107 protein-coding genes, 3 tRNA genes, 2 pseudogenes and 1 riboswitch (2 of these 113 running past the window's edge) are annotated in these 111816 nt (G+C 67.1%); of the genes and pseudogenes, 46 read left to right on the top strand and 66 right to left on the bottom strand.

The genetic code is table 11. The annotated features are described in order from the left end of the window. On the bottom strand, nucleotides 1-282 hold the beginning of the coding sequence (locus tag FVA80_RS18740) for an ATP-binding protein (protein ID WP_246692435.1). It extends 1071 nt beyond the left edge of the window; 282 of the gene's 1353 nt are visible here — the first part of the coding sequence; it begins with the start codon at nucleotides 280-282; the stop codon falls past the left edge of the window. A gap of 291 nt (nucleotides 283-573) precedes the next feature. After that, nucleotides 574-1002 carry a cupin domain-containing protein gene (locus FVA80_RS18735; protein WP_147910543.1) on the bottom strand — a complete coding sequence of 143 codons (429 nt, stop codon included), beginning with the start codon at nucleotides 1000-1002 and terminating at the stop codon, nucleotides 574-576. 78 nt (nucleotides 1003-1080) lie between these two features. Here FVA80_RS18735 and FVA80_RS18730 point away from each other — a divergent pair, with 78 nt between their 5' ends. After that, a complete protein-coding gene (locus FVA80_RS18730) occupies nucleotides 1081-1704 on the top strand; it encodes a ribonuclease D (RefSeq protein WP_147910542.1) in 624 nt (207 codons plus the stop codon). Nucleotides 1705-1871: 167 nt separating this feature from the next. Here FVA80_RS18730 and FVA80_RS18725 read toward each other — a convergent pair whose 3' ends face one another. The 6 genes from FVA80_RS18725 to glnA all read right to left on the bottom strand — a co-directional run bounded on the left by FVA80_RS18725 (nucleotide 1872) and on the right by glnA (nucleotide 5816). Beyond that, on the bottom strand, nucleotides 1872-2510 hold the full coding sequence (locus FVA80_RS18725; RefSeq protein WP_147910541.1) for a VOC family protein: 639 nt from the start codon (nucleotides 2508-2510) through the stop codon (nucleotides 1872-1874). A gap of 40 nt (nucleotides 2511-2550) precedes the next feature. Further along, nucleotides 2551-2709 carry a hypothetical protein gene (locus FVA80_RS30605; RefSeq protein ID WP_187193412.1) on the bottom strand — a complete coding sequence of 53 codons (159 nt, stop codon included), beginning with the start codon at nucleotides 2707-2709 and terminating at the stop codon, nucleotides 2551-2553. Between the two features lie 192 nt (nucleotides 2710-2901). Beyond that, nucleotides 2902-3315, bottom strand: coding sequence for a hypothetical protein (locus FVA80_RS31360; protein ID WP_246692023.1), 414 nt, complete (start codon nucleotides 3313-3315; stop codon nucleotides 2902-2904). Further along, on the bottom strand, nucleotides 3312-3602 hold the full coding sequence (locus FVA80_RS18715; protein ID WP_147910540.1) for a hypothetical protein: 291 nt from the start codon (nucleotides 3600-3602) through the stop codon (nucleotides 3312-3314). The genes FVA80_RS31360 and FVA80_RS18715 overlap by 4 nt, the downstream gene beginning before the upstream one ends. Continuing rightward, on the bottom strand, nucleotides 3589-3927 hold the full coding sequence (locus FVA80_RS18710; protein ID WP_246692434.1) for an RNase A-like domain-containing protein: 339 nt from the start codon (nucleotides 3925-3927) through the stop codon (nucleotides 3589-3591). The genes FVA80_RS18715 and FVA80_RS18710 overlap by 14 nt, the downstream gene beginning before the upstream one ends. A 479-nt stretch (nucleotides 3928-4406) precedes the next feature. After that, the gene (gene glnA / locus FVA80_RS18705) at nucleotides 4407-5816 is read right to left on the bottom strand and encodes a type I glutamate--ammonia ligase (RefSeq protein ID WP_147910538.1); all 1410 of its coding nucleotides are present in this window, start codon (nucleotides 5814-5816) and stop codon (nucleotides 4407-4409) included. A gap of 341 nt (nucleotides 5817-6157) precedes the next feature. On the opposite strand from glnA, the gene FVA80_RS18700 reads away from it, so the two are divergent. After that, nucleotides 6158-7192, top strand: a complete 1035-nt coding sequence (locus FVA80_RS18700; protein WP_147910537.1) for a glutamine synthetase beta-grasp domain-containing protein — start codon at nucleotides 6158-6160, stop codon at nucleotides 7190-7192. Between the two features lie 75 nt (nucleotides 7193-7267). Here the strand turns inward: FVA80_RS18700 and FVA80_RS18695 are convergent, their stop codons facing one another. Together FVA80_RS18695 and FVA80_RS18690 are read right to left on the bottom strand one after the other, a co-directional pair. After that, nucleotides 7268-7444, bottom strand: coding sequence for a DUF2735 domain-containing protein (locus FVA80_RS18695; RefSeq protein WP_147910536.1), 177 nt, complete (start codon nucleotides 7442-7444; stop codon nucleotides 7268-7270). Nucleotides 7445-7681: 237 nt separating this feature from the next. Further along, nucleotides 7682-8020: a P-II family nitrogen regulator gene (locus FVA80_RS18690; protein ID WP_003600526.1), complete on the bottom strand. Its 339-nt coding sequence runs from the start codon at nucleotides 8018-8020 to the stop codon at nucleotides 7682-7684. A 194-nt stretch (nucleotides 8021-8214) separates the two neighbouring features. Here FVA80_RS18690 and FVA80_RS18685 point away from each other — a divergent pair, with 194 nt between their 5' ends. Next, the gene (locus FVA80_RS18685) at nucleotides 8215-9717 is read left to right on the top strand and encodes an NAD(P)H-hydrate dehydratase (RefSeq protein WP_187193730.1); all 1503 of its coding nucleotides are present in this window, start codon (nucleotides 8215-8217) and stop codon (nucleotides 9715-9717) included. Nucleotides 9718-9732: 15 nt separating this feature from the next. Here FVA80_RS18685 and FVA80_RS18680 read toward each other — a convergent pair whose 3' ends face one another. After that, nucleotides 9733-10962, bottom strand: coding sequence for a multicopper oxidase family protein (locus tag FVA80_RS18680; protein WP_246692433.1), 1230 nt, complete (start codon nucleotides 10960-10962; stop codon nucleotides 9733-9735). A gap of 422 nt (nucleotides 10963-11384) precedes the next feature. Here FVA80_RS18680 and FVA80_RS18675 point away from each other — a divergent pair. The 10 genes from FVA80_RS18675 (at nucleotide 11385) to FVA80_RS18630 (ending at nucleotide 21074) form a co-directional block, all read left to right on the top strand. Then, nucleotides 11385-11469 (top strand) — tRNA-Leu (locus tag FVA80_RS18675). A 141-nt stretch (nucleotides 11470-11610) separates the two neighbouring features. Continuing rightward, on the top strand, nucleotides 11611-13032 hold the full coding sequence (gene tig, locus FVA80_RS18670; RefSeq protein ID WP_147908827.1) for a trigger factor: 1422 nt from the start codon (nucleotides 11611-11613) through the stop codon (nucleotides 13030-13032). A 125-nt stretch (nucleotides 13033-13157) separates the two neighbouring features. Further along, entirely contained in the window at nucleotides 13158-13784 is a 627-nt protein-coding gene (locus FVA80_RS18665; protein ID WP_007567155.1) for an ATP-dependent Clp protease proteolytic subunit, read from the top strand. A gap of 184 nt (nucleotides 13785-13968) precedes the next feature. After that, nucleotides 13969-15240, top strand: a complete 1272-nt coding sequence (gene clpX / locus FVA80_RS18660; RefSeq protein ID WP_007567156.1) for an ATP-dependent Clp protease ATP-binding subunit ClpX — start codon at nucleotides 13969-13971, stop codon at nucleotides 15238-15240. Nucleotides 15241-15488: 248 nt separating this feature from the next. Further along, entirely contained in the window at nucleotides 15489-17915 is a 2427-nt protein-coding gene (lon, locus tag FVA80_RS18655; protein ID WP_147908828.1) for an endopeptidase La, read from the top strand. A gap of 72 nt (nucleotides 17916-17987) precedes the next feature. Then, the gene (locus FVA80_RS18650; RefSeq protein ID WP_147908829.1) at nucleotides 17988-18710 is read left to right on the top strand and encodes an aspartate/glutamate racemase family protein; all 723 of its coding nucleotides are present in this window, start codon (nucleotides 17988-17990) and stop codon (nucleotides 18708-18710) included. A gap of 49 nt (nucleotides 18711-18759) precedes the next feature. Next, nucleotides 18760-18835: transfer RNA gene (locus FVA80_RS18645), tRNA-Val, on the top strand. Nucleotides 18836-19068: 233 nt separating this feature from the next. Further along, nucleotides 19069-19899 carry a TIGR04255 family protein gene (locus tag FVA80_RS18640; RefSeq protein WP_147908830.1) on the top strand — a complete coding sequence of 277 codons (831 nt, stop codon included), beginning with the start codon at nucleotides 19069-19071 and terminating at the stop codon, nucleotides 19897-19899. 1 nt (nucleotide 19900) lies between these two features. After that, the gene (locus tag FVA80_RS18635) at nucleotides 19901-20488 is read left to right on the top strand and encodes a hypothetical protein (RefSeq protein WP_147908831.1); all 588 of its coding nucleotides are present in this window, start codon (nucleotides 19901-19903) and stop codon (nucleotides 20486-20488) included. 211 nt (nucleotides 20489-20699) lie between these two features. Continuing rightward, a complete protein-coding gene (locus tag FVA80_RS18630; protein WP_147908832.1) occupies nucleotides 20700-21074 on the top strand; it encodes a hypothetical protein in 375 nt (124 codons plus the stop codon). 92 nt (nucleotides 21075-21166) lie between these two features. Here the strand turns inward: FVA80_RS18630 and FVA80_RS18625 are convergent, their stop codons facing one another. Further along, entirely contained in the window at nucleotides 21167-21520 is a 354-nt protein-coding gene (locus FVA80_RS18625; protein WP_147908833.1) for a hypothetical protein, read from the bottom strand. 135 nt (nucleotides 21521-21655) lie between these two features. On the opposite strand from FVA80_RS18625, the gene FVA80_RS18620 reads away from it, so the two are divergent. Genes FVA80_RS18620 through FVA80_RS18610 form a run of 3 tightly spaced genes read left to right on the top strand, consistent with a single transcriptional unit; the run spans nucleotide 21656 to nucleotide 22293 of the window. Then, a complete protein-coding gene (locus FVA80_RS18620; protein WP_147908834.1) occupies nucleotides 21656-21913 on the top strand; it encodes a hypothetical protein in 258 nt (85 codons plus the stop codon). Further along, a complete protein-coding gene (locus FVA80_RS18615; protein ID WP_246692022.1) occupies nucleotides 21910-22086 on the top strand; it encodes a hypothetical protein in 177 nt (58 codons plus the stop codon). The genes FVA80_RS18620 and FVA80_RS18615 overlap by 4 nt, the downstream gene beginning before the upstream one ends. Before the next feature lie 21 nt (nucleotides 22087-22107). Next, nucleotides 22108-22293, top strand: a complete 186-nt coding sequence (locus FVA80_RS18610; protein WP_147908835.1) for a hypothetical protein — start codon at nucleotides 22108-22110, stop codon at nucleotides 22291-22293. 183 nt (nucleotides 22294-22476) lie between these two features. Here the strand turns inward: FVA80_RS18610 and FVA80_RS18605 are convergent, their stop codons facing one another. From FVA80_RS18605 to FVA80_RS18560, 10 genes are all read right to left on the bottom strand, one after another. Then, complete coding sequence (locus FVA80_RS18605) at nucleotides 22477-22854, bottom strand: hypothetical protein (RefSeq protein ID WP_246692021.1); 378 nt, start codon at nucleotides 22852-22854, stop codon at nucleotides 22477-22479. 590 nt (nucleotides 22855-23444) lie between these two features. Continuing rightward, the gene (locus FVA80_RS18600) at nucleotides 23445-23990 is read right to left on the bottom strand and encodes a carboxymuconolactone decarboxylase family protein (protein WP_147908837.1); all 546 of its coding nucleotides are present in this window, start codon (nucleotides 23988-23990) and stop codon (nucleotides 23445-23447) included. Nucleotides 23991-24203: 213 nt separating this feature from the next. Further along, nucleotides 24204-25070, bottom strand: a complete 867-nt coding sequence (locus tag FVA80_RS18595) for an SMP-30/gluconolactonase/LRE family protein (protein WP_246692020.1) — start codon at nucleotides 25068-25070, stop codon at nucleotides 24204-24206. Nucleotides 25071-25153: 83 nt separating this feature from the next. Further along, nucleotides 25154-26446, bottom strand: coding sequence for an MFS transporter (locus FVA80_RS18590; RefSeq protein WP_187193410.1), 1293 nt, complete (start codon nucleotides 26444-26446; stop codon nucleotides 25154-25156). A 146-nt stretch (nucleotides 26447-26592) separates the two neighbouring features. Further along, nucleotides 26593-27408, bottom strand: a complete 816-nt coding sequence (locus FVA80_RS18585; protein ID WP_092044898.1) for a class II aldolase/adducin family protein — start codon at nucleotides 27406-27408, stop codon at nucleotides 26593-26595. Nucleotides 27409-27612: 204 nt separating this feature from the next. Beyond that, nucleotides 27613-28416, bottom strand: a complete 804-nt coding sequence (locus FVA80_RS18580; protein ID WP_147908839.1) for an enoyl-CoA hydratase-related protein — start codon at nucleotides 28414-28416, stop codon at nucleotides 27613-27615. Further along, entirely contained in the window at nucleotides 28413-29684 is a 1272-nt protein-coding gene (locus FVA80_RS18575) for a CoA transferase (protein WP_246692019.1), read from the bottom strand. The genes FVA80_RS18580 and FVA80_RS18575 overlap by 4 nt, the downstream gene beginning before the upstream one ends. Nucleotides 29685-29700: 16 nt before the next feature. Beyond that, nucleotides 29701-30831: an acyl-CoA dehydrogenase family protein gene (locus tag FVA80_RS18570; protein WP_147908841.1), complete on the bottom strand. Its 1131-nt coding sequence runs from the start codon at nucleotides 30829-30831 to the stop codon at nucleotides 29701-29703. Continuing rightward, complete coding sequence (locus tag FVA80_RS18565; protein WP_147908842.1) at nucleotides 30828-31979, bottom strand: acyl-CoA dehydrogenase family protein; 1152 nt, start codon at nucleotides 31977-31979, stop codon at nucleotides 30828-30830. The genes FVA80_RS18570 and FVA80_RS18565 overlap by 4 nt, the downstream gene beginning before the upstream one ends. 47 nt (nucleotides 31980-32026) lie before the next feature. Next, nucleotides 32027-33037, bottom strand: coding sequence for an ABC transporter substrate-binding protein (locus FVA80_RS18560; RefSeq protein ID WP_246692018.1), 1011 nt, complete (start codon nucleotides 33035-33037; stop codon nucleotides 32027-32029). A 414-nt stretch (nucleotides 33038-33451) separates the two neighbouring features. Here FVA80_RS18560 and FVA80_RS18555 point away from each other — a divergent pair, with 414 nt between their 5' ends. The 5 genes from FVA80_RS18555 (at nucleotide 33452) to FVA80_RS18535 (ending at nucleotide 40186) form a co-directional block, all read left to right on the top strand. Then, complete coding sequence (locus FVA80_RS18555; RefSeq protein ID WP_187193409.1) at nucleotides 33452-34297, top strand: helix-turn-helix domain-containing protein; 846 nt, start codon at nucleotides 33452-33454, stop codon at nucleotides 34295-34297. Between the two features lie 1249 nt (nucleotides 34298-35546). Further along, complete coding sequence (locus tag FVA80_RS18550) at nucleotides 35547-36626, top strand: amidohydrolase family protein (RefSeq protein ID WP_246692432.1); 1080 nt, start codon at nucleotides 35547-35549, stop codon at nucleotides 36624-36626. A 176-nt stretch (nucleotides 36627-36802) separates the two neighbouring features. Then, entirely contained in the window at nucleotides 36803-37648 is an 846-nt protein-coding gene (locus FVA80_RS18545) for an aspartate dehydrogenase (protein WP_147908844.1), read from the top strand. A gap of 94 nt (nucleotides 37649-37742) precedes the next feature. Further along, nucleotides 37743-39062 carry an MFS transporter gene (locus FVA80_RS18540; RefSeq protein ID WP_147908845.1) on the top strand — a complete coding sequence of 440 codons (1320 nt, stop codon included), beginning with the start codon at nucleotides 37743-37745 and terminating at the stop codon, nucleotides 39060-39062. A gap of 356 nt (nucleotides 39063-39418) precedes the next feature. Beyond that, nucleotides 39419-40186, top strand: a complete 768-nt coding sequence (locus tag FVA80_RS18535) for a substrate-binding domain-containing protein (RefSeq protein ID WP_147957853.1) — start codon at nucleotides 39419-39421, stop codon at nucleotides 40184-40186. A gap of 50 nt (nucleotides 40187-40236) precedes the next feature. Here FVA80_RS18535 and FVA80_RS18530 read toward each other — a convergent pair whose 3' ends face one another. The 8 genes from FVA80_RS18530 to FVA80_RS18495 form a co-directional block, all read right to left on the bottom strand. Further along, nucleotides 40237-41034 (bottom strand): alpha/beta fold hydrolase, encoded by a 798-nt coding sequence (locus FVA80_RS18530; RefSeq protein WP_147908847.1) that lies wholly within the window; start codon nucleotides 41032-41034, stop codon nucleotides 40237-40239. Between the two features lie 4 nt (nucleotides 41035-41038). Then, on the bottom strand, nucleotides 41039-42400 hold the full coding sequence (locus tag FVA80_RS18525) for an MFS transporter (protein ID WP_147908848.1): 1362 nt from the start codon (nucleotides 42398-42400) through the stop codon (nucleotides 41039-41041). A 227-nt stretch (nucleotides 42401-42627) separates the two neighbouring features. Continuing rightward, nucleotides 42628-44037, bottom strand: coding sequence for an amidase family protein (locus FVA80_RS18520; protein ID WP_147908849.1), 1410 nt, complete (start codon nucleotides 44035-44037; stop codon nucleotides 42628-42630). Nucleotides 44038-44086: 49 nt separating this feature from the next. Then, the gene (locus tag FVA80_RS18515; protein WP_147897451.1) at nucleotides 44087-44788 is read right to left on the bottom strand and encodes a cyclase family protein; all 702 of its coding nucleotides are present in this window, start codon (nucleotides 44786-44788) and stop codon (nucleotides 44087-44089) included. 80 nt (nucleotides 44789-44868) lie between these two features. Then, nucleotides 44869-45606 (bottom strand): ABC transporter ATP-binding protein, encoded by a 738-nt coding sequence (locus FVA80_RS18510; protein WP_147897450.1) that lies wholly within the window; start codon nucleotides 45604-45606, stop codon nucleotides 44869-44871. Beyond that, nucleotides 45606-47387, bottom strand: coding sequence for a branched-chain amino acid ABC transporter ATP-binding protein/permease (locus FVA80_RS18505; protein WP_147908850.1), 1782 nt, complete (start codon nucleotides 47385-47387; stop codon nucleotides 45606-45608). The genes FVA80_RS18510 and FVA80_RS18505 overlap by 1 nt, the downstream gene beginning before the upstream one ends. Continuing rightward, nucleotides 47384-48259, bottom strand: a complete 876-nt coding sequence (locus tag FVA80_RS18500; protein ID WP_147908851.1) for a branched-chain amino acid ABC transporter permease — start codon at nucleotides 48257-48259, stop codon at nucleotides 47384-47386. Before FVA80_RS18500 ends, FVA80_RS18505 begins: the two co-directional genes overlap by 4 nt. Before the next feature lie 129 nt (nucleotides 48260-48388). Then, a complete protein-coding gene (locus FVA80_RS18495) occupies nucleotides 48389-49582 on the bottom strand; it encodes an ABC transporter substrate-binding protein (protein WP_147908852.1) in 1194 nt (397 codons plus the stop codon). A 301-nt stretch (nucleotides 49583-49883) separates the two neighbouring features. Between FVA80_RS18495 and FVA80_RS18490 the strand changes: the two genes are divergently transcribed. After that, complete coding sequence (locus FVA80_RS18490; RefSeq protein WP_147908853.1) at nucleotides 49884-50846, top strand: LysR substrate-binding domain-containing protein; 963 nt, start codon at nucleotides 49884-49886, stop codon at nucleotides 50844-50846. Nucleotides 50847-51272: 426 nt separating this feature from the next. On the opposite strand, the gene FVA80_RS18485 is transcribed toward FVA80_RS18490, so the two are convergent. The 5 genes from FVA80_RS18485 to FVA80_RS18465 all read right to left on the bottom strand — a co-directional run bounded on the left by FVA80_RS18485 (nucleotide 51273) and on the right by FVA80_RS18465 (nucleotide 57279). Continuing rightward, nucleotides 51273-52328, bottom strand: a complete 1056-nt coding sequence (locus tag FVA80_RS18485; protein WP_147907135.1) for an alpha/beta hydrolase — start codon at nucleotides 52326-52328, stop codon at nucleotides 51273-51275. A 19-nt stretch (nucleotides 52329-52347) separates the two neighbouring features. Next, nucleotides 52348-53463 carry an alpha/beta fold hydrolase gene (locus FVA80_RS18480; protein WP_147907136.1) on the bottom strand — a complete coding sequence of 372 codons (1116 nt, stop codon included), beginning with the start codon at nucleotides 53461-53463 and terminating at the stop codon, nucleotides 52348-52350. A 108-nt stretch (nucleotides 53464-53571) separates the two neighbouring features. Next, nucleotides 53572-54978: an MFS transporter gene (locus tag FVA80_RS18475; protein WP_147907137.1), complete on the bottom strand. Its 1407-nt coding sequence runs from the start codon at nucleotides 54976-54978 to the stop codon at nucleotides 53572-53574. An 83-nt stretch (nucleotides 54979-55061) separates the two neighbouring features. Continuing rightward, nucleotides 55062-56579: an aldehyde dehydrogenase gene (locus FVA80_RS18470; protein ID WP_147907208.1), complete on the bottom strand. Its 1518-nt coding sequence runs from the start codon at nucleotides 56577-56579 to the stop codon at nucleotides 55062-55064. 67 nt (nucleotides 56580-56646) lie between these two features. Beyond that, a complete protein-coding gene (locus tag FVA80_RS18465) occupies nucleotides 56647-57279 on the bottom strand; it encodes a GntR family transcriptional regulator (RefSeq protein ID WP_147907138.1) in 633 nt (210 codons plus the stop codon). A 125-nt stretch (nucleotides 57280-57404) separates the two neighbouring features. On the opposite strand from FVA80_RS18465, the gene FVA80_RS18460 reads away from it, so the two are divergent. The 6 genes and pseudogenes from FVA80_RS18460 to FVA80_RS18445 all read left to right on the top strand — a co-directional run bounded on the left by FVA80_RS18460 (nucleotide 57405) and on the right by FVA80_RS18445 (nucleotide 61835). After that, nucleotides 57405-58193 (top strand): alpha/beta fold hydrolase, encoded by a 789-nt coding sequence (locus FVA80_RS18460; protein ID WP_147907139.1) that lies wholly within the window; start codon nucleotides 57405-57407, stop codon nucleotides 58191-58193. Between the two features lie 95 nt (nucleotides 58194-58288). After that, complete coding sequence (locus FVA80_RS18455) at nucleotides 58289-59326, top strand: fumarylacetoacetate hydrolase family protein (protein WP_147907140.1); 1038 nt, start codon at nucleotides 58289-58291, stop codon at nucleotides 59324-59326. A gap of 577 nt (nucleotides 59327-59903) precedes the next feature. Further along, entirely contained in the window at nucleotides 59904-60542 is a 639-nt protein-coding gene (locus tag FVA80_RS18450; RefSeq protein ID WP_147907141.1) for a glutathione S-transferase N-terminal domain-containing protein, read from the top strand. A 162-nt stretch (nucleotides 60543-60704) separates the two neighbouring features. Beyond that, entirely contained in the window at nucleotides 60705-60854 is a 150-nt protein-coding gene (locus tag FVA80_RS31355; RefSeq protein WP_246692017.1) for a hypothetical protein, read from the top strand. 57 nt (nucleotides 60855-60911) lie between these two features. Continuing rightward, nucleotides 60912-60962, top strand: a pseudogene (locus FVA80_RS31350) (hypothetical protein); the annotation flags it as partial. 24 nt (nucleotides 60963-60986) lie between these two features. Further along, nucleotides 60987-61835, top strand: coding sequence for an alpha/beta hydrolase (locus FVA80_RS18445; protein WP_246692016.1), 849 nt, complete (start codon nucleotides 60987-60989; stop codon nucleotides 61833-61835). Between the two features lie 36 nt (nucleotides 61836-61871). Here FVA80_RS18445 and FVA80_RS18440 read toward each other — a convergent pair whose 3' ends face one another. The 3 genes from FVA80_RS18440 to FVA80_RS18430 all read right to left on the bottom strand — a co-directional run bounded on the left by FVA80_RS18440 (nucleotide 61872) and on the right by FVA80_RS18430 (nucleotide 64330). After that, the gene (locus FVA80_RS18440; protein ID WP_147907142.1) at nucleotides 61872-62657 is read right to left on the bottom strand and encodes a glutathione S-transferase family protein; all 786 of its coding nucleotides are present in this window, start codon (nucleotides 62655-62657) and stop codon (nucleotides 61872-61874) included. Between the two features lie 289 nt (nucleotides 62658-62946). Next, complete coding sequence (locus FVA80_RS18435) at nucleotides 62947-63240, bottom strand: hypothetical protein (RefSeq protein ID WP_210249188.1); 294 nt, start codon at nucleotides 63238-63240, stop codon at nucleotides 62947-62949. 13 nt (nucleotides 63241-63253) lie between these two features. Further along, nucleotides 63254-64330, bottom strand: coding sequence for a catalase family protein (locus FVA80_RS18430; protein WP_147907143.1), 1077 nt, complete (start codon nucleotides 64328-64330; stop codon nucleotides 63254-63256). A gap of 378 nt (nucleotides 64331-64708) precedes the next feature. Here FVA80_RS18430 and FVA80_RS31345 point away from each other — a divergent pair, with 378 nt between their 5' ends. The 3 genes from FVA80_RS31345 to FVA80_RS18415 all read left to right on the top strand — a co-directional run bounded on the left by FVA80_RS31345 (nucleotide 64709) and on the right by FVA80_RS18415 (nucleotide 66887). Then, nucleotides 64709-65113, top strand: a complete 405-nt coding sequence (locus tag FVA80_RS31345) for a hypothetical protein (RefSeq protein ID WP_246692015.1) — start codon at nucleotides 64709-64711, stop codon at nucleotides 65111-65113. A gap of 82 nt (nucleotides 65114-65195) precedes the next feature. Beyond that, nucleotides 65196-66278 carry a catalase family protein gene (locus FVA80_RS18420; RefSeq protein ID WP_147907144.1) on the top strand — a complete coding sequence of 361 codons (1083 nt, stop codon included), beginning with the start codon at nucleotides 65196-65198 and terminating at the stop codon, nucleotides 66276-66278. 39 nt (nucleotides 66279-66317) lie between these two features. Then, nucleotides 66318-66887 (top strand): type 1 glutamine amidotransferase domain-containing protein, encoded by a 570-nt coding sequence (locus tag FVA80_RS18415; RefSeq protein ID WP_147907145.1) that lies wholly within the window; start codon nucleotides 66318-66320, stop codon nucleotides 66885-66887. Nucleotides 66888-67189: 302 nt separating this feature from the next. On the opposite strand, the gene FVA80_RS18410 is transcribed toward FVA80_RS18415, so the two are convergent. The 9 genes from FVA80_RS18410 to FVA80_RS18375 form a co-directional block, all read right to left on the bottom strand. Further along, nucleotides 67190-67942 (bottom strand): class I SAM-dependent methyltransferase, encoded by a 753-nt coding sequence (locus tag FVA80_RS18410; protein WP_147907146.1) that lies wholly within the window; start codon nucleotides 67940-67942, stop codon nucleotides 67190-67192. A 21-nt stretch (nucleotides 67943-67963) separates the two neighbouring features. Then, nucleotides 67964-68728, bottom strand: coding sequence for an ABC transporter ATP-binding protein (locus tag FVA80_RS18405; RefSeq protein WP_147907147.1), 765 nt, complete (start codon nucleotides 68726-68728; stop codon nucleotides 67964-67966). Next, nucleotides 68725-69696, bottom strand: a complete 972-nt coding sequence (locus FVA80_RS18400) for an iron chelate uptake ABC transporter family permease subunit (protein WP_187193407.1) — start codon at nucleotides 69694-69696, stop codon at nucleotides 68725-68727. Before FVA80_RS18400 ends, FVA80_RS18405 begins: the two co-directional genes overlap by 4 nt. A gap of 65 nt (nucleotides 69697-69761) precedes the next feature. Next, entirely contained in the window at nucleotides 69762-70790 is a 1029-nt protein-coding gene (locus tag FVA80_RS18395) for an ABC transporter substrate-binding protein (protein ID WP_147907149.1), read from the bottom strand. Nucleotides 70791-70839: 49 nt separating this feature from the next. Next, nucleotides 70840-73041 (bottom strand): TonB-dependent siderophore receptor, encoded by a 2202-nt coding sequence (locus FVA80_RS18390; RefSeq protein WP_147907150.1) that lies wholly within the window; start codon nucleotides 73039-73041, stop codon nucleotides 70840-70842. A 110-nt stretch (nucleotides 73042-73151) separates the two neighbouring features. Beyond that, nucleotides 73152-73361: riboswitch (cobalamin riboswitch) on the bottom strand. Between the two features lie 602 nt (nucleotides 73362-73963). Next, the gene (locus FVA80_RS18385; RefSeq protein WP_147907151.1) at nucleotides 73964-74338 is read right to left on the bottom strand and encodes a hypothetical protein; all 375 of its coding nucleotides are present in this window, start codon (nucleotides 74336-74338) and stop codon (nucleotides 73964-73966) included. 162 nt (nucleotides 74339-74500) lie between these two features. Next, entirely contained in the window at nucleotides 74501-74746 is a 246-nt protein-coding gene (locus tag FVA80_RS18380; protein ID WP_147907152.1) for a hypothetical protein, read from the bottom strand. Beyond that, nucleotides 74743-74913, bottom strand: a complete 171-nt coding sequence (locus FVA80_RS30600) for a hypothetical protein (protein ID WP_187193403.1) — start codon at nucleotides 74911-74913, stop codon at nucleotides 74743-74745. Before FVA80_RS30600 ends, FVA80_RS18380 begins: the two co-directional genes overlap by 4 nt. Nucleotides 74914-75121: 208 nt before the next feature. Further along, entirely contained in the window at nucleotides 75122-76090 is a 969-nt protein-coding gene (locus FVA80_RS18375; protein WP_147907153.1) for a hypothetical protein, read from the bottom strand. Nucleotides 76091-76814: 724 nt separating this feature from the next. Here FVA80_RS18375 and FVA80_RS18370 point away from each other — a divergent pair. Then, on the top strand, nucleotides 76815-77048 hold the full coding sequence (locus tag FVA80_RS18370; protein WP_147907154.1) for a hypothetical protein: 234 nt from the start codon (nucleotides 76815-76817) through the stop codon (nucleotides 77046-77048). A 73-nt stretch (nucleotides 77049-77121) separates the two neighbouring features. Here the strand turns inward: FVA80_RS18370 and FVA80_RS18365 are convergent, their stop codons facing one another. The 6 genes from FVA80_RS18365 to FVA80_RS18340 form a co-directional block, all read right to left on the bottom strand. Beyond that, on the bottom strand, nucleotides 77122-77478 hold the full coding sequence (locus tag FVA80_RS18365; RefSeq protein ID WP_147907155.1) for a hypothetical protein: 357 nt from the start codon (nucleotides 77476-77478) through the stop codon (nucleotides 77122-77124). 214 nt (nucleotides 77479-77692) lie between these two features. Continuing rightward, on the bottom strand, nucleotides 77693-78598 hold the full coding sequence (locus FVA80_RS18360) for a hypothetical protein (protein ID WP_147907156.1): 906 nt from the start codon (nucleotides 78596-78598) through the stop codon (nucleotides 77693-77695). Next, the gene (locus FVA80_RS31340; RefSeq protein ID WP_246692431.1) at nucleotides 78598-78729 is read right to left on the bottom strand and encodes a hypothetical protein; all 132 of its coding nucleotides are present in this window, start codon (nucleotides 78727-78729) and stop codon (nucleotides 78598-78600) included. The genes FVA80_RS18360 and FVA80_RS31340 overlap by 1 nt, the downstream gene beginning before the upstream one ends. Nucleotides 78730-78989: 260 nt before the next feature. Next, nucleotides 78990-80303 (bottom strand): site-specific integrase, encoded by a 1314-nt coding sequence (locus tag FVA80_RS18350; RefSeq protein WP_147907158.1) that lies wholly within the window; start codon nucleotides 80301-80303, stop codon nucleotides 78990-78992. Nucleotides 80304-80516: 213 nt separating this feature from the next. Further along, complete coding sequence (locus tag FVA80_RS18345; RefSeq protein WP_147907159.1) at nucleotides 80517-81461, bottom strand: alpha/beta hydrolase; 945 nt, start codon at nucleotides 81459-81461, stop codon at nucleotides 80517-80519. Beyond that, nucleotides 81462-82475, bottom strand: coding sequence for an SDR family oxidoreductase (locus FVA80_RS18340; RefSeq protein ID WP_147907160.1), 1014 nt, complete (start codon nucleotides 82473-82475; stop codon nucleotides 81462-81464). A gap of 224 nt (nucleotides 82476-82699) precedes the next feature. On the opposite strand from FVA80_RS18340, the gene selA reads away from it, so the two are divergent. Continuing rightward, on the top strand, nucleotides 82700-84157 hold the full coding sequence (gene selA / locus FVA80_RS18335) for an L-seryl-tRNA(Sec) selenium transferase (RefSeq protein WP_147907161.1): 1458 nt from the start codon (nucleotides 82700-82702) through the stop codon (nucleotides 84155-84157). A gap of 114 nt (nucleotides 84158-84271) precedes the next feature. Continuing rightward, the gene (locus FVA80_RS18330; RefSeq protein WP_147907162.1) at nucleotides 84272-84742 is read left to right on the top strand and encodes a MarR family transcriptional regulator; all 471 of its coding nucleotides are present in this window, start codon (nucleotides 84272-84274) and stop codon (nucleotides 84740-84742) included. A 5-nt stretch (nucleotides 84743-84747) separates the two neighbouring features. Here the strand turns inward: FVA80_RS18330 and FVA80_RS18325 are convergent, their stop codons facing one another. Together FVA80_RS18325 and FVA80_RS18320 are read right to left on the bottom strand one after the other, a co-directional pair. After that, nucleotides 84748-86094 (bottom strand): pentapeptide repeat-containing protein, encoded by a 1347-nt coding sequence (locus tag FVA80_RS18325; RefSeq protein ID WP_147907163.1) that lies wholly within the window; start codon nucleotides 86092-86094, stop codon nucleotides 84748-84750. Nucleotides 86095-86142: 48 nt separating this feature from the next. Next, on the bottom strand, nucleotides 86143-88461 hold the full coding sequence (locus tag FVA80_RS18320; RefSeq protein WP_147907164.1) for an FdhF/YdeP family oxidoreductase: 2319 nt from the start codon (nucleotides 88459-88461) through the stop codon (nucleotides 86143-86145). Between the two features lie 156 nt (nucleotides 88462-88617). On the opposite strand from FVA80_RS18320, the gene FVA80_RS18315 reads away from it, so the two are divergent. Next, on the top strand, nucleotides 88618-88791 hold the full coding sequence (locus FVA80_RS18315; RefSeq protein ID WP_147907165.1) for a metallothionein: 174 nt from the start codon (nucleotides 88618-88620) through the stop codon (nucleotides 88789-88791). A gap of 121 nt (nucleotides 88792-88912) precedes the next feature. Here FVA80_RS18315 and FVA80_RS18310 read toward each other — a convergent pair whose 3' ends face one another. The 5 genes from FVA80_RS18310 to FVA80_RS18290 form a co-directional block, all read right to left on the bottom strand. Next, nucleotides 88913-89200 carry an MTH1187 family thiamine-binding protein gene (locus tag FVA80_RS18310; RefSeq protein ID WP_092043425.1) on the bottom strand — a complete coding sequence of 96 codons (288 nt, stop codon included), beginning with the start codon at nucleotides 89198-89200 and terminating at the stop codon, nucleotides 88913-88915. Nucleotides 89201-89400: 200 nt separating this feature from the next. Next, a complete protein-coding gene (locus FVA80_RS18305) occupies nucleotides 89401-90711 on the bottom strand; it encodes a SidA/IucD/PvdA family monooxygenase (RefSeq protein WP_147907166.1) in 1311 nt (436 codons plus the stop codon). Next, nucleotides 90708-92564 carry an IucA/IucC family siderophore biosynthesis protein gene (locus tag FVA80_RS18300; RefSeq protein WP_187193401.1) on the bottom strand — a complete coding sequence of 619 codons (1857 nt, stop codon included), beginning with the start codon at nucleotides 92562-92564 and terminating at the stop codon, nucleotides 90708-90710. The genes FVA80_RS18305 and FVA80_RS18300 overlap by 4 nt, the downstream gene beginning before the upstream one ends. Beyond that, a complete protein-coding gene (locus tag FVA80_RS18295; protein WP_147907167.1) occupies nucleotides 92561-93646 on the bottom strand; it encodes a GNAT family N-acetyltransferase in 1086 nt (361 codons plus the stop codon). Before FVA80_RS18295 ends, FVA80_RS18300 begins: the two co-directional genes overlap by 4 nt. Beyond that, entirely contained in the window at nucleotides 93643-95457 is a 1815-nt protein-coding gene (locus FVA80_RS18290) for an IucA/IucC family protein (protein ID WP_147907168.1), read from the bottom strand. Before FVA80_RS18290 ends, FVA80_RS18295 begins: the two co-directional genes overlap by 4 nt. 242 nt (nucleotides 95458-95699) lie before the next feature. Here FVA80_RS18290 and FVA80_RS18285 point away from each other — a divergent pair, with 242 nt between their 5' ends. Then, nucleotides 95700-96806, top strand: coding sequence for an MFS transporter (locus FVA80_RS18285; protein ID WP_246692014.1), 1107 nt, complete (start codon nucleotides 95700-95702; stop codon nucleotides 96804-96806). Here the strand turns inward: FVA80_RS18285 and FVA80_RS18280 are convergent. From FVA80_RS18280 to FVA80_RS18270, 3 genes are all read right to left on the bottom strand, one after another. After that, nucleotides 96791-97948 carry an MFS transporter gene (locus FVA80_RS18280; protein WP_246692430.1) on the bottom strand — a complete coding sequence of 386 codons (1158 nt, stop codon included), beginning with the start codon at nucleotides 97946-97948 and terminating at the stop codon, nucleotides 96791-96793. The genes FVA80_RS18285 and FVA80_RS18280 overlap by 16 nt on opposite strands. A 92-nt stretch (nucleotides 97949-98040) precedes the next feature. After that, a complete protein-coding gene (locus tag FVA80_RS18275; protein WP_147907171.1) occupies nucleotides 98041-98403 on the bottom strand; it encodes a hypothetical protein in 363 nt (120 codons plus the stop codon). Between the two features lie 3 nt (nucleotides 98404-98406). Then, the gene (locus FVA80_RS18270) at nucleotides 98407-100626 is read right to left on the bottom strand and encodes a TonB-dependent receptor (RefSeq protein WP_147907172.1); all 2220 of its coding nucleotides are present in this window, start codon (nucleotides 100624-100626) and stop codon (nucleotides 98407-98409) included. Nucleotides 100627-100949: 323 nt separating this feature from the next. On the opposite strand from FVA80_RS18270, the gene FVA80_RS18265 reads away from it, so the two are divergent. After that, nucleotides 100950-101909, top strand: coding sequence for a helix-turn-helix domain-containing protein (locus FVA80_RS18265; protein ID WP_187193399.1), 960 nt, complete (start codon nucleotides 100950-100952; stop codon nucleotides 101907-101909). A gap of 77 nt (nucleotides 101910-101986) precedes the next feature. On the opposite strand, the gene FVA80_RS18260 is transcribed toward FVA80_RS18265, so the two are convergent. Beyond that, a tRNA-Gly gene (locus tag FVA80_RS18260) sits at nucleotides 101987-102060 on the bottom strand. A 45-nt stretch (nucleotides 102061-102105) separates the two neighbouring features. Continuing rightward, on the bottom strand, nucleotides 102106-102948 hold the full coding sequence (locus FVA80_RS18255; protein WP_147907174.1) for a 3-keto-5-aminohexanoate cleavage protein: 843 nt from the start codon (nucleotides 102946-102948) through the stop codon (nucleotides 102106-102108). Nucleotides 102949-103233: 285 nt separating this feature from the next. On the opposite strand from FVA80_RS18255, the gene aroQ reads away from it, so the two are divergent. The 3 genes from aroQ to pyrC all read left to right on the top strand — a co-directional run bounded on the left by aroQ (nucleotide 103234) and on the right by pyrC (nucleotide 105619). Continuing rightward, complete coding sequence (aroQ, locus tag FVA80_RS18250) at nucleotides 103234-103686, top strand: type II 3-dehydroquinate dehydratase (RefSeq protein ID WP_147907175.1); 453 nt, start codon at nucleotides 103234-103236, stop codon at nucleotides 103684-103686. 132 nt (nucleotides 103687-103818) lie between these two features. Beyond that, nucleotides 103819-104520: an orotate phosphoribosyltransferase gene (locus FVA80_RS18245; protein ID WP_147907176.1), complete on the top strand. Its 702-nt coding sequence runs from the start codon at nucleotides 103819-103821 to the stop codon at nucleotides 104518-104520. 13 nt (nucleotides 104521-104533) lie between these two features. After that, nucleotides 104534-105619, top strand: a complete 1086-nt coding sequence (gene pyrC, locus FVA80_RS18240) for a dihydroorotase (RefSeq protein ID WP_147907177.1) — start codon at nucleotides 104534-104536, stop codon at nucleotides 105617-105619. A gap of 74 nt (nucleotides 105620-105693) precedes the next feature. On the opposite strand, the pseudogene FVA80_RS18235 reads toward pyrC, so the two are convergent. Beyond that, a pseudogene (locus tag FVA80_RS18235) lies at nucleotides 105694-105819 on the bottom strand (antitoxin MazE-like protein); the annotation flags it as partial. A 103-nt stretch (nucleotides 105820-105922) separates the two neighbouring features. Here FVA80_RS18235 and FVA80_RS18230 point away from each other — a divergent pair. The 6 genes from FVA80_RS18230 to FVA80_RS18205 form a co-directional block, all read left to right on the top strand. After that, nucleotides 105923-107368 (top strand): amidase, encoded by a 1446-nt coding sequence (locus FVA80_RS18230; RefSeq protein ID WP_147907178.1) that lies wholly within the window; start codon nucleotides 105923-105925, stop codon nucleotides 107366-107368. A gap of 420 nt (nucleotides 107369-107788) precedes the next feature. Further along, entirely contained in the window at nucleotides 107789-109564 is a 1776-nt protein-coding gene (locus tag FVA80_RS18225) for an acetolactate synthase 3 large subunit (RefSeq protein WP_147907179.1), read from the top strand. Nucleotides 109565-109694: 130 nt separating this feature from the next. Next, nucleotides 109695-110237 carry an acetolactate synthase small subunit gene (gene ilvN, locus FVA80_RS18220; protein ID WP_007561879.1) on the top strand — a complete coding sequence of 181 codons (543 nt, stop codon included), beginning with the start codon at nucleotides 109695-109697 and terminating at the stop codon, nucleotides 110235-110237. A 53-nt stretch (nucleotides 110238-110290) separates the two neighbouring features. After that, on the top strand, nucleotides 110291-110569 hold the full coding sequence (locus FVA80_RS18215) for a hypothetical protein (protein ID WP_147907180.1): 279 nt from the start codon (nucleotides 110291-110293) through the stop codon (nucleotides 110567-110569). A gap of 44 nt (nucleotides 110570-110613) precedes the next feature. After that, nucleotides 110614-111258 carry a glutathione S-transferase N-terminal domain-containing protein gene (locus FVA80_RS18210; RefSeq protein WP_147907181.1) on the top strand — a complete coding sequence of 215 codons (645 nt, stop codon included), beginning with the start codon at nucleotides 110614-110616 and terminating at the stop codon, nucleotides 111256-111258. Nucleotides 111259-111369: 111 nt separating this feature from the next. Then, on the top strand, nucleotides 111370-111816 hold the 5' portion of the coding sequence (locus tag FVA80_RS18205) for a TetR/AcrR family transcriptional regulator C-terminal domain-containing protein (RefSeq protein ID WP_147907211.1). The gene runs 186 nt beyond the window's last position; 447 of the gene's 633 nt are visible here — the first part of the coding sequence; its start codon is at nucleotides 111370-111372; the stop codon falls past the right edge of the window.

Here is a 111816-nt window from a genome sequence, read left to right as displayed (position 1 = left end):
CTCCGCGGCGATGCGCGACAGGGTCTCGGCATCCCGGTCTTGGGGGTAGCTCTCGTAGATGTCGATCAGCGCCGCCACGTCCGCGGTCACCGCGGCCGACAGGCGCTTGGTCACGAGCTGCCAGTGCCGCTCCATGAACGTGTAGGCGATCACCGACTGGAGCAGGACCACGGGCGCGATGATGATGATCAACGACCGGGCATAGAGCCCCTTGGGCAGGACATCGCCGATCGACCGGCTCACGCGCTTCCACAGCCGGTGCGGTGCCGAACGCGGCCGCACCGGGTCGGTCCGCAGGGTGCGCGCCAGGACGGGATCGGGGGCGTTCACGAAACCGCGCGCCCGCGTCCGCCGAGGCGGGATCGGGATCGGCGACGTGGGGGCCGTCTCAGGGGGGCGGGCATGGCGCGGGCGGCTGCGAGAGGTCGGGCGTTATCGCACCGGCACCGCGATCGGCCAAGGCGGCGCGGGCGCACGGGATGGGCCTCCGTTCCAACCCGTGCGCCGGCAGCGATGTCTCGGCCGAAGCGGTCGTCGCCCTGAATGCGGTCCGGTGCCGGTCGCGCCCGGACGCTAGCCCCTTGGCGTCGGCCGCCAGTCGGGCGGGGCCATCTCGAAGCCGGAGAAGTCGAAGCCCGGCGAGACCGTGCAGCCCACGAGCGTCCAGGCGCCGAGGCTGGTGGCGGTCTGCCAATGGCCGGCCGGCACCACGCATTGCGGGCGCTGCCCGGCGGCGAGGTCGGGTCCGAGATGCTGGGCGGTGGCGTCGTGGCCGTTCGGGCTCGTGGTGATCACCAGCGGCGCGCCGGCATGCCAGTGCCAGATCTCGGTGGCGTCCACGCGGTGCCAGGCCGAGGCCTCGCCGATGTCGAGCAAAAAATAGATCGCGGTGCCGACCGAGCGGCCGTCCACCATGCGCGGATCGCGGAAGGTCTCGCGGTAATGCCCGCCCTCCGGATGGGGTTTGAGGCCCAGGGTCGCGATCACCTCGGCTGCGGTCATGGTCTCGCCTCTCCGTCGTTCACTTGCTGCCACGGGGCCTCGATGGTACCGGCCAAATCAGTCGAAGGTCCCAAAAACATGCCGAGCCCGATCGTACGCCTCCACCGCGGCGACCTGCCCACCGATTACGATGCGGGCCGGGCGGTGGCCATCGACACCGAGACGCTCGGCCTCAACCCGCACCGGGACCGGCTCTGCGTGGTCCAGATCTCCACCGGGGACGGCACGGCGGACGTGGTCCAGATCCCGCAGGACGGCCCCGAGCCGGCGGTGCTCAAGCGCGTCCTGGCGGATCCCGAAGTCCTAAAAATCTTCCACTTCGCCCGGTTCGACGTGGCGGTGCTGTTCAAGGCGTTCGGCGTAATGCCGGCGCCGGTCTACTGCACCAAGATCGCCTCGAAGCTCGCCCGCACCTACACCGACCGCCACGGGCTCAAGGACGTGGTCCGCGAGCTGGTGGGCGTCGATCTCTCCAAGCAGCAGCAATCCTCCGATTGGGGCGCCGAGACCCTGACGCAGGCGCAGCAGGATTACGCGGCCTCGGACGTGCTCCATCTCCACGCCGCCCGGGAGCGGCTCGACGCGATGCTGGCCCGCGAGGGCCGCACCGATCTCGCCGCGGCCTGCTTCGCCTTCCTGCCGACCCGCGCCCGGCTCGATCTCGACGGGTGGCCGGAGACCGACATCTTCGCGCACACCTGAGCGGTGGCGCCCGGTCCCCGCGCGGCGATTCCTGTGCAGAACGGGGCTTTCCCGTCACCGCGGCGCGATGGGGGGCTGCTAGGTTTCCTGCGCCGGGGCTCGCGAGTCGCGGCCAGGCCCTCCTCGCCGGTCATCCACCCGATCAGGCCGGCCGGGAGGGCCCGTCCTCAGGTCAGCGTGCGCGGGCCGGACGGCGTCGCGATCCGGGCGGTGTAGCGCGGGAGCGGGCCGGGGACGATCCGCAGCGGATCGACGAGGCCGAGCCCCGCCAGCCGGGCCGCCGTCGCGTCCGGATCCGGGTGCTCCAGCGTGAAATCCGCGAGACGTGCCCCGAGATCCGGCATCGTCCCGGCCGGGTGCGGACGGCGGCCCCAATCCATCGCGTAGGGCGCGGCGCCGTCCGCCGGCCAGGTCCCGTCCGGGCGCAGGCCGAAGCGCCACGACAGCGCGCCCCGGGTCATCGTCGCCGCCGCGCCGAGCAGGTCGGGATGGGCGGCGAGCAGGGTGTCGAGGTCGTCGGTGCGGGCGACGAAGCCGCGCAGCCGCCGGCCGGCCTCCCACTCCGCCCGCACCCGCGCGGCCTCGCCGAGGCCGAACCAGCGGGCGCGCGCCGGAGGCGCTGCCTCGGGATCGACGGCGATCACTTCGAGGAACGTCGATGCGCCCAGGCGCAGCAGGTGGTTGCGGGTGCCCATTTCGGGATGGCGCCCGCCTTCCGGCATGTCGAGGCCGAGGCAGTCGCGGACATGGGCCACGCCCTCCGCGAGATCGGGGGCCACGACGACGAGGTGGTCGAGGGTGAGCATGCGTGCATCCGCCGCTTTGAACGATCGAGACTGCCGCGTGTCACAAGCTCTTCCGCTGGTCGAGATGAACCTGGATAAGGAAGCGCCGAAGGTCCTCCGGATCACGTAAGTGCAAGTCGATGCAGGCGGTGGCCCAGAGTTTTATCCCTTCCTTCGGTGTCAGGTCGCTCTCCAGCACCGCGCCTTTGAAATCGTGCAAGCAGCTCGATCCTCGCCCTTGAAGCAGCCGAGAATCGCGGCGGTGGCTTCCTCGGACGACGCGTCCTGATCGTCGATGCTCTAATTGAACCGCTCACCGAAGTGGATGAATTCCGGTGTGGCGGGCATCCGTCCCGATTCCCGCCGCGCCCGGTTCCGCAGCTTGCTCTGCCGGCTCACGACTGCTTTCGCGTCACAATCTGTCTCGCACTCTCTTGAGGAAGGCTCGGAGTCCGGCGCCATCATAGAATACGATGTCTGCCTCCGACGACCACCACAGCTTTCGCAGTTCCTCGTCCGAGACATCGTCCTGCGTGAGGGTGTCAAGATAGGCCTTCAGGTGGCCTCGTTCGGTGTCGTCCTTGAAAGGGGAAAGAATCCATTGAATGATCGCGTCTTCAGTCGAAAAATCATCCATAAGATCTTGATGGAATTGACGTGTGAATGTGTCAAATTCTGACGATTTTGACAACGGACGTGAAGCCGATTGGATAATGATTTCAGGGCGGAGGGCTTCTTTTAAAACATCGCCTTCAGCAGTATTTTGCGACATAGGTACAATAATTGCGAAAACGACATAATAATTTTCAGATCTCTTAGTAATCATAATCGGTCACGAATCTTATTCAGGAACAATCTCAGTGGAGGCGCGGAATGGAACAACCACTGCGCTTTCGAGTCGTTCCAGATACCTAATAATTCCTTGTCGTCGAAATCGTCGCTGGCGATAAAAGAGAGATAGCCATGCAAAGATAAGCGACGCTCTTGCGAAAACGGCTCTATGGCAAATTGCAATAATTCCGCCTCGGTGCTGAAAATGCGATCGACGTCTTGAAAAAAGCGTCCGGTTAATTCGTCAAACTCGGGATGTGTAGATATTTCAGTCTCCTTCATTGTAAGGAAATGCCGATTGTACGTGATAACCTCGCGATGACCGCCGATCGCGGACTATATATATGGCAACGCCATACGTATTTCTCATGTACATCACGCCGTCTTTGGTAATGTATGCCTCGCGGCCGGTTCGATATCCGAACCGCGTTGTAAAGTAGGCGCGATCTTTCTCCCCAGACGCCACTTCATCAACGCGCTGCGCGTTGATTGCTAACGTTCGGCTGACGAGATCGTTAGCTGACTCTCGGGAGTCAAACGAGCCGTCGCGTTGCAGTCCACCATGGGCCAACAGGTTTCCCCATTGGCTCTTCCGCACGCGTTCCATCATCTCTTCGTCGGTCTTTCCGACGTGTGAATCAATTGTATGCTCCCAAAATTTTTCCTATTCTTCTTCTAAAAATACATTATATTGGTATTTATCTTTGTCGCTGACATTATATATGCGCGCTGTGTTGTCGTTCTCAGACCGAACTGAACCGTCGTCACTCGTCCACTGTCCCCCGTCCGGATGCCCAGCGTGGACCCGCGGCTGGCCGGGATTGTAGGCCCGAAGGATGAGGCCAAGTCGAAGCAGCTTCACCTCAACACTGAGGGCTGCCAGTTGCCACCGGAACCGGGTGACGACGATCTCTTTCGTGACCATGAATCACCCCGCCTGCGAGCGGGTCATTCATAGGCTAATAATCTTATGTGGCAAGCGTGTTCTTGTTTTGTTCGATAGTCCGCTTTGGAGTAGGCGACGGGCGCTTCCAACTCACCTCTCACAGCCGGGGCCGGGCTTCGCGCCCGGCCCGCCCCTTCACATCACAGCGAGTAGTACTGCACGAACTCGATCGGGTGCGGGGTCATCTCGTAGCGCAGCACCTCGGTCATCTTCAGCTCGATGAACGAGTCGATCTGGTCGTCCGTGAACACGCCGCCCTCCTTGAGGAAGGTGCGGTCCTTGTCGAGGCTGGTGAGCGCCTCGCGGAGCGAACCGCACACGGTCGGGATCTTCTTCAGCTCCTTCGGCGGCAGCTCGTACAGGTCCTTGTCCATCGCCGGGCCCGGGTCGATCTTGTTGCGGATGCCGTCGAGGCCGGCCATCAGCAGGGCCGAGAAGGCCAAGTAGGGGTTGGCCATCGGGTCGGGGAAGCGGACCTCGACGCGCTTGGCGTTCGGGCTCTTGGTCCACGGAATCCGGCAGGAGGCCGAGCGGTTGCGCGCCGAGTAGGCGAGCAGCACCGGCGCCTCGTAGCCCGGCACCAGCCGCTTGTAGGAGTTGGTCGACGGGTTGGTGAAGGCGTTGAGCGCCTTGGCGTGCCGGATGATGCCGCCGATGTACCACAGGCATTCCTGGGAAAGCCCGGCATACTTGTCGCCGGCGAAGACCGGCTTGCCGTCCTTCCAGATGGACTGGTGGACGTGCATCCCCGAGCCGTTGTCGCCGAAGACGGGCTTGGGCATGAACGTCGCCGACTTGCCGTAGCTCTGGGCGACGTTGTGGATGCAGTACTTGTAGATCTGCATGTGGTCGGCGAGCTTGGTCAGCACGTCGAACTTCATGCCGAGCTCGTGCTGGGCGCTGGCCACCTCGTGGTGGTGCTTCTCGACCTTCACGCCCATGGACTGCATCGCGGCCAGCATCTCGCCGCGCATGTCCTGGGCCGAATCCTGCGGCGGGACCGGGAAGTAGCCGCCCTTGGTCTGGACCCGGTGTCCGAGGTTGCCGCCCTCGTAATCGGTGAAGCCGTTGGTCGGCAGCTCGGTCGAGTCGAGCTCGAAGCCGGTGCGGTAGGGGTCGGCGGCGAACTTCACGTCGTCGAACACGAAGAACTCGGCCTCGGGGCCGACATTGATCGTGTCGCCGATCCCGGTCTGCTGCAGGTAGGCCTCGGCGCGCTTGGCGGTGCCGCGGGGATCGCGGGAATAGGGCTCGCCGGTGGCGGGCTCGAGCACGTCGCAGATGATCGACAGGGTCGAGGCCGAGAAGAACGGGTCGAGGCAGGCGGTAGACGGGTCCGGCATCAGCAGCATGTCGGACTCGTTGATCGCCTTCCAGCCCGCGATCGACGAGCCGTCGAACATCGTGCCTTCGGCGAAGATCTCATCGTCGATCAAGGAGACGTCGAACGTGACGTGCTGCCACTTGCCGCGCGGGTCGGTGAACCGGAAGTCCACGTAGCGTACGTCGTTGTCCCGGATGGTCTTCAGAACCTCGGCCGCAGTCGTCATCGTGGGCATCCTCCAGGAAAGGCGTCGGGGATTCTCGCTCGGGGCGGCCGTCGTCGGGTCGGGCCGCACCGGCCGAGCCGCTTGATATCCGTCGCGCGCGCGCGTTGCCACCCGCGGACGGGCGAAATCGCCCATGGAACGAGACGTTTGGCTCTTTCTCGGAGCGAGCCTCTCGATTCTGTGATTGCCTATCCGCGCAATCACCACTCATCGAAGGCGGTCGAAGACAGTCCTGGCATGCTCCATGCGAAGGCGGCAGCGGCCGTCGAGATGGCGGCATGCCGTTCGCGTCGCCTGGGGGTTGACCGGGTCGCGCATCGACAACGGACGAGAGAACCGGAATGACGAAATATAAGCTCGAGTATATATGGCTCGACGGGTATACGCCGGTCCCGAACCTGCGCGGTAAGACTCAGATCAAGGAATTCGACAGCTTCCCGACCCTCGATCAACTTCCGATGTGGGGCTTCGACGGCTCGTCCACGAAGCAGGCCGAGGGCGGCAGCTCCGACTGCATGCTCAAGCCCGTGCGCCACTTCCCCGACCCGGCCCGCAAGAACGGCGTCCTGGTCCTGTGCGAAGTGATGATGCCGGACGGCAAGACCCCGCACGAGTCGAACAAGCGCGCGACCATCCTGGACGATGCCGGCGCCTGGTTCGGCTTCGAGCAGGAGTACTTCCTGTACAAGGACGGCCGCCCGCTCGGCTTCCCGGCCAGCGGCTTCCCGGCCCCGCAGGGCCCCTACTACACCGGTGTCGGCTATTCGAACGTCGGCGACGTCGCCCGCAAGATCGTCGAGGAGCACCTCGACCTCTGCCTCGACGCCGGCATCAACCACGAGGGCATCAACGCCGAGGTGGCCAAGGGCCAGTGGGAATTCCAGATCTTCGGCAAGGGCTCCAAGAAGGCCGCCGATGAGATGTGGATGGCCCGCTACCTGCTGCAGCGGCTCTGCGAGTCCTACGGCATCGACGTCGAGTACCATTGCAAGCCGCTCGGCGACACCGACTGGAACGGGTCGGGCATGCACTGCAACTTCTCGACCGCGTTCATGCGCGAGCACGGTGGCAAGGCCTATTTCGAAGCGCTCATGGAGGCGTTCAAGACCAACCGCGAGGATCACATCGCCGTCTATGGCCCGGACAACCACATGCGGCTGACCGGCAAGCACGAGACCGCCTCGATCCACGAGTTCTCGTACGGCGTGGCCGACCGCGGCGCCTCGATCCGCGTGCCCCACTCCTTCGTGAACAGCAGCTACAAGGGCTACTTGGAGGATCGCCGCCCGAACTCGCAGGGCGACCCCTACCAGATCGCCTCGCAGGTGCTGAAGACGATCTCTTCGGTGCCGACCGAGGCCGCCGTCGCAGCCTGAGGCAGACGGAAAGCCAAGAGCTTTCGACGTCGAGCAATCCCCGGAGCCGGGCCCTCGCGCCCGGCTTCGCCGTTTTCAGGTCCGGCGCGGGCGCTCGTCGTCGCGGATCGCGGCCTCGTGGTACCAGGCGCCGCCGAAGCTCGGCATCGACGCAGGCTTGGCCTTCTCGGCCGCCCGCGGCGCCGGTCGGGCGCGCCGGAACGCCGACAATTCGTAGATCTTGGCGGTCTCGCGCCCGTCGGTTCCGGCCATCACATGGTCCTCCTGAGTGGGATCGAAGCGGCCGATCCGGCCGTGCGATCCCGAGGATGTGGGGTTGCCGCCCCAACACTCCATGCCCCGGCACGTCGATGCCGGACATTCGTGCAGCGTGAATTCTTAGGCAGGATGGTGGCGGGACAGGAAGCACAAGTTCGAGGCGCGGGAATGCTGATCGTTCCCGTGATCAAGGCGTAAGATCCGCGGGCTGGACGCCGCGCGGATCAGCCTTCAGATCGCGTCGGTGCCAGTCTCGCCGGTGCGGATGCGGATCGCTTCTTCGATCGTCGAGACGAAGATCTTGCCATCGCCGATGCGCCCGGTCTGGGCCGACTTGCGGATCGCTTCCACGGCGCCCTCGACGAGGGCGTCCGACAGCACGATCTCCAGCTTCACCTTGGGCAGGAAGTCGACCACGTATTCGGCGCCGCGGTACAGCTCCGTATGGCCCTTCTGACGGCCAAAACCCTTTGCCTCGATGACGGTGATGCCCTGGAGGCCGACCTCCTGGAGCGCCTCCTTCACCTCGTCGAGCTTGAAAGGCTTGATGATCGCTTCGATCTTCTTCATGCCGCTCGGGCCTGCGCTGCGCTGCCGGATATTTCTAACATCGTCGGGAAGCCTCCGCCACGCCGATTTCGCGACGGGCATCACGTTAATGCCCATTCGGAGCGCAAGCTACGCACATCCTTCGGGCTTTCGATGATTTTCTGGCGCATTTTTAATCAGAGGTGTTCGGTGCACGGGCAGACGTGGGGATGAGCATGCGAGTGCTGACGGTGGCGGCGATGCGCCGGGTCGATGCGGCGGCCATCGACTGCGGTATTCCTGGCTTTCGACTGATGGAGGCCGCTGGTGCCGTGGTGGCCGCCCGCGCCGCGGCCCGGTTGCCCGATGGCGGACGGGCCGTCGTGCTGTGCGGGCCCGGCAACAATGGCGGCGACGGGTTCGTCGCCGCGCGGCTGCTGGCGGAACGCGGCTACCGGATCGAACTGTGCGTCCTCGGCGATCGCTCCGCCCTAACAGGTGATGCAGCCCTCGCGGCCGAGGCCTGGACCGGCCCCGTGCATCCAGCCACGGCCGACGCACTGCCCTCCGGCGACCTCGTGATCGACGCGCTGTTCGGAGCCGGCCTGTCGCGCGACCTCGACGGTGCCGCCCGTGCCCTGGTCGATGCCGTGAATGCCGGTGGCTGCCCGGTGCTGGCTGTGGACGTCCCGAGCGGCGTGGACGGCGACACCGGCGCCGTACGCGGCGTCGCGATCCGCGCCGTGGAGACCGTGACCTTTGTCGCGTTCAAGCCGGGGCATCTGCTTCAGCCCGGGCGGGGCCTGTGCGGGCACCGGCACCTGGCCGATATCGGGGCGGGTGAAGCAGCCTTGGCGATCGGCCTCGCAGCGGCCGAGCCGGCGCTCTACCGGAACGGGCCGGATCTGTGGGTACGGGTGTTCCCACGTCTAGCCGGCGAGAGCCATAAATACACCCGCGGGCACGCGTTGGTTCTGTCCGGGCCCGCCACCAAGACCGGTGCGGCCCGGCTCGCCGCCAGGGGCGCCCTGCGGGTCGGGGCCGGCCTGGTCACGCTCGCGTCCCCCACGGCTGCGCTGGCGGAGAACGCCGCCCAGCTCACCGCCATCATGCTGCGTCCCTGCGAGACCGCCGACGACCTCGACGACCTGCTCACCGATGAGCGCCTCAACGTCGTGCTGGCCGGTCCGGGCCTTGGGATCGGTGAGCCGACCCGCGAGCGGGTTGCGGTGGCGGCCGCCGCCGGGCGCAGCCTAGTCCTGGATGCCGACGCGTTGACCAGCTTCTCGGGGCAGGCCCCTTTGCTGGCCGCCCATATCGCGGACGGGGAATCGCACGCCGTGCTCACCCCCCATGAGGGCGAGTTCGCGCGGCTGTTCGGCGGCACGGACGCCACCACCGAGGGCGCCGACAAGGTCGCCCGCACCCGCGCCGCCGCCGCACTCACCGGTGCCGTCGTCGTGCTGAAAGGATCCGACACCGTGATCGCGAGCCCGGACGGCCGGGCGACGATCAACGATCACGGCACCCCGTATCTCGGCACGGCCGGATCGGGTGATGTGCTCGGCGGCCTGATCGCCGGGTTGTTGGCGCAGGGCATGCCGCCCTTCGAAGCCGCCGCAGCCGCCGTCTGGCTCCACGGCGATGCCGGCCTGCGCCACGGCCCGGGCCTGATCGCCGAGGACATTCCCGAACTGATGCCCGCTGTCCTCAGTGGTCTCCTCGACGCTGCCCCGTAGGGAACGGGCTGCCGTTCAGGTGACCTCGAACAGGGTCCACAGGCCGGTGTCGAACCGCTCCAGCACCGTGGCGCTGATCAGCCAGCGCCCCGGATTGTCGGCCAGGAAGCCGATGCGGGCGGTCCGGCCTTCCAGAAGCTGGAACGTGTCGAGCCAGTAGGGCTCCCAGCCGTCGTCGAGGGGATGGAGAAGCCGGAAGCAATGGCCGTGCAGGTGCAGGGCCTGCGGGAAGCCGGTCTCGTTGCGCAGGGCCAGAACCACGACCTGCCCGCGCTTCACCGTGAAGATCGGCTGGAGGCCCGTTGTGGCGCTGGCCCCGTTCACCGCCCAGATCTTCTGGGGATCGCCGGTATAGACCGGCTCTGGCGCCGGCTTTTCCTTTCCGGCATCCTTGGCGGCCTTCGGGACGATCGCGCCGCCGGTGATCACCACGTCCCGCCGCAGGGCGTTCTGGAGCTTGATCTCCGCGGGCAGGCGCTTGTTCTCGCCGATCGGGCCGATCGGCGGCCGCTTGTCGGCGATCGGGGTCCCCTTCGTGGTGACGGTGGCCAGGGTCAGGCCCTGTCCGACCAGCGCGATGATCGAGCACACGGCGCCTTCGGTCTCGGGCAGGTCGACCATCAGGTCGTAGCGGGTGCCCGGAGGGAACGGCAGGGTCGCCCGCAGGGGCTCGAACGTGTCGGTCGGCTGCCCGTCCACCGCCGCCACGTAGACCTTCACGCCCTCGAACCGGAGCCGGGTTCCGCGAGCGTTGCAGGCATTGCCGAGCCGCAGGCGGACGCGCGCGCCCGGACGCGCTTCGAACGTGTCCGGAACGGGCTTGCCGTTGACGGTCACGAGATTGCCGAGCCGTCCGTTCGCCGCTGCGAACTGAACCTGACCGAACGGCATCACGCTGGCGTCGTCTTCCAGCCGCCAATCTTGCATCACCAGGCCGACGTCTGCATCGACCAGCGGCGGGGTCGCCTCTTCGACCACCAGCATGCCGGCGAGACCCCGGCCGGACGGCTCGCTCGCTCCGCCGACCACGAGGGGGCGGATCAGGAAGGTGCCGGCGTCGGGAGGCGTGAACTGGTAAAGAAAGCTGCCGCCGGGCGGGATCGGCGCTTGGGTGACGCCGCCGACGCCGTCCATCGCGTTGACGTTGCGCACCCCGTGCCAATGGAGCGAGAGCGGCTTGTCGGTGCGGTTCTCGATCTTGAGCCGGACCGGCTGACCGATCTTGACCCGGACCAGCGGGGGCAGGGCCTTGCCGTCGAAACACCAGACCGGTGTCTCGGCCGCGGGCTCGGGCCGCAGACGGGTCTTGCCCGGGCGGCCGGCAGGGCGGGGGTGGGAGGGAGCGGCATCCGCCGGGGCGGAACGGGTGTCGCCGAGCCGTCCTGGGAGCCTGGGCCCGCCCCGTCTCCGGCATCAGCCCGAACGCGGCCGCCGTGGCGAGCAGGGTCCGGCGCGACGGCTGACCGGTGCGCGGATCGGTCGGCGGCACGGGGCGGGATGAGGTCATGGGATCTCGACGGCGGCTCGCGATGGCCCCGGCTAGATAGCGGCGTGCCCGCCCGCGCGCCACCGCCGCCACGGGAGGTCAAGTTTTTTGCTGCGAGCCGTGCGGCCCATGCTATAGGGCGCGCTTCCGGCGGCCGGCGACGCGCCGGGTGTCGGCGCGCGCGGGCGTGGCGGAACTGGTAGACGCGCTGGATTTAGGTTCCAGTGTCGCAAGACGTGGGGGTTCGAGCCCCTCCGCCCGCACCAGGACGCTTCCAGATGGCGCGGTCCCGTTCGGGGCCGCCTCATCCCCGTATCCGACACCGTCGTATCCCGGACCGCGCGACCAAGTCACACGACGCCGGCCCGGCCGGCGGCCACAAGGTCTTTTGAAGAGCGACGACGACGATGCAGGTGACCGAGATCAACGCCCAGGGTCTGAAGCGCGAGTTTCAGGTGCTGCTGGCCGCCCAGGAACTCGAGGAGCGCCTGAATACCGAGCTCTCCGGCATGAAGGACAAGGTCCAGCTGAAGGGCTTCCGCCCCGGCAAGGTCCCGGTGGCGCATTTGCGCAAGGTCTATGGCCGGTCCGTCATGGCCGAGGTGGTGCAGAACGCGGTCAACGAGGCGAACCGCAAGATCGTGGCCGACAACGATCTCAAGCTCGCTCTGGAGCCGCAGGTCGAGTTCCCGACCGACCAGGCCGAGATCGAGAAGGCGCTCGACGCCAAGGCCGACCTGGCCTTCAAGGTCGCCCTCGAGGTGATGCCGAACTTCGAGCTGGCCGACCTGTCCGATGTCAGCCTTAAGAAGCTCGTCGCCAAGCCGGAAGAGTCCGAGGTCGATGAGGCCCTGCAGCGCATGGCCGGCCAGAGCCGCCCGTTCAGCGAGCGGGAAGAGGGCGCCGAGGCTCAGGACGGCGACCGCGTGACGATCGATTTCGTCGGCCGCATCGACGGCGAGGAGTTCCAGGGCGGCAAGGGCGAGGGCATCGACTTGGAGCTCGGCTCCGGTTCGTTCATCCCCGGCTTCGAGGAGCAGCTGGTCGGCGCCAAGGTCGGCGACAAGCGGGTCGTGAAGGCGACCTTCCCGGAGGCCTACGGGGCCGAGCAGCTCGCCGGCAAGGATGCCGAGTTCGACGTGACCGTCACGAAGATTCAGGCGGCCGGCGAAGCCAAGATCGACGACGAGTTCGCCAAGTCGCTCGGCATGGAATCGCTCGAGAAGCTGCGTGAGGCGATCGCCAAGGCGATCGGCGGCGACTTCGAGGCGGCCTCGCGGCGCAAGCTGAAGAAGGAACTCCTGGACGCCCTGGACGGCAAGTACGCCTTCGAGCTGCCGCCCTCCCTGGTCGCGCAGGAATTCGCCAGCGTCTGGGCCCAGGTCGAGCAGGACCTGAAAGCTCGCGGCAAGAGCTTCGAGGACGAGGACACCACCGAGGAGAAGGCCCAGGCCGACTACCGGAAGATCGCCGAGCGTCGCGTCCGGCTCGGACTCGTGCTTGCGCAGGTCGGCGAGAGCGCCGATATCAAGGTTTCCGACGAAGAGGTGAACCAAGCCCTCATCGCTCGGGTCCGGCAGTTCCCGGGCCAGGAGCAGCAGGTGTGGGACTTCTACCGCAAGAACCCGCAGGCGCTCGCCGAGCTTCGGGCGCCGCTGTTCGAGGAGAAGGTGGTTGACCACGTCCTCGGTCAGGTCAAACTCGTCGAGGAGCCGGTCTCGAAAGAGACGCTTTTCGCCGATGAGGATGACGACGACACGACCGGCGAGAAGCCGGCAGATAACGCCGAGGCCAAGGACGAGTCCAACGCCGAGGCAAAGGCCGACTGAGCCCCGCACTGTCCCAGGACGGCGGGCATAGGGTTAGGCGATGGTTAAGCATCGCCAGTGTTCGCTGACATGCCCGGGCTGCCCTGATTCGCGGCAGCCCCGGGCCTCATTCTGGGCAGGACGAGATGAGAGATCCGATCGACGTCTACAACAACGCACTCGTGCCGATGGTCGTCGAGCAGTCGAGCCGCGGCGAGCGCGCCTTCGACATCTACTCCCGTCTCCTGCGCGAGCGCATCATCTTTCTCACCGGTCCCGTGGAGGATTACGGTGCGTCACTCATCGTGGCGCAGCTTCTGTTTCTCGAGGCTGAGAACCCCAAGAAGGAAATTTCCTTCTATATCAATTCCCCCGGCGGCGTCGTGACCTCGGGATTGTCGATCTACGACACGATGCAGTTCATCCGCTGCCCGGTGACGACGCTCTGCGTCGGCCAGGCCGCCTCGATGGGCTCCCTCCTGCTCACCGCCGGTGAGCCGGGTCACCGCTTCGCCCTGCCGAACGCCCGGATCATGGTCCACCAGCCCTCCGGCGGCTTCCAGGGGCAGGCCACCGACATCCTGATCCATGCCCGCGAGATCGAGGCGCTGAAGCGGCGCTTGAACGAAATCTACGTGAAGCATACCGGCCGTGACTATGCGGCCATTGAGAACGCGCTGGAGCGCGACAATTTCATGACCGCGGATGCGGCCAAGGAGTTCGGCCTCATCGACGAGGTCATCCAGAAGCGTCCCGAGCCCGCCGCCGCCTGACGGTTGCGTCGCCTGACCGCCGCGGCGTGGCCTTGATCCCGCCGCGGCAGCGTGTTTGCATCCGATGACAGGGCCCATCGGTCAAAGACGCGCAGCATACTGTTTCTTTAAGCGGGCCCCCTTACGTTGAAGCGATGCGCGTGCGCCCTTAGCCGGCTGCGTACGCGACGAATCGGAGACCGATATGAGCAAGACTGGCGGCAACGACTCCAAGAGCACGCTGTATTGCTCGTTCTGCGGCAAGAGCCAGCACGAGGTCCGCAAGCTGATCGCCGGCCCGACCGTGTTCATCTGCGACGAATGCGTCGAGCTGTGCATGGACATCATCCGCGAGGAGTCGAAATCCTCGTTGGTGAAGAGCCGCGACGGCGTGCCCACCCCGAAGGAGATCCGGCGCGTCCTCGACGATTACGTCATCGGCCAGGACTTCGCCAAGAAGGTCCTCTCGGTCGCGGTGCACAACCACTACAAGCGGCTCGCGCACGCGACGAAGCACAACGACGTCGAGTTGGCCAAGTCCAACATTATGCTGATCGGGCCGACCGGCTCGGGCAAGACGCTGCTCGCGCAGACGCTCGCCCGCATCCTGGACGTGCCGTTCACCATGGCGGACGCCACGACGCTGACAGAGGCGGGCTATGTCGGCGAGGATGTGGAAAACATCATCCTCAAGCTGCTCCAGGCCTCGGACTACAACGTCGAGCGGGCCCAGCGCGGCATCGTCTACATCGACGAGATCGACAAGATCTCGCGCAAGTCGGACAACCCGTCGATCACCCGGGACGTGTCGGGCGAGGGCGTGCAGCAGGCGCTGCTGAAGATCATGGAAGGCACGGTTGCGTCCGTGCCGCCGCAGGGCGGCCGCAAGCACCCGCAGCAGGAGTTCCTGCAGGTCGACACCACCAACATCCTGTTCATCTGCGGCGGCGCCTTCGCGGGGCTGGAGCGGATCATCTCCCAACGCGGCAAGGGCACCTCGATCGGCTTCGGCGCGAGCGTGCAGGCCCCCGACGACCGTCGCACCGGCGAGATCTTCCGTTCGGTGGAGCCTGAGGATCTGTTGAAGTTCGGCCTCATCCCCGAGTTCGTCGGCCGTCTGCCGGTTCTGGCGACCCTCGAGGATCTCGACGAGGCGGCGCTGAAGAAGATCCTTCAGGAGCCGAAGAACGCTCTGGTGAAGCAGTACCAGCGGCTGTTTGAGATGGAGAACGTCGACCTGACGTTCCAGGACGACGCACTGTCCCTGGTCGCGCGCAAGGCGATCGAGCGCAAGACAGGCGCTCGCGGCCTGCGGTCGATCTTGGAGACCATCCTGCTGGACACGATGTACGACCTGCCCGGTCTCGAATCGGTGGAGCAGGTGGTGATCGGTCCGGAGGTCGTGGAAGGCAAGTCGCGCCCGCTCTACATCCACGGCGACCGCAACAAGGAAGCGCCCGCCAGCGTCAGCGCGTAAGCGCTTGGCGGGGTTGCGTTAAGCACCCGGCTTCGGCCGGGTGCGCCGCGGGGAGCATCTTGAAAACGGTGGCCCCCGCAGCCACCTCAGGCTCATCGCGGTGGCCGCTCGCTCCTTCGAGGAACGGTCCGCGTCGCCAGCCGCAAAGTCCACGACAATCCCGACCCTCGCGGCCCGGTCGGCCCCTGGCAATGGTTCGCCTCATCGACGAGGGGATCGAAGCCGGGCGTCCCTGAGAGGAAGTCCCCATGACACAGTCGAAATCGCGCCAGCCGGTTGTCCCGGGCTCGACGGGTTCCTACGCCGTCCTCCCCTTGCGCGACATCGTCGTCTTCCCGCACATGATCGTGCCTCTGTTCGTCGGCCGCGAAAAATCGATCCGCGCCCTCGAAGAGGCCGTGCGCACCGATCGCCATATCTTGCTCGCCACCCAGATCAACGCGGGTGACGACGATCCGGCAACCGACGCGATCTACAAGATCGGCACGCTCGCCTCCGTACTGCAGCTCCTGAAGCTCCCCGACGGTACCGTGAAGGTGCTGGTCGAGGGCATCGGTCGTGCCAAGGTCACGGGCTTCACCCGCTCGGACGAGTATTACGAGGCCACCGCCGAGGCGCTGCACGACGAGCTCGGCGACCGCGTCGAGGCCGAGGCGCTCGCGCGCTCGGTGCTCTCGGAGTTCGAGAACTACGTCAAGCTCAACAAGAAGATCTCTCCGGAGGTCGTCTCGGCCGTGACCCAGATCGACGAGCCCTCCAAGCTCGCCGATACGATCGGCTCGCATCTGCTCGTTAAGATCTCCGATAAGCAGGGCATCCTCGAGACGCCGACTGTGGCGCAGCGCCTCGAGCGCGTGCTGTCGCTGATGGAGAGCGAGATCTCCGTGCTCCAGGTGGAGAAGCGCATCCGGACCCGCGTCAAGCGGCAGATGGAGAAGACCCAGCGCGAGTACTACCTGAACGAGCAGATGAAGGCGATCCAGAAGGAGTTGGGCGACTCCGAGGACGGCCGTGACGAGCTGGCCGAGCTGGAAGAGAAGATCGAGAAGACCAAGTTCACCAAGGAGGCGCGCGACAAGGCGACGGCCGAGCTGAAGAAGCTCCGGCAGATGTCGCCGATGTCGGCCGAGGCCACCGTGGTGCGCAACTATCTCGACTGGATGCTGGGCATCCCGTGGGGCAAGCGTTCGAAGATCAAGAAGGATCTGCTTGGCGCCCAAACCCTGCTGGATGAGGATCATTTCGGCCTCGACAAGGTCAAGGAGCGGATCGTCGAGTACCTCGCTGTGCAGCAGCGGGCGAACAAGCTCACCGGCCCGATCCTGTGCCTCGTCGGTCCCCCCGGCGTCGGCAAGACCTCGCTGGGCAAGTCCATCGCGAAGGCGACGGGTCGCGAGTTCGTGCGCATGTCGCTCGGCGGCGTGCGGGACGAGGCCGAGATCCGGGGCCACCGCCGGACCTATATCGGTTCGATGCCCGGCAAGATCGTGCAGTCGATGCGCAAGGCCAAGACCTCGAACCCGCTCATTCTGCTCGATGAGATCGACAAGATGGGCATGGATTTCCGCGGCGATCCGTCGGCGGCGCTCCTCGAGGTTCTGGACCCAGAGCAGAATAGCACCTTCAACGACCACTATCTGGAGGTGGACTACGATCTCTCGAACGTGATGTTCGTGACCACGGCCAACACCCTCAACATCCCCGGTCCGCTCATGGACCGTATGGAGGTGATCCGCATCGCCGGGTACACCGAGGAGGAGAAGGTCGAGATCGCGCGCAAGCATCTGATCCCGAATGCTTTGAAGAAGCACGGCCTCGGGACGCACGAGTGGTCGATCGACGACGACAGCCTGATGATGCTGGTTCGCCGCTACACGCGGGAAGCCGGCGTCCGTAACCTGGAGCGCGAGCTGTCCAACCTGATCCGCAAGGCGGTGAAGGAGATCCTGATCACCAAGACCAAGTCGGTCGTGGTCAACGCGGATACCCTTCCGGTCTTCCTCGGTCCGCCGAAATTCCGCTACGGCGAGATCGATGCGGACGATCAGGTCGGCGTGGTGACGGGCCTAGCCTGGACCGAGGTTGGCGGCGAGTTGCTGACGATCGAGGGCGTCATGATGCCCGGTAAGGGCAAGATGACCGTCACGGGCAACCTGAAGGACGTGATGAAGGAGTCGATCTCGGCGGCCGCATCCTACGTGCGCTCGCGGGCGATCGACTTCGGGATCGAGCCGCCGCTGTTCGAGCGTCGCGACATCCACGTCCACGTGCCGGAGGGGGCGACCCCGAAGGACGGCCCGTCCGCCGGCATCGCGATGGCCACTGCGATCGTCTCGACGTTGACCGGAATCGCGGTTCGTCGCGATATCGCGATGACCGGCGAGGTGACGCTCCGCGGTCGGGTCCTGCCGATCGGCGGCTTGAAGGAGAAGCTGCTCGCGGCGCTGCGCGGCGGCATCAAGACGGTGCTGATTCCCGAAGAGAACGCCAAGGACATCGCTGAGGTGCCCGACAGCGTGAAGAACGGGTTGGAGATCATCCCGGTCTCCCGGATGGATCAGGTGCTGGAGCGGGCGCTGGTCCGGGTCCCCGTCGCCATCGAGTGGGAGGAGCCGCTGCCCGTGGCCAAGCCCGCCCGGACGGAAGAGGACGGTGCGGCGTTCATCGCCCACTGAGGATCGATTACTCAACCGATGCGATAGCCCCCGGAGCCTGCTCCGGGGGCTTTTTCGTGGGACCGGCCCGGCATGCGCATTCTGCTGATCAACCCCAATACCAGTCAGGCCGTCACCGACCTCGTGGCGGATCACGTGCGCCGCCAGATCGGCGACCGCGCGGACCTGCGGGCCGTCACGGGTCGGTTCGGGGCCCGTTACATCGCGAGCCGCGCAGCCGCGGCCATCGCGGGCCACGCCGCCCTCGATGCCCTGGCCGAGCACGGGGATTCCTGTGACGCGGTCTATCTCGCCTGCTTCGGCGATCCGGGCTTGTCCGCCCTGCGCGAATTATCACCCGTGCCGGTCGTCGGCATGGCGGAGGCGGCCTGTCGCGAGGCCGCCGCCACGGGGGCGTTCGGCATCGTCACCGGCGGGACGGCTTGGGACCCGATGCTTCGGGAGTTCGTCGGCACCCTCGGCCTGTCGGACCGGCTCGCGGCCATCACCACGGTGGCGCCGACCGGAGGCGACATCGCCCAGGATCCAAATCGCGCCCTCGGCATCCTGTCGCAGGCCTGCGCCAAATGCCAAGCGGCCGGAGCGAACACGGTGATCCTCGGGGGCGCCGGCCTCGCGGGGCTGGCGCGGCGCCTCGCGTGGCAGGTCCCGTGCCCGCTGATCTGCTCCGTCGAAGCCGGCACCCGGGCAGTCCTGGCCGCCGCGACGGCGCCCGCCGTTCCAGCGATGCGCCACGTGCCGATGGACAGCATAGGCCTGACGACCGCCCTGGCACGCCGGCTGGCGGCACCGTGACGCCAGCCCCTTGCGCCGCACCGACCCCATGCCGTAACGGTCGGCCGCCGGGCGGTTAGCTCAGTTGGTAGAGCGTCTCCTTTACACGGAGAGGGTCGGCGGTTCGAGCCCGTCACCGCCCACCAGGTAAATCAATGATTTAGCTTCATTTTCTGATGTCATCAGGCTGCTACAAGATGTGATGACGGCACGCTGACGGCACCGGGCGGGTGGTTCCACTGTAGCTTGGCCTATCTCCGGTGCCTCGCATCGCTAACTCGCTCGACGTCCGCTTGCGCGATGTGAGCGGCAGCCCCTATTTCGTTCGAGGTCGCTTAACCGAGCGGGCGCACAATCAACTTTATTTGGACTGGCTCAGATGTCCGCGACCATGCGCTTCGACCCTATCTATCCGGCTCACGCCATCGAACGGTGTTCGGCAACCCTGATTTTTGGCGATCCCATCACTGAGAAATTGCTGCTGAAGATGCGAGCGAAGGCAAACGCCGTATTCTCTAGCCTCCAAATGGTGGTCCAATCTCATCCGCAAATGGGGTTTGAAATAAACCCCCAAACCGGGATCGCCACGCCGAAGCAGATGGGGGTAGGATCTCTTGTGTATTCTAACACCGATAGAACGCTGAGCTGCGTCATAACACCTGGTGCTCTGATTTGGAATAATCTCAGGTACGCTCGCTGGCAGCCGTTTATCGGACAAATGGAACAGGTTGTGTCTCAATTATTGCCTATTGTCAGCGATGCTGTTGATGTAGTGAGTGTTAAACTAGAATACCTTGATCGATTTTATTGGTCTGGCGATTGGGATAGTTTTTCGATAGGAAAATTATTGAGAAGCGATAAGGGGATGTGGGCGGAAGCGGCTATAAAGGCGAAACGCGAGTGGCATTCACATGTAGGTTGGTTTGATTATGCCTCGGCGAACGAGCGGACGCTTATAAACGTCAATATTGACGTCGTAAGCGCGGCTAGGCCCGGAGAAGAGAATGCGGTGCCATCGGTGGGCATCCTCACGCTCTTGCAAGATCAGATTTTCACCGCCGTGGATGGCGCTCAGGCCCCGGAGCAAGCCGGATACACCGACCCGATTTCCCATCTTGATAAACAGCATTTGGTCTTGAAAGACATCCTCGCTGAGGTAATTCTCCCGGAAATGGCAGACCGAATCACCCTGAACCCTCCGAGCCGATGATATGCAGGCTCTCGATAGCACGACGTATGATGGCCAAGCTGCTTGGGACCGCCTGCTCAACCCTGTAGCAGTCGAGTTTCGTACGGCGGCGGATCGTCCTTCTCCGCTGCTCAATAACAGCGGCAAATTGGCGCCTCAGCAGAACCTCTCCCGTCGTAGGGCTCCTACAGAAGGCGCATCAGAACGAAGCGATGGGCTTTCGGCTACGGTGCCCGCTGCCGACGTTGATCGCGTGTTTTTCGATCCGTGGTTCTCGCGGACTATGGGGATTTTGGCTTCGGCTAGAGACCCAAATGCAGTTGATGCCAAGCAGCGGGCGGAAATCGTCGGCACCGCGGAGATGCTTGCCGCTTTTTTGGCCGAGGTTGACCCTAGTGTTCGTCCTCAGCCGATGGTGGATGATGATGGGAACGCCAGCTATGGGACGTCCATCGACGGTTTTTACCTGAACCTGACCATAGATTCTCCGGGCAAGATTACTTGGTATGCCGTCGTCAGCGACAAAGAATACTTTGGAGAAGGCGCTGCATTCACGGGCCGAAGCCTTCCGAAACCTCTGCGGGAAGTTCTTCAGTTACCTACTGCTTGAGCCTGACGTCTGCCGTCTATGCCGGCAAGCTTTCAGCTCTGAAGCAGACTCCCGAGTCTCTGAGGTAAACTCTGCCGCAGGGTCACCTGGCGCATGCGAGATTTATAAGGCAACCTTACTCTCGCCGGGCCGAGTAAAAAACGCTGAAAATCTGCACTACCTTGTCACTGAACCACAAGATCAAGCCTTCGATCTTCGGAGTGGCAAGTTGTTGGGTGGAGTTTTGCTGCAGTTGGATAAAAAAGGTCTAAGCGTTTTACGGCAGAATGCCTCTGATCATGAATTCGAAATTACTTTTGACCTGCTAAAAGAAGCCTCCCGTAAGAGGGACAAGGACCGATTTTGGCATTCTGTTGCGACGATGCCGGCAGGCGACGTCAGGGAAAAAGATGGTGAGAAGATTGCGGCTGTTTACGACACGTCCGTGAAAGATCGGCGGCACCATGCAGATATTATGGGAGTTTCGACAGATCGGAAACAGAAAGAGCGCCATAAAAAGGCGATTTTAGATATAATGAATTTAAGTATATCTTCGACTGCTGAATTTCGAGGTGGTGTCTTTGCGCATCATGCGCGGTCCGCCTAGTCCATTATTACTCAGATGAGATGGCTTGGCCCCCGGGGCGTTCCTGCGGGGCCGGGGTTACCTGCCGGTCAGGTCGGCTGACGATTCCGATGTCAGCAGTTCGCTGCGGGCGCGCCAAGGCCGAGCGCTATGTCTCTGGCCTCGTAGGCCGCCCCTACGAAGCCAAGGCGCCAGAAATGCTTTTGAGACTCGTCGGGCTGCTCATCAACCGGTCCGCGGCGGAGCGCGTTCAAGCCGTCCTGGCATAGCACCTCCACGGCTGCATCGATCTTGGCCACCGATTTACCGAACACGCCGCGTCGGATCCGGTGTGCCACGATTCGATCGGCATTTTGCGCGTTGGCAAGAAGCCACCGCATCAGCTCCGGCCGGGCCTCACGTTCCCGGTCATAGGCCTGCTTTTCCTGGCTGCCGCCGAAGCGGACCGCGACACGATCACGAAGCATGGGCGAGCCCTCCCTTGCGGGCTTGCGCCTTTGCGGCTCGCCACTGCTGCCGTGTCATGCTGGGCAGAGGCTCCTTGGGGCCAGCTGGGGCATCTTTAATGGACGATGTAGACCAGCCTGGAGTAGCTCTGCGGCATGGCCAGCAACCCGACCGTGTCCGACCTCCGCAAGGTCTCCGAGGTGACGGACGACGAGATCACCGCCGTGGTGGATGCCGTGCTCGCCGACCTGGCGGCCGAGGTGTACCCGCTAGCGAAGGGCTGGACCCTCGACCTGGTCGCGGCGATCACCAGTCACAAAGCCTCCCAAGACGCGCTGCTCACCGACGAGGACGCCTACAAGCGCAACATGGTCCGCACCGCGGTCATACTGGCGCATCCGGTGAAGGGGTGAGTGAACCCCTCGACAGAACCACGGTCCAGCACATGATGCGGCGCCTCAACGTCTTCGCCCGTGGCCTTGAACTGGATGAGGCAATCACGCGCGCCATCGTTGAGAAGGTCGCCGCCGACATGCCTGATCAGCCGGACGAGGAGCGCCTTGCTGTGAAGCGCGCCGTCGGATGATCGTCGCATCCGCGTAACCGCGTGCTCGAGGACTCAGACTCGATCGCAGAGGCCGTGACGGTCATCACGTCCCGCGACCACATCGTCGAGGCAGACGACGACTTCGAGAACTGGCGCGTGGTCGGGGGCGACTGGCTCACCGTCGGCGATCCGCAGGCGCTGGCCATCTGCCTGAGCCTGAACGCTGGAACCGGGAGGCTGCAGTAGCGACACGCATCGAACGCACCGGTCCGCGGCCGCGCCACGACACCCGCGCTCGCATCCTGGCGGTTCTGACGGCGGAGTCCGCGATCGCCGTGGAGATCGCCGAGCGCGCCGGTTTCCCGGGCCGGAGGCGGGGCAAGGACGCCACGCTCGTGCTGGCGCGCCTCGAGGCCAACGGCCTGGCAATTAGGGAGTAGGAGCGGCGGCGACGGGTGCCGCGCTGGCGGGCGCTTCCGGCCGCTCTCGCCGCGCTACGACCCGGCACCGGTCCCGAAGCGTGACCTCGTGCTTGGGCCACAGCTCGCACGCCGTCTCGAACGCGACCCGCGCCATAGCGATGGGATAGATCACGGCGAGCTGCGCCTCGACACAGCCGCCCGTCTCCTTCCAGACCTCGATCGTGAACGGCACGCCCGGAGGGACCGGCGTCGTGGGTCGGACCGGCGGCGGCAGCGTAATCGGGGCCAGACACAGGTGCTCGTATTTCCGGGCCGGCGGCGACCCGGGCGGGCGCTGGTAGCGGCACAAGGCCGTCAGGTGGCGCAGTGCCTCGAGGGTCGACATGTCTCGGTCGAGCCGCTCCCCCAGGCTGGTGACGGTGTACTAGTCGTCAGATCCAACGCTTGGTGCAGAACACGTAGTCCAGCATTGGCGGGAGGCAGTAAGAAGGCCTGACCTGAAAGCGGACATTCAGCTTAGCGCCCATGCCGGACGCTTGATGGGCCATCACAATAGCTCGGAAGCGGACGTCGACGACAATCGCGGACGGTGCGATTCGCTCGCAGCATGAAGCGCAGGGCTCTCAAGTCTACGTCGGACCGACGCTCCATCCATGCAGAGTATCGGTTGGCCGAGGTTCAGCCCCGTTTGGCCGACACATCATCGAACATCTCAGCGAAGCGTTCGTCCTCCCGTGCACACAACGCTCGGCCAGGTAAGTATTCCCGACAAGCGATGCAGCGCCCAGGTCAACGCCGCCCGATCTGGGGCTCCGTTCAGACAGATGCGGATCGCGTCGGACCGGTTGCGTGTGGCGACCCTCGCGCCGCGCCGGGCTAAGGTCACGGCCGTGGCCTTAGCATTGCTCCACCAGGGCTACTGCGAGCCGCAGCCGGTGATGAGCGCGACCTTGCCGTCGAGGGAGAAGGGGTTTGTCATCGGTCAGCCCGCCCCGCACGCATGTCGTCGGCGGAGCTGATGCCGAGCGCTTCGAGGAAGCGAGAGACCATGTTGTAGGCCCCGACCGTCGCGGTGAGCTCGACGATCGTCCGCGGGTCAAAGTGGGTGCGCAGGTCTGCGAACACGTCAGCCGGCACGTGGATGGTTCGGGTCATCGCATCGCAGTAGGCCAGGGCCGCGCGCTGCGCCGGCTCGAACACATCTGATGCCCTCCAGTCGGGGAGGGCGTCGACCTGCGCTTGGGGCACCCCTTCGCGCAGCGCGATCGGGATATGCTGCTCGGCCTCGTAGGGTGCCCCGTTGAGGTGGGCGACCTGTAGGATCACTAGCTCGCGCAGGGCCCCCGGCACGACGCAGCGCTGGCGGATCGCGCTGAGGAAATGCAGCCAGCCGTCGGCTACCGACGGGCTGTGCAGCAGCATGGCGTAGAGGTGCAGCACCCCGCCGCGTTGGGCGGTGATGCGAGCGACGAGTTCGGCCGTTTCCGGTCGATTCGGATCCGCATAGGGGAGGTGGGCCATCTGTATCCACTCCGTGGGGTGACGCGGGGATCGCGGCGAGGTGAAGGCCGATAAGGATCTGCCGCGCGTCTTGGCGGCGTTCGGCGGCGGGACGACGCCCCGTGCGAGCCTCACGGATTATCCTCGGCCGTGGCGATCCCGGGTGTTTCGATTGGGACTGGCCGGCCGGTCTGCAGACCTCAGTTCCAACCGTGCGGCGCACAGAGCCAACGATCACACCTCGCTCTCGTGCGTGTGCGAGAACATAGTGTGCCCGGGCGTCTGCAGGTCAGCCCGTAGAATGACGCCTGAGCCAGACTCAGTGATGAACAGTGCTCGTCCATCCGCGCCGCCGAACGCCACGTTGGTAGTGTGCAGGCCGGCGCAAGAGGTTATGCGCAGCACCGGCTCCCCCGTGGCGTCGAACAGCCAGACGGCGCCCTTCCCGGCATGGGCGACGGCGATGCGACCCTCCGCGTCGAGGGCGAGCCCGTCCGGCCCGGCCCCGCCCGACATCTGGATGAAGGTGCCCACCTTGGCGGCCGTCCCGTCCCGCATCAGCGGGATCCGCCAGACCGCGTTGGCCCGCGTAACCGCCAGGTACACCGTGTCCTCAGTGAGGTTCATGACGAGGCCGTTCGGGCTTGGGATGCCGTCCAGGATGCAGGTCACGACCCCGTCCGCCCGAACGCGGAAGAGGCGTCCGCCCGGGTCCTGCCAGCCGGTTAGGCCCTGATCGGTGAAGTAGAGATCGCCATCGCGAGAGAAGAAGAGATCGTTGACGCCCCGGAACCGCTCGGGCCCGACCCGTAGGAGGAACGGCTGGACCGTGCCGGTATCCGGGTCGACGACCATGATGCCGTTCTTGTAGTCGGCGATGAATATCCGGCCGTCACGGTGGATCTTGAGGCCGTTCGGCCAACCATCGTACTCGGCCGCGATGGTGAAACCGCCGTCCGGCGCCACGCACAAGATGCGTCCGTTCGGGATGTCGACACACCAGAGATTGCCGTCAAGGTCGAAGGACGGCCCCTCCAGGAACGATCCGGTCGGCATGCGCCCCGGCTGCGTGCGGATCCACTCGTTCTCCGCCGTGGCCACCCGCCACGCCTCGGGGTAGGTGGCGAAGACTCTCGTTGGGCAGATAGGCGGGGCTGCGTACATCGTGACCTCCGTCTAAGAGCTTAAGCGCGGCGCAGCGCGGGGACGACCGCTGGCGCGGGGAGGTCGCCACCGATCGGGGCGTGCGTCAGGGTCAGCGTGATCACGGCCCCGGTCACCAGCAGCACGCCACCGGCCACGAAGGCGAGGTCGTAGCTACCCGTCGCCGCGATGATGTAGCCCGTGGCGATCGGCGCGATGAGGCCGAACATGTTCCCGCCGGTGATCTGGATCGCCATGGCTTTGCCAGCACTCGCAGGCGACCGCAGCAGATCGGCGGCCAGGGCAATGTTGAGCGAGATGCCCGTCGCCAAGCCGGTCAGCGAGATGGTGATCAGGCCCAGGATCATCGGCGTGCTGTCGACGAACGGTGCCGCCAGGATCACGGCCGCGCTGAGCATCGACACGACGACGATGCGCCGCCGCCGCCCCGTGCTGGAGCCGCCCTCCGCGGCCAGCGCACGATCGCTCAGATGGGCGAGGACCCACGCGAAGACCGTCGCCGCGAAGTACGGGAACGCCGTGAACAGGCCCGACTTCACGATCGACATGTGCTTGACGTTGGCGAGATAGCTCGGAAGCCAGGTCAGGAACACGATCTGCGTGTAGACGGCGCAGCCCTGCGTGACGGCGACGGCGATCATACTGCGCGAGCGCAACAGCACGCCAAACCCGTCGGCCGAGCCACCGGATTTCGCCCCGGAATCGCGCTCACGCAGGATGAAGGCGCGCTCGTCTTCGCCGACGAAGGTTGCCGTCTCCGGCACGCGATACCAGACCAACCAGCCGACCAGCCAAACCAAGCCCAGCAAGCCGGCCGTATAGAAACCCCACCGCCAGCCGTGGACTGACACCACCCACCCGAGCAGCAAGGTCCCGAACGCAGGACCCGCGTAGCCGCCGCTGTTGAGCATCGTGGCCGCCAGACCGAACTCGGATCGCGGCGCCCAATCCCGCAACACGCGACCGCCCGCTGGATAGGTGGACGCCTCCGCCGCGCCCATCAGCATGCGCGAGCCGAGAAGGCTGACGAAGCCGGACGCGAGCCCTGTGAGAATCGTCGCGCCGGACCACACGAGCACACCGACGCCGTTGACCACCTTCGCCCCGTAGCGATCGGTCAGAAATCCGCATGGGATCAAGCAGACGACATACGTCCAGAGATAAGCTGAGAACAAGTAACCGACCTGTACCGGACTCAGATTGTATTCAGCCGCGATCGCCGGCGCCGCGACCGACAGCGCGACGCGGTCCACATAATTGAAGACGACAAGCAAGAAAATGCCAATATACAGCAGATAACGGCGCTTGCGCATTCGCACCTCCCGATGCATTCGGTATGTTTATTTTATATTAGAATCAAAGACATAGGATGCCGCAATCATTTCCGTCACCGCAAGCTCTAGATCCACGCCGTATTGTGCTCTGCATAGATGCGCGCGCCGCGGTGTGCAGCAGTCGATCAGTCGATCACGTCCGGATGCTGGCGCAAAGTGCGGTCGAACATCGGCTGGGCATGAAGCCACGCCATGAACGGAGTGGCGAGGTGTTTGGCGGAGTGCGCCGCATTGGCTTCGGGAACAAGCTTCAGGGGGTGGCCCGTCGCCTCGGCCTTGAGTTGAATCTCGCAGGCCCGCTCGGCGGCCACGAACCACCAAACGGCCTCCTCGATGCTCTCCTGGCCGGCGCTGAACAGGCCGTGGTTCTGGTGAATGGCAACCTTGGTGTCGCGTCCGAACGCGGCGGCGACGCTGTGGCCGGCCCCGCGCTCCACCACCACGGCGCCAGCTTCCTCGGTGATCAGGGCCTGCCCATCACCGTAGAAGCCGCAGGCTGTCTGGGTGATCGGATCCAGTCGCCGGCCCAGGGCGGCCCAAGCCATGCCGTTGATCGTGTGGCAGTGGCACGATGCCAGGATGCCGGGGTGCGCCTCGTGGATGGCGGCGTGCAGGACGAAGCCGGCGCGGTTCACCGCACGCGCGCCCTCGATGACTCGGCCGTCGTGGTCGACGAGGAGGAGGTCCGACGCCTTGACCGCCCCGAATTCCATGGCGAACGGATTCGTCCAGTAGAGGTTCGGATCCTCCGGGTCGCGGACGGTGATGTGGCCGGCGAATCCGTATTCGTAGCCCAGATCAGCAAAGAGCCTACAGGCGGCAGCCAACCGAACCTTGCGGTGTCTTCGCTCCTGCGCGGCATCATCGAACACGGGGTAGCGAGGGAAAGCCAGACCGGCTTGGTCAGGTTCGTACACCGACCGCTTGGCTGCAACATTCATTTGGCGGTTCCCTCATCGATCAAATCGTATTTGATATTATCTTTCGCGAGCAGTCTGATTAAAGACCGGAATCAGCTGACACAATTCCGATGTTGTTTTGCTTCTGCTGCTTTCGTTCCTGGCACGTCATCTTCCCCACATCACGTACGGGGGCGGGGTGACCCAACCGGAAGCCCACCAGCACTCAAGTGGGCGCCCTTCACTTCAAGGCTTGCTGCGCCCGCCGATGAACGCCTGCACCGCATCCCGATGCTCGGGCGTCGCGGTGATCACCGCATAGTGCGAGGAGATCAGGTCGAGGTTGGTGCGCAGGTCGTTGCGCATCCCCTGATAGACTGCGCGCTTGATCAGGCTCAGCGTGAGCGGTGGCGCCTTGGCGATCCGACGCGCCAGCGCCTCGACCGCCGGCATCAGGGCCACATCGTCGTGAACGCCGTTGACGAGGCCGATCCGGAGCGCTTCCTCCGCATCGACGAAGTCACCGGTGAAGAACAGCTCTAGCGCCTTCGCGGTGCCGACGAGTCGGGGCAGGAAGTGGGCGCCCCCGGCACCGGGCACCAGCCCGACGCGAACATAGGTCTCGGCAAAGCGGGCACTGCGCGCGGCGTAGCGCAGGTCGCACATCAGCGCGAGGTCGAGGCCCGCCCCGGTGGCCACGCCGTTCAGCGCGGCGATGACCGGCTTGTCGAGATCCTCGAGCGCCAGCGGGATGCGCTGGATCCGGCTAAAAAGTTCGTCCTTACGCCGCTGGGGCGGCTGGTCGAGGCGCTCGCCCATCTCGACGATGTCGCCGCCGCTGCAGAAGGCCGGGCCTGCGCCGGTCACGATGACGACGCGGACCGCCTCATCCGTGCGGCAGCGCTGGAGGGCCGCCGTCCAGGCCTCGATCATCGGGAAGGTGAAGGCGTTCTTCCGCTCTGGTCGGTTCAACGTGATGGTCGCCACCCCCTCGGCGACAGCGAACAGGAGGTCTTCGCCGGCACCAAGATCCTCGGTCTGGCTGGTCATGGGGCGGTCTCCAGAGGTGCGACGGCCGAGCGTTCGACCGTCGTGGTCGTCGCTTCGGGCGCGGTCATGTCCGCGCCCAGGGCAGCGATTTCCGACGGATCGAGGCCGGCCTCGGCTAGGACCTCGGCGGTGTGCTCGCCGTGCCGGGGCGCGTGGCGGCGGATCGCGAAGTCGCTGCCGCTGAACGAGACCGGCCGGCGCATGGTGCGGTAGCGCCCCTCGCTCGGATGCTCGGCGGCCCCGAAGAAGCCCACCGCCTTGAGGTGCGCGTCGTCCGGCAGTTCCTCCAACCCGAGGACGGGCATGCACGGGATGCTCACCGAGTCGCAGAACGTCACCCAAGCGGCGGTGGTCCTGCGCGGCGCCTCCTCCTCCACCAGCGCGTACAGGACCTCGATGTTCTCCACCCGCACGGCGAGCGGCGTGAAGCGCGGGTCGTCCACGAACTCGAGGCGGCCGGTGTGGATGAAGAAGTCGCGCCAGTTCCGGTCGGAGTAGGGCAGGATGCAGGCATAGCCGTCCTGGGTGCGGTAGGGCTTGCGCTTCGGGCTGAGCACTCGGTTGAAGCCCGGTGGCCCGAGCGGCGGCTCGAAGGTGTAGCCGACCATGTGCTCGACGAAGTTGAACTCCACCATGGTCTCGAACATCGGCACTTCCACCGCCTGCCCGCCGCCGCCGGCGCGTCGCTCGTAGAGGGCCGCCAGGATCGCGCAGGCGATGGCCTGCCCCGCGATCTTGTCGCAGAGCACGGTGGGCAGGTAGCCGGGCTGGCCGGTGGCGGCGGTCTGGAGTGCCGCGAGGCCGGAGCCCGCCTGGATCAGGTCGTCGTAGGCTGCCTTGTGGGCATAGGGGCCGTCGGCCCCGAACCCGTAGGCCCCGCAGAAGATGATCTCGGGCTTGAGCGCGCGGACTCGCTCGTAGCCGTAGCCCAGGCGCAGGATCGCGTCCGGGCGCATCGAGTGCACGAAGACGTCCGCCGTCACGATGAGCCGGTCGAGGGCCGCCCGCGCCTCGGGCCGTTTCAGGTCCAGGCGGACGCTGCGCTTGTTGCGGTTGAGGTGCAGGAAGTTGCCGCCCATCCCAGCGTTGCGGGCCGGCCGGTAGTGACGGAAGGAATCGCCCTCCGGCGTCTCGATCTTGATCACGTCGGCGCCGAGATCGGCCAGGATGTGCGTGGCCGACGGTCCCATGATGACGCTGGTGAGATCCACGATCCGCACGCCCGCCAGGGGACCGGCCTTTTTCGTCTCGGCAGAATGATCCAGCACGCAGCGATCTCCCATGTTAGCCGGCACCGGCCCGCAGCCGGACCAGCATCGGCCAGAGAGCGGTGCCTCCGCCCGCGCAGACCGCGCGCCCGATCCGTTCCTGCCACCGAGCGTCGGAGCCGAACTCGTCTCGCCAAGACCACAGCCGCCGCGTCGCGCGGTGCAGCGGGTGCTCCTGGGTGAAACCCATCGCTCCGTGGATCTGGTGGCAGATCTCGGCGACGTGGCCCGCCGCCTCGCCGCAGCGCGCCTTGGCCATCGCGGTGGCGAGGACGAAGCGCGCATCTCCCCAGCACGCGGCAGCGAGATCAGCCGATGCAGTCGCCGCCGCGACGTGGCCCGCGGCTTCGGCCAGCATGTGCTGGATCGCCTGAAACTTGGCGAGCGGCCGCCCGAATTGCTGCCGCTCGCGGGCGTGATCGAGGGCGGAGGCGAGGCAGGTCTCCATCGCGCCCACCAACTGCTGCGCGCGCACCCAGGCGCCGGCTGCCTCCACCGAGCCGACACCAACCTCGGCGGCCCAGTCCGGCGCTGTCCGTACCTCGTCGATGGCGGCGGTACAGCCTGTGAGGTCGAGGGCGTCGCGCGGCTCACCCGCGAGGTTGTGGCGCGGATCACGAACCGTGCCCGGCGCCGTGATCCGCACGAGGTGGCGGACGCCTGCGGCGTCGATCGCATCCACGAGCAGGGCCGCGACCGAACCGCCCCAGGGCACCTGCGCCGCCCGCCCGTCGAGGACGAAACCGTCGGCCCGCCGCGTGATTCGAACGGGGCTGCCGGCTGGGACCAAAGTGAGGGCGTCCTCCGGCGCGCCGCCGCCTGCCGCCGCCCAGAGCGCCGCACCCGCGATGGTCTCGGGCAGCGGCAGCGGCAAGGCCGCCTGCCCACAGCGCCGGATCAGCAAGGCCGCCGTCCTGGCCTCCAAGCCGATCCCGTCGGCCGCTTCGGGCACCAGGGCCAGCGGCAGACCGCTGTCGTTAAGCGCCCTCCAGAGATCCGCGGGCCAGGCCGCGTCGTCCACGGCACCGTCGCAGGCCGCCAGCACCTGCGGCGAGAGATGCTGGGCCAGCAGCCGCTCGAATTGATCGAGGACGATGTCGGCGACCTCGTCGGCCGCCCCATCCTGTGCGTGGTTGGTCGTGTTCATCGCAAGCCCAGTCCCCGCGCGATGACCCCGCGCAGAACCTCGCGGGTGCCGCCGCGCAGGGTGAAGGAGGGCGCCCGCAGGGTCACGCCGCCGAGCGCCTCACGGAACGGCTCGCCCTGCGCGGTGAGGCTCGGCTCAACCGGCACGAGCCGCCGGGCGATCTCCGGCACCGCGCGCTCGAAGCTGTTGCCGACATCCTTCACGAGCGCCGCCTCAACGCCGGGGACGACGCCCTTGTCGAGGAGCCGGGCCACCGAGGCCGACATGCCGAGAAGCGCGGTGAGCTGCGCCACCATCCGGCCGGTCTCGACCGCCTGGAACCGGTCGGGTTCCGGCCCGATCCGGTCGACGAGTTCGACGAGCAGCCGGTAGTCCGACAGGAAGCGGTCGGGCCCCGAGCGCTCGAAAGCGAGTTCCTCCGTGACGAGCCCCCAGCCCTCGCCCTCCGCGCCGACCATCATGGCGTCCGGGACGCGGTAGTCGGTGAAGAACACCTCGTTGAACTCGTGGTGGCCTGACAGGTCGAGGATCGGTCGCACCGTGACCCCGGGAGCCGCCATGTCGATGATGAACTGGGTCAAGCCGCCGTGCCGGTCTGGTCCGGGCTCACCGGTCCGGACCAGGGCGAGCAGGTAATCGACCTGATGGGCGTTCGTCGTCCAGATCTTGGAGCCGTTGATCAACCAATCGTCGCCGTCGCGCGCCGCGCGGGTGCGCACGGCGGCGAGGTCCGAGCCCGAGTTCGGCTCGCTCATGCCGATGCCGAAGGCGCATTCGCCGCGGCAGATCCGCGGCAGGATCGCCCGCTTGGCCGCCTCGGAACCGTGCCGCAGGATCTGTGGGCCAGACTGGCGGTCGGAGATCCAGTGCGCCCCGCAGGGCGCGCCGGCCGCCAGCATCTCCTCGGTGACGACGAAGCGGACGAGGCCGGACCGCTCATGGCCACCATACGCCGCCGGCATGGTCAGGCCGATGAACCCGGCCGCCCCGGCACGTCGGCTGAAGCCGGCGTCGAAGGTCGTCCACGAGGTCCGATGTGGCACGAAGTGCCCCGCCGCCAGTTCAGCGTCGAGAAAAACCCGGACGGCCGCACGGGCCGCCTCGGCCTCGGCCGGGAGCGGTTCGGCGCTGAAGCGAAAGCTCTGCATCTCTGCTCCGTGGTCTGTCAGATCAGGGGCTCGCCCGTATGGCTCGCTCAGCTTCCGTCGCGTTCCTTGAGGCCCGGAAAGAAGAGCTCTTGCCAGTCGGTCGGCACTTTGCGCAGGAGCCCCTGCGCCGCCATCGCCTTGGCAAGGTTGACCATGTCTTTCGGGGCCACGCCGTAGACGAGGGACCCGTCGGTGAGGGTCGACTCGACCTGGGCCTGATCGATCTGCACCTGCTCTGAAGCCAGGTAGATCGCCGCCGCCCGCCTCGGGTCGCTGCGGATGAGCGAAACCGCGTCCTCCATGCCGGCGAGGATGGCCTGCGTCACCTTGGGATTGGCGTCGACGAAGCCCTGCTTGGCGTTCAGGGTCGCGGCGGTAGGGTCTCCGTCGCCGATCAGACCGGTGGAGGTCATGATCGCCCGGAGCTTGGGATCCGCCCGTAGGATCTGGGTGAAGGGTGGCGTCGAGAAGTAGCCGGCGATGCCTTGCCCGGCGCGCATGGCCGCGGTGGCGTCGGGGTGGGGCAGGCTCACCATCAGAGTATCCGCCTTCGCCGGATCGCCGAGCTGCCGGGCTGCGGCCACCCGCAGCAGGATAGCCTGCGGCGAGTTGAAGGCTGGGACCGCGATTTTGTCGCCAAAGGTAAAATCCTTCAGCGCGGTAACGCCCTGCTTGCCCGTAAACAGCGTGTAGACGACTGAAGTGAGGGCGCAGAGACTCTTGATCTGCTGACGACCGCGGGTCTTGTCCCAGGCGATCAAGGCGCCGGTCGCGCCGAGTGTGCCCAGCTCGATGCTGTCGGAAAGCAGTGCGTCGTTCATCGCGGCCGAGCCACTGAAGCGGCTCAGCGTGACCGACAGCCCGTCGAGGCCTGCCGCCTTGGCGCGCTTATCGAACAAACCTTCGTTCTGAGCGATCATTACCGGCAGGTAGACGAGGCCGTATTGCAGGCCGATGCGGACCGTGTTCGTCTCGGCGCGGGTCGGTCCGCTCAAAGCGGACAATAGCAGCGCCACGGAGACGAGACGCGCGGCGACGGCCGCGAGGCGGATCGACATCGGCATTCCTCCCGAGCAGAGCCGCCCTTGGCGCGCGGTCTCAGCACGTCCGGACAGCATCACTGTCTGGCGCTCGCCCTCGAGTAGGACAGAGCCGGGATTGGTCTTCAACCGTCATCGTGGATCTGCTGAGCGATATCACATCTGTGATGGAGCGGCGGATGATTCGCACTATACGTCGTCGAGCGCGGATGCGGTGATGCATTCATGACGGCAGCTGGACCCAAGCGGCCCGTACTCCATTCACGATGATTGGACATGCCATGAGATCGCGCCGCAGACGCCATGTTCGTTCGAGTTGCGGGCGACTCAGATGATTGCCGGGCGGGCAGCCTATTGGTGGGCTTCACGGTGCGCGGATATCACGTTCGAGGCCGTTCACAGCCTCTTCGCACTACCGGCCTGGAGCCGGGTATGATTGCCCCCGACCGCTTCACGCCTCGGGTAAAGACCGGAGCGGGTTCGAGCACGGACCTCTTGGTCAGGGCCGATGCAGTCGGTCCCTCCTTGGCTTTCGTGAAGTCCGCGGGCCGCGTGCTTCAGATCCTGGAGCTTTTCGACGAGCTTCAGCGCGAAGCTCGGGTCTCGGAGATTGCCGAACGCCTAGGCTTTCCGCAATCCTCAACCTCGATGCTTTTGAAGAGCCTGGCCCAACTCGGCTATCTCGATTACGACGCCGACAGCCGCAGCTTCCTGCCGTCGCCGCGGGTCGCGCTGCTGGGCGCGTGGCTCGACAAGGGGCCGGTGCGCGACGGTAGTCTCGTGCGCATGCTCGAGCATCTGTCCGAGTGCACGGGCGGCACGGTGATCCTAGCGGCACGCAACACCATCTACTCGCAGTACGTCCACGTGTTGCAGGCGCAAACCGCGATGCGCTTTCACGTCCCACCCGGCACGCGCCGACTTGTGGTGTGGTCGGCGACCGGCACCGCGCTTCTTGCCGGGATCCCGGATGCCGAGATCGGCCCACTCGTACGGCGCACGAACGCGGAGGCCACGCCCGAGCAACCCCCGGTTCAAGTCGCCGCCGTCTTGGCCAACGTGGCCCGTTTGCGGCAGGACGGCCATTTCTTCTCGCATGGCCTCGTCACGTCCGGCGCCGGGTCGATCGCGGTGCCACTACCCAACCGCATCGACCGCAAGGGCCGTCCCCTCGCCGTTGCGGTCTCAGGACTGCTCGAGGAATTCGAGCGACGGGAGGCACAGATCGTCGCGCTGATTCACGATGCGATCGCGCGTTTCTTGGTGCATGCAGACTAAGATGGGCAAGCACATGACGGAACTGGCCATTGTTAGCACAATTCTGATCTCCGGCTCGCCGTCAATCAAAAGAAATTTAATTTTTTACCGTTTAAGCCGCGATATTTAGATCCAGCTAAATAACATATACTATCGTTTTCCCATGCGGCCCGACTCATCAAGTGGGTTCGGACCGCGCAAAACGGCTGTAACGCTCGGTTGGCGTGCAGTGAGAAGTCGCCAATCGCTAAGCCCATGGCTGTTCAAAGGCTCAGCCGACCTACGCCTCGTCCCCGACACCTTGCAGTCCGCCTACGTAAACTCGGTGATCGCCTTTCACCGATGCCGTTCGGCTTGCAAACTCGCGTTGTCCTACCCGCAGGGTAAGCGGCGAGGCGGCCCCCGGATATCGAGCGTCCCCACTGAGAGACGCCTCACTCTGATGAGAAGGGGTGTGAGAGGAGCAAAAGTGGTGGGAGAGGAGCTATCTGCTGTGCACAGCAGGACCAATCGAAACATTTTAGATTTTTTGTAAAAGTCAATCCCGCAATCAAGAATGAGGCGCCGCCGACACATTTGTATCGGTATTGTTTAAATAGATTCCATATGCCTCATATCGATATTAAACCTACGCATCGATTTTTGTTGCGTCCTCGCGTATTAATTTAACGACGCGCGATCGCAGATCATGTCTTCGAACTGAGAGCCGTTTGCTGATTTAGGATTTAGCGGCAAAAATAAGCCTCGAGCGCGGTGGCAACACAGCGCCGACATCCCCAGCAAGCCGAGTTCTGGCGCTGCGTCCAGCCGGTCGTTCAGGGGCGCCGGCTATGTGCCGGGAAGCGACGGTCACCGGTCAATCGTGTTCGAACGCGTTGTCGTGACATCATCGGCAGCTCAGTTGCAGAACTCCTTCGATTGCCGGTCCATCGGGAGCGACATTCGGCCAAATGCGTCGCTGAACCTGGACGCGGTGTCAGCCGTGCGACTGGACGAATTTGACTTTGCGGCGTCAGTTGTGCGGTCGAGATTGAAGCATAAAATCTAGAGGCGCCGGCATGCTACGACGTTTAGGGATTGTCGTTCGTCCTGCCCTCGCGGCTCTGTCAGATCCGGGTGAACCCCACATGGTCCAACGCGCTTCTGCGGGGGGATCGCGATGATCGCCGCGACCGACCCGACCGGGGCCGCCGCCTGCCCTTGCTGCCTGCCGCGCCGCGGCTTCATCCGCGGCCTCGCGGGCTTTGGAGCTGTCGCCGCGGCCATCACGATGGACACCGCGCGCGCCGAGCCAGCGCCGCAGGGGCCCCGCTATACAGGTGTCGTGATCGACTGCCACGGACACTACACCACCGAGCCGCCGGCCATGTTGTCTTGGCGCAAGCGTCAGATCGATGCCATCAACGACCCCGCTCAATCGCCGAGCCCGTCCAGTCTACGAGTGAGCGACGACGAGATCCGCGATAGCGTGAGCGGGCGCCAGCTGAAGCTTCAGAGCGAGCGGGGCATCTCACTCGCCCTGTTCTCACCGCGGGCGGGGGGCATGGGCCACCATATTGGCACCGCGCGCACCAGCCTCGACTGGTCGATCGTATCGAATGACATGATCCACCGTGTCGCGAGCCTGATGCCGAAGAATTTCGTCGGCGTCTGCCAGCTGCCACAGACACCCGGCGTCTCGCCAAAAAACTGCACGGCCGAGCTGGAGCGCTGTGTAAATGATCTCGGCTTCGTCGGCTGCAACGTCAATCCAGACCCCTCGGGTGGCTACTGGACGGACCCACCTCTGTCCGATCGATTCTGGTACCCCCTCTGGGAGAAGATGGTGGAACTGGACGTGCCGGGCATGGTGCATGTCAGCGCCTCGGCCAATCCCAATTTCCACGCGACGGGCGCGCACTACATCAACGGTGACACCAGTGCGTTCATGCAGTTCGTCACCTCGGACCTCTTCAAGGATTTTCCGACGCTTCGCCTGATCATCCCCCACGGCGGCGGCGCTGTGCCCTACCATTGGGGCCGCTACAGAGGTCTCGCGCAGGACCTGAAGAGGCCGCCTCTGTCCGAGTTGATGCGCAACGTTTACTTCGACACCTGCGTCTATCATCAACCGGGCATCGACCTGCTGCTGAAAGTCGTGCCGCATGAGAATGTGCTGTTCGCCTCGGAGATGGTGGGCGCGGTGAACGGCACTGATCCTGAAACCGGCCACGCCTACGATGACACCAAGCGCTATGTCGATGCGGCTGAAGTGTCCGACACCGACCGGGCGAAGATCTACGCCGGAAACACATTGAAGGTCTACCCACGACTCGCAAGCAAACTTAAATCGGCCGATCTGATGCCATAAACGAATAGCCAATTTGACGGCACAGATGGCCCGACAGAACGGCTTCTGTGCGACCGCGCGTTTGCCCGCTGGTCCGCGACGGGAGTCGATAGAGGCCAATCGATTCAGCTCCTCGGCATGGCCGATGCAGACGGATTGTGGCCAGCCTCCCCGGCCATGTTGAATGGGAATCCAGAATGGCGCTGCAAGAAGCATCCAGGTCGCCGGTCCGAGGCGGCCGCGTCGCGATCGCCGGTCTCGGCACGGTCGGGCGCGCCGTAGCGCGGGCGCTCGACGGGGGCGCTATACCGGGACTGAGCCTGACCGCCGTCGCGGTCCGCGACGCCGCTAAGGCTCGCGCCGAACTCGCGGCGCTGGCCGAGCCGCCCGAGGTCGTCACCGCGTTCGACGCCCTGGAGCCGCGGGCCGATATCGTTCTGGAATGCGCACCATCCCAGCACCTCCCCGCGATCGTGCGGCCGTTCGTGACGGCGGGCAAGACGGCCGTCGTGCTGAGCTGCGGGGCGCTCCTCGACAACGAGGACCTCGTGGAGCTCGCCCGCGCCCACGGGGGGCAGATCGTCGTCCCGACTGGCGCGCTGCTCGGCCTCGACGCCGTGACGGCCGCCGCGGAGGGCACGATCCACACGGTGCGCATGATTACCCGCAAGCCCGTGCGCGGGCTCGTCGGCGCGCCCTACCTCGTTGAAAACGGCATCGAGATCGCTGGGATCACCGAGCCGATGCGGGTTTTTGCCGGCAGCCCACGCGAGGCGGCCCGCGGGTTTCCGGCAAACCTCAACGTCGCGGTGGCGCTCTCGCTCGCCGGCATCGGACCGGATCGGACCGAGCTCGAGATCTGGGCCGACCCCATCCTCGACCGCAACACTCACCGCATCGAGGTCGAGGCCGACGCGGCGCGATTCTCGATGACGATCGAGAACGTGCCGACTGATGAGAACCCCCGCACGGGTCGCATCACCGCTCTGTCGGTCATCGCCTACCTGCGCAAGCTCGCCGCCCCGCTCAGGGTCGGGACCTAAAGGACCCATCCGGGCTGGCACGCCCTGTGCTGCCACGCTCACGCGCTTGGGCCCGAGGCCGCGCGCGGTTGTCTCTCAGATCCCGGAGCGGTCCGTGACATCGGCGAGCGGTGAGATCCTGTCCGAGATCGAGCGGGTAACGATGCGGCGCGTGACGATGCGGCTCATGCCGCTCCTGATGCTGGGCTTCCTCGTCGCCTTCATCGACCGCGTCAACGTCGGCTTCGCCGCCCTGCAGATGAACGCCGATGGCGGCCTGTCGTCCTCGGTCTTCGGCCTGGGCGCCGGTCTCTTCTTCGTCGCCTATTTCCTGTTCGAGGTGCCCTCCAACCTGATGCTCGAGCGGTTCGGCGCCCGCCTCTGGCTGGCCCGCATCATGATCACCTGGGGACTCATCTCCGCGGCCACCGCGCTCGTCATCGGCCCACTCTCGTTCTGCACGGTGCGCTTCCTGCTCGGCGCGGCGGAGGCCGGCTTCTATCCCGGCGTGATCTTCTACCTGACGCGCTGGTTCCCGAAGGCCTACCGCGCCCGCGTGATCGCACTCTTCGCGGTGGCCGTGCCCCTGTCGAACTTCGTCGGCTCGCCGATCTCGGCGGCCCTGCTCGGGCTCGACGGCTGGCTGGGTCTGCGCGGCTGGCAGCTGATGTCAATCGTCGAGGCGGCGCCGGCCGTGGTTCTCGGCCTGCTCGTCCTGCGATTTCTGCCGGAGGGGCCGGACCGAGCGCCCTGGCTCGACAAGGCGCAGCGCGGTTGGCTGATTGGACGCCTGGCCGCGGAGCGCGCGGAGCAGCCAACAGCACGGCCTTCCGTCTGGCGGGTGATCTCCGATCGGCGCGTGATGGCGGCGGGCTTAATCTTCGCCGGAAGTGTCGGCGCGAGCGCGTGCCTGTCGATCTGGCAGCCACAGATCTTCAAGTCCTACGGCCTCACGACGATGGAGATCGGCATGCTCAACTCGGTGCCGTTCGGGATCGCGGCCGGGCTGATGGTGCTCTGGGCCCGACGCTCGGACCGTACGGGGGAACGAGCTTGGCACGTCGCCGGGCCTCAAACGCTCACCGCACTCTGCCTCGCGGCAGCGCTGGCTGCGCAGGGGCTCTGGCCGACAGTCGGGATCCTGTTCCTGGCAATCCTTGGGACCTACGCAGTCAAAGGCCCGTTTTGGGCGCTGGTCACGGAATGGCTGCCGCCGGGCGCGTCCGCGGCCGGGATCGCGCAGGTCAACGCTATCGGCAACCTCGGCGCCTTCATCGGAACGTATCTGATGGGCGTGATCAAGGACGCGAGCGGCAGCTACGCGCTGGGCTTGCTGCCGCTCGCGCTGGTCACGGCCACGGGCGCCGCGCTCGCGTTGGGACTGGGCCGCACGCGCCCCCCGTTGATCCCCGTCCTGCCAGGCGAGCAGGCGTAGAACATAAACGACGCCCTGCACCGCGGTGCCGGCGGGAGTTCCGCGAGACGATGTCAGCAGCACGCCCTAGCTTCGATTACCGCCCGCTCTTCGCCATCTAGCCGACAGCCCGGCATCACTGTCCGGGAGTGCTGCCCCCCGGGCGATTGGGCGGCGATGCCGCGAGGAGACGCGTCCGGGTACCACCGGGTCCCGCATCACCGGGGCCGCGCTCGGACGGGGGAGGGCTCACCCAATAAGGGACAGACAACGGCGGACGCGACACACGGTTTGTGAAGCACGGCGCTCCGTGCTGCAAGATCAAGCGCGCCCCGCTGGTCCGCGAGACGGAGGCGTCGCGCCCAAGGAGAGATGCCATGCGCCGAGCTCAGCTTCTGTCGATCGCTTGCTGTACGACCGTGCTGAGCACGCCCGCGGCGGCCGCCGACATCCGCGTGCTCGCAACGGGCGTCTACGCGTCGAGCCTGCGCGACCTCATCGCGTTGTTCGAACGGCAGACCGGCGACCAACTCGTCCTGACGATCACCAATGCGGGCGGCGTCCTCGCCAAGCTTGCCGCGCACGAAGACGCCGACGTGGTCATGACCGCCTCGGCCGGCGTCGACACGCTCGCCGCGCGCGGGGACGTTCGCGCGGAGACCAAGGTCGAAGTCGCACGCACGCGGCTCGGCGCCGCCGTCAAGTCTGGGACCGCTCTCCCCGACCTGACGGGCGAGGCGGGTTTTCGTGAGACGCTCCTCGCGGCACCCACCGTGGCCTACATCGATCCGAGGGGTGGTGGCACGTCGGGCGCCTTCTTCGACGTGATGTTGACGCGACTCGGGGTCATCGATGCGGTGCACGCGAAGGCCGTTCTCTGCGCCACCGGAGCCGAGGTCGCCGCAGCCGTCGCATCGGGCAGGGCGACGATCGGCCTGACACAAGCCAGCGAACTCATTGACGCACCCGGAGTGGCGTTCGCGGGCTTCCTGCCCGACGCCCTCAACGCGAGTACGCCCTACGCCGCCGCCGTCACGACGCGGACTCAGGTCCAGCGTTCGGCACGGGCCTTCATCGCCTTCGTGACGGGACCGACCGGCAGCGCCCGGCTGAAGCAAGCGGGTTGGAACGTCCCACCGCACTGAGCGGAGCACCCGTACCAGCAAGGCATCATCAAGGGGTTCAGCGGTCTCGATCAATCGGCGAGGAAGTCGAGCAGGCAGGCATTGAACGCCTCCGCGCTGTCGAGAGACGAGATATGCGCCGCCCCAGGAATGACCGTGAAGCGCGCACCGGCCACGGCGTTGCTGACCTCGCGCGCGACGGCGGGCGGAAACAGCTTATCCTCCTCGCCCGCGATCACCAGGGTGGGATGCGTAATGGTCCGGAGGCGACCGGCGACGTCGAACGCGCGCATGCCGAGGGCAACGTTCGCGAGCGAGGATCCGTTGTGTCGCTCGGCTAAGCGGCACCACGTCGCGAAGGTCGCTCGTCCGGCCGAGCTCTGCCGGTACGCCGCATTGAGCATCACAGGCCACGTCGCCTGAAAACGCTTGAGTGGCCCGCCCGGCTGACAAAACATTTCTACCCAGCCGGCGACAAGATCCGCCGTCGCCGTGTCGTTGAACGCAGCCCGCGAGTTCGCGACGACGAGCCGGTCAATCCGCTGCGGCTGCTCGAGCGCGAGCGTCAGCGCGATCATGCCCCCGAGCGACAACCCACAGACCGAGACGCGCTCGAGCGCGAGATGGTCGAGCAACCCGATGACGTCTCGAGTCAGATCGTCCACGGTCGTGACGTCGGTTGCCGGATCCGACAGGCCGTGCCCGCGGAGATCGGGCACGATCACGCTGTAGCCGGCGAACACCAAAGCGGCGACCTGGTTCATCCAAGACCAGCCGGCGTTTGTGAACCCGTGGATCAGCATCACCGGGTCGCCCCGGCCCAGCAGTTCGTAGTGCAGCCGGCGTCCGTCGCGTTCGAAGTGCGGCATCGTCTCAGACCTGACCTGTCATACCGGAGAGTTCCGCCGTGACCGCTTCCAGCGATTTACCGCGGGTCTCGTAGCCGAGGAGGTAGCCCCCGACGCCTCCGATCAGCAGCAGCATGCCCAGGGCGGTGAAGAAGGCGTAATTGGGTGCGCCGTTACCCAGCATCCATCCGAGCGCCGGCGCCGCGACGATCCCCCCGATCCGCTGCCAGGCCGCGGCCCAGCCCGTCCCGACGGCGCGGTACCGCGTCGGGTAGACCTCGCTCGTGTAGGCGAAGAGTGGTCCGCCCGCACCGCCCGAGGCGAAGAACGCCGTCAGCGCGCCGAGCCCAAGGATCGACCAGGACTCGGTGGCCTGCCCCCAAGCAAACATGAGGAGACCACCGACGCACAGGAACACCGGGACGGTCGTGCGACGCCCCCAGCGATCCAGCAGCAGGCCGCCCGCGATGTTGCCCAGCGCGCCCGTCCCCGCAATCAGGCCGGTGAAGGCGAAGCTCTTCACGACCGGAAAGCCCATTCGCGCGAAGATCGACGGTAGCCAGATCGCCACAGCGAAGAACACCGCCCCGCCGGTGAGTTGCATCAACCAGATGCTCGCGGTCGGTCGGAAGTAGCCGCCGCGCAGGATCGTGCTCAGGCGCGCCGGCTCGGCCGGCGGTCGATGGACGGTCGGCGGCAGCGTCCGTGGGTCGACGGTGCTGAGGCCGTCAACGATGCGGTCGGCTTCGTCGAGGCGACCGCGAGCGATGAGGAAGCGAACGGACTCGGGCAGAAGCGCCCAGAGCACGATCAGTACGAGGCCGGGAACGGCTCCCGCGATGAACATCCCCCGCCACGTGAACGCCGGGATGACGAGGAGGGCGACCATCGCCGCGACGAAGCTTGAGCCCTGCCAAAACGCAACGGTCGAGGCAAGCATGAGCCCGCGTCGGCGGGCCGGGATGAATTCGGAGAGGTACGTGAACACGAGCGGCACCTCCGCGCCCAGTCCGATGCCCTGAAGGATCCGCAGCACCAGAAGCGAGTCATGGCTCCAGGCGAACGCGACGGCGCAGCTGAGGACGCAGTAGGCAGCGATCGAGCCGACCATCGTCCATTTGCGCCCGAACCGATCGGCGAGGAAGCCGACACAGGTCGAGCCGATCAGCATGCCGATGAAGACGCTGGAAGCCAGGACGCCGGCCTCGGCCGGGCTCAGCGTGAAGGCCGCGACGATGCCGGGCAGCGCGAAGCCCATCATGTTGATGTCGAAGCCGTCGAACAAATGGCCGAGCGCGGCGGTCACGTACATGCGCCAGTGCTTCGCCGTGAAATCCGACCGGTCGAGGCTCTCAAGCAACTGGCCCGCTTGTACTTGTGTCATCATCAGCCCGATGGTGATCGAATAATCGGATGCTCGAATGGGTATCTTCTTGAGAACGGAGTTGTTTGCAGTCGCGCGCCTCAGCCCTGATCTCAGCAGCCTGAGTTCAAGAGATCCTCAGCACCACCGGGCGCGTCTAGCGCATGCGGTTCTACGGGTTGCGCGGCGAGGGGCTCATTGGGCCCCTCCGTCGAGCCGCTGGCCTGGGCCGCTTCCACCAGCACTGCCTCTCACCAGCCTTGGTTTGGTCTGATGTTGTAGCCCGGCGGCTGCGTTCGCTCGATCGCCGCAGCCGTCCGCACCACGTCGGCCTCGCCCAGAGTGCTGCCGACGATCTGGAGACCGACCGGCATACCGTCCGCGGCAAGGCCCGCGCAGACGGAGGCCGCAGGCTGACCAGTGAGGTTGAAGGGATAAGTGTAGAACGCCCAGGAGACGAGGCTGCGGTCACCGAGCCCCTCGGGGATGTTCCGGCCGGCCTCCAGGGACGAGATCGGCAGGGTCGGCGAGAGCAGGACGTCATGGTCCGCAAAGAAGCGGACCATGCGGTCGCGCAGCGCGTAGCGCGCGAAAACTGTCTCGTAGTACCCACGCATCTCCTGGGCGAGTGCGGCGTCGAGCACGTCGGCGACCGCCGGATCGAGCAGGTCGCGGCGGGTCTCGAGGATGCCGCGCAGCCTGGTCCCGATGCCGGCGTAGAATTCCGCGGTCCAGAGATCTGCCGGGTCGGTCTCGAAGACGGTGTCGATCTCCTCGACCACCGCGCCCTGGTCGGCGAGCGCCAGGGCGGCCGTGCGGGCGATCGCGGCGACCTCCGGATCGGGACGGGCGTAGCCGAGGGTCGCGCTCCAGGCGACGCGCAGGCCGGCCACTGAAGCTTGCGCAGCGCCGAGAAGATCGGGCACCGGGCCAGCCACCGCGAAGGGATCGCGCGGGTCGTGGCCGGATATCGCTGTCGTCAGCAGGGCTGCATCGACCACGTTGCGTGCGAGGGAGCCTACATGGGCCAGCGTCGGCGTCGCCGATGTTGGCCAGACCGGCACGCGCCCGAACTGGGCCTTGAGTCCTACGAGCCCGGTGAGCGAGGCCGGGATGCGCAAGGATCCGCCGCCGTCCGTCCCCACGGCAAACGGCGTGATCCCGGCCGCCACCGAGGCGGCCGCGCCGGCGCTCGATCCGCCAGGCGTCTTTTCGAGATTCCAGGGATGTCGGGTGATTCCGGTGAGCGGCGAGTCGCCCACCGGCTTGGCCCCAAATTCACTTGTCGTGGTCTTGCCGATGATGATCGCACCGGCAGCCCGCAGCCGCTCGACGGAGGGGGCATCAGCGGCCGCAATATTGCCCGCCATGGCGCGCGAGCCCGAAGCATAGGGCGCGCCTGCTACCGCGATCAGATCCTTCACCGAGACCGGTAGACCATGGAGGAGCCCGAGGACTCCGCCGCGCATCACCGCCTCCTCGGACCGCCGGGCGGCGGCGCGGGCCTCGTCCGGCATCAGGTGGCAGAAGGCATTTAGCGTCGCTTGGCTGGACTCTGCCAGCGAGAGGGCTCGCGCAGTCAGCTCGACCGGCGAGACCGCGCGCGTCGCGACGAGCCGGCGCAACTCGAGCGCGGTCATGAAGTCGAATTCGGCCGTCATCGATCCACCCTCCCGTCTTGGGCGGCGCCCAAGAGGCGCCGCGATCGAGTCAGTCGTTGACGATGGCGAAGGCGCGTACCGGCGAGCCGGACCCGCCCTTGAACTTCAGGGGCACGCCGAAGAACTGGACCTCGCCCTTGCCCAGGAGTTCCTCCAGGTTCACCAGCCACTCCCAATGGCTCATGCCGAGGTCTCGGCACAGACGGTGCTGGGCGAAAATGTTGTCACTCGGCTTGTCGGTGGAGGGACCCTCGACGCCTTGCATCTTCGAGCCACGCGCGTGCAGCCACTTGGTTGCCTCCGCGGTGAGCAGCGGGTTCTTCCAGACCGAGTCGGGCCCCGGGTAGTTGCGAGCGTGGAAGCCGGTGCAGAGCAGGACGATGTGACCGTCGATCTTCACGCCGCTCTTGGCCTCAGCCGCCTCCATATCGGCGACCGTGATGTCGCCGAGGTCGGGGATGTGGCGCAGGTCGAAGCACACCGCCTTTCCCATGAACATCTCAAGCGGCATCTCGTCGACCGGTTGGCCGTTCGGGTTCACGTGGAGGAACGCATCGACGTGCGTGCCGACATGGTCGAGCATCGCGATGAAGTTCGTCTGGAACGTCATTGCGTCGCCGGGGACGCCGAGTCCAAGGGCAGCGGAGCTCTCGTGGCTGAGATGGGTGGTGAGCACCGGCCTCTGAAAGAGCTTGTGGGCCGGCATGTTGTCCTCGATCAGGAGGCTCAGGTCGACGACGCGCTGGGGCATGACGGTTCCTTATCGGGCATGAGAGACCGTTCGCAGCGCCGCCTGGTGCCGCGTCGGATCAGGTCTTCGAGGTGTCGTTCTCAGGCGGCCTTCTTCTTGCCGAGGAAGGTTTCCATGACCTCCGGATCGCGGGCGAGAAGCACGCTCGGGCCGTCCCGCACCACGCGCCCCTGTGCCACCACGAAGGCGTGGTCGGCGATGGCGAGCGCGTAGGATGCAAGCTGCTCGACGAGAAGAATGGTGAGGCCCTGCCGGTTGAGGTCGCGCAGGACGCCGATCAGTTGCTCGACGATCCGGGGGGCGAGGCCGAGCGAGAGTTCGTCGATGACGAGGAGGTCGGGCTCGGCCATCAAGCCGCGGGCGATGGCCAGCATTTGCTGCTCCCCGCCCGACATGCTGCCTGCGGGCTGACGAAGACGCTCACGCAGCCGCGGAAACAGGGCGAGCGACCGTTCCAGGGTCTCCTTCGACCGCATCGTCTTCAGACCGCCGTGAGCATAGGCGCCCAGGATGAGGTTGTCCTCGACCGTTTGGTCGGGGAAGATCAGCCGCCCCTCCGGCACCATCACGAGACCACGGGCCACCTTGGCGTGGGCGGGAAGCCGCGTGATCTCCTCACCCTTGAACAGGACACGCCCGGCGCTCGGCCGCACAAGCCCGGTGAGGCCGCGCATCAGGGAAGTCTTGCCGGCCCCATTGTTGCCGATCACAGCGACGAGCTGGCCGCGGCGTACGCTCAAGCTGGCGCCGCGCAGCGCGGTGACCGCGCCGTATCGCACCTCCAGGTCATCGACCGAGAGAAGGGGAGCGTCGGTCATCAAGCAGCCTCCTCGCTGAGGATGGTGGAAGGGCCGCCGAAATAGGCCTCGATCACCCGCGGATCGGCCTGCACGATGTCCGGCCGATCGCTCGCGATGATCTGACCATAGTCGAGTACCGTCACGGTATCGGCGACCGCCATGATCAGGTCGACGTGGTGCTCGATCAGCAGCACCGACACGCCAAGTCCGGCGATCTTGCGGATCATGACCTCCAGCTCGTCGATTTCCCCGGTGGTCAAGCCGGCGGCGGGCTCGTCGAGGAGAAGCAGGCGGGGTCGTGTGGCGAGCGCCCGGGCGATCTCCAGACGGCGTTGATGGCCAAAGGGCAGATAGCGCGCCTGCTCGTTAGCCGCGTCCGCGAGGCCGACGAAGTCGAGCAGGCCGATGGCTGCGGCGTGGCAAGCAGCCTCTTCGCGGTGGAAGCGGGGCGTGCGCAGGATCGCGCTCGGCAAACCGTAGCCAAGATGATGGAAGCCGCCGACCATAACGTTCTCCAGCACCGTCATCTGTCCGAACAGTTCGGTGTTCTGGAAGGTACGGGCCAGGCCACGCCGGGCGATGTCGTGGACCTTCCGACCGGCGAGTTCGGTGCCGTCGAGACGCACACCACCGTCGCTCGGCCGGTAGAAACCCGAGATCGTGTTGATGAAAGTTGACTTGCCGGCACCGTTCGGACCGATCAAGGCGTGGATCTCACCGGGAGCGACCCGGACAGTTGCCGCGTCGAGAGCCGTCAGGCCACCGAAGCGGACGGTGAGACCGTTCGTCTCCAGCGCGGCGGGTGCACGCCCAGCCAGGATCGCGGTGGCGGACGTACCGTCAGCCGGGTCGACACCGCGCGGACCCGGGCGCAGCCGGGCGTAGACATTGCCGAGCGTGCCGAGGATGCCGCCTGGCAGCCCGAACATCACGGCGAGGAGCAGCGCGCCGTAGGCGAACTTCTGCCACTCCGCAAAGCGCTGCAGAACCTCTGGCAGGTAGGTGAGGATGAAGGCCCCGAGCACCGGCCCGAAGGTCGAGGCTGCTCCGCCCAGGATTACCATCAGCAGGAAGCGAACGGAATCCGAGAACGTGAAAATGTCGGGCGAGATGTAGGCGTTGAGGAAGGCATAGAAACTGCCGGCCACGCCCGCCGTCACAGCTGCGACCGCGAAGGCAAGCGTCCGGATGCCAGTCGCGCCGATCCCGAGGCTGCGCGCCGCGGTCTCACTCTGAGAGACAGCCAGCATCGCCCGGCCGTAGCCAGAGTGCTTCAGGTTGTGCGTCGCGAGCGTCCCTAGGAAGAGGGTGACTGCGAGCACGGCGTAGAAGGCGTAACCCGATAGGGGGTAACCGAGTAGGTTCGGGCCTGGGATGCCGCTGAGCCCGGTGGTGCCGCCGGTCAGCCCCTGCCACTCGATCGCGACGTTCTCGACGATGAGTCCGAAGGCGATCGTCACCACGGCGAGATAGACGCCGCGGACGCGCACGCTCGGATAAGCGAGCGCCGCGCCAAAGACCCCCGCCACGACAGCAGCGCCAAGGCTCGCGAGCACGAGGTCCAGGCCGAGACGGATCGCCAGGATCGCACCGGCATAGGATCCAAGTGCGAACAGTCCCGCCTGCCCGAGCGAAACGAGGCCGGTGAGGCCGACCAGGACGTTCAGACCGACCGCGATCAAGCCGTAGATCAGGAACAGCATGAACAGGCGTAGCTCGTACTCGTTGCCGGAGGTGAACGGCACGGCGACGAGGATCGCGGCGAATAGCGCGAAGCCGAGGAGGTGGAGCGCCTTCATACCTTGAAGATCTCCCGGCGACCGAATAGGCCCTGAGGGCAGGCGAGCAGCACCAAGATCATCACGCTGAAGCCGACGATCTCGCGGGCCGCCGTCGAGACGTAGCCTTCGACGAACTTCTCCATGATGCCAAAAGCGAGGCCGGCCACGACGACGCCTGGCCCGCTTGTGATCCCGCCGATGATCGCGACCGCGAAACCCTTGAGACCCAGGAGCACGCCCATGCTGGCCGAAGCCTGGATCACGGGGGCAACGAGTACGCCCGCTCCAGCGCCAAGCAGGGCGGCAAGACCGAAAGAGAACATCACGATCCGGTCGACGTCGATGCCCATAAGGGCCGCGGCTTGGCGGTTGTGGGCGAGCGCCTGCATCGCACGCCCTACGAGCGTGTGCCGCTGCATCAGGTGCAGGCCGATCATCGCCAGCACTGCGACGGCCGGGATCACCAGTTCCTGAGGATAGACGCCCGCTCCGAAGACCGAGATTGCTCGGGCGACGCCAGGCGAGGGCAGCGGGCGTGAGAAGCCGCCGAACTGCATGGTGGCGAGAGACTCCGCCATGATGCCAACCGCGATGGTGGTGAGCATCCAGCCGATCGAGGCGTTAGCGCCGATGAATGGCCGCACCGCAAGGCGCTCCAGCACGACGCCGAATACTCCCCCCGCCAGAACTGCCAGTAGGCAGGCGAGCGGCAGCGGAATGCCGGCGTCAAGGCCCATCACGGCGATCACGGCGCCGATCATCAGAGTATCGCCGTGGGCAAAGTTCACGGCCTTGGCAGCGGACCACATGATGTGGAAGCCGAGCGCGACCAAGGCGTAGATGCCCCCGATCGCCAGGCCCGAGAGGGTATACTGCAGGGCGGTCGTCATGACTGCGCGGGCCTCTCAATGCGAAGCGTGCAGAGCGTTCACCGGAGTCGGGGCGGTCCGGCCCGGCGAGGGGGATCCGGACGAACCGCCCCAGCCCTCCCGCTAGGGAAGGGGTGAAAGGCGCGTGCCTCAGTTCGTCTTACCGTAGGGGGTCTGTCCGATCGGCAGCAGCTTGCCATCGGACCAGACGGTCAGCTTGTAGTAGCTCGGCAAGATCGCGTCCTGCCGCTCTGGGTCGGAGGCGTCGAAGGCGGGGTCGTACTTGGCGACTAAGCCGTCGTACTTGACTTGGTAGAGAGCTTCGCGGACCTTTTTCCAATCATAAGCGCCAGCTTTTTCGATCGCCTGAGCCACGATGTGGACTGCGTCGTAGGTATTGGCGATGCCGGAGCCCATCTTGATCTGCGAGGGATCCTTCAGGCCGTACTTGGCTTGAACCTTCTGCCAGAGCGCCTGACCCTTCGGGTCGAGGTCACCCATGAAGCTGTAGGTCTGGACAACCTCGATGCCGTTAGCGAGTGGGCCAGCAAGCTCGCCGAGATTGCCGGCGATGCCCCAGGCGCCGATGATGGTGGGTTTGTAGCCGACCTTGTCCATCGAGCGGACCAGCTGATTGCCCTCGCGGTCGAGAGCCCAGAAGAGGGCCACATCCGCGCCCGCGTCCCGTGCGCGGATCGCCTGCGGGGTCATGTCCTGATCGTTCCAATTGAAGGTCTCGGTAGCGACGAGCTCCTTGCCGGCCTTGGCGATCGCCGCCTTGACATCCGGCACCGCACCGTTGCCCCAACCTGTATTCTCGTAGAAGAACGCGATCTTGCCACTCTTCGAAACTTTCGCTGCCTGTTCCACCAGGAAGCGGGCGACCCATTTGTCCTTGGCTGAGACGCGGAACATGTAGTTCGGGCTGCGACCGTTCTCGATCGCCTGGGTGTTGGCGGCCAGCACTCCGACGAACGGGATGCCGATGGCATGGACTGGCTCGACCTGCGCCACCGAGACGGTAGAGTGGTAGCCGCCTAGAACCACCACGCATTTGTCAGCGAGTGCGATGCGGCGAGTGTTGTCGACGCCGCGGGGCGGAGCGCCCGCATCGTCGTACTGTACGAAGCGCAACGGCTTGCCCAGAACGCCGCCCTTAGCGTTGATCTCGTCGATGGCGATCTCGGCACCCATCTTGATGGCCTGTCCACCGAAGGCCGCAGGACCAGTTATCGCTGCAGAGTTGCCGATACACGGCTCCTGCTGCGCCAGGGCCGCATCCGGGATCATGAGTATTAATGGGGCAGCCAGAGAGAGGCCGCGCAAATACTTGTGCGCATCCATGCTATGGTCTCCGATTTCCAGATAGCAGCCCGGGTTCGGCCTTGATGCTCGACGAATTAACGTCAGGCTACGCGGCGAATACAGGCATCATCAAAGACCAAATTCCGATACAAGGTATCGGAATTTCCTATGAGCATTAATCATAGGCGATTTATACCGGAGGATACGGTCACCAAGCCACTGTGAACACATCGAAAAATATGCCCTCGTGCACATAGCTTGCGCAGATTGCACAGCGCTAGAGCAGTTTGACATCGTCGTCGCGCTGCGCAGATGCTACCGAAGATTCGATAGGATCAGCATGGATCTTCGTCAGCTTCGCTATTTCGCCCAGATCGCCGAGAGTGGAAATGTCTCTCGGGCCGCCGAGGTTTTGCGAATCGCACAGCCCTCTCTCAGCCAGCAGATGCGAAATCTAGAGGAGGAGCTCGGTATCGAGTTGCTGTTCCGGCATGCCCGGGGCGTTACACCGACAGAGCTGGGTCTTAAATTCTACGAGCATGCCCGACGTATCCTCCAGGAGGTCGAGCGAGCCAAAGAAAGCGTTCGCTCCCAATCGACGAGTCCGAGCGGGCGCATTTCGGTCGGACTGCCGACGTCGGCCTGCCGGGGCCTATCCCTGCCGTTGCATCGCGCGATGGCGATGGCATTGCCCAACATCACACTGCACATCGTCGAAGCCATGAGCGGTACGCTCGACGAGTGGATTCAATCCGGCCGCCTGGATGTGGCGCTGCTCTACGACCACAAGGCCTTCGAGCACGTGGCTTGGACCGAAATGATGGTCGAGGCTCTGATGTTCGTCGTCCCGGCAGCCCACCCGCTGGCGGCGCAGCATGAAATCAAATTCGAACAGGTCTTCAAGCAGAACTTACCTGTCGTACTTCCAGGGCGGCCGAACGTCCTTCGGGTCGTGATTGAGCAGCTTGGGGCCCGCCACGACGTCACACCGGTTGCTACGGATTGCGAGAGCTTGCCAGCGATCGCAGAGCTGGTGCGAGCTCACGCGTTTGCGACTGTCATGCCGCACTTCGCATTGGCTGCGGAGATCGAGCGCGGAGAGATGGTTGCTATCCCGATCGTAGATCCGACCCCATCCTGGCGGCTCTCCGTGGTCGTCTCTCAGCGGACTCTCAACGCCCGCGGCAGCGAGGCTGTCGCCGAAGTTCTGGCGAGCGTGATCGGAGATTTGGTCGAGCGCTCCATCTGGCGTGCCCGGCTTAAACCAACGGACCGTACCGCGCCTGCACGCAGTCGTGCGTAAAAAGTGGCTCGGGTTCATTAAGATTTCAAGGACGACTTAAGGCATCCCAGCCGCAGGCTCGAACAAACGAACAGTATTGATTATGAAAGCCTGCCTTTAGACTGGGAGCCTCGAAAGCGGCTGAGTGGATGGCAGGGCAGCGGGGAGCTTATGGCGGCGGTAGGCGTACCGCCCGGGGGTGGGGAGGGAAGGCCAGCGGGGAGGGTCGTCGGTACGCCGGTGATAGGCTTGCTAAGAATAGGGTGAACGGAAATTAGCGGGCGCGACAGGCGTTCGACGCGTGCAGCGGCGCGTCGAAGCACCGTCCGTTCACTGTAGGCCCGAGAATACCAATAGCGGACGTTCCGCTTTGCGCCCACAACGGCCATAGAGCTGGCTGTTACACGGTCCGGTAAGCGGACGCTGCCATCCGCAACTCTGGCGACCCTATTGCGCCAGATGCTTGTCGAAGAAGCGCGCGATTTCCTCAAACACCGCTCGGGTTTCCGGCGCAGTGTCGTCCCGGATGTAGTGAGCATGGGATTGGCCCTCCCCAACTTGAAGGAAGGCCTCGACACCGGCCTCACGCAGCTTGCGATGCACGCGGACCGTATTCGACAGCAGCAGGTCTCGCGTGCCAGTGGTCAGGATGGTGGGCGGGAACCCCTTAAAGTCACCGTAGACGGGCGACAGCATCGGATCCTTGAGGTCGTGGCCGTCCGCGTAGACCTTGGCACCGTCGTCGCAGAAGCCGTCCGGCGAGACGAGCACGTTGTCGAGCATGGCGTTCGTCACGAAGCTGTCGCCGACCTTGGTGGTGTCCGACATCGGCGTGCCCGGCGCGATGGCGGCGGGCACGGGCAGCCCCTCCTGCTTCGCCCGCAGCACCATGGCGAGAGTCAGCGCGCCGCCGGCCGAGGTGCCGAAGATCGCGGTCTTCCGCGGATCCGTCGTCCGCGTCACCGCCTTCCAGACCGTCATGGCGTCGTCGTGGGCGGCCGGATAGACGGCCTCCGGCGGCATGCGGTAGTCGACCGAGATCACCTTGAAGTGGCCGAACCCGGCCATGAACAGCGCTTCCGGCAGGCCGGCCTCGCCGGGGTTGAGCACGTAGCAGCCGCCGTGGACGTGGACGAGCACCCGGTCGCGGTTCTCCGGCGGGACGACCTCGGGGGTCACGATGAAGGCCCGCACCCCGTCGATCGTCGTGCGTTCGACTTTCACGTGCAGGCGCTCGATCATGCCGGGCACGAGCTTCCCGAGCGCCTCCGCGCCGGCCTCGGCGACGGGCTTCCAGGCCGCGCCGTCCTTCGGGTGGATGTCCCAGTTGGTCCGCAGCGGCAGGCCGATGATCTTGCCCATCTGCGGGCTGACGTCGGCGGGCACCGGCACGGACTTGGCCGGCACCTGCAGCGGGGCGGCCCGCTGCTGCGCCGCGGCGGGGCCGGCGGCGAGCGCCGCCGCCAGAACCGCCCCGAACGCGATCGCCGTCCGTTCAATCATCGCCTGACCTCTCGCTGTCTCAACGCCCGCGCGGCGCGCCCGCGTCCAGGAAATCCCGGACGGTCCGGTTCATGTAATCCACGTCCGCGGCCTTGGTCGCCGTGGCCGTCGTGTGACCCTGCACCGAGGGCACTGCGACCACGCTCGATTGCGGGATAAAGGCCCCTGCCTCGCGCGCCTCCTCGACCGGATTGTACAGGTCGAGGTTGCCGCCGGTGAGGATCAGCGTTCGGGCCTTGATGGCGGCGAGCGCCTTCCGGAGGTCGCCGCCGAACCCCGGGGTCTGGCCGATGTCGTGGCGGTCGTAGGCCCAGGTCTGGGCGATCCAGTCGTTGGCGTCGAAGCCGGCCTTGAGCACCGCCTCCTCCTGCCCGCGCATCCAGGGCAGGATGTCGAGGGGCTGCGGGGCGATCCCGCGCAGGGCCTCCGGCGTCCGGGCGGCCAGCACCTGCAGGATGTCGGCGCGCAGCCGCCAGCCCTGCTCGGGCTGCCGGTCGTAGGCGCCGTCCTTGAAGGCGGGATCGAGCATCAGCGCCTTGCGGGTGGCCTCGTTGACCGCGATCGACCAGGGCGCGGTGCGCGCCATCGGGGTCAGCGCCACCAAGGCGTCCATGAAGCCGGGATGGCTGACGCCCCATTGCAGCGCCTGCATGCCGCCCATCGAGGCGCCCGCCACCGCCACGAGGTGGCTGATCCCGAGCCGATCGAGGAGCTGCTTCTGGCTCTGCACCATGTCGCGGATGGTGAAGTGCGGAAACGCCGTCCCGTGCTGGCTTGCGCTGGTGCTCGGGCTGGTGCTCAGCCCGTTGCCGATCGCGTCGGTGGCGATGATGAAATACCGGTCGGTGTCGAGGGCCTTGCCGGGGCCGATGAGGAAGTCGATCCGGTGGTGATTGCCGCCGATCGCCGTCACCATCAGGATGACGTTGGACCTGTCGGCGTTCAGCGTGCCGTGGGTGACGTACGAGAGCGCGAAGTCGCGGATCGTCTCGCCGCTCTCCAACAACAGGTCGCCGAGCGGCTCCAGCCGGTGCGGCGGCGCGTTCGGACCGTGCGCCGCGGACGGCGACAGGCCGGCAACCAGCACGGCGACGGCCAGGGCCCATGCCAGCGGGCTGCGGTATGGTTTGCGCATCGGGAGTCTCGACTTCGAAAGTGTTGATGCGTCCGACAGGGCGAACCCCGTCGCCATTGTGGGGCTCCACAGCTTGGCCCCAGGATGACGCGGGGTCTTGGCGTGCGCTCAGGCGATCTGGCGCGGCACTGCGCCTCGCGCCCCTGATACTGCGCTGCCCTCGGCCGGCGTGAGGGCGGGTTCCAGGCTCTCCAGGCTCTGGCGGCGCGGCTCGACGCCGAAGACGGCGACCGCCACGATCTGCAGGGCCAGAAGCCCGATCATCAGGCCGGTCACGCCCGCGATGCCGTAGGTCTCGAACAGGCTCACGACCAGAAAGGGCGTCACGATGGTCGCCCCGCGCCCAACCGTGTTGCACAGGCCCGACGCCCGCAGCCGCACCTCGGTGGGGAACAGCTCGGGGATGTAGATCCCGAACAGAAGCGCCACGAGAACGTAGATTGGCACCGTCAGCCCGAAACCGACAAGCGGCAGCAGGACCGGATCCTGGGTGAGCGGATAGAGGATCCCGAACGCGATGGCGGCCGCCGAGGCGCCGATGATCGTGGGCTTGCGGCCCCAGCGGTCGGCGGTCAGCGCGCCGATGGCACTGCCTACCGGCGCCCCAAGACCCATCAGCAGGGCGTAGCCGAAGGAGGTCGCCACCGAGAGGCCCTGCCGGATGAAGAAGGTCGGCAGCCACGTCACGAAGCCGTAGAGCAGCGTGTTGATCACCACGAGGCACAGGCAGCCCAGCAGCAGGCGCGACAGCAGCGGCGGCCGGAACAGGGCGGCGAGCCCGAGCGGCGGTATCGGCGCCATCGCGGCGGCCGGTGGCAGCGGCGCGCCGCGGCTCGCTTCAGCCTCGATCGACCGCATCAGCGCCTCGGCCTCGGCGTGCCGCCCCACGGCCTCGAGCCAACGCGGCGATTCCGGCAGGTTCTTGCGGGCGTACCAGACAGCGAGCGCACCGATGCCGCCCAGCGCGAACATCGCCCGCCAGCCAAAGGCCGGGATCACAAGGTAGCCGATGAGCGAAGCCGCTGGCAGGCCGGTGACCACGAACACCGCCATCAGGCCGAGGAAGCGCCCGCGGGAGCGCGCAGGCACGAACTCGGTCATGGTCGAGTAGCCGACCACATTCTCGGCCCCGAGCCCGACGCCCATGATGAAGCGCAAGATGATCAGGACCGTCATGTTCGGCGCGAAGGCCGCGCCGATGGCGGCGAGGCCGAAGACCAGCAGGTTAGCCTGGTAGGTGAAGCGCCGCCCGTAGCGGTCCCCGAAGAATCCCGTGAGGAACGAGCCCGCCATCATCCCCACGAAGGTCGCCGAGACGAACCACGCGTTCTGCGGCAAGGTGGAAAAGCCGCTCTTCAGAATTGAGCCCAGCACGGTGGCGGCGATGTAGATATCGAAGCCGTCGAAGAACATGCCGATCCCAATCAGCCACATGATGCGGCGGTGGAACGGGCCGATCGGCAGGCGGTCGAGGCGTCCACCGGCGTTGACCGCCGGGCTCATGGGTTCGGGCATGGGGCGTTTCCTTCCGGGATGCTGAGTTGGCGCGGAAGGGGCCCGTCTGGCGCGGACTTGTCCTCCCCCACGCCGGCGGTTCGTCAGTTCAGGCGGCGCTGGCCGGCCGTGTCGCGGTACCAGTCGAAGGGCCCGTCGCCGGTGGCGACCATGATGCTCTTCACGTCGAAATGGTCGTTGAAGCTCTCGATGCCGCATTCGCGGCCGACTCCGCTGTCGCCCACGCCGCCCCAGGGGGAGGCTGGGTCGAGGCGGTGATGGTCGTTTATCCAGACGATGCCAGCCTTTACCGCGTGCGCCACCCGATGGGCCCGGGCGACGTCCCGGGTGCGGACCGCCGCCGCGAGGCCGAAGGGCGAGTCGTTGGCGAGCCGGAGCGCCTCGCCTTCGTCTTCAAAGCGGGTGACGCTGGTGAACGGCCCGAACACCTCTTCCTGGAAGATCCGCATGTCGGCGCGCACGTCGGCGAACACGGTCGGCTCGACGAAGTAGCCGCCCTCGAAGCCCGGCACCTGCACCGCATGACCACCAGCCACCGCGCGGGCGCCCTCGTCGCGACCGTAGCCGGCGTAAGCCAGCACCCGGTCGCGCTGGCGCTCGGAGATGACCGGCCCAAGCTGGGTCGCCGGGTCGAAGGGATCGCCCAGGCGGATGGCGGCGGTCTTGGCGGCGAGCCGCTCCACGAACTCGTCGTAGATCGAGGCCTGAACGAGGTGGCGGCTGCCGCATACGCAGGTCTGGCCGGCACCGATGAAGGCACCGAAGGCCGCGTAGTTCACCGCCCTCTCGACGTCGAAATCGTCGAACACCATCACGGGGGTCTTGCCGCCGAGCTCCATGGTCTGGTGGGCGAAAACTTTCGCGGCCGCCGACCCGGCGATCCGGCCCGCCTCGGTCCCACCTGTGAGCACCAGCTTGTTGATGTCGCGGTGCTCGGCGAGCGCCTTACCGGTCGAGGCGCCCAGTCCGAGCACGATGTTGAACACGCCCGGCGGCAGGCCGGCCTCGGTGAAGATCTGCGCGAGTTTCAGGGTCGTCAGCGGGGTGTACTCGGAGGGCTTGACCACCGTGGTGCAGCCGGTGGCGAGCACCACCGCCAGCGACTTGCACAGGATCATCAGCGGGTGGTTGAACGGCGTGCAGTTGGCCACCACGCCGATCGGCGTGCGGCGGGTGTAGTTGAGGTAGTTGCCCTCCACCGGGATCACGTCGTCGCGCCGCGCCAGCGCCACGCCCGCGAAGTAGCGGAAGAAGTCCGGCAGCCGCGAGAGCTGCGCTCGGGTCTCGTTGACCGGCCGGCCGTTGTTGGTGGTCTCCAGCCGGTAGAGCGCGTCGAGGTTGGCCTCGAAGGCGTCGGCGAGCCGGTTCATCAGGCGGGCCCGGGCCCGGATGTCCAGGCCGCCCCAGTCCTTGCCCTCAAAGGCGGCCCGGGCCGAGCGCATCGCCCGGTCGACGTCGGCCGGACCCGAATTCGGAATGCGGGCGATGACCGCGCCGGTGGCGGGGTTGCGCACGTCGATCAGCGTGCCGTCCCCGGCCTCGACCTCACGCCCGTCGATGAAGTTGCCCCGGGTCTCGATCGCCGGTGTCGGCTCGCGCATGTTCATGGCGTCTCTCCCGTACTGTGTTTCACGGCTCTTTCGGGCCCGAGGCCGGACCCGGCGGCGTTCAGAGAACCACCGCGCTGCGCTCAAGCGCGGTCAGGATGCGGCGCTCGGCCTGGGCGACGTGCTCGCGGACGAGGCGTCGCGCCCCGCGCCCGTCACGCCGCTGGAGGGCCTCGATGATGCTGACGTGTTCGGCCACGAGGAGCGCTGGATCGCGCCCCCGGATGCCGTCCAGACTCACCCGCACGAGCCGGTCGGCCTGCTCGACGAGGTCGCGCACGGTGGCGGCCATGCGCCGGTTGCCCGAGGCCTCGGCCACGGCGATGTGGAAGGCGCGGTTCTCGGCGATGAAGTCGGCCCCCTCGGCGACCGTGCGGAAGGCGTCGAGGGCGTCGAGGACGGCCTGGGGCGCGTCGGCCGCTGCCTCCACCGCGCAGGCCGGCTCAAGCGCGAGGCGCATCCGGAGCAGATCACGCGCGTCGGAGACGGAGATTGCGTTGATCTGATATCCCTGGCGCGCGTAAACGGTCACTAACCGCTCGCGCTCCAGGCGGAGCAGCGCTTCACGGACCGGCTGGCGGCTCACGGCGTAGCGCTGGGCCAGTTCCTGCTCGCGCACCTCCGCTCCTGGCCTAAGTGTGCAGGCCAGGATGTCGGCGCGGATCGCCGCGTAGATGTTGTCTCGGAGCAGCACGAAGGGCCTCGTTCGATCGATCCATGCTGCCACTCGTGAAATATCACGTCAACCGGGTTGCTGCCGACTGATCGGAATGCGACAGCGGATTGAAACCGTGGATCGTGCGGGTCGGGGAGGTCTGGATGCAATCGATGGTCGCGGATGGACAGGTGGCGCTGGCCGCATCCGGCGAGGGTCCGCCCCTGGTGTTGTTGCACTCGTTGCTCGCCGACAAGGCAAGCTTCGATCGAGTCGCGCCCGAGCTCGGCCGCGACTTCCGGGTCGTCGTCCCGGACCTGCCCGGCTTCGGCGGATCCGCGCCGGTGCCGGGCGGGCTCGAGGCCGTCGCCGACCGAGTTGCGCAAGCCGTGCGCGAGGTAACGGACGGGCGGGCGGCGGCCGGACTCGGCAACGGCTACGGCGGCTTCGTGCTGCTGCTCTGCGCCCTGCGCCACCCTGGGTTATTCGAGCGCCTCGTGTTCGCCGATTGCGGCGCCTGCTTCTCGGAACCTGGTCGCGAGGCCTTCCGCGGCATGGCTCGGGTTGCCGGCGAGATGGGGCTCGCGGCGATCGCCGACACGGCGATGCGACGCCTGTTCGCACCCGCCTTCCAGGCCGCCCATCCGGACCTGATGGCAGAGCGTCGCGCCGCCTTCCTGCACACCGATCCGGCTGTGTTCCAGGCCGCGTGCGCGGCGCTCGCCGGCCTCGACCTGCGCGGACGCTTGTCCGAGGTGCGCGTCCCCGTCCTGGTTCTGGTCGGAGAGCACGACGAGGCAACCCCACCCGCCATGGCGCGTGAACTCGCGGCCGGCCTGCCGGACGCGAAATTCGTGATGCTGTCCGACTGCGCTCACGTTCCTCAGCTTCAGGCACCTGAGAACTTTACGCGGGAGGTTCTCGGATTTCTTCGACAGCATGACCTGAACTGATCCACCGAGCGGACATGTCCAACTCAGCCCACCGGCACAGATGAACGCTGCGCTCCAGCGCACTGATGCCGTGCGCCTTTACCGGAGGATGATTCATGAGCACCCGACGCGATCTGCTCCACCTTTCGATCGCCGCGACGGCGGCGGGCGTACTGGCGTCACCAGCAAAGGCACAGACATCCGCCCCAATCCCTGAGCGGCCCATCTTACCCGCGCAGGGGGGCAGCAACACGCTGCGCCTCGCCACCTTCATGCCGAACGCGGGCAGCACGCCGCGGGTCGGCGCCGTGAGACCGGATGGGCGCATCGTTGACCTGTCGCAGGCCGGGATGTCGGGCTTCGACCCGGCACGAATGGTCTCACTCATTGAGGCCGGTCCTGCCGCGCTTGATGCCGTCCGCCGTGCCGCAACCTCTGGCGATGGCCCGAGTGTCGAGACTGTACGCCTTCTCGCCCCAATTCCAACACCGACCCGCAACATCTATGCAGTCGGCTGGAACTATCTGGAGCACTTCGCGGAAGGCCAAGCCGTCCGCGGCACAAACATGGATTATCCGGCGCATCCGGTGTTCTTCACCAAGGGCGTCAATACCGTGAACGGCCCCTACGACCCGATCCCTTTCGACCCCGCGGTCTCGACCGCGATAGACTGGGAGGTAGAACTCGCCGTGATCATCGGCACGCGTGGGCGCAATATCGAGGAAGCCGACGCGATGAGCCACGTCTTCGGCTACAGCGTCATCAACGACACTACCGCTCGCGACATGCAGATCAAGCTTCACGGTGGGCAGTGGTTCAAGGGCAAGAGCCTGGACGGCTATGGGCCGATCGGCCCCTGGATCGTACCGGCGGGCGATCTCGACCCAACCGACCTCCACCTGATCACGCGCGTTAACGACGTAGTTAAGCAGGATGCATCGACCAAACAGATGTACTTCAAGGTCGCCCGCATTATCGCCGAACTCTCACGTGGTCTTACTCTGGTGCCGGGTGACATCATCGCCACGGGCACGCCGCCGGGCATCGGCAACGCACGCAAGCCGCCGGAATATCTAAAGCCCGGCGACGTGATGGAAACCGAGATCGTCGGTATCGGCACGTTGCGCAACATAATTCAGGCCGTGCCTACCTAAGAGCGTCCGCGCGCTCAGGACGCCCGGTCGGTTTTTGGTCCCTCGGATGCCAGCTGGGCACGACTGGTTCCGACCGGGGCTTCCGGTTTCCGTACTCGCTAGCCTCAGAGTGCTGCCTCATGTTGGACGCAGCAATGACGACGCTGGCGCACCGCATTTGCCGGCAGGTGATCGCGTCGATTGCCGGATCATGCAGGTGGCTTCCGCCCAGTCCATAGGTGGCGGGCAGCCGTAACTGAGCGCGACCGGTACGTTCGTACAACCCTTAAGTTACCTCGAAGCAGGCAGGCCGCTTCGACACGCTACGCAGTGTCAGATCGCCAACCCATGCAAAACCAGGCCTTCGGCTTTGCGCCCATGGCGGCCATTCGGAGCGTGTGATCGGCGTCCTGTAAGCAGACGCGACTGGCTACATGGAAGGGCGCCGGGCGGTCGTGTCCGAGGGGGAACTCCACCTCTGCGCTCCCGTTTTCCCGATCGAGGCTCCGCGGCGTCGGGACGACCCAAGCGTCCATGATAAGCCGCTCTCAGCCCACGCCGTGCCTCATCCTGCCGCCATCCAAAACACGGTCACGCGATGAAGTTCTACTGGGGCCCCCACACCTGCGCGATCGGCATCCACATCCTGCTGGAGGAGATCGGCAGCCCATATGAGAGCGTGAAGATGGATGTGGCCGGCGGCGAGACCGGCCAGGAGCCGTTCAGGGCGATCAACCCCAAGGGCAAGGTCCCCACTCTGGTGCGCGACGACGGGACCGTCATGACTGAGTACGGTGCCATCGCCACCTGGCTGGCCCGCACGAACCCGGACACGGGGCTGATCCCGGCTGATCCGGAGGCGGAGCGACACGGCCTCGAGGTGATGGACTACGCCATCGGCACGCTGCACCTGCAAGGGTTCGGGCGGCTGTTCAAGGCGGCGAACTACGAGCCGCAGGATACGCTGCACCAGACGCTCAAGCTCGGGCAGGCTTCGGTGAGGGAGCAGGGCCGCGCCATCATCGATGAGGCGCTGTCGATCCTCGATCGGCAGATGGCGGGGCGCCCTTACGTGGCGGGCGAGGCGTTCACGATCGGCGACAGCGCGCTGTTCTACGCGACACGTTGGGCACCGCAGGAGGGCATCGCGCTCCCGCCCAACCTCGCCGGGTACTTCGAACGGATGATCGCGCGGCCGGCCGTGGCGCGGGTCCGCGCGCTCTGGGGCGAGGCGTGACGCTGGGGGTGCCCCCCCCTGCCTCCCGCTCGGATGACAGACATTCGTCCAAGCTCGGGGTTCTCCATGCGGGGCCACGGCGGCGCGTCACCGCCCATCCGAGCGGTCGGTTCGAGGCCGCCGCGCGACAGCTCTGAGCGACGGCTTATGGAAAGGACGGCGATGCAGACGTTCACCGTGGCGTGGGATGCAGACAGGTTGGCCTGGGTCCGGGATCGCGTCCGGGCCTATCGCATGCCGCGCCTGCCGGCGGAGGCGGGGTGGCGTTACGGCTGCGATCCGGAGGTTCTCGCCGACCTATGCGCCTACTAGCTCGACGGCTTCGACGAGGCGGCCGCGGCGGCCGAACTCAACCGCTTCCCGCAGGTCCTGATCCGGGTCGAGGATCTCGACTTGCACGCCGTACACGTTGTCGGTGAAGCCAACGGCAGGCGGCCGCTTCTGTTGATCCACGGCTGGCCCGGCTCGATCTACGAGTTCTGGCGCGTGATCGAGCCGCTGGCCTTCCCCTCGCGCCATGGCGGGCAGCCGGAGGATGCGTTCGACCTCGTGATTCCGGCGCTTCCCGGCTTCGGCTTCTCCGGCAAGCCCGCCGCGCCGATCGGCCCGCGCACCACGGCGCGCCTGTTCGACCGTCTGATGCGCGAGGGGCTGGGCTACCCGCGCTACCGCGTGCAGGGCGGAGACTGGGGGGCAGGGGTTGCGGCCTGGCTCGGTCTCGATCACGCCGCATCACTCGATGGGATCCATCTCAACTACCTGTTGGTGCAACCGGATGCCGAGCCGGAGAGCGCCGCGGAGCGGGCATGGCAGATGGAGGCCGACGCCAGCCAGAAGGCGCTCGGGGCCTATGCGCAACTCCAGGGCACGAAGCCACTCTCCCTGGGCTACGCCATGGCGGACGAGCCAGTCGCGCAATTGGCCTGGCTGGTCGAGCGCTTCCACGACTGGGCGGACCTGCGCGGGCGGCCGTTCGCGCAGGTGTTCTCGAAGGACCAACTGCTGACCAACGCCCTGCTCTACATCCTGACGGACGCGTTCGAGTCCGCGACGTGGTACTACGCCGGCGCGCAGGCCGAAGGGGTCCGTCGGATGCCGCCAGGCCAACGCGTGACCGTGCCGACGGCGTTCGCTGCCTATCCCGATCCTCGGACGCCGGTACCTCCGCGGGAATGGGTGGAGCGCGGCTACGCGGTGACGCGCTGGCAGGCGATGCCCCGGGGCGGCCACTTCGCCGCGATGGAGGCGCCTGACCTCTTCGTCGCCGATCTGCGCGCGTGGGCGCGACGGTGAAGGTTCGCCGGGTTTCTTGGCGGCGCGACAGAGCCCTCAGTCACCCTGCGGCCATGGAAAACGGATGTTGCCGTCGCGAAGGCCGGCGAGCACGACCGCGACGCCGCCGGACTTGATCATCCATTCGAGGCGGTGGTCGCGGTACTCGCGGCGGCGCTCGCCGGTCGTGTAGAGGTCGGAGGCGGCGGCCATCTTGGCGGCGGCGGCGTCGAACTCGATGAACGTGGCGGCCACGGAAGGCCGCCGCCGGAGGCGCGCGTGCCAGGCGGCGAGCGGGCTGCCGGGTTCCGGCCCGAGGCCGTAATGAACGGAGCGATTGACCATCGGTGCGACGGCCGCGTCTGCCCAGCCGAAACCGGCACCCCCGAACCAGTCCGCGGCGCCGAGCCGCCGGGTGAGCCATTCCTGAAGCGCCCGCGTCTGCGCTCGCGCCTGGGCCATCAGGTGCTCGGCGAGCGTGCCGGTGGCCCGGCCGAACCACAGGACCTCGCCGAAGCCCCAGTTCACGGCCTCGTACTGCGTATCGCACACGTCCTCGGTCATCCGGGCGAAAGCGCGGGCAGCGGGATCCCGCGGCAGCAGCGGCGGTTCGGGCCAGCGCTCCTCGATGTACTCGAGGATCACGGTCGACTCGAAGATCGACACCGCGCCGTCGATCAGCACCGGCACCTCGGTTCGGGGGTTGGCGGCGGCGAAGGGCCCGTCGCTCCGACCGGTGCCGAAACTCTCCGGCAGCTCGGTGATGAAGGGCAGGCCCTTCTCGCGCAGGGCGATCTTGACCTTCTGCGCGTAGGACGACAGCGGATGATCGTAGAGCAGCAATGCGGATCCTCCCGTTGCAGTGACGACGGTGCGAAGCTGCCGCTGGGCATCGTGGGGTCACTGAACCACCGCACCGGCCACCCGTTCCATGGGCGGCGGTTCACTCGAGGCCGGCGATCGCGTACGGGACGGACGAAGTTTCCGGATCCGCGCCCTCGTCGTCGTGCAGGTCCGGCGACGATGCCCCGCCACGATGAGGTGATGCGGTTTCGTGCCACCGGGGGTCGACGCCGGGGCCCCCCTCGGCGTCGACCCTCGCGACGTCGTTTGTCCCCTGACTGCTGTCGCCTCAGCGCGCCTCGACCGTCACGCAGGTCAACGCGACGGGCAGCGCCTTGTCCCCCTCCGCCTCGCGCGTGAACGAGGCGGCGTTGGCGGTGGTCGAGGCGATGGCGTGCTCTGCGTCCGGACTGTCGACCGGCAGCACATGGTTCTGGCCGTTTTCCAGGCCCTTCGTCGGGTCGAACACCCGGATGGTGACGTTGAAGGGCTTCAGTTCCGTCGGCGCGGTGTCGTCCGCCTGAACCCGGGTCGCACCTAGAAGGATCAGGGCAGCCGCGGCCGGCACGATGACGACACGCATGCACATTCCTCCCTCAGCGGCCGCTGCCGGGTTCATGGATCGGGCAGCCGTTGAAGCGCTGGCGGAACTCGGCCGAGTGCTTGTAGGGCGCGTTGCGGGCACGATTGATGTTTCCGAGCGGACGGTGCGCGGCGAGGCCGGTCCAGACGTTGAAGCGCATGTGCTCGTCGACGGCATCGACGCGGCCCGGGTCCCAACTGTCCTGCGGCTGAACCCGGATGCGCCCGACACGCTGGAACGGTGCCTCGTCCTCGCTCCATTCGACCGTCGGATCCTCGACCGGCTGGCGCTCGAGGTCGCGGCAGAGCTGGACGCGGAACTCCCACTCGCCCGCGATGCCGGCCATCTCGGACTGCACCGTCTCGCGGATCGCGTTCGGGCGGCCGGAGGCGTCGATCTCGCGGCCGGTCAGCGCAGTCAGCGCCGGCGCGACGGGGGCCACCGAGAACTTCGCGATGTGGTCCCCGTACCTGAACGGCGTGACGCTGTAGTAGGTCTCACCCAATGGATCGACGTTGGGTGCGCCGCCGAGCGCGCCGATGGTCGGACTGTCGATGCCGACCGCGTGGAGCGCCTTGTTCACCCCGCGCAGCACCGTGGAGGCGGCGACCTTCAGACCCTCGACCCGGTCGGTCGTGCCGGCCAGCAGCTTCAGGCTGCCCAGGAACTTCTCGGCGCTCGGGGCCTGGAAGACCGTGCCGTTGACCATGATGAAGTTCTGGGTCGTGCCCTCGGCACCCGGGAGCCGCTCACCCTCTACGTCGAGCACCTTCAGGGCGAGGCCGCGCGGAAGCGAGACCGCATCGGGCAGGATATCGCCGGCATTGGTCGACATCCGCATGTAGACCTTGTGCTCGCCGGGCGTGGCGAACAGTCCCTGGGCCAATTCGGGAGGCAGCCCGGCGTCCACCGTCAACGTACCCTCCAGGATGCCGTGCGCCTTGGCGTGCACGGATCTGACGGCATGCCCCGAATGATCGGCGACGGTCTGCAGGATCGTGTCGAACGTCTCGTTCAATTTGTCGATTGTCGCGCCCTCGTCGGGCCCGACCTGTTCGACGTGGGGGCTGTAGCGGACGGGCGCTTGCAAGGTCGGAGGCTCCGGATCGGTATGGCGTCGGGATGAACGACGTGCGCATCGCTCCGTTCCCAGACATCATCAGGCTGTTGAACAGACGTCTCATGGCGGTCGGCGCCAACAGCAAATGCTGGCGCCGAGATGATTTTATTTCCGCCAAGTAAGAGTCCCTCAAGATCCTGGCCGTCCGCGGTCGTGCCGGGGTCGAGGGCCTCGTCCGCGAGGCCGGCGTCGGACGCGTCCCACTGCACCCCGGCATCGCGTTCGGTTGCGACATCGCGACCAGCCTGGAACCGGAGCGTGTCCGGAAGGCTTTTCCCGCGGAACTCACAGTGAAAGCCGGGTGCATTCGAGCACGATCTGTCTAAAGGCCGGACGGTAGGACCTGCAATGATCTATAGGCTTGCCTTCACGCTGCCGCTCGCCCCCGTCCTTGCCGGGCCTGTCGCGGCACAGACCGCGGACCGGCAGGCCCGGACCGCCCTGATACACGGCAACTACTGTGGCCCGGGCAACAACGCGCCTGCGGCACCGGTGGATGCCCTCGATGCGGCCTGCGCCCGACATGATGCATGCACACCTGACGGTAGTCTTGCGACCAAGGCCTGCAACCTTCGTCTCATGCATGAGGCGGAGGCTGTCGCGCGCAACCACCGGCAGCCAGACGACCTTCGGGCGATGGCCGGATTGGTGTCCGCCAGCGCGTCGTTGATGCTGTCGTCCCGGGAACCTGCGACCGAGACGGTGGCCACCCGAAGCCGTGGGGTGAAAGCCTGGGCTGCCTACACCCGCTAGAGCCGTTTCCGGCCTGATTGGATCAGTCCGGCATCTCTGACGCTTTGTTGTGACGCGCCCTCGCGCCGAACCGGAAACGAGCATGGCTTACCTTCGCTACGCACCCGACGTCGAGACGGTCGCCCTCGACGAGCAGAAGTCCATCGACGGCATCATCCAAGGGATGCTGCAGCAGTCGCAGGTGGTGGAGAAGCGCCAGCATCACGCGGTCCGGGCGAGCCATGCCAAGAGTTCGGCCTGCGTCGTCGGGGAGATGGTAGTCCCGGAGAACCTGCCGCCGGAACTCGCGCAGGGCCTTTTTGCCATGCCGGGCAAGCACGCGGTGGCGGTGCGCTTCGCGCAGGGGCCGGGGGAGATCCTGGGCGACAGGGTGTCGACCCATCGCGGCATGTCGATCAAGGTCTTCGGCGTACCAGGCGAGAGGCTGCCCGGCCACGACGTCGACACCCAGGACTTCGTGCTCGCAACCGGCACGACCTTCCCGTCGGGCACAGCGGCGGGCTTCCTGCGCGACGGCACGGTCATCGGCAAGTCGACCGGGTTGCCCGAGGGTGTGAAGAGCGCCGTCGCAGCAACGGCCCGCAACCTCAACAGGGTGCTGCACGCGTTCGGCACGGAAAGCGCCATGGCCGATTTCCTGGGCCATCCCTACAGCCACCCCCTGGCCGACAGCTACTTCAGCCAGGCGCCGATGCGGTTCGGCGATTACGTGGCCAAGCTCGGTGCGGTGCCCGCCTCGCCGGCACAACGGGACCTCGCCGCATGGCGCCTCGACCCACACGGCGACGAGGACGGTTTTCGTCACGCGGCGGCGGCGTTCTTCCGCGAGACCGACGTGGTCTTCGAGTTGAGGGCGCAGCTCTGGGCCGACCCCGAGCGCCAGCCCATCGAAGACGCGTCGGTCGATTGGCCGGTCGCGGTCAGCCCGTACCGTACAGTGGCGACGCTCCGCCTGCCCCGACAGGACGCCTATTCCCCCGAGCGGGTGCGCTACTTCGACGAGGTGATGACCTTCCGCCCCGCGCACAGCCTCGCGGCGCATCGGCCGCTCGGCTCGGTGATGCGGGCGCGCCTTCAGGTCTACCGGGCGCTGAGCGAGTTCCGGCACTGCGAGAACGGCGTGACCGCCGAGAACACCGCCTCGCCCGAGAGCATCCCGGCCTGAGGCCACTCCTTCCGACAATCACACAGAGAGGAATAACCCATGACCCTTCAGGGAAAGACCATCGCTATCCTGATCGCCCCTCGCGGGACGGAGGAGCCGGAGTTCACGAAGCCCCGCGAGGCACTGCTCGCGGCCGGCGCGACCGTCACGGTGGTCGGGCTTGAGGCCGGCGAGGCCGAGACGGTCAACAACGACCTCGACCCGGCCGGGAAGTATCCGGTCGACAAGGCCATCGACGGCGTGTCCGCTTCGGAATTCGACGGGCTCGTCATCCCCGGTGGCAGCGTCGGGGCCGACAAGCTCCGGGGCAGCGAGGCCGTGGTCGGCTTCGTCCGGGACTTTTTCCAGCAGGGCAAGCCGGTCGGCGTCATTTGCCATGGGCCCTGGACGCTGGTGGAGGCCGACGTCGTGAAGGGCCGCAAGCTCACCTCGTTCCCGACCGTGAAGACGGACATCCGCAACGCGGGCGGGGAATGGGTCGATGCGGAGGTGGTGGTCGACAGGGGCCTCGTCACCAGCCGCAACCCGAAGGACCTGCCGGCCTTCTGCGCCAAGATCATCGAGGAGTTCGCCGAAGGCCGACATCCGGAACAGGCCCGTAGCGCCTGACCTAAACGGCATCGTGCCGACAAAGGCATCAGGCCCTAGAGGCGGATCGCGAGGGCCGTGTCCGCTTCCGACAGTCGCGTCACCACATCCCTGCGTGAGCAGGGATGACGGTGGCCGGTCGAATTCCGGCCGCGGACGGTAGCTGGGCGGTGTGACACCCACACCCCTGTCATGATCGGATGCTCTCTGTAGAACGATTCCGATCAACGGGATTTACCTAGCTTGAACGACCATGCCGATGGCGCGACATACCGATGATAGAGTGTGTCAGCATATCGGCTCTTTCTTACGGTGCTGCTACGTCACTCATACTGTCGAGGCGGATGTTCGGTCTTGGCATGGTTCGCTATAGGACCATCCTCTTTTCTGTCAGGTTTGCTCCGAAAATTCTGGCCCGGATCATCGCGTCGCGCGGAAAGCACGAACATGGGAACGTCACCTGGATAGGGCGCAGAGCGAAACAGGTGCTGCCACGCGACGACCTCGGTGAATCCTTCCGCTTTTAGCAAGTCTTGGGCATCAACCTCGCGCAGGCCGGCATGGAACGGAAGCCGTGCGGCGAGATCCCCGGCATAGTCCGAGCGTTCCCCCGGCGCGACCGACCACATCCCATCGGACACGACGACACGGCCACCCGGGCGCAGGGTGCGACGGGCGACCTGTAGCGCCTCACCTGGTCGTTCGAGCGTCCAGAGCACGTTGCGGATCGTGACGATGTCGGCGCTTGCCGGTTCGAGCGGGGCGTCCGTGATGAGCGCCTGTACGAACTCGATATCGAGCCCTGCCTTGCCGGCGGCCGCGCATGCGACGGCAAGCATTCGTGCCGAGCCGTCATACGCCCGGACGCGATGGCCGAGGGAAGCCGCGGCGAGCGCGCACGCACCCGTTCCGGTCCCGAGGTCGACGACGTCCTTGGGTCCGTCGACGCAAAACGCCGCCGCAAGGACCTTCGTCCAGTCGTCCGGCGAGCGGACATGGGCTGCGGCGCCGTCGAAGCGGGGGGCGCGAGCGTCCCAGTAGGCGGTCACGCCGTCGGCGACCTCGGATGCACTCATGATCGTGGCACTCCCCGTCGTTCAGTCCAAGCGGTACTCGATGTGTGGCCGGCCGCTGAATGCCGAGGCGTGGACCTCGGCGCGCACACCGAAGACCTCCTGGATCAACGCGGCCGTCAGGACCGCCGCAGGCGGCCCGGAGCGAACCAAACGGCCTTCGTTCAGGACGGCGACCTCGTCGCAGAACAAGGCAGCCAGGTTCAGGTCATGCAGGGCGACGATACTGGTGATGCCCAGCCTGCGCACCAGCGACAGGACGTCGAGCTGATGGCGCACGTCGAGATGGTTAGTCGGCTCGTCGAGGATGAGCTCGCCGGGCTCCTGCGCGAGAGCCCGGGCGATCTGCGTCCGTTGGCGCTCGCCGCCCGACAGGGTCGCCCAGGGTTGGTTGCGTCGGAGGTCCATGCCGACCTGCGCGAGGGCCCGTTCAAACGCGGCCTCGTCGGCCTCCGTCCAGGGCGACAACGCCCCTCGGTACGGGGTCCGTCCCAGGCGCACGACGTCCTCGACCGTCACGTTCTCCTGCGTGCCGGCGTGTTGCTCGACGGATGCGATGCGCCGGGCAATGGCCCGGCGCGGGAGATCGCGGATGTTCCCACCATCGAGGGTCACAACGCCGCTTCCTACGTTCCGCAAGCCGCAGAGCAGGCGCAGGAGGCTCGACTTACCCGAACCGTTCGGACCGACGACGCCGAGCATCCGCCCCGGCGCCGCCGCCAGCGTCACGCCGTCTACGATCATCCTGCCGCCGGCATTCCAACGGACGTCCCGTGCCGCGATCGTCATGCCCGGCGCCGCGCGCGGGTAAGGATCAGGGCGAAGGCCGGCGCCCCGAACAGGGCCGTGACCACCCCGATCGGCAGGACCTGACGCGCGATCAGGGTGCGGGACAGGATGTCGGCGACCACCAGGAACGCCGCCCCGGTCACCAGAGCTGCCGGCAGAAGGCGGATATGGCGTGGACCGACGACGAGCCGGACGGCATGCGGGATCAGCAGGCCGACGAAGCCCACCGCACCCGCGATGCTGACCATGATGGCCGTCATCGCGGCCGTCGTCGCGAAGAGCACGAGGCGGGCCCGGGGAATGGACACGCCGAGCGAGGCCGCGGCATCCTCCCCGAAGGTGAAGGCGTCGAGGGTGCGGGCATGCGCAAGGCAGATCGCGAACCCCACGAGCGTCACCGGCGCCGCGAGCCAGACGTCCGGCCAGCGCACACCGCCGAGGCTTCCAAGGAGCCAGAACATCACGCCGCGTGCCTGCTCGGCGCTGGCGAAGGTCGTCACGATGGTAGCCGTCGCGGCGTTGAAGATCTGGGCGGCCGCGACCCCGGAGAGGATCACACGCTCGCTGGTGCCGCCGGAGCCGGCCGCAAGCAGGGCGACGGTCAGGATTGCCAGGACTGCGCCAAGGAGCGCGCCGCCCGAGATCCCAAGCGCCGCGCCGCCTAGGCCGAGCACCATCACCGCGACGGCGCCCGTGGAGGCCCCGGCCGAGATGCCGAGGAGGTAGGGTTCGGCGAGGGGGTTCCGGAGCAGGGCTTGCAGGATGACGCCGCAAACCGCGAGCGCTCCGCCGCAGGAGGCCGCGAACAGGGCGCGGCTGAGCCGGTAGTCGAGCAGCACGCCTTGTTGGATTGGGCTGACCGCATAGCCGAGATCGAGCGTCGCGTTACCGAGCGCCCGCATGACGACCGCCAGCGGGATCTGCATCTCGCCCACGGTCATCGCCAGGGCGACGGCCAGGCAGAGCATCGCCAGCGATGCGACTGCGGCGATGGACCAAGGTAGCCAAGCGGACCCAGTGACTACGACGGCCCTCACCGGGCAGGCCCGAGCGTACGAAACTCCCGCGCCAGCGAGACCATTCCATCGATGGTCCCGAGCCCCGGCCGCGTCGCAGCGGCATCCATGACGACGATGCGGTTCTCGCGAACTGCCGTCAGGCGCCGTGCGACCGGGTCGGTCCTGAGGAAGTCGAGTTTCACCGCAAGGTCGTCGGCCGGGAACAGGCGGCGGTCCATCTTTACGAGGACGATGACGGCGGGATCGGCGACCGCGATGCTCTCCCAGCTCACCTGGGGCCACTCCTCGTTCGTGGTGATCACGTTGCGTGCCCCGAGCTTGTCGAGGATGTAGGCCGGAACGCCCTTGGCCCCCGCTAGGAAGGCGTCGCCTTTGACGTCCCGGCTGGAGAACCACACGACGACCGGCATCCCGCGTACCGGGCTGTCGGCCATGGACGCGATGGCCGCGTCCTCGCGGGCCTTCAACTCGCTCGCCAGCGTCTCGGCTCGGGTCGAGACGTCGAAGATCCGTCCAAGCTCGCGGACGTTGCGGTAGACCAGGTCCATGCTGAAGGGCAGCGTGCGCACACCGTCGCCCGGAGCGGAGTTGTCCTTGCCTACGCAATCGGCCGGCGACACGTAGACGGGCACGCTTAGGTCAGTGAACTGCTCGCGCCGGGCCACGGCCCCGTGCGGGCCGATGTGCCATGCGAACATCGCCGTCACGAGGTCCGGCGTTTGATTAAGCACGGATTCGAAGCTCGGCGTGTTGTCGGCGAGCCGTGGCACCTGTGCGTTCGCCGCCTCGTAGGGCCTGGCGACGGGCCCGAACCAAACGGCGGTGCCGACGACGCGGTCCGCGAGACCGAGGGCGTACAGGATCTCCGTCTGCGTCTGGCCTACGGATACGACCCTCTTGGGCGCCCCCTTGAAGTTGATGTCCGTTCCACAGTTCTCAAGGGTGAAAGGGTAGCGCGTCGGCTCGGCTCGAACTGCGCCGGCCGATGCGAGCAGCACGGCCGCCCCGAACATGGCCAGCCCTGTACCGGCTCGGGACGTCATTGCGCTTTGGTCCATGGTGATTTGCGTTCCCGCCGGCGGCACGCGTTCGTCAGAACCGTGCCAGCAGTGAACCCGTGATCCGACGGGGCGAACCAGTATCGACGCGGAACTGGCTGACGGAGCCGACGTAGTAGGCGGTGTCAAAAACGTTCTCCACGTTGATGCCGAAGCGGAAGTTCTCGAACTTGTAGTAGGCGAGCGCGTCGGCGGCGACGTAGGTCGGCAGCTTAAAGCCGGAGTTGGATGCGTCGCCAGCCCGCTCCCCAGCCGCGCGTACGCCGCCGCCGATGCCGAGCCCGCGAAGGGGGCCGGCCTGGACCTCGTAGACCGCCAGCATGGTGCCGCTGTGCTCGGGGATGTTGAGCAGCGGGGCGCCGAGCGGGAGCACATTGTCCTTGGTGATGAACGCGTCCGTGAAGGCGTATCCGCCGATGATGCGAAGCTCCGGCGTGAGCTGGCCCGCAGCGGAGAACTCGAAGCCCTGACTGCGCACGCCCCCGGCCGCGATCTGGAAGCCGCTGTTGTTGGGATCGGCGGTGAGGACGTTCTGGCGGTCGATGCGGAAGGCCGCGCCGGTCAGCAGCAAGGCGCCGCCGTAGAGCTCGACCTTGACCCCGGCCTCGTAGCCGAGGCCCGTCTCCGGCTCGAACGGCCGCGACTGGGCCCCGAGGCTCGCGTCGGTGCCGATGTTGGGACGGAAGCTGGTGCTGACGTTGGCGTAGAGGGCGAGCTCGGGAAGGGGCTGATAGACGAGGCCCGCCCGCGGCGAGGCGGCGGCCCGGGTCTGCTCGCCGCTCGTGTTCCCGACGCGCTGCTTGAAGGATCGCTCGAACAGGTCGAAGCGCACGCCGGCGAGCGCCTTCCATTGCGGGGCGAGATCGACCAGGTCCTGGGCGTAGAAGCCGGTGTCCGTCACGCTTTCCAGGGTGTTGGAGGCGCGCGTGAGCGGCGGAAGGGGCTGACCGTAGCGAGGGCTGTAGATGTCTAACGCGTAGGGGAACGTGTTGAAGTTCGATCGCAGGTAGAGCTGCCGATTGTCGAAGTCCTCGCGGTCGAAGCCGAGGAGCAGGGTATGGCCGACGTCGCCGGTCCTGAACCGGCCGACGATCTCGGCTTGGCTGATGGCCGAGTCGTAGCTGTAGTCGCGAAAATTGCGGTCGCGGATGACGGTACGGTTGTTGGCCTGGAGGCCGCGACCCTCAGCGCTCTCGCCATTGAGGGTGCCGGTGTTGAACTGCGCCGCGAGCCGCATCTGCCAGTCCGCGTCGAAGCGGTGGTCGAGCCGAACCTGCAGAACCTCATCGGTCTGGCGGGTGGCCTGTCCGGGCTCGCCGAGGAAGCGGGAGATCGGCACGAACCCGAGCTGCTTGTTCACCGCGACCACGCCGCGGTCGACGATGACGTTGTTGCGGGTGACCGAGGCCTCGACCGTCAGCTTGGTGTCCGGCGTGACCTGCCAACTGAGGACGGGCGCGATGAATAGCCGATCGTCGCCGACGAAATCGCGGTAGCTGTTCTGGCTCCCGCCCGCGAGGTTGAAGCGGTAGAGCAGCGTCTTCTCGTCGTTCAGGGCACCGCCGGCATCGACGGTGCCGCGGAACTGCTCGAACGAGCCCCAGAGCCCGCCCATCTCGACGAAGCGGGTGGCGGTGGGCTGCTTGGTGATGATGTTGACGAGGCCACCGGGGTCGCTGCGACCGAACAGGGCGCCGCCCGCCCCCTTGAGTACCTCGATCCGCTCGATGTTCTGGGTGTCGATGAGCGGGGGCGGGCCGCCGCGGTTCGCCGCGAGGCCGTTGCGGTAGACCTCGGCCGTGGTCACGCCGCGGATGGCGTACGCGAATGTGCCGAGGCCACCGAAGTTGTTCGTTTGGGTCAGCCCCGGCACGTAGTCGAAGGCGCGGTCGACGCGGGTGGCGTTGATGTCGGTGATGAGCTCGCGCGGCACGACCGTGACCACCTGCGGGACGTCGAGCTGGCGCGTATTGGTCTTGGTGCTCGATACCGCACGGTCGGAGCGGAAGCCCGGTGTTGGTCCGATCAGGCTGATCGCATCGACGGAGCGACCGAGGACGTCCGGGCGGGCGGGTCCGCCCGCGTTCGCCTCGACCGAGAGCGTGTCCAGGGCGACCGCCGCGTCCTTGGCTTGCACCTCGGATGTCAGAAGGCCTGCCGCGAGGATCGTACTCCCACGAAGGAGGCGCGAGAGGCGGCGATGTCGCCGACGAGGAAACTGGAGAACGAAGACCATCGGGCGAGCCCCACCGCTTGCCGGGGCCGCATGTCGATGGAGCGCGCGTGCGCGATGAAGGTCTGATGGACCCGCGTCGAACGGCGACCCACCGGACACCCCGCCCGCGAGACCAAAACAACCGCCAAGGCAGGTCTCCTGGCTCACGGGTCGTCACCTCTGCCTGACCTTCCCAGCACTAGATGCCAGTGGTCATGTTCGGCAGCGGCTCACCGCTCACAGTTGCGGGGGCAGCTCCGGTCTCGCCCTTGCAGGCTTCACCGAATTCCCTCTTAGCTCACGATCACGGGACCGTGAGAACCTTGACAGCTCCACCGGCACTTTTTGAGACGACAAGTCAACGGAGTAGAAACCCACGCTTGGGGGCGCGACGTAGGTGAGCTGTTTGTGCCTGTGGATGTGTCTATTACGACACAACGGCAGCGGCACGATCCAGCTGTTCCGAAAGGGTGTTGCCACCTGCTCAATCCGACGATGAACGTCCGCTTAGAAAGAAGTGGGCCAGCGGATGTGTACGGTGAGTTTGGGTCGGTGGAGGGCCGCTTATCCGGCGGAACGTCTCCGAAGCGGACCGGCAGCTTTCGGCCACCTTCGGTCATCCGGAGGCGATTAAACCTCCGCCAAGCAGACCTTCCGAAACGCCGAGTATGGTCGCGGTAGACCCTACGATGGTGAGGCTTGGGCGAGGAGGACGGCTTTACCAATCAGGTCGGCACGCTCGCGGCGGGCGAACTCGACAAGCCGGCGCAGGGTAGTCTGCCAAAGCATGCTGCGGGGATCCCCGCCGCGGCGGTATCACGGTCGGGGAGGCGCGGGTTCGCCTCCAGAAGAGCGAAGGCGACAAGCTGGCGTTGCGCGGCTTGCCGGAGTGCTAGCTTGCAGTCGCCCTTCGTCATCCGCAGCACGTCGAACGGGCGCATCGTCAGCGCCTTGCTTCCGGCGGTGCGAGCCAGCGCAACGCCGTTTTGGCCGCTGCCACGGAAAAGGTCCGGCCCTGGCCGAGCCCGGCGCGCATAATTTCGTGCCGGATATTCGCTCGCAGGACGATGCGGCCAATATCGATGTCAGCGCCGACGAGTTCCGCCAAGTCGGCGGACTCGATCGCCAGGGCCGCGGCGATCTCCTCATTGCTGGCCCCGTATGCCGCAAGCGCCGTCGCACACCGCCTTCGCCGGCCCGCTTCTCCGCAAGGCAGCCGGCTGAGCACGTCGACCAGAGCAATGATCGAATCTGGACCAATTACAGGCCCCGATTTCCGCCCTGCGCCAGGGCGTCTTCCGCCGTGCTGACCGGCCATTTTTGCCTCCAACTTGAATTGCGAAATCGGCCTTGAGGAAATTAAATCTGCGAATGCGACCCAGTGCGGTCAGAAGCCCTCGCGGCCCGGACTTTTGCCTCCCCCCTCCCTTGGTAATCAGAGCGGGCGATCAAGCTGACACGGGCTCCAGCGTGGTCCGCATCATGTCGGCGGCTGCAGCGGCCCGCGCGTAGGCGTCAGGAGCGACACGACGGTCTCGGGGTGGGCTACCTCCCGGATCTTTGCGACGGGCGCTGTTGCCTCTCGCTGACACTCTGTGACGGCTCTCTGGTAGGCGGTGGCAGGGAGGTCGCCTTCAGCCTCGGCAGCCTTCACATCGATTGCCAGCATTGGCACGCGCTGGATGAGGCGGATCAGCAGCTCGGTGTTGGTGTCGTTCCTGGTCATGCCGCGACGGGCTCCAGGGCGACGCGAGTTGCGGCCGCCGCGGCGGCCGCATCGAGGTCGGCGTACTCGCCCAGGGGAGCGCCGCTTGGGCTGTAGGCGAAGCAGCCTGACCAACAGCGGACAACTCTCCCGATCAGGACGCCGGAGACGAACAGGTCCAGGGCCATGACGCGGCCTCCCACTACGCTACACGTGCAGCATTCTACCATGTAACTGTCAACAGTTCGTCACGTGTTCCCGTTATGGACTCGCGCGGCGTCGGGACTTTGCTTTGGTAATCCCGGGGCGACCAGATTATGCGCTGTGTAATTCCCCCTCTGATTGTCGGAGGATAGGCCAGGCTGATCCTCTGCCGGGTCGATCGCGACGGCCCCGCTACACCATCCCTCGCCGGACGGTCCCGACTGTCGTTGGGGAGATCCCGAGGCGACGGGCTATCTCACGGTCGCCGTGGCCTTCGGCGACAAGCGTCCGGATAGCTGCATGCCGATCAGCACGAGTTGGACGGGCCGGCTGTCCAGTTTGGACAGGGCTTGCAGGTTTGGGCTCTGAATTACCGAAGGTGGTTGCGTCCTGCTCCCGGAGGCGCTGGCCCATGCGCTCGATGTCGGCGCGGAGAGCGGCCACGACGGCGCGTTGATCGTCCCGGCTCTGCTCTAACTCTCCATCTGCCCAATGGCCGAGCCATGCCCCGCGGGCTCGCATGTCGTTGAGGGACCGGGCCGGCAGTGTATTCAGGATCTCCGCAACGAGCTGCTGGCGGGCCTCGGTGAAAAGGTACGGGTTGAAATAGTCGTCGACGACGTAGCGCTCATGGGTGAGGCGGTCGGCTGCCTCATACTCAGCCCAGGCCGACGCGACGGTCTCGGGCATGGGCCAAGCTTGCGAAGCCGCATGCCGCACGCTGAGGGGCATTGTAGCGCGCGAGGCGTGGGTGCCCCAACCGTCGAGGCTGGACCCGATTTCCGATCTGTCTCCCTGCCCCAGGAGCGACTCGAATGCTGCGCGAAGAGCGGCCTCCAACGGCGTATCCGTGAATACCGCGTCCTCGGATCCGTACCGTGCCAGGATGTCAGATGCCTCGACACGCCGACGGGCTTCGCGCTCGTTCCGTTCGGTCACCGCTTCAGGTCGGTTCATGAATTCGGCGAAGGCGTCGACCATCGACTGAGCGTCCGTCACCGGCTTTGGAGTGTCCAACTTGGACAGCGCTTGCTCGACGGTCAGGCCGGCCTTCTTGGCGATGGCTTTCATCCGCGCGGCGGCCGATGCCTTCTCGCCCGGGTTATCCGTACGGTCGTGAAGCGCGCGGACCTTCGCGAAGGTGTCCAAGCCGGCGGTCATTCAGGGATATCCGTTCGAGTTGATCAGGCGAATTACCCGCCCGCGAGGCGCGCTTGCGGATTGTTTCTCAGAAGGGTCCAAAACGGCCGCGGAGAGCTTGGTCGCTGGGGATCCGCTACTGCCGAGCCCGCCAACGCCGCCACGGGGCTGTTCTGGTCATGTACGGGGCATGCTATCCGCCGTCTCGAGCCCGTTTGTAGTCCGTGCCAGGATCGTTCGCCGTACTTGAGGGGCTGGCGTAGTCGCCCCGGTCGTCATCCTCGGGAGGCGGAGGAATGACCTGCCGAATTGCCGGGCCGGGTTGAGCCGGAGCGACCTCAATCAGATCGTCGCCATCCTCAATCGGCGGTGGCGGCGGGCGAAGGCGAGAGATGGCACGAGCGCTCACGGTCGGGGGCGCATGTGCGTCCTGAGTCTCATCCTGCTTCCGGTAGCCCTCTGTTGAGGTAGTACTGTGAGGTAGTACGGGGGTAGATATTTGCCCCTCAACAGGCAACGGATCTACCCCTATACGCGGACCGTTAGGGGGTAGAATTTTACCCCTCAAATCCGTCGAGCCAGATGAGAATGAGGAGTTAGGATTTATCCCTAAACTGGCGGCTTTCAGGGCCGTAATTCGCTCGATCCTATAGAGCGCGGATTTGGCGTGTCGTGCTTCGCGTTTGCGCTCGCTCTCGGCCTCCAACGCCGCGCACCGCTCGTCTCGGAATTGATACATCGTCCCTTGGCCACGCTGGCCCGGCAGGATGCGAACCCATCCCAAGTCGTCGCGCATGACGTCGCGGAAGCCGCGGATCTTGCCCTTCTGCGTCCGCGGCACCTCATCAATGAGAAGGTCGTGCGAGGCCTCAGCCCAGCCCGTGTCATCGTTCCTGCCCTGGGAGATCCGGAACGCGAGACGGAAGTGTGCGTCGCTGACGTCCTCGTCGCGGCACATGTTTTTGAGGATCCGGAATAGGTCCGTGATATCCTGGGAATTGGCGCGCTTACGCTTCGGCTGTCGATCGGACATGGCGGCGAGCCCCGGCCGATCAATGCAGCACGGTCAGAAACGGCGCGGCCGTGGCGAACTCGGCCATGAAGGCGACGGCGTAGGGACCATCCAGCCCACCGCTGGCAGCGCCGAATAGGTGCGCCTCGAACAGGTTGAGGGAGACACGCGCGGCGGGCCCGCCAATGAATGGCGCGGATCGCTGCAAGGCGGCTAGGAAGAAATACGGTCCGGCCCTCAGCCCCTCAACGATCTCCGCCAGCTGCGCCCGATCGTTGATCTGTGACCGCAAAAGCCATCGGGCTTCAGAAGCGCCGAGACGACGTTCCTCCGCGGGTGTGCCGCTGTCCCACACCAGTGCCGCCCGAACGGCCTTCGCGGCGGCGGTCCGGGACATGGGACGCGAGTCGATAGTGCCAGAGGCCGACATCAGCGGTCACCGTGATTGGCGTGAAGCAAGCGGATCGCGGACGTGACGGGCCCGCAGGCCTGCCACGGCTCGGGGTTGCTGAACAGGCGGCGTAGCGTATGAAGTAGGTAAGCCATTGATCGTCTCCGAAGGGCGTTGTTGGTGAGGCCGAGGGGCACTAGCCGGCGCTTCCTCGGCCGTTTTATTCCGACCGGCCGGTCTTTGATCGCTGCACAGCAGCAGCTAGATCCACGAGATACGAGCGTTCGGATTCTTCAGCCACGCGAGCGACGCGCAGAGCGTTCGCGGGCAATAGCGCTTCAACCTCTGCACGAAGCAGCCGGCGGAGAATGCCGGCCGGCAGCGCCTCAGCTTCTACGGTTTCGAGGATATGCGGAGCGCGTCGATCGCCGGCCTTCCGTGGCTTGCCTGGTAGGTCGTATGTCTCGATCTGGTCGAGGGTGATGCCGATCCGTTTGAAGGTCATCACCACATCCGGAAGAAGGTGACTCCGAAGCTCGCGCTCCAGTGCCACATCGATCAGCACGCCGGCGGGGTCGAAATCACCGACATAAAAGATGATGACCGGTTTCCCATCCCGACGGCCATTGATCATCTCAGCCGCTTCGTAAGCTAGAGTGATTGAAGAAAAGCCGCCGCAAGGATAGAGGCTGACGGCCAATTCCTCGCAGTCGTCCTGAATGGTTCCGGCGATCGAACGACTTTCGGTCCAAACCTCGCAATAGGCGTCGGCCTGCTGCCATAGATCGGAACGGTACAGACCGGCGACACGCCGCAGAAAATCACCGGACCCGCTAAACGTGTCGACGAAATATCCACGGCGCGTGGCGTCAGTAATCCAGGCGTAAGGTATCAAACCGGCCCGGCGCATTTTTACCATGCGCTTCTGCACCTGCTTGTACCCATCCTCCGATTTCTCAACGGGCTCCAGCAAGCGTGGGTCGGTCATGCGGTAGAATACATGCCGTACGGACTGCGGGTGATCGTCGGCGAGGACGTCGAGGATCTGTTGCTCAAGCTGCTCTACAGCGGCGGCAGTGCGGCGGCGCCGTTTTAGGGGGCCAGCCTCATAAAGCTGAGCGTCCATTACGCCGCGTTTCCCCGATCGGAGGTTGAGCGACGCCTTGAGGACTCTACCCACGCTGCGAGCGCAACTGGCTGATAGCGGACGGACCGCCCGAGCTTTACGAACTCGGGGCCGCCACCGACCACCCGCATTTTCTCAAGGTAACTGGACGTGACACTGAGCCGCTTGGCGGCCTCGTTTGTCGTTAAAAGATGTTCAATCACTCATCTCTCCACACGTTCGAATTAGCCGCAACGAGCGCCTAGCTGATCGTGGAGAGCTGAACCGCAATCGGCCTAGCAATCCAAAGGATCGGCTAGGCGGCCCAAGATCGGGCCCCGAAAGCGATTAACCATTACCGGAGCATCACACTCGGGCTGGCTCCAGAAAACTACGCGAAATCAGGTAACCGTCAAGCCGATTTCCGCGCGTCCGTGATCGAAATAATCTCGGCGGGCGGCCTGCTGTCGAGAGCTGCCGCGATGGTCCTGCCGATGCGCTCGGATGCTTGGCGCAGCGGATCCGCATGGAGATGCGCGTAGCGCGCGGTGGTGCTGGTGTTCGTGTGCCCGAGCAACTTCCCGACGATCGGTAAGCCCATGCCACCACCGGCGCCAACGCTGGCGAAGCTGTGTCGCAGGTCGTGAATCCTGAGACCGTCGAGACCAGCCGCGGCAGTGATCCGAGCCCAGGGCCGTTGTAGGTCGGCCCGAGGCTTCTCCGGATCTCCGCTGGCGATGACGAAGGTGCCTGCGTGGGGAAGCGCGGCCAGCACGTCCAGGGCGGGCGCGTTCAGCACCACCGTTTTCGCGCCAGTCTTTGACTTTGGCAAGAACAGGAACCCGCGCTCGAAATCGATTTCGCTCCAGCGTAGGTGCAGGATCTCCCGTAAGCGACAGCCGGTGAACAACAGCAACCGAATCGCACCGGTCACGTGCGGGCTGTAGACCTCGTGCCGGTTCTCGGGCTTCGGCGCGTGCTTCGTCTTCCCGGTGGGACTCGGATGCCAGGCGAGGCCCGTGGTTTCCGCCTGGCGCAGGACGTCGCCAAGGCGTTGAAGCTCCGCCGTGGTCAGGAAGCGTTCGCGCTTTTCCTCCCGGTAGCGCTCAAGTCCGAACACCGGGTTGGTGAAGCCTGCAGGGGTGAGCCGGCGGCGCAGTGCGAAATTGAAAACGGCCGATAGCATCGATACGAGGCGATTCGCGGTCGGCTGCTTGCCTGCCGCACCGAGGCTCACGTGAATCGCGTCGATATCGCCGGGGGTGACGAGCGTCAGCTTTTTGGTGCCGATCGCTGGTAGGACGTGCCGAACCAGATAGGAGCGATAGAGCACCTTCGTTTTGCCGGAGAACTTCTCGGCGACCTGCTCTGCCATCCATTTCTCGGCCACCGTTGCCACCGTGGGCGTACCGCGGTCCTGGCGCCGCTGTGCTGCCGGATCCTCACCGGTGCGGGCCTGAGCAAGCTTGTCCCGCGCGATCCGCCGAGCATCGTCCGGGGTGACGACGCCGTAGCGACCGATCGCGAGCCGGACGCTCCGGACAGTGCGACCTCCGGCGCCAGGCCGATATTCGACGATGAAGGTCTTCAGGCCTTCCGGTGATTTCGTCGAGGCCGGCGCAACGCGGATACCGAAGCCGGTCAGCTCCGCGTCATAGACGACATACGCTTTCTCCCCGGGCTCCAGGGCGTCGACGGTGCGTTTGCTGATCCGGATCTTCGCCACGTCGTGCCCTCGATTTTGAGCTTCCGCGACGGCACGGTGACGGCACCGTGCGCACCAACTGGCGGAAATTCAGAGCAACACCGTAGGACTGGAATTAGCTGAAAGGGAAGGGAACCAGCGGCTTATGCAAGCTCCAGGAAACACGGTACGATTGAGCAATTCACTTTTACACGGAGAGGGTCGGGGGTTCGAGTCCCTCACCGCCCACCAGCGTCACCGGGCTCCTGAGTGATCGCGGCCCCGGCTGAGGCCCCCACCCCCGATCGACCGAGCCGCTCGGACGACCGCGGCAGCGTCGATGTGCGGGAACATATGACCCAGACCGGGCAGCAACTCGAAGGTCGCCCCCGGGATCATCCGGGCGGCGGTGGCCCCGTGCAGGTATGGGGCCACCACGATGTCGGCGCCGCCGCAGAGGATGCGGGTGGGAACCCGCAGGCTCGGGTAGCGCATCACACTGCGTGTCAGGGCCGGCCAGAGCCAGCCGGCATCCTCGCCCTCGGCGGTGATCTGCGCGGCCCGACTGGCCAGCGCGAACGGAAAGTCGGTGCGGAACCGCTGTGGCATCGCCTGGGGCAGGAACATCGCGTGCCACAGCAGCGGCAGCAGGGCCGGATCGCTCGAGGCGCTCAGGGCCCGGGTGACGAAATCCCCGCCGAACGGCAGCGCCCGCGGTCCGAACAGAATCTGTTCGAGGCGCACCTCCGGGAAGCAGATTGGGGCCAGGGAGACGATGCCGGCGATCTCGTCCGGGTAGAGCATCCCGTAGGCGAGGGCGATTGCGCCACCGAACGAGTGGCCCAGGATCACCGGCCGCTTCAGGCCCAGCCGCTGCATCGCGTCCCGGATCTGCCTGGCCTGATCCCAGATGTCGGCGCCGGATCCGCGCGGGCGCAGGCTGAACCCATGGCCGGGGCGGTCGACGGCGACCACGCGGAAATGCTGGGCGAGTGCCGGCACCGGGCCGAGCCACTGGTCTTCCAGGCACATCAGCGTGCCGTGGATCACCACGAGGTCGGGGCCGCTGCCGATTTCGGCATACGCGATGGTTCGGTCGTCCGGGAGGCGCACGAACCGGCGTGGAACGATCCGGGGATCAGCCCGCTCGTCCGGCGACGGTAGGGCCGGGCCGGGGAGGGGGACCGCAGCCGGAGCCAATTACAGGTGCTTCCTGCGGCCGGGGGCCGATCCGAGCAGGGCCAGCGCCGCTACCGTGCCGACCCCGAGCAGACCGGCCGCCGTGGCCAGCGGGTGCAGGCTCGCCCGCGTGTAGGCACTCGTGCGCATCACGTAGACCGGTGGGTCGCCGCGCGTGAGGCCGGCCGAGACCGGCGCGTGCAGGGCGCCGGACGGGTCACGGGGCGGGATGCCGCGCTTCTGCATCGCGACGATCGTCGGGGCCATGTAATCGTAGGCGCCCGGGGCGAATTCCTTGCCGGCCACGAACGCCTTGCCGGCACCGCCGACGAAGATGTCGCGCTGCGGGTGCACGGCCGCATGCAGGATCGCGTTCGCGACCTCCTCGGGCGGGTAGATCGGCGGCGGCAGGCTCGGCTCCCGGTCCATGTAGTTGCGCGCGCGCTGGGGCAGGGGGGTGTCGATCGAGGCCGGCTTGATCAGCGTCACCGAGATCGGCGCGTCCTCGACCATGAGCTCCATGCGCAGGGCGTCGGTGAAGCCCTTCACGGCATGCTTGGAGGCCGCGTACATGCCCTGGAACGGGAAGGCGAGATCGGACGCGATGCTGCCGACGTTGATCAGTGCGCCGCCCTGCTTGTTCAGGTGCTCCACGGCGACCAGGGACCCGTAGACGGTGCCCCAGAGATTGGTCTGGATCAGGCGTTGATGGTCTTCGTCGCTGATCTCGCGAAGGCGGCCGTAGATCGACCCGCCCGCGACGTTCACCCAGGTGTCGAAGCCGCCGAACGTCGCGATCGCCTGATCGGCGATCGCCTGGACTTCGGCCCGGTTGCCGACATCGGCGACGACGTGGAGCGCCTTGCCGCCGACGCCCTCGATCTCCGCCTGGATCCGGGCCAAGGCCTCGCCGCTGCGGGCGGCCAGCACGACCCGGGCACCGCGCTCGGCCGCCATCCGGGCGGTCGCGAGGCCGATGCCGGACGATGCGCCGGTGATCACCACGACCTGCTCGCTGAGCGGCTTGTGCTTCATCGCTCTTCCCCACATCTGCGATCCGCGCGACCGGCCATGTAGCGCCGGCGCGGTCACGCGCATGAGGTTAGTCGCCCGGCGGTGCGTACGGTTCCGGCTTGGCCGGAGGTGATCGCGTCGCAGGCCTCGCCGTCGCCCGGTCGATTTGGTGCCGATCCTGCAGGGATCGCGTGCGGCGCTCCGGGGTAGTCCTCGGCGCGGGCATCCTTATCTCTCTCCGGACCATGACATCCTCAGCGACAGCCTGCCCGACCCCCGACGACGCGCAGCCGACTCCGCGCCGGATCCCCTCGGTGGAACGTCTGGTCGGCGGCGCCTCGGAGGAGCTGCTCGCCGCCTACGGGCGCACGGCCGTCACGGCGGGCGTGCGGGTCGTCCTCGCCGGGATCCGCGCGGAGGGAGGCGCCGTGCCGGACGAGGCGGCGATCCGTGAGGCGGTCGCGCGAAATCTTGCGGCCGAGCGGCGCGCTTCCCTGCGGCCGGTCTTCAACCTCACCGGCACGGTTCTGCACACCAATCTCGGCCGGGCGCTCCTGCCGCGCTCCGCCGCCGAGGCCGTGGCCGCCGTGATGGTACAGGCGAGCAACCTCGAATTCGATCTCGCCACCGGGGTCCGGGGCGAGCGCGACGACCACGTCGAGGATCTGATCTGCCGCTTGACCGGGGCCGAGGCCGCTGTGGTCGTCAACAACAACGCCGCCGCGGTCCTGCTGGTGCTGAACGCCTTGGCGATGCGCAAGGAGGTGGTGGTCTCGCGTGGCGAGTTGGTGGAGATCGGCGGCTCGTTCCGGGTGCCCGACGTGATGGTCCGTGCCGGGTGCCGCCTGCGCGAGGTCGGCACCACCAACCGGACCCATCTGAGCGACTTCGCCGAAGCCCTGGGCCCGCGCACCGGCTTGGTCATGAAGGTGCATCCGAGCAACTACGCGATCACCGGCTTCACCGCCGAGGCGGATCCGGTCGCGCTCCACGCCCTCTGCCGGGAACAGGGCGTGCCGCTGGCGGAGGATCTCGGCAGCGGCAGCCTCGTCGACCTCGCGGCCTACGGCCTGCCCCCCGAGCCCACCGTCCGGGCCGCGTTGGCGCGCGCCGACGTCGTGACCTTCAGCGGCGACAAGCTGCTCGGCGCCGTCCAATGCGGGATCGTGGCCGGACGGAAGGACCTGATCGCCCGGGTGCGCAAGAACCCGCTGAAGCGGGCGCTGCGGGTGGACAAGATGACCTACGCGGCCCTGGAGGCGGTCCTGCGGCTCTACCTGCATCCCGAGCGGCTGGCCGAGGAACTGCCGACCCTGCGGCTGCTCACCCGACCGCGCGCGGCGATCGACGCGCAGGCCCGGGCCCTCGCGCCGGCGGTTGCCGAGCGGCTGTCCGGCTGGGCCACGGTCTCGGTCGATGCGTGCATCAGCCAGATCGGGTCCGGAGCGCTGCCGGTGGAGACCTTGCCCAGCGCCGCCCTGGTGCTGGTGCCGGATGGTGCGGGCGGGCGCCGCGGCGCCGGAGGGCGCTGCAAGCGCCTCGCCGAGCGCCTGCGCGCCTTGCCGGTGCCGGTGATCGGCCGCATCAGCGGCGATGCCGTCGTGCTCGACCTGCGGACCCTCGAGGACGAGGCCGGGCTGCTGAACAGCCTATCGAACATGTCATCGTCAGGTGACGGAGCGTCGGGCGTCCGGAGTTGTTGAGAAACCGGGCGTGGAGCGGGAGCTTGCACGCACGCTGAGCGTGTTATGCTAGAAGGGCCAACCCGCGGTCGCGGTGCGAGACAAGCGGCACCCGGACCGCGATGGGCGAGCAACATGTCGTATTCTGTGGACACGATCGAGGCGGAGCAGGCAACAGATCCGCTCCTGCTCGATAACCAGCTTTGCTACGCGCTCTACGCGGCCGCGCACCGGATGACGAAGTCTTACCGGCCGCTTCTGGAGCGGCTCGGCCTGACCTATCCGCAATATCTCGTGCTGCTGGTTCTGTGGGAGCAGGACGGCGTGACGGTCTCGGAGATCGGCCGGCGGCTGCGGCTCGATTCCGGCACGCTGACGCCGGTTCTGAAACGCCTGGAGAGCGCGGGCTTCCTGGCCCGGACGCGGCGCCAATCCGACGAGCGCGAGGTCGAGATCGCCCTGACGCCCCGGGGCGCTGCGCTCCGTTCGGAGGCGGTCACGGTGCGCGAGAGCGTGATGTGTCAGCTGGACCTCAGCGAGCCCGAGATCCGCGCCTTGCGCAGGGATCTCGGCGCCCTGATCGAGCGTCTGAGCGTCAACGACTGACGCGCTCACCGGCGGAGGCGGTTGCCCAGCACGAAGCCGTAGAGACCCATCAGGATGATCCCGGCCGCGCCTTCGAGGCCGACGAGCAGGTTGGTCACCCGTCCGGTCGGCTTCAGGCCGATCTCCGGTGGGTTGGCCGTCATCATGTTGAGCGCGCTGTAGCTCATCAGATCGATTGGGTTGTAGGTCGGTCCCGCCTCGGGACCCTCCAGCACGATCAGGCCGCCGGTCAGGCCATAGAGGCCCGCAAATACGACGATCAGGAGCGCGAAGGCCCGGGCGATGCGCGACAGGCTCTCGCCGTAATCGCACAGCCACTCGACGAAGCGGTCGGCGGTCCAGCGGTAGCCGTGGCGCAGGATGCCAGCCCCGTCCCGCTCGGCCCAGGCGGCGCGTGCCTGTTGCCCGGCATGGACACGGCCCATGCGGCGACCGCGCTTGTAGGCCCAGCTGGCCGCATCGTGGCTGCCGATGCTCTTCCAGTTCTGCTCCAGGGCGAGGTAGCTCGCCTGCGCCAGCTCGTAGGCGCCCGCCACCTCCTCGCCGACGGCACCGCCGAGCTGCTCGACGCTCATCCGGGTGCCGTTGAGCCAAGCGCCCGCGAAGCGTGCGTGCCGCAGCCGGCAGGTGGCGAGGTTGAGCCGGACGAGATCGGTGTCCGAAAGGTCGGCGCCGGATAGGTCTGCGCCGTCCAGCTTCGCCCCGGTGAACTTGGCGCCGCGCAGGCGCGATCCCGCCAGCGTCGCCTTGGCCAGGCTGGCGCCCTCGAAATCCGCGTGGGTGAGGTTGGCGTCGGCGAGCTTGGCCTCGTCGAGCCGCGCGTTGCGGAACACCGTGTCGTCCGCGTCGGCGCCGGAAAAGTCGGCGCCCCAGAGGTCGGCATCCGTGAAGTTGGCCCCGTCGAGGAGTGCCCCCGACAGGTCCGCGAAGCGCATCGCCGCCTGTCCGAAGCGGGCATCCTCCAGCATGGCGGCGGACAGCTTGACCTGGCCCGCCACGATGCCGGCGAAATCCGCGCCCGAGAGGTCGGCCTCGGACAGGTCGGCCTCCTCCAGGATCGCCCCGACGAAGCGGGTCGACCGCCCGACCGCCCCGGTGAGGCTCGCCCGGCGCAGGTTCGCGCCGGACAGGTCGGCCTCCTCCATCCGGGCGCGGGACAAATCCGACCCCGCCAAGGACAGGCCGCCGGATTCAGGGTCGGCCCTTGCCGCATCCAGTTCGGTCAGCGCCCGCGCGCCCGCGTCGACATGCGCGAGATCGAGGCCCGGCTCGCGCACGGGCGTGCCGGAGGCGATCAGGTCCAGGAGACCGCGCAGGCGCGGCTCCACGTTTCGGGGCGTGACCTGATCCATCCCGGCTCTTTGCCGGAGAGAACGGCGGCGCGCCAGATCCCCGCGGGCTCAGGTCGTCGGCATCGCAGCGCTGACCCGCACCGTGATGGCCTTGGCGGCCGGCGTCTTGGACTGCTCGTCGTAATGCCATAGGGGCAACAGCACGTTCAGTTCTGGATAATAGCCGCCGCAATTCCCCTGGGGGATATCGTAGGCGATCACCCGCAGGCCGCCGACGCGGCGCTCGACCTGGTCGCCGGCCACCGCTTCGACATCGACGGAGCCGCCATCCTTCAGCCCAAGCCGGGCGATGTCGGCCCGGTTCATGAACAGGATGTCGCGGGTGCCCTTCACGCCGCGGAAGCGGTCGTCGTACCCGTAGACCGTGGTGTTGAACTGGTCGTTCGAGCGCAACGTGATCAGGTCGAGCACGTCGGGCCCATGCTTCGGCAGGTCGGGATCGGCCTCCAGCCCCGCGGGGACGACGAAATTCGCCTTGCCGGTCTCGGTCTCCCACTTCCGGTCGCGGGCGCCCAGCGGCTTGGTGATCCCGCCGGGCCGGAACATCTGCCCGTTCAAGTCGTGGAACACCTTGGGGTAGGTCGCCTCGATGGCGTCGCGCACCCGGCCGTAATCGGCGACCCACGCATCCCAGTCGATCCGCGGGTTCGGCGGCACCGTCGCCTTGGCGATCTCGGCGACGATCCAGGGCTCGGAGCGCACCTCCGGGCCGACCGGGTCAGACACGCCCCGGGAGCCGTGGAAGCGCGCGGTCGAATCCTCCATCGAGACCGCCTGTGGGCCGGTCGCCTGCTGGTCGATCTCGATGCGGCCGAGGCACGGGAGGATGTAGGCCACGTCCCCGTTCACCAGGTGCGAGCGGTTCAGCTTGGTCGAGATCTGAACGGTGAGGCGCTGTCGGCGCCAAGCAGGCTCCATCCGCCCGGTATCGGGGATCGCCCGCAGGAAGTTGCCGCCGAGGCTGACGAAGGCTCGGACGCTGCCGTCCAGGATGCCCTCGCAGGTCTCGACGGTGTTCAGGCCCTTCTCCCGCGGGGGCTCGAAGTCGTACAGCTCTTTGAGCCTGTCGAGCGGCGCCAGCTCCGGCTTCTCGGTAATGCCGACCGTGCGCTGGCCCTGCACGTTCGAGTGGCCGCGCACCGGGCAGATCCCGGCCCCGGGCTTGCCGATATTGCCGCGCAGGAGCAGCAGGTTCACCAGCATCCGCACCGTCTCGGTGCCCTTGCGGTGCTGGGTCAGCCCCATCCCGTAGATGCCGATCACCGCCTTGGCGCGGGCGTAGGCCCCGGCCGCGGCTTCGAGGGCTGGGCGCGTGAGACCGGAGCGACGCTCGATCGCGGCCCAATCCTCCCGATCGCAGAACGCCACGAACTCCGCGAAGCCGTGGGTGTGCTCGGCGATGAAGGCGTGGTCGAGAATGGCGGGTCGGCCCGATGCGGTGGCCTCCCGGTCCATCGCGAGCAGGGACTTGCACAGGCCGGTCAGCGCCGCGAGGTCGCCCCCGGCCTTCACCTGGTGATACTGCGTCGAGATCTTGGTCGCCGAGCGCGTCAGCATCTCCACCGGCGATTGCGGGTTGGTGAAGCGCTCGAGCCCGCGCTCGCGCAGCGGGTTGAAGGTGATGATCTGCGCGCCCCGACGCCGGGCTTCCTGGAGCGGGTGGAGCATCCGGGGCGCGTTCGAGCCGACATTCTGGCCGAAGAAGAAGATCAGGTCGGTGGACTCGAAATCCTCCAGCAGCACCGTGCCGACTGGCGCGCCGATCGATTGCGGTAGCGCCACCGAGGTCGGCTCGTGGCACATGTTGGACGAGTCGGGCAGGTTGTTGTTGCCGTAGAGCCGGGCGAACAGCGCCCACATGTAGCTCGTTTCGAGCGAGGCCCGCCCGGAGGCGTAGAACACCGCCGATTTCGGATCCTCGTCGCGCAGCGCCTTCAGCTCCCGTCCGATCTCCGCGAAGGCCTCCGTCCACGGGACGGGCCGGTACCGGTCGGTCTCGGGATCGTAGCGCATCGGATGGGTGAGGCGGCCCTGCTCCTCCAGGGCATAGTCGCTCCAGCCGGACAACTCGGTGACGGTGTGGTCGGCGAAGAAGTCCGGGGTCGCCCGGCGGCGGGTCTGTTCCCAGGCCGTCGCCTTGGCGCCGTTCTCGCAATACTCGAAGGCCAGGGGCTTGGCCGGCTTCGCCCAGGCACAGGACGTGCACATGTAGCCGTCCGGCTTGTTGTGCTTGAGCAGCATCGCCGAGCCGGTGACCGGTACGCCCTCGCGGGTCAGGATCTCCACGAGGGAGCGGGCGGAGCCCCAGCCGCCTGCCGGGCCGTCGTAGGGTTCGATCCGTACGTCGCCGGTGTTCTGGTCGGTCATGCCGTCCTCCTCCCGGCACGACAGCGTCCGGACCGAGGGGAACGCGCGAGGATGCGGGTCGGATCACGGGCGCGTCACCGCGGCGTCGATCGGCTTCCGTCCCGGGTCCCGCGGCGCTACCCTGGGCCGGCGAAAGACTCGTCCCAGGAGAATTTGATGGCCAGCGTCGACGTTGAGATGGTGAAATGCGCCTGTCAGGACTGCGTGTGCGTGGTCCAATTGACCAAGGCGGTGTCGCGGGACGGCAAGGCCTATTGCTGTGACGAGTGCGCCGACGGCCACAAGGATCACGCCGGCTGCGAGCATGCCGGCTGCGCCTGCCACGGCTGAGCCGCTCGCCTCCGCGCGGACGGGACCACCGCCGCGCAACGCTTCGGGGCGCGGTCCCTAATCCGATGCGCCCGCTGTCCGCCGAACCGGTATCCGCTCCGGCGGACAGAGATCCACCCCGTCAGGAGACGGCCGCGAGCTTGTCGGCCATGGACTGCTCCTTGTCCCGGCGGGTCGAGAAGATCAGCGTGAAGAAGGTCCGCTCGACGCCGAGTTCGGCGAGCCTGGCCTCGCAGCGTTCCGCCAGCGCGCAGACCTCCGATAGCTCGGCTTCGATATTGGTGCCGTTGGGGTGCATCGTGGCGGTCAGGCCGCTCGCCTCGATGATCGCCTTGATCTCACGCACGTAAGGCGAGACCGACGGACCGACGCCCATCGGCACGATGCACAGGTCGGCGGATACCTTCATGGCGATGCTTTCCAAAGGTCGGGGCTCTCCGGATCGCGGGACGCGGCCGGGTGGCGGGCGCGTACGATATCACGAAGACGGCGCCCGACCGGGCGGACGATGCGGCCAGGCCGCCACGCCGTATCCCGGGGCGGCGTAAGCGAGCGCGTTGCATGAAGGACTGAGAGCCGTCCCCGATTGCACCGCGATCGGGAGCAGCTCTAAGGGCGGCCGTCGCGTTCGTGAGACATCTGCTTGGGGTGTGACGTCGACCAAGCCAGGGGCGGCGACGGCGGGTTGGTCTCGAAGATCGTGCGTCCTGCCAAGGCGTTGACGATGACACCGCTGCGCCAGGCCATGAGGCTGAGCTGCGGCTCCGCGATGCCGTGGCTCACGAGGCCGCCGTTGAGGACGAAGAGCCGGTGGCCCGCCGGACCGTCCCAGGTCGCGGCGAAGTCGGAACCGATCTCGGGCCGGCCGTCCGCGTCGAGGACGAGGCGGTCCCGCAGCGGATCGAGGCAGGCTGGCAGCGCGTATCGGTAGCCGGTGGCCAGGATGACGAAATCGGCATGCGCAACCTCGATGCCTCCGTCGAAGCCGTTGCGCATGATGAGACGGTAGCCGCCGACCCGGTCGACATCGAGCACGGTGCGGTGCGGCAGCAGGCTCGTGGCGAGGGGGGCCTCGGCGAGGTGCCGCAGGTTGTAGAGGCGCCGATAGATCGCCTGCAGGGTCGCGCCCGAGATGCCGTCGCCGGCGAGCTTCTGGCGTGCCACCGTGGAGCGGCGGCGGGCATCCGGCAGGGTGTGGAAGCTCTCGACGTAGCCGGGCGTGAACAGCTCGTTCGTGAACGGGGTTGCGTCGATCGGCTGGAAATTCGGGCGGCGGCTGATCCAGGTAACGGCGGCCGGCGCGTCCGATCCCCGGTTCAACAGGTTCAGCACGATCTCGGCGCCGCTCTGCCCGCCGCCGATCACCGCCACCCGCCGGCCTGCGAACCGATCGAGGGCGAAGGCGACCTGAGAGCTATGGACGTGGTCGCACGGGTCGAGCTTCTCCGCGAAGCCGGGAAGGCTCGGCTGAAGCCCGACGCCGAGGGCCAGGTTGCGCGCCTTCACGGTCCCCCGGCCGCCGTCGAGCCGGAAGGCGCGCCCTTCGAAGCGGACCTCACGGATCGCGGTACCGAAGCGCAGGCTCGGCAGCCGGGCCGCGACCCAGGCGAGGTACTGCGCGAATTCCCGACGCGGCACCGCCTCGAACTCGGCGTTGAGGAACTCGTAGAAGCGTTTCTGGGCCACGAGGTAGGCCAGGAAGCTCCAGGGACTCGTCGGGTTCACCGCCGTGACGAGGTCTTTGAGGAAGGAGGTCTGCAGCGCGACGTCCGGAAGCATCATGCCCGGGTGCCAGTCGAAGGCCGGCGCGCGGTCGAAGAATTGCGCGTCGAGGTCGCCGACCGCGTCGAGCTGCGCCGCGAGGCTCAGATTGAACGGGCCGATTCCGATGCCGGCGAGGTCGAGGGGGTGGTCGCTCATGATGCGCGGGCTCCTGCCTGTATGCCTGCCCTGTCGTCGTGCCCGGTACCGGCCTCCCGGGGGATGGAGGCCTCCGCGCGATGGAGCGGGTTGATCAGCGGACTGCCGAGCCGCGGCACCGGTCGCAGATTGGAATCGCCGTAGCCGAGGCTGAGCCGGACGCGGTTGATGCAGATCCGCGGTACGGTCGGCGCGAACAGCTCGAACTGGCGGAACCGGTCGGCGAGGTCGGGGTGACGTGCGTGGTAGCGGCGCAAAACCCGCGCGAGCGCCCCGTAGAAGGCGGCCTCGGGAAGGCCGTCGCTGCGCAGAAGCGCATCCGAGACGAAGCGCAGCAGACTGGCGAAATGGCCGGTCTGCAGGTGCTGCAGCAGGTGCGCGGCCGGCCGCCGCAGAAGGGTCTCGCGCACGCCTTCCGGCAGGTCTGCGGCCTCGGGAAAGTCCTGGTCCACGAGATCGGTGTCGCCCTGGAAGTCCTTCAGGGCGACGCCACAGGGCACGCCGCCCTCCAGGATCAGCGTCACGTTCTGGCCGTGGGCGATGAAGCCGACGCCGTAGCGGCAGAGGAAGTGGTAGAGCGGGACGGCCACGTGATCGAACAGCCGCTCCAGCCACGCCTCCGGGGCGAGACCGGAGCGGGCGATCAGGCTGGACACGAGCGGGCGGCCCGCGGCATCCGCCTTCAGCAGCGCGCCCATCATGAGGGCGGATCGGCCGGGTCCGAGGCGGCCGGCAATGCCCTCCCGCCAGATCACGCCCAGCATCTCACGGTACTGGTAGGGCGCATCCGCGATCCGCTCGTAGACGGGGTGCGGATAGAAGGCGCCTGCGCGTTCCCGCAGGATCACGGTGCCGGCGAGCGCCGGATCGCGCGCGGCCTTGTCCGCCAGCCAGCCCGAGAAGGCCGGCCCGATATCCATGTACTTGCCCGGCACGCCCCGCCAGGCGGAGGTGTTGAGGATCGTGAGCGCCAGTTTCACGTCCAGGCGGCCGTCTGCATCCGCGCAGGCGAGCGTCCGCAGCGATTGCTGGGGCCGGTAGCCGCGGCCGAAGGTCCCCAGGGGAACGAGGCGCCCAGCCGCGATCTCGCCTGCGAAATGCAGGGCGATCTTGTTGTCCCACTGCCAGGGATGGACCGGCACGAGCAGATGGGTCGCGGGATCGGCCCCGCGTGCGGCGCAGGCCTGCGCCAGGCGCGCCCGTTCCGGCCCGTCGAGGGCGTCGGCCAGGAGGTCCGCCTCGGCGAGGCCGGGCTCCAGGCTGAGGCGGCAGGCGGTCCGGTCCGCCGCGACCCAGAACAACTGGATCTCGGGTTGGAATTCCGGCGCGTAGGCCTCGTAGTCGGCCAGACCCCAGCCGATCCGCCCCTTGCTGGCGGGGGCCTTCGGGTGGCCGTCGAGATAGGCCTGCAGGACCCGGTCGCTCAGAGCGAGGAGATCCGGCCCGGTCATGTCCCGGCCGATCGCCGCGATGCGGGCATCGGCCGTGAGGGTGCTCAGCACTTCCGCCGCATAGGCGCAGAGGGTGGCGGGCTCGATCTCCAGCGTCCGGCTCGCATCCACCAGGAACCCGGCCGCGTCGTCGGCCGGGGTCACCCGGGTGCCCGCGATGCGGAACAGGCTGGCCGGATCGATCGCGAGGTTGCCCCAGATCCGGCGCTCGGCTGCGAAGCGGTAGGCGATCCCGCCGTCGAGGCGCAGCAGCCACTGCGTTCCAACCCGGTCGGTCGGCTCGGGCGTGAAGGCTTCCTCGAACGCGAGTTCGGAGATCGTCTTGGCGATCAGCGCACGATTGAGGTCGAGCCAGAGCGAAGCCGTCACGGCCGCGCCACCCGGCAGCGGTCCGGCGCTCACAAGGGAACCTCGCGGAAGAAGCGCTTGCGCTCACAGCAGACCAGGGCCGCGCGCTTGTGGGGGAAGTCGAACTCCTTCAGCGTCTCGTAGGCCGCATCCCCGCAATAGCTCAGCATCTTGCGATGCGTGGCCCGCGGCTCGCCCATGATCCGCCCGGTACGGGGCTCGTCGAGGAAGAGGTAGTGCGTGATGGCCCTGAACCAGGCGAGGGTTTTCGGCCTTCCCAGGTGCGCGACATTGCCGATCAGCCCGTGCCAGCCGCGGTCGAAATCCTCGGCGTCGTAATAGGGCCCGAGCCGATCCTCCTTGGCCCAATAGAACTCGAAATAGCCGACCGGCACGTCGTCGAAGCTGCCGATCACCCCGAACAGGTGCGGGTCGTTCTCTTGATCGGCGAGGTAGCGGTCCAGCTCCGCCTCGCTCTGCGCGAGCTCCCAGTAATAGGCGACGCGCTTCTGGTTCATCCAGCCATGGAACAGGCCGAGATCGTGCCGCCGGTCGATGGCGCGAAACGACAGGGTCGTGCCGAGATGCGGCAGCCAGCGCCGGTAGAACGAGCCATTCGGCTGCGGCGGTCGCAACGGTGGTAGCCGATCCTGCGGCCCGATCTGAGAGCGGATCAGCGGGTAGGCCGCCCGCGTTCCGGCCGTCAGCCAGAGTAGGGGGAGCTGGTAGAAGGACGCTCGCTCCACGACCGCGTCGGGCGCGGCCGGATCACCCTCAGTCTTCGCTGCCAGGGCGCGCAGGGACGCCGCGTTGCCGAGGCCGGGAACGCGCAGCCGCCCGGCCTCCGGGCACCGCTGGAACGCGGCCTCGACCAGGGCCGCCACCACCGCAGCGTCGGCGGGATGACGGCCGACCGAGCCGTTGAGCGCCAGGAAAGCTTCGTCCGCATGGTCGCGCAGTTCAGCCTCCGCGATCCGGTTGTCGCCGCGCGATACGAGCAGCCGGGCCGTGCCGGCATCGGACGGCAGGCTTTCGATCACGAGATCGTCGCCGGTGGCGGCCCAGTGGCGGCTCGTCCCGGTCCAGCCGTTCAGCGCCGTCCCGGTTACGGCTTCGATGCGGGCACGCACCGTCATGGCTTGGCGCCTGCCCGGGCGGACGGAGCCGCGAGCGGGTTCGGAAGGTCCACGTAGCTCGCCAGAGGGTCGGTCACGTCGGTGTTCTCATTGAGGTTGCGGAAGCAGATCTGGAAGTTGCCCTTGCTGCCCAGGGCCGGGGCATCGAGCAGCAGGCGCAGGCAGGTCTTGTCCCGGAGGTCCTTCCCGGCGAGCGCTTCGATGAAGCGGCGCATGGCCCCGGTGAGGGCGTCCTCCGGCGCTAGTCCGGCAATGCCGATGGCTCCGATGACGGCGAAGACGCTGTTGACCACGAGGTAGTAGGCCATGATCCGCGCAGCCTCCGCGGAGGTCAGGAGGTGCCCGGCCTCAAGGTCGAGCCCAGGGGCGGCCTCGCGGAGGGCCGGAAGGAATTCACGCACGAAACCCGTACCTTGGCAGTCGCGGAAGTAGGTTCTGACCGGCCAGCCATCCGCGAGTTCGAGGACCAGGTTCTGCTGGTGCGCGCCGAACAGCAGGCCGAGCGCGCACTGGATCTCGAGGATCGGCCCAACCGTGACGGCGAGGAAGCGCTCGAACCAGCGTAGGGCGACGGTCTCGACCGCGCCGGCTCCCTCTGCGCTCTCGCGGCCGGCGATGCGCAGGATCGTGTCGGCTAGCCCGCTGCCCCGCCCGTCGGGATAGATCTCGCAGAGAGCGGCCAGCACTGCGGCCGGCCGCTCGTCCGCCCCGCGGAACGGGTTATCGCGCAGCGCCACGAGCGTCTGCGGCAGCACGCCTCCATCGGCGCCACGCAGCGCGAGATAGGCCGGCTCGCCAAGGACGTGGAAGCACGGCCAGCGCGCGGCGATCTCGGCGCCGACCGGGCCGTTCAGCACCCCATCTACGACGAGGCCGCGCGCGCACTCGACGCTCTTGATGAGGCGCAGCGAGTTGGTGAGCCTGAGGCTCAGCGAATGCTTGAGCATGAAGCGCGCACCGGGTGCGTAGAGGCTGCGCAGCGATGTGGTTGCGTACCAGGGCCCGCCGGCATGGCCGTGGTCGCGCAGGCGGCCTGCGCGGAACAGGACGTCGATCTCGGGATCGAGCGCGAGCCGGGCGGCCTGCCAGGGATGGACCGGCAGGAGCACGCGGCCCTTGCACGCGGCAAGGATCGTCGGATCGAAGCCGGGATCCTCCGCGGCGAGGCCCGCGCAGAGGTCCGCCGCGCTCATAGCCCGCGAGGAACCCTGGACGACCGCCTCCGGCGCGGCCGACCACCAGCGCAAGGGAAAGCCCCGACCGTATTCCGGCGCGAAGGCGCGGGAATCGGCCATCGTGAACTCGTCCCGGCTGCGCGGGGTCGGGTGCACGGAATGGCCGAACCGGAGCGCGCGCTCGGCTTCGCGGAAGCTCGGGTCGCGGCTCAGGAAGATGCCCGGTGCCGGGGCGCGGACGAGGATGTCCTCGATGGTGGCGAGGCTCTGAAAAAGGCGTCGCAGGAAGGTCGGCGCGGCCTGCGGGGTGGCCGTTCCGACGATGGCCGGTTCGTTCGCGACCGCTGCCGCGAACGCTGCGAAGGCCATGATGCGGGGCGGCTCGCCCGTGCGCAGCTCGCGAAACGGCAGCCTGAACATGTGCTGGCCGACGGACGAGACATGGGTGACCGCGATCTCGATCACTGAAGCCCGGCTCGGCAGCGGAATGCGCACCGTGCGACGCGTCGGATCGTCCTCGCGCGGCTCGGCGATCGCCAGAGTCCAGCCGGCCCATTCCCGCATCAGGCAGTTCAGGAAGCTGCGCGCCGATACCTGAGAAGCAACGTCGGCACATGAGATGTCGGCTTCGACCATACGACCCTCTTCATCTCGCAAAATTGGCAATATGCAAAAGCAAAACGAGATGCAATGGGCAATCAATACTATAGAATTGTTTTAAAAATACGATTTGGCGATTGCCACGCCGGTTATCGATTCAATAAGATCCGTGCGCGGACGGAGGTGTCATGGTTCGGATCGATGCGCGCGCTCCCGGGGCTGGAGCAACCGGGCGGCTATCCCTCGCCGCGGCCTCGGTGGGGTTCGGACAATCGGCCGTGCTCGCCCTTGTCCCCGTGGCGGCCGAGCGCACCGGGCTCGACGCGGTCGCGATGGGGGGCGTCGCCTTCGCCGGGGCGGTCGCATTCCTGGTCTGCGCGCCGGCCTGGGGGAATGCGGGGATCGGTTGGCGTCTGCGCCGGCTGTTCGCGGCCCTCGCCGCCCTGATGGCGCTCGGCCACGGCCTGTTCGCGCTGGCCCTGACGGTGCCGGCTCTGCCCGTCGCTGGAGCCCTGGTGCTGCTCGTCGCCTCGCGGATCGCCTATGGGGCGGGGGCCGCCGGGGTGATGCCGCATGCCCAGGCCGCCGTGCTGGGGTCGGTGGCGGAAACGGCGCGCCCGGCGGCGCTCGGTCGGCTTGGTGCCGGTCTGTCGGCAGGGCGCATCCTCGGCTCGCTGGCGATGGGCGTCGGGGTGTTCGGGACGGCCGTGCCCCTGGTGGCTCTGGCGGCGAGCCCGCTGCTCCTGCTGGCCGCGCCCGACCTCCCGGGCGTCAGCCCTGGCGCCAGGCCGGCGGGAGCGCATCGCGGCCGCGTTCTGCGCGCGGCCGCGCCGCTCATGGGGATCGGCTTCGCCCTGACCCTTGGCCTCGGCCAGATCCAGATCGTGCTCGGCTTGTTCCTGCAGCAGCGCTACGGCCTCGACGCGGCGGGCGCTGCGGGTCTTGCCGGCGCGACCTTCGCGCTCGTCGCGGTGACGATGATCCTGACGCAACTCGTCCTGGTGCCGCGCCTCGGCCCGAACCTGCGGAGCAATCTCGGCGTCGGGCTTGCGGGCTTCGCCGCGGGTGCAGGCGTGATCGCCTGTGCTCCCGCCGCCTGGGTCGCCGTGCTCGGGACGGTCGTGGTGGGCGCCGGCATTGCCCTGGCGACCCCGCATTACACCGCCGCCCTGGTCGCCCGGTTGCCCGGGCACGCCCAGGCCGCGGCTGCCGGCTGGCTCGCGAGCGTCCATGTGCTCGGCCAGGGGATTGGAGCCCTGTGCGGCGGAGCGGCCTTCCGGATCGCGCCCGCGCTGCCGTTCTGGACCTGCGCGGCCTTGGGCCTTGCTCTGATCGTTGCCGCCGCGCGGCTGCGCCCGGGCGATCCCCGTCATCCGGTGGCCTGACTGGCGCGGCCCGTCCCGAGCAGCCGGACGGTCGCCACCGTGGCGAGGCCGGACAGGAGCGTCGCGAGCCCGAACAGGGCGCCGTAGCCGAGGAGGTCGGCGAGCTTGCCCGAGATCAGCGAGCCGACGAGGTAGACCACGAGCTGCGCGCAGGCGAGGATCGTGAAGTCCGTGCCCGGCTGTTCCGCCGAGGACACCGCCATGAACAGGCTGTAGAGCGCCACGATCTCCATGTAGCGGATCAGGGTCTGGAACCCCGCCGCGCCGAACAGCGGCCACAGGCCGACCACGGCCCCGAAGGCGTGCGCCGTGAACAGGGCGAAGCAGAGGGTCCGCAGCCCGCCCAGCAGCCCGAGGGTCGCGGCCGTGCCGTAGCGGCGGACCAGCAGCGCCGCGACGCCGGAGCCGGCGAGCCCCGCGGTCATCGCCGAGACGCCGGACAGGTAGCCGATCTTGTCGAGGGGAACGCCCGCATCGACCAGGTAGGCGCCCTCCATGGCCTTCACGAGCCCCTCGCTCACCCGGTAGGTGAGCGCGACCCACAGGATGGTGTGCACATCCGGCCGCCGCAGGAAGGCCCGGATCGAGGGCCGCAATGCGGTGGCGCCGGTCTCGGGCGCACCCTCGCGCATGGCGAAGGCGGCCAGCAGCGGCGGCACGGAGAAGGCCGCCGCGCTCAGCAGCATCCCGGTCCAGCCGACATGATGGTAGAGGACGAGGCTCAGCGTCCCGCCGACCACAACCCCGAGGGCGACCGAGCCGCCCTGTATGGCATTGCCGATGGCGCGATCCTCCGGCCGCAGCCGCTTCACGGCGTAGCCGTCCGTGGCGATGTCCTGCGTCGCGATCAGCAGCGCGGCGAGGAAGCCGACGCCGATGATCCCGGGCACGTTGGTGGGCCCGAGCGGCAGCATCGCGAGGATGCAGCCGATCACGCCGACCTGGGTCATCACCACCCACCCCGCCCGGTGCGCCCGCGCGAAGGGCCGTACCCGGTCGATCAGCGGCGCCCAGAGGAACTTCAGCACGAGGGGCAGGAACAGGAGGCTCAGATAGCCGATCGCCGCCCGGGACACGCCGGCCTCGCGCATGATCGGCGGGAGTGCGGCGGCGATCAGGTAGGAGGGGATCGCCTGCGCCATGTAGAGGGCGGCGAGCACCGCGAAGAGCGAGAACCGCTCGCGCCGCCCGTCGGGCGGAACGGTCACGGCGGCGGGGGCCGAGGAGGCTGCGCTCATGTCAGGTAGGCCCGCGCGGAGGCTCGGGCGGCGGGCTCGTCCGGGGCGATCGCGATCGGGAAGTTCCAGAGCCGGCGGAACACATCGGCGCCCGCCTCCTCGAAGCCCGGCCGCACGATCACGAGGCCGCGGCAGTGCCGCTCGAGGTCGGCGCGCGTCCGCTTGAACCAGAGGGCCTGCGCCTTCTCGGAGGCCGCCGAAAGCTTGCCGACGCCGCCGAGCAGCAGGATCAGGGCGAACGGTTCGGTCCGTGCGCCCACCTGCTCCAGGGCCTCGAGGTAGGCGGTCTCGTCGCCCGGCTCGGTCGGGCCGAGATAGCGCAGGACCAGGAGGTCGTCGGTCTCTTCGAGGGCGACCATCCCTCAGAAGGTCCTGCGGTAGCCGACGGTGACGGTGCGCCCGAGCCCGAAGACGGTCAGGTTGCGCACCGAGGTCGCTGTCGGATTCCAGTAGGCGCGGTCGAACAGGTTGTCGACGGAGGCGTAGAGCTCGCCTCCGGCCAGGGGCGCGCCGACCGCGGCGTTCACCGTGAAGGCGTCCTTCAAGCGGAAGCGGGTGCCGATGAGGTCGATGCGGGCGTCGCGGCCGCTGAAGCCCTCACCCTCGACCCGGAGCGAGACGCCGTTCGCGAACAGGTAGGTCCCCGAGAGCGTGCCGTGGAAGGGGGCGCCGATGCGGTTGTTCGGCAGGTAGCTGTCGAGGCGCCCGTCCTTGTTGGTGTCGTAGCGGCCCTCGCGGTAGCCGAGCACGGTGCCGAGATTCAGTTGCTCCGTGACCTGCGCGTTCCCGGTGAACTCGACCCCGTAGATCATCTCCTTCTGCTGGCTCAGCTTGTTGGTGAGCGGGTCGAACGTCGTGCCGTCGTCGGAGGTCGACACGAACCCGCCCAGGCTCCCGGAGAAGATCCCGCTCCGGCCGCGGACGCCGAAATCGTAGGAGTTCACGATCTGCGCCTGCGGGGCGATGCTGGAATACGCGATGGTGGTGCCCGCCGGCAGGCAGAACGGACGGGTGATCGGGCAGGCATAGGCGAGGGACAGCCCGGCCCGGCGCGTGAACGCACCGATATCGGCGAGCGCGTAGCCCTGGCTGAAGCCGCCGTAGAGGTCGATGCCCGGCAGCAGGTTGAAGGTCGCGCCGCCGTTGAAGGTCGGGGCCGAGTAGGAGAACGTGCCGCCGGTGACGTTGAGGGCCGGCAGCACGAAGGTCGAGTAGCCCAGCACGTTGCGCGCCGCGCTGGCCGCGAAGGTCGTCGGCCGGGTGAAGCCTGCGACGTCGAGGTCGAAGTGCTCGTAGCGCATGCCGGCACGCACGGTCAGCCGCTCGCCGATGGGCAGCTGGAGCAGGGCGAAGCCGGCGTAGCTGTTCTGCTGCAGGGGCGTGAACACGTCGCTGCCGTCCCGCGCCCGCTGTCGGGTCGATTCCGAGATTATGTCGGAGCCCCAGGTCAGCTTCAGCCCGGGCAAGAGGGCGCTCAGGTCTGTATCGAGGGTGAGGTTGATGCCGCCGCGCTCGGTCGCGAGCGCAGTCTGGTTGGCCAGGCTGGTGGGCGCGGTGGGGATGAACGAGTAGGTGACGAACGGGTTTGCTGGATAGGCGAATTGCGAATAATTGAAGCGCTTGTTGATGTCGTTATAGAAACCGAGGATCGAGAAACTGCCAAGAGGCGTATCCCGATCCGTATAGCGCAAATAGAGTGAGCGCGTATCCTCGGCGACCGGCAGGCCGATATAGCTTCGCGCGTAGTCGGGCCGGGCGAAGGAACCGCTGTAATCCGTCAGGTAGCGCGGATCCTGGTTGAGCAGGATCTGAGTGAGGCCGAACTCGACGCGCTTGGTGAGATCGAGGTCGTATCCGAGCCGCAGGTTGATGTTGCCGAGCTGGAAGCGGTCGGCACCGCCCTGGCCGAGCTGACCGTCGGAGGGCAATTCCCGGCCCTTCCCGTCGAAGGTGCGGGTGGCGAACCGACCGGAGCCGGTGAACGCGTAATCGACGCCGTCCGGCACCTTGCCGGTCACGCTGATCGAGGTCTCGGGCGCGACGCCGTGAACCGGGTCGGCCGTGAAGGTCCGGATCGCCGTGTTGACGGTGACGACCGGAGCCCCGTCCGTCGGGCGCCGGGTGATGAAGTTGACGGTGCCGCCGGTCGCGCCCGCGCTGTAGAGGCTGGAGGCGCCGGCCACCACCTCGATCCGCTCCACCGAATTAAGGTCGATCAGGTTGAGGATGCGCGAGACGTCGCGCAGCGGCGTGTTCACGGGCACGCCGTCGATCAGCACCAGGAGGTTGCGGCCCCGGAAGCTCTCGGAGGCGCTGGAGATCGTGCCGTTCGGCACAGAGAAGCCCGGCACCAGCTTCGAAAGCACCGCCGAGGGGCTCGAGGTCAGAGCGAGCTGCTGGCGGATCTGGTCGCGATCGACGACCTGGACGCTCTGCGGCACGTCCTCGATCCGGCGCGGCGCGCGGGTGGCCGTCACGGAGATTTCGTCGAGGGCGACCACGGGTGCGGCGGTCTCGGCCCGGGCCGGCCCGGCCAGGGCGGTCCCCGCACCGAGGATCGCGACGAGACGAATGGTACGCATGATTGTCAGACCCACCCCTGCGATTCCGCGTCGGAACGCCTTCCACGACCGCCGGGCCGGGTCCGACGTGTAAAGAACGCCAGAAATCGACGGCCAGCCAGTTTAAAACTTGTCTAATTTAAGATCATCGCGACTTTGGGCGCCGACACGTTCGGTTGAAGATGCCTAAAGTCTCGACATGTCTAGGCGGCTCTAGCATGGTGATTTCGAACCCGCTTGGACTCGGGCGCGCAAGAGTATGGACTGCTGCGCAGCTGCAGGGTGAGGGAGGGCGCGATGACGAAACGACTTTGCTTGGCCGCCACGTCACCGGGAAACCCGGTTTGGCCACCGCGATGAGCGCCACGGTGCAGGCCGTGACCCGCGGGGCGGCGGCCGGCGTCGTCCCGGAGTCGCGCGCGGACCCCGATTCCCTTCCGTTCCGGGGCCGGACGGCGATTCGCATCGTTCCGGACCTCGGCATCGCCTCGGTGTTCGAGCCGTCCCGTTCCTGGCGCGACGAGGGCCCGGGCGAGCGCCTGCTGCTGGTGCGGCCTGCGATCGGGCGCCTCCAGGTGACCCAGGGCGGGAGCACGGTCGCCTGCTGCTCCAGGGACGCGCTGCTGGTCGCCACGAGCCGGGACGCCGTCTTCGACGCACTGGGGGTCGACCGGATCGACCTCCTGGCGATCGACCGGCAGCGTCTGACCGGTCCGCTCGCCGCGCTGGAGACCGGTCACATCCGGCGGATCGGGCGGGACCATCCGGGGCTGCAGACGCTGACCGTCTACGGCGCGAGCCTTCTGCGGGGCCTGATCCCCGTGGGGGCCGCGGGCATCGCGGACCTCGTCCGCGAGCACCTCGCCCAGTTGCTGGCCTACATCGTGCGCGAGCCCGGCGTCGCAATCTCCGCGCCCGGCCCGAGCCGGCGCGACCTGCGGATCCAGGCGCTCAAGGCCGAAGTGGAGCAGCGCCTCGGCCGGCCGGACCTGAGCCTGGAGGCGGTGGCGCAGGCCCAGCAGATCTCCAGCCGGCAGGTCCAGGCGATGTTCCAGGCGGAGGGCGAGACCTTCTCGGGCTTCGTCCTCGCCCGCCGCCTCGACCGGGCGATGCAGCGCCTGACGGATGCCGAGGATGCCCGTCCGGTCAGCGCGATCGCCTTCGATGTCGGGTTCGGCGACCTCTCCTACTTCAACCGCACGTTCCGCAAGCGCTTCGGTCTCACACCGTCACAGGTCCGACGATCGGGCGGGACCATCGACCAAGGGCATGTTCGCGGGCGTGATCGCGCGATGGATCGTTGAGAGCGTTCGCGGCCGGGAGGCGCGCAGACCAATCCGATATGCTGCCGCTGCCATCGGCTTCCGACGGTGAGACGGCGTGGAGCGGGTACCGGGAATCGAACCCGGGTATTCAGCTTGGAAGGCTGCTGCTCTACCATTGAGCTACACCCGCGCGGGCGGATCGTTAGCACGCCGTCCGGCCCGTGAGAAGACGGTCTCAGGCCAGACCGAGCGCGGCCCGCGCCTCGGCGGGGCTGGCGACGTTGCGGCCGTGGCGGCGGACCGCTTCCGCAGCGAGGCCGACCAACTCGGCGTTGCTCGCCGCCAGCCGGTCCTTCGTCACCCGGATGTTGTCCTCCAGGCCGGTGCGGACCGCGTCGGCGCCGCGCGCGAGCGCCCAGTCCATCACGACCGCCTGGTTGCGGCCGATCCCGGCGGCGGTCCAGGTGGCTTCGGGCAGGATCCGCCGCGTCTCGGCGAGCAGGATGTCGAGCAGGTGCTCCTCGGCCGGCATCGCGTTCTGGACGCCCATCACGAACTGCACGTGCGGGCGCGCGTCGATCAGGCCCGCCTCTACCAGCCTCCTGGCGCCGTGAAGGTGCGACAGGTCGAAGATCTCTATCTCCGGCCGCACCCCGTGCTGCTTCATCTGACTCGCGAGATCGGTCACGAGGCCGGCGCCGTTCTCGTACACGATGCTCGGGAAGTTCACCGAGCCGGTGGAGAGCGAGGCCATGTCGGGACGGTGCTTCAGCGAGAGTCCCCGGGCGGCCGGATCGCGCCCGCGCCCGCCGGTGGAGAACTGCACGATCATCCCGGGACAGTGCTTGCGCAGCCCCTCCTGCACGGCGGCGAACTTGTCGGGGTCGGAGGAGGGCGATTCGTCGTCGTTGCGCACGTGGATATGGGCCAGCGTCGCGCCGGCCTCGAAGGCCTGTTGCGTCGACTCCACCTGCTCGGCCACGGTGACCGGCACGGCCGGGTTGTCCTTCTTGCGCGGCACCGAGCCGGTGATCGCCACCGCGATCACCACGGGCGCCTCGCTCGGGGATCCTGCCATCGCGTCTTCTCCCTGATCGTCCGTCTGGTTCCGGTCCGGGATAACGTCGCGCACCGGGAAACTGAACCGCCCGGGCGGGACATCTCGGCGCCGGTGACAGGGTGAACCCGGGGGCTCGTTTGACCCTCGCACCACGCGCGGCCACAACGGGGCGAGCCGGCCCACGCCCTCGCCCTGAGGCTCGCTGCGCCCACACATCGCGGATGCGGGCGTGGATCGGAGAAGGGGTGTCACAGGGCCTGGGCGCAGTCGAGGCGGGCCGCCATTCGAGCGGCGAGGAACACGATGATCGACACCATCCTGGTCCTGAACGGGCCGAACCTGAACCTGCTCGGCAAGCGGCAGCCGGAGATCTACGGGCGCGAGACGCTGGCCGATGTCGAGGCCCTGTGCCGCGAGACCGCCGGCGGCTTCGGGCTCACGGTGGATTTCCGTCAGAGCAACGCAGAGCACGCGCTGATCGACGCGATCCAGGCCTTCCGGGTCGGTTCGGCCGGCATCGTGATCAATGCCGGCGCCTACACCCACACCTCGGTGGCGATCCTCGACGCGCTCAACACCTGCGAGGTGCCGGTGATCGAGTGCCACATCTCGAACGTCCACCGGCGCGAGTCGTTTCGCCATCATTCCTACGTCTCGCTCGCCGCGACAGCCGTGCTGGCCGGTTTCGGGACCCACGGCTACGCCCTAGCGATCCGGCATCTGGCGCAGCTGCGGGCCCAGGCCGGCACGGCCTGAGCGGCGGATAGCGGCCGGTTCAGGGTTGACGCTGGCGGAGACAGGGCGGAGGAGACCGGTCAGGCCTTCCCCATCCTCGCACTCGAGACCGGTCGCCGGCGGAGAGTGCCCCCAGCGGAGCGCGCACGCCGCATGACCACGTCGTTCCTGCCCACCGACCGGACGCTGATCGCCCGCGAGGCGGCCAAGATGTTCCTCGAGATCCAGGCGGTCCATTTCTACAAGGACGAGCCGTTCAAGTTCACCTCCGGCTGGGCCAGCCCGGTCTATATCGATTGCCGCAAGATCATCTCGTTCCCGCGCCTGCGCTCGACACTGATCGACTTCGCCGCCTCGACGATCGTGCGCGAGATCGGCTACGAGACGCTGACCCACATCGCGGGTGGCGAGACCGCCGGCATCCCGTTCGCCGCCTGGATCGCCGACCGGCTGATGCTGCCGATGCAGTACGTGCGCAAGAAGCCCAAGGGCTTCGGCCGCAACGCCCAGATCGAGGGCGAGGTTGTGGAGGGCGCCCGGACCCTGCTGGTGGAGGATCTCGCCACCGACGGCCGCAGCAAGGTGAACTTCTGCCAGGCGCTGCGGGACGCCGGGGCCCAGGTCGATCACTGCTTCGTGCTGTTCTACTACGACATCTTCCCCGGCAGCGCCGCGCTGATGCAGGAGATCGGGATCAAGCTGCACTACCTCACCACGTGGTGGGACGTGCTGGCGGTGGCCAAGGAGATGGGCACCTTCGACCCGAAGACGCTGGCCGAGGTCGAGAGCTTCCTGAACGCGCCGGCCGACTGGTCCGCCGCCCACGGCGGCATTTCCGCGTTCGGGCAGGCCTGAGGAGTCCGCCGCGATGAGCGTCGCCGACCTGTTCCCCGCCGCGCAGCCGCCCGCTTCCACGGCGGCCGACCGGATCACCATCCGCCGGCCGGACGACTGGCACATCCACCTGCGCGACGGCGCGATGCTGAAGGCGGTGCTGCCCTACACGGCGGCCCAGTTCGCCCGGGGCATCATCATGCCGAACTTGGTCCCGCCGGTGACCACGGTGGCGGCGGCGCGCGCCTATCGCGAGCGGATCCTGGCCGCGCTGCCCGCCGGCCTCGATTTCACCCCGTTGATGACCTGCTACCTGCGGGACGACACCGACCCGGACGAGATCGAGCGCGGCTTTGCCGAGAAGGTCTGGATCGCCGCCAAGCTCTATCCGGCCGGCGCGACGACGAACTCCCATGCCGGCGTCACCGACCTGATCGGGCTCGCGCCCGTGCTGGAGCGGATGGAGCGGATCGGCATGCCGCTCCTGATCCATGGCGAGGCCACCGATCCGGAGATCGACATCTTCGACCGCGAGGCGGCGTTCATGGAGGGCAGCCTGATCCCGCTGCTCGCCCGCCACCAGGGGCTGAAGGTCACCGTCGAGCACGCGACCACGGCCGAGATCCTCGACGTGGTCCGGGCCAACCGGACTCGCGTGGCGGCGACGATCACGCCGCACCACCTCGTCATCAACCGCACCCACATCTTCCAGGGCGGTCTGCGCCCGCACCTCTATTGCCTGCCGGTGGCCAAGCGTGAGCGGCACCGCCTGGCGCTGCGGGCGGCCGCCACCTCCGGCGAGGCGTGCTTCTTCCTTGGCACCGACACCGCCCCGCATATCCGCGGCGCCAAGGAGGCGTCCTGTGGCTGCGCCGGTGTGTTCTGCGGCCCGACCGCCTTGCAGACCTACGTGCAGGTGTTCGACGAGGAGGGGGCGCTGGACCGGTTCGAGGCCTTCGCGTCACTGAACGGCGCGCGCTTCCACGGACTCGCGCCCAACGCGGCCACCGTCACCTTGGAGCGCCGGGAGAGCCGCGCCATCGAGGCGGTCGCGGTGGAGGCCACCACCGTGGTGGTGTTCCGCGGGGATGAGACGCTGCCTTGGGCGGTGGTGGCGTAGAGGCGGGAACGGGCTTGGTGCTCGGCATCGCCTGCGGTGTCGGCCACTGCGAGTGACTGGCGATGCGCCTCAGCTTCGAACGCCGATGTCCGGACGTCGGGAGCCGAGATCTGAATGGGTCTCAGCCCCTCAGCACGGAAGCGCGCACGGTCCTTGCGACCCTTCAGGCGCAGAGACGCGGAATCTAACAGATTCGGCACGAAGCGCGTGCGCCTCGAGGGTGACAGGTCATGTCGGCGAAGACAGACGGTTTTCCCTCGCGCCGATATTCTGTAAGCCGCCTACCGATCCGGAGACCCGACCATGCAGGATGAGCGACAGGACGGCATCACGGCGCTCGGTGCCGTGGATCTCGCGGCTGCCATCCGCGGCCGGGTCGTCTCCTGCGTCGAGGTCATGCGCGCGTACCTGGAGCGGATCCACCGGCTCAATCCGCAGGTCAACGCCATCGTCGGGCTTCAGGACGACGCGGTGCTTGTTCGAGAGGCCGAGGCGCGGGATGCCGCCCTCGGGCGCGGCGAGGAGGTCGGGCCGCTGCACGGCTTCCCGCTCGCCGTGAAGGATCTCGATGCGGTGCGCGGGCTGCCGTTCACTCAAGGTTCGCCGATCTTCGCCGGCCGGATTGCCGAGGTGGACACGATCATGGTCGCCCGGCTGCGCGCGGCCGGGGCGATCTTCATCGGCAAGACCAACATCCCTGAGTTCGGCCTTGGGTCGCACAGCTTCAACCCGGTCTACGGCGTGACCGGGAATGCCTACGACCCGGAGAAGAGCGCCGGCGGGTCGAGCGGCGGGGCCGCTGTGGCGGTTGCGCTCAAGCTGCAACCGGTGGCCGACGGCAGCGACTTCGGCGGGTCGCTGCGCAACCCTCCGGCCTTCAACAACTGCTTCGGGCTGCGCCCGAGCTGGGGCCGGATCCCGGTCGAGACCAAGGACGTGTTCAGCCCGGGCCTGTCCGTGCTCGGTGCGATCGGACGCAGCCCCGCCGATATCGGCCTGATGCTGTCGGTCCAGGCCGGCTACGATCCTCGCTGCCCGAACACGATCCGTCAGGACCCCTCCGCCTTCGCGAGCCCGCTGGCCCGGGATTTCCGCGGAACGCGGATCGCCTGGCTCGGGGATTTCGACGGCCAGATCCCGTTCGATCCCGGGGTGCTCGAACTCGGCCGCGCCGCTCTTGCCACCTTCACGGAGATCGGATGCGTGGTCGAGGAGGTCGCGCCCCGGTTCGACATGGAGGCGCAGTGGCGCGACTGGCTGACCCTGCGGGCGCTGGCGGTCTCGGCCTCGCTCCGGCCGTTCTACGACGAGCCCGCCCACCGGGCGCAACTCAAGCCGGAGGCCGTCTGGGAAGTCGAACGCGGCTTGGCGCTCACCGCCGACCAGGTGGTCGCCGCCCTGGAGGCGCGCACCCGCTGGTACGAGACCCTGCGTCGCTTCATGGAGCGCTACGATTACCTGGTCATGCCGAGCGCGCAGGTCTTCCCGTTCGACAAGAACCTGCGCTGGCCCCGGGAGGTCGGCGGCCGCACGATGGACACCTACCACCGGTGGATGCAGACCGTGATCCCGGTGACCCTCTCGGGCCTCCCGGCCCTCGACGTCCCGGCAGGCTTCGGCGAGACCGGTTTGCCGACCGGTCTCCAGATCGTCGCCCGGAACCACGGCGAGCTCGCCTGCCTTCAGCTCGGCGCGGCCTACGACGCGGCAAGCAACTGGGTGCGCCGCCGGCCGCCGCCCCTGCACTGAGCGCGGTCGATCCTCAGCTTACGCGTTGACCGGTTGTCAGGTCTCCGGTATGAGGCCCAACACTTCACGCGCGACTGACCTGAATCCGATCCCGGATTCATCGATCGCCGCGAGGCAGGCTCGGATATCCGATGAACGCGGTTCTTATTGTAGCGGAAGCGTCACCGACGGGGCGGCCCTAAACCAGGGCTGCAATCCGAGCGGTGGCGCATGCAGGGTCCCTAGGGGCCCTTTTTTATTGCCCGCTGCCCGGTGACGCATCACGACCAACGAGATCCACGCGTTCGAGATACCGACGGAGACAGGACTTTCGAGCGAGGCGGATGCCGCCTCGCGTGACGAAGGTGCAGGACGAGAAGAACCGGCCCGTCCGGCGGCGCACGACCGCCGTTGACGATCCGGGGAGCGGAGGAGGAGAGCATGGGCGGCGAGGTCATGACCGGGGCCGAGATGGTCATCCGGGCATTCCGGGATAAGGGCGTGGACACGCTGTTCGGCTATCCGGGCGGTGCCGTACTTCCGATCTACGACGCTCTGTTCCACCAGGACGCGGTGAAGCACGTGCTCGTCCGGCACGAGCAGGGCGCGGTGCACGCGGCCGAGGGCTATGCGCGCTCGTCCGGCAAGGTCGGCTGCGTGCTGGTCACGTCGGGGCCCGGTGCCACCAACATCGTCACCGGCCTCACCGACGCGCTGCTCGATTCGATCCCGCTCGTCTGCATCACCGGGCAGGTTCCGACGCACCTCATCGGCACCGACGCCTTCCAGGAGTGCGACACGGTCGGCATCACGCGCCACTGCACGAAGCACAATTACCTGGTCAAATCGATCGAGGACCTGCCGCGGATCCTGCACGAGGCGTTCTACGTCGCGGCGAACGGCCGGCCCGGTCCGGTCGTGGTCGATCTGCCCAAGGACATCCAGTTCGCCTCCGGCCTCTACGAGCGCCCGGAGATCTCGAGCCACAAGACCTACCGCCCCGCCGTCAAGGGCGACGGCGACCGGATCCGCGCGGCGGTCGAGATGATGGCGACCGCACGCCGCCCGGTCTTCTACACCGGCGGCGGCGTGATCAATTCCGGCCCGGAGGCCTCGCGGCTCTTGCGCGAGCTGGTTGCCGAGACCGGTTTCCCGGTCACCTCGACCCTGATGGGGCTCGGCGCCTATCCGGGCACGGACCCGAAGTTCCTGGGCATGCTCGGCATGCACGGGACCTACGAGGCCAACCTCGCGATGCACGAGTGCGACGTGATGATCTGCGTCGGCGCCCGGTTCGATGACCGGATCACCGGCCGGCTCGACGCGTTCTCGCCGTTCTCCAAGAAGATCCACATCGACGTCGACGCCTCCTCGATCAACAAGGTGGTCAAGGTCGATGTCGGGATCGTGGGCGACTGCGCCTCGGTGCTGGCCGACATGCTTGAGGCCTGGCGCGCCCTGCCGTCGCGGCCGGAGAAATCCAACCTCGACCCGTGGTTCCAGAAGATCGGCGCTTGGAAGGCGCGGGACTGCCTCGCCTACTGGCCGTCGGGGACGATCATCAAGCCGCAATACGCCGTGCAGCGCCTCTACGAAGCCTGCAAGGATCGCGAGACCTACATCACCACCGAGGTCGGCCAGCATCAGATGTGGGCGGCGCAGTACTTCAAGTACGACGAGCCGAACCGCTGGATGACGAGCGGCGGCCTCGGCACCATGGGGTACGGCCTGCCGGCGGCCATCGGCACGCAGCTCGCCCACCCGAAGGGGCTGGTGATCGACATCGCCGGCGAGGCCTCGATCCTGATGAACATGCAGGAACTCTCGACCGCGGTTCAGTACCGGCTGCCGGTCAAGGTGTTCATCCTGAACAACGAGTACATGGGCATGGTTCGGCAGTGGCAGGAGCTGCTGCACGGTTCGCGCTACTCGCAGAGCTACTCCGAGAGCCTTCCGGACTTCGTCAAGCTGGCGGAGGCCTACGGCGCCAAGGGCATGCGCTGCGAGAAGCCGGGCGACCTCGACGGCGCGATCGCGGAGATGCTGGCCTATGACGGGCCGGTGCTGTTCGATTGCATCGTCGACAAGACCGAGAACTGCTTCCCGATGATCCCGTCGGGCAAGGCGCATAACGAGATGCTCCTGTCCGATTACCTCGGTGAGACCGGCGTCGAACTCGGCGACGTGATCTCCGAGGAAGGCAAGATGCTGGTGTGAGGTTTTCAGGGTGGCGGCCCTTCGGGGCCGCTGCCCGCCGCATGGGCGGCGGTGCGCGGTCGCGCTTGCCTTGCGCGAGACGCGCTCGGATCGCCGCCATGAGCAGGACTGGACGAGGACGAAGCCGGCGATGAACGCGATGAACACCCACTATCCCGACGCCGTCCGCGTCGAGCCGGTGAACCGGCACACGCTCGCCGTGATCGTGGACAACGAGCCCGGCGTGCTCGCCCGCATCTCCGGCATGTTCTCCGGCCGCGGCTATAACATCGAGAGCCTGACCGTCTCCGAGACCGAGGAGGCGCGCCACATCTCGCGCATCACCATCGTGACCGCCGGCACCAACGCCGTGATCGAGCAGATCAAGGCGCAGCTCGACCGGCTGGTGCCGGTCCACCGGGTCGTGGACCTGACGCTCCAGGGCAACGCGCTGGAGCGCGAGATCTGCCTCGTGAAGGTCAAGGGCGAAGGCGAGCACCGCAGCGAGGCCCTGCGCCTGGCCGCCGCCTTCGGCGCCAAGACGCTCGACGCCACGCTCAACTCCTTCGTGTTCGAGCTGACAGGCGCCACCGAGGAGATCGACCGGTTCGTGCGCCTGATGAGCGTGATCGGCCTGGTCGAGATCTGCCGCACCGGCATCAGCGCCATGGGGCGCGGGTCGGAGCCGCTGTAGGGGCCAAAGGCTCGGATCTGCTATGCTCCGCCGTCCTCGTGGGATGCGGAGCCATGGAAGCCGAGGTCACATGCTGGGGCGATGATCTCGCCGCGCGGCTGAGCCGTGCGCACCTGGCGCAACAGCGAGCCCTGGCCGCGGAAGTCATGCTGCCGCCCGGCTCCGTCGGTGCGGGCGCGGCTTCGACGGATCAGGTCCGCGTGATCGATCAGCGTACCCGCATCTTGAGACGCCTTGGCACGGCACCCGCTGTGGTTCTCGCCGAGGCTCGCCCCCGGGTCGCGACACTGATCGGCCTGCAGGCATCCCGGTTCGCGGATCCGAGGCGGTAATCCCGGGTTGCCTGCTATTGATTCCAAGACCGCAAAGGGCCCGCATGACAACCCGCACCCTCTACTACGCCCCCGGCGCCTGCTCACTGGCCGCCCACATCATCCTCGAAGAATCAGGGCTGCCGTTCGAGGGCGTGAAGCTCAACCTCGCGGCGGGGGACCAGAGGGCACCGGAATACCTCGCGATCAACGAGCGCGGCCGTGTGCCAGCTCTGGTCGAGGACGGCTGGGTGCTGACCGAGTGCGCCGCGATCCTGCGCCACGTCGCCCGCTCCGTGCCCGAGAAGGGCTTTTGGCCGACCGACCTGCGCGCGCAGGCCGTGGCCGACGAGTGGTTGGGCTGGCTCGCCGCCAACCACCACGTCGCCTACGCGCATGTCCGTCGCCCCGAGCGCTACACCGCCGACGAGGACGCCTTCGCCGGCATCCGTGCCAAGGCTGCGGACACCTACGGCGACCTCTGCACCATGACCGAGGTCCGGCTCTCGAACGGCGGCTGGGCGGTGGGCGATCGCTACGGCGTGGTCGATGCCTACCTGATGGTGTTCTGGGTCTGGGCGTCCGGGTCGTCGATCAAGTTCGATATGGCAGAGCGCTTTCCGGCCTGGCACGCACACGCTCGACGGGTCGCCGAGCGGCCGGCGGTGCAGGCGGTATTCGGGCGCGAGGGGCTGTCCCTGCCAGCGTAGATCCAGCGTCGTCCGGCCCCTTGCGGCGTCGGACGAATCGCTCTATCGAGCGTACCGTACGGTACGGTACTGGGAACGATGCGGTCGAGCCTCGCTGAGCGGCAGGAGACGATGGAGGCGGGCGCCCAGGCGCACGAGCCGCCATCCGTGCGCCAGCAGGCGGTGCTCGATGCCGTGCTCGCCCTCATGGTCGAGGACGGGGACCAACTCACCATGGACGCCGTCGCGCGCCGGGCCAGCTGCTCCAAGGAGACGCTGTACAAATGGTTCGGCGACCGCGACGGCCTGCTCACCGCCACCGTGCGGTGGCAGGCGTCCCGGGTCCATGCCGGCCGCGAGGCCGTGCAAACCCTCGACGGGACGACCCTGCGGGAGCATCTTCAGGACTTCGCGGTCTCCTGGTTGACGGTGATCGCGAGCCGCACCTCGGTGGCGCTGAACCGGATCGCCGTCGCCCATGCCGGCTCGCGCAAGAGCAACCTCGGCGGCATCGTACTGGCGAACGGTCGCTTCGCCATCGGTGAGCGGGTGAAGCCGGTGCTGGAGGCCGGGCGCACC

The organism is Methylobacterium sp. WL1, assembly GCF_008000895.1.
In the GTDB taxonomy this organism is placed as follows: Bacteria; Pseudomonadota; Alphaproteobacteria; order Rhizobiales; family Beijerinckiaceae; genus Methylobacterium.
The sequence above is the reverse complement of the archived record's forward strand: the minus strand, read 5'-3'. Positions and strand labels throughout refer to the sequence as shown.

Excerpts from the sequence above, each read along its gene's own strand:
- FVA80_RS18735 (WP_147910543.1), bottom strand. The coding sequence starts at position 1,002 with ATGACCGCAGCCGAGGTGATCGCGACCCTGGGCCTCAAACCCCATCCG.
- FVA80_RS18730 (WP_147910542.1), top strand. The coding sequence starts at position 1,081 with ATGCCGAGCCCGATCGTACGCCTCCACCGCGGCGACCTGCCCACCGAT.
- FVA80_RS18725 (WP_147910541.1), bottom strand. The coding sequence starts at position 2,510 with ATGCTCACCCTCGACCACCTCGTCGTCGTGGCCCCCGATCTCGCGGAG.
- FVA80_RS31360 (WP_246692023.1), bottom strand. The coding sequence starts at position 3,315 with ATGATTACTAAGAGATCTGAAAATTATTATGTCGTTTTCGCAATTATT.
- FVA80_RS18715 (WP_147910540.1), bottom strand. The coding sequence starts at position 3,602 with ATGAAGGAGACTGAAATATCTACACATCCCGAGTTTGACGAATTAACC.
- FVA80_RS18710 (WP_246692434.1), bottom strand. The coding sequence starts at position 3,927 with ATGGAACGCGTGCGGAAGAGCCAATGGGGAAACCTGTTGGCCCATGGT.
- glnA (WP_147910538.1), bottom strand. The coding sequence starts at position 5,816 with ATGACGACTGCGGCCGAGGTTCTGAAGACCATCCGGGACAACGACGTA.
- FVA80_RS18700 (WP_147910537.1), top strand. The coding sequence starts at position 6,158 with ATGACGAAATATAAGCTCGAGTATATATGGCTCGACGGGTATACGCCG.
- FVA80_RS18695 (WP_147910536.1), bottom strand. The coding sequence starts at position 7,444 with ATGGCCGGAACCGACGGGCGCGAGACCGCCAAGATCTACGAATTGTCG.
- FVA80_RS18690 (WP_003600526.1), bottom strand. The coding sequence starts at position 8,020 with ATGAAGAAGATCGAAGCGATCATCAAGCCTTTCAAGCTCGACGAGGTG.
- FVA80_RS18685 (WP_187193730.1), top strand. The coding sequence starts at position 8,215 with ATGCGAGTGCTGACGGTGGCGGCGATGCGCCGGGTCGATGCGGCGGCC.
- tig (WP_147908827.1), top strand. The coding sequence starts at position 11,611 with ATGCAGGTGACCGAGATCAACGCCCAGGGTCTGAAGCGCGAGTTTCAG.
- FVA80_RS18665 (WP_007567155.1), top strand. The coding sequence starts at position 13,158 with ATGAGAGATCCGATCGACGTCTACAACAACGCACTCGTGCCGATGGTC.
- clpX (WP_007567156.1), top strand. The coding sequence starts at position 13,969 with ATGAGCAAGACTGGCGGCAACGACTCCAAGAGCACGCTGTATTGCTCG.
- lon (WP_147908828.1), top strand. The coding sequence starts at position 15,489 with ATGACACAGTCGAAATCGCGCCAGCCGGTTGTCCCGGGCTCGACGGGT.
- FVA80_RS18650 (WP_147908829.1), top strand. The coding sequence starts at position 17,988 with ATGCGCATTCTGCTGATCAACCCCAATACCAGTCAGGCCGTCACCGAC.
- FVA80_RS18640 (WP_147908830.1), top strand. The coding sequence starts at position 19,069 with ATGTCCGCGACCATGCGCTTCGACCCTATCTATCCGGCTCACGCCATC.
- FVA80_RS18635 (WP_147908831.1), top strand. The coding sequence starts at position 19,901 with ATGCAGGCTCTCGATAGCACGACGTATGATGGCCAAGCTGCTTGGGAC.
- FVA80_RS18625 (WP_147908833.1), bottom strand. The coding sequence starts at position 21,520 with ATGCTTCGTGATCGTGTCGCGGTCCGCTTCGGCGGCAGCCAGGAAAAG.
- FVA80_RS18620 (WP_147908834.1), top strand. The coding sequence starts at position 21,656 with ATGGCCAGCAACCCGACCGTGTCCGACCTCCGCAAGGTCTCCGAGGTG.
- FVA80_RS18605 (WP_246692021.1), bottom strand. The coding sequence starts at position 22,854 with ATGTCGACCCTCGAGGCACTGCGCCACCTGACGGCCTTGTGCCGCTAC.
- FVA80_RS18600 (WP_147908837.1), bottom strand. The coding sequence starts at position 23,990 with ATGGCCCACCTCCCCTATGCGGATCCGAATCGACCGGAAACGGCCGAA.
- FVA80_RS18590 (WP_187193410.1), bottom strand. The coding sequence starts at position 26,446 with ATGCGCAAGCGCCGTTATCTGCTGTATATTGGCATTTTCTTGCTTGTC.
- FVA80_RS18585 (WP_092044898.1), bottom strand. The coding sequence starts at position 27,408 with ATGAATGTTGCAGCCAAGCGGTCGGTGTACGAACCTGACCAAGCCGGT.
- FVA80_RS18580 (WP_147908839.1), bottom strand. The coding sequence starts at position 28,416 with ATGACCAGCCAGACCGAGGATCTTGGTGCCGGCGAAGACCTCCTGTTC.
- FVA80_RS18570 (WP_147908841.1), bottom strand. The coding sequence starts at position 30,831 with ATGAACACGACCAACCACGCACAGGATGGGGCGGCCGACGAGGTCGCC.
- FVA80_RS18565 (WP_147908842.1), bottom strand. The coding sequence starts at position 31,979 with ATGCAGAGCTTTCGCTTCAGCGCCGAACCGCTCCCGGCCGAGGCCGAG.
- FVA80_RS18560 (WP_246692018.1), bottom strand. The coding sequence starts at position 33,037 with ATGTCGATCCGCCTCGCGGCCGTCGCCGCGCGTCTCGTCTCCGTGGCG.
- FVA80_RS18555 (WP_187193409.1), top strand. The coding sequence starts at position 33,452 with ATGATTGCCCCCGACCGCTTCACGCCTCGGGTAAAGACCGGAGCGGGT.
- FVA80_RS18550 (WP_246692432.1), top strand. The coding sequence starts at position 35,547 with ATGGACACCGCGCGCGCCGAGCCAGCGCCGCAGGGGCCCCGCTATACA.
- FVA80_RS18545 (WP_147908844.1), top strand. The coding sequence starts at position 36,803 with ATGGCGCTGCAAGAAGCATCCAGGTCGCCGGTCCGAGGCGGCCGCGTC.
- FVA80_RS18535 (WP_147957853.1), top strand. The coding sequence starts at position 39,419 with ATGCGCCGAGCTCAGCTTCTGTCGATCGCTTGCTGTACGACCGTGCTG.
- FVA80_RS18530 (WP_147908847.1), bottom strand. The coding sequence starts at position 41,034 with ATGCCGCACTTCGAACGCGACGGACGCCGGCTGCACTACGAACTGCTG.
- FVA80_RS18525 (WP_147908848.1), bottom strand. The coding sequence starts at position 42,400 with ATGATGACACAAGTACAAGCGGGCCAGTTGCTTGAGAGCCTCGACCGG.
- FVA80_RS18520 (WP_147908849.1), bottom strand. The coding sequence starts at position 44,037 with ATGACGGCCGAATTCGACTTCATGACCGCGCTCGAGTTGCGCCGGCTC.
- FVA80_RS18515 (WP_147897451.1), bottom strand. The coding sequence starts at position 44,788 with ATGCCCCAGCGCGTCGTCGACCTGAGCCTCCTGATCGAGGACAACATG.
- FVA80_RS18510 (WP_147897450.1), bottom strand. The coding sequence starts at position 45,606 with ATGACCGACGCTCCCCTTCTCTCGGTCGATGACCTGGAGGTGCGATAC.
- FVA80_RS18505 (WP_147908850.1), bottom strand. The coding sequence starts at position 47,387 with ATGAAGGCGCTCCACCTCCTCGGCTTCGCGCTATTCGCCGCGATCCTC.
- FVA80_RS18500 (WP_147908851.1), bottom strand. The coding sequence starts at position 48,259 with ATGACGACCGCCCTGCAGTATACCCTCTCGGGCCTGGCGATCGGGGGC.
- FVA80_RS18495 (WP_147908852.1), bottom strand. The coding sequence starts at position 49,582 with ATGGATGCGCACAAGTATTTGCGCGGCCTCTCTCTGGCTGCCCCATTA.
- FVA80_RS18490 (WP_147908853.1), top strand. The coding sequence starts at position 49,884 with ATGGATCTTCGTCAGCTTCGCTATTTCGCCCAGATCGCCGAGAGTGGA.
- FVA80_RS18485 (WP_147907135.1), bottom strand. The coding sequence starts at position 52,328 with ATGATTGAACGGACGGCGATCGCGTTCGGGGCGGTTCTGGCGGCGGCG.
- FVA80_RS18480 (WP_147907136.1), bottom strand. The coding sequence starts at position 53,463 with ATGCGCAAACCATACCGCAGCCCGCTGGCATGGGCCCTGGCCGTCGCC.
- FVA80_RS18475 (WP_147907137.1), bottom strand. The coding sequence starts at position 54,978 with ATGCCCGAACCCATGAGCCCGGCGGTCAACGCCGGTGGACGCCTCGAC.
- FVA80_RS18470 (WP_147907208.1), bottom strand. The coding sequence starts at position 56,579 with ATGCGCGAGCCGACACCGGCGATCGAGACCCGGGGCAACTTCATCGAC.
- FVA80_RS18460 (WP_147907139.1), top strand. The coding sequence starts at position 57,405 with ATGCAATCGATGGTCGCGGATGGACAGGTGGCGCTGGCCGCATCCGGC.
- FVA80_RS18455 (WP_147907140.1), top strand. The coding sequence starts at position 58,289 with ATGAGCACCCGACGCGATCTGCTCCACCTTTCGATCGCCGCGACGGCG.
- FVA80_RS18450 (WP_147907141.1), top strand. The coding sequence starts at position 59,904 with ATGAAGTTCTACTGGGGCCCCCACACCTGCGCGATCGGCATCCACATC.
- FVA80_RS31355 (WP_246692017.1), top strand. The coding sequence starts at position 60,705 with ATGCAGACGTTCACCGTGGCGTGGGATGCAGACAGGTTGGCCTGGGTC.
- FVA80_RS18435 (WP_210249188.1), bottom strand. The coding sequence starts at position 63,240 with ATGCGTGTCGTCATCGTGCCGGCCGCGGCTGCCCTGATCCTTCTAGGT.
- FVA80_RS31345 (WP_246692015.1), top strand. The coding sequence starts at position 64,709 with ATGATCTATAGGCTTGCCTTCACGCTGCCGCTCGCCCCCGTCCTTGCC.
- FVA80_RS18420 (WP_147907144.1), top strand. The coding sequence starts at position 65,196 with ATGGCTTACCTTCGCTACGCACCCGACGTCGAGACGGTCGCCCTCGAC.
- FVA80_RS18415 (WP_147907145.1), top strand. The coding sequence starts at position 66,318 with ATGACCCTTCAGGGAAAGACCATCGCTATCCTGATCGCCCCTCGCGGG.
- FVA80_RS18410 (WP_147907146.1), bottom strand. The coding sequence starts at position 67,942 with ATGAGTGCATCCGAGGTCGCCGACGGCGTGACCGCCTACTGGGACGCT.
- FVA80_RS18405 (WP_147907147.1), bottom strand. The coding sequence starts at position 68,728 with ATGACGATCGCGGCACGGGACGTCCGTTGGAATGCCGGCGGCAGGATG.
- FVA80_RS18400 (WP_187193407.1), bottom strand. The coding sequence starts at position 69,696 with ATGCTCTGCCTGGCCGTCGCCCTGGCGATGACCGTGGGCGAGATGCAG.
- FVA80_RS18395 (WP_147907149.1), bottom strand. The coding sequence starts at position 70,790 with ATGACGTCCCGAGCCGGTACAGGGCTGGCCATGTTCGGGGCGGCCGTG.
- FVA80_RS18390 (WP_147907150.1), bottom strand. The coding sequence starts at position 73,041 with ATGGTCTTCGTTCTCCAGTTTCCTCGTCGGCGACATCGCCGCCTCTCG.
- FVA80_RS18385 (WP_147907151.1), bottom strand. The coding sequence starts at position 74,338 with ATGGCCGGTCAGCACGGCGGAAGACGCCCTGGCGCAGGGCGGAAATCG.
- FVA80_RS18380 (WP_147907152.1), bottom strand. The coding sequence starts at position 74,746 with ATGACCAGGAACGACACCAACACCGAGCTGCTGATCCGCCTCATCCAG.
- FVA80_RS30600 (WP_187193403.1), bottom strand. The coding sequence starts at position 74,913 with ATGGCCCTGGACCTGTTCGTCTCCGGCGTCCTGATCGGGAGAGTTGTC.
- FVA80_RS18375 (WP_147907153.1), bottom strand. The coding sequence starts at position 76,090 with ATGACCGCCGGCTTGGACACCTTCGCGAAGGTCCGCGCGCTTCACGAC.
- FVA80_RS18365 (WP_147907155.1), bottom strand. The coding sequence starts at position 77,478 with ATGTCCCGGACCGCCGCCGCGAAGGCCGTTCGGGCGGCACTGGTGTGG.
- FVA80_RS18360 (WP_147907156.1), bottom strand. The coding sequence starts at position 78,598 with ATGGACGCTCAGCTTTATGAGGCTGGCCCCCTAAAACGGCGCCGCCGC.
- FVA80_RS31340 (WP_246692431.1), bottom strand. The coding sequence starts at position 78,729 with ATGCGGGTGGTCGGTGGCGGCCCCGAGTTCGTAAAGCTCGGGCGGTCC.
- FVA80_RS18340 (WP_147907160.1), bottom strand. The coding sequence starts at position 82,475 with ATGAAGCACAAGCCGCTCAGCGAGCAGGTCGTGGTGATCACCGGCGCA.
- selA (WP_147907161.1), top strand. The coding sequence starts at position 82,700 with ATGACATCCTCAGCGACAGCCTGCCCGACCCCCGACGACGCGCAGCCG.
- FVA80_RS18330 (WP_147907162.1), top strand. The coding sequence starts at position 84,272 with ATGTCGTATTCTGTGGACACGATCGAGGCGGAGCAGGCAACAGATCCG.
- FVA80_RS18325 (WP_147907163.1), bottom strand. The coding sequence starts at position 86,094 with ATGGATCAGGTCACGCCCCGAAACGTGGAGCCGCGCCTGCGCGGTCTC.
- FVA80_RS18320 (WP_147907164.1), bottom strand. The coding sequence starts at position 88,461 with ATGACCGACCAGAACACCGGCGACGTACGGATCGAACCCTACGACGGC.
- FVA80_RS18315 (WP_147907165.1), top strand. The coding sequence starts at position 88,618 with ATGGCCAGCGTCGACGTTGAGATGGTGAAATGCGCCTGTCAGGACTGC.
- FVA80_RS18310 (WP_092043425.1), bottom strand. The coding sequence starts at position 89,200 with ATGAAGGTATCCGCCGACCTGTGCATCGTGCCGATGGGCGTCGGTCCG.
- FVA80_RS18305 (WP_147907166.1), bottom strand. The coding sequence starts at position 90,711 with ATGAGCGACCACCCCCTCGACCTCGCCGGCATCGGAATCGGCCCGTTC.
- FVA80_RS18295 (WP_147907167.1), bottom strand. The coding sequence starts at position 93,646 with ATGACGGTGCGTGCCCGCATCGAAGCCGTAACCGGGACGGCGCTGAAC.
- FVA80_RS18290 (WP_147907168.1), bottom strand. The coding sequence starts at position 95,457 with ATGGTCGAAGCCGACATCTCATGTGCCGACGTTGCTTCTCAGGTATCG.
- FVA80_RS18280 (WP_246692430.1), bottom strand. The coding sequence starts at position 97,948 with ATGGCGCAGGCGATCCCCTCCTACCTGATCGCCGCCGCACTCCCGCCG.
- FVA80_RS18275 (WP_147907171.1), bottom strand. The coding sequence starts at position 98,403 with ATGGTCGCCCTCGAAGAGACCGACGACCTCCTGGTCCTGCGCTATCTC.
- FVA80_RS18270 (WP_147907172.1), bottom strand. The coding sequence starts at position 100,626 with ATGCGTACCATTCGTCTCGTCGCGATCCTCGGTGCGGGGACCGCCCTG.
- FVA80_RS18255 (WP_147907174.1), bottom strand. The coding sequence starts at position 102,948 with ATGGCAGGATCCCCGAGCGAGGCGCCCGTGGTGATCGCGGTGGCGATC.
- aroQ (WP_147907175.1), top strand. The coding sequence starts at position 103,234 with ATGATCGACACCATCCTGGTCCTGAACGGGCCGAACCTGAACCTGCTC.
- FVA80_RS18245 (WP_147907176.1), top strand. The coding sequence starts at position 103,819 with ATGACCACGTCGTTCCTGCCCACCGACCGGACGCTGATCGCCCGCGAG.
- pyrC (WP_147907177.1), top strand. The coding sequence starts at position 104,534 with ATGAGCGTCGCCGACCTGTTCCCCGCCGCGCAGCCGCCCGCTTCCACG.
- FVA80_RS18230 (WP_147907178.1), top strand. The coding sequence starts at position 105,923 with ATGCAGGATGAGCGACAGGACGGCATCACGGCGCTCGGTGCCGTGGAT.
- FVA80_RS18225 (WP_147907179.1), top strand. The coding sequence starts at position 107,789 with ATGGGCGGCGAGGTCATGACCGGGGCCGAGATGGTCATCCGGGCATTC.
- ilvN (WP_007561879.1), top strand. The coding sequence starts at position 109,695 with ATGAACGCGATGAACACCCACTATCCCGACGCCGTCCGCGTCGAGCCG.
- FVA80_RS18215 (WP_147907180.1), top strand. The coding sequence starts at position 110,291 with ATGGAAGCCGAGGTCACATGCTGGGGCGATGATCTCGCCGCGCGGCTG.
- FVA80_RS18210 (WP_147907181.1), top strand. The coding sequence starts at position 110,614 with ATGACAACCCGCACCCTCTACTACGCCCCCGGCGCCTGCTCACTGGCC.